This window comes from Chryseobacterium tagetis, from assembly GCF_016735585.2.
Taxonomy (GTDB): domain Bacteria; phylum Bacteroidota; class Bacteroidia; order Flavobacteriales; family Weeksellaceae; genus Chryseobacterium; species Chryseobacterium tagetis.
Genome location: NZ_JAERSE020000001.1, coordinates 1 through 115,343, shown reverse-complemented (window position 1 = coordinate 115,343; position 115,343 = coordinate 1). Strand labels below are relative to the sequence as shown.

General features: G+C 34.5%; 96 protein-coding genes, 1 rRNA gene and 1 pseudogene (1 of these 98 running past the window's edge). 53 read left to right on the top strand and 45 right to left on the bottom strand.

Annotated features, from left to right (window positions below):
• Positions 1-611, top strand: partial view of a cytochrome c oxidase accessory protein CcoG gene (ccoG, locus tag JI747_RS00490; protein ID WP_225686773.1) — the end only. Its footprint begins 832 nt before the window's first position; only the last 611 of its 1,443 coding nucleotides appear in the window; its start codon lies beyond the left edge, outside the window; the stop codon is at positions 609-611.
• A gap of 3 nt (positions 612-614) precedes the next feature.
• Here the strand turns inward: ccoG and JI747_RS00485 are convergent, their stop codons facing one another.
• Complete coding sequence (locus JI747_RS00485; RefSeq protein ID WP_225685504.1) at positions 615-1,496, bottom strand: AraC family transcriptional regulator; 882 nt, start codon at positions 1,494-1,496, stop codon at positions 615-617.
• A 160-nt stretch (positions 1,497-1,656) separates the two neighbouring features.
• On the opposite strand from JI747_RS00485, the gene JI747_RS00480 reads away from it, so the two are divergent.
• Both JI747_RS00480 and JI747_RS00475 read left to right on the top strand, forming a co-directional pair.
• Positions 1,657-2,007: a MerR family transcriptional regulator gene (locus JI747_RS00480; protein WP_225685503.1), complete on the top strand. Its 351-nt coding sequence runs from the start codon at positions 1,657-1,659 to the stop codon at positions 2,005-2,007.
• 90 nt (positions 2,008-2,097) lie between these two features.
• Complete coding sequence (locus JI747_RS00475) at positions 2,098-3,396, top strand: helix-hairpin-helix domain-containing protein (RefSeq protein WP_225685501.1); 1,299 nt, start codon at positions 2,098-2,100, stop codon at positions 3,394-3,396.
• Between the two features lie 4 nt (positions 3,397-3,400).
• On the opposite strand, the gene rluF is transcribed toward JI747_RS00475, so the two are convergent.
• The 7 genes from rluF to JI747_RS00440 form a co-directional block, all read right to left on the bottom strand.
• On the bottom strand, positions 3,401-4,123 hold the full coding sequence (rluF, locus tag JI747_RS00470) for a 23S rRNA pseudouridine(2604) synthase RluF (protein WP_225685499.1): 723 nt from the start codon (positions 4,121-4,123) through the stop codon (positions 3,401-3,403).
• Positions 4,123-4,620, bottom strand: coding sequence for a hypothetical protein (locus JI747_RS00465; RefSeq protein WP_225685498.1), 498 nt, complete (start codon positions 4,618-4,620; stop codon positions 4,123-4,125). The genes rluF and JI747_RS00465 overlap by 1 nt, the downstream gene beginning before the upstream one ends.
• Positions 4,621-4,700: 80 nt before the next feature.
• Positions 4,701-5,399, bottom strand: coding sequence for a tRNA pseudouridine(55) synthase TruB (gene truB, locus JI747_RS00460; protein WP_225685497.1), 699 nt, complete (start codon positions 5,397-5,399; stop codon positions 4,701-4,703).
• 48 nt (positions 5,400-5,447) lie between these two features.
• The gene (locus tag JI747_RS00455; protein ID WP_225685496.1) at positions 5,448-6,224 is read right to left on the bottom strand and encodes a hypothetical protein; all 777 of its coding nucleotides are present in this window, start codon (positions 6,222-6,224) and stop codon (positions 5,448-5,450) included.
• A gap of 6 nt (positions 6,225-6,230) precedes the next feature.
• Positions 6,231-7,049, bottom strand: coding sequence for an undecaprenyl-diphosphate phosphatase (locus JI747_RS00450; RefSeq protein ID WP_225685495.1), 819 nt, complete (start codon positions 7,047-7,049; stop codon positions 6,231-6,233).
• Positions 7,050-7,131: 82 nt separating this feature from the next.
• Positions 7,132-7,428 (bottom strand): DUF3098 domain-containing protein, encoded by a 297-nt coding sequence (locus JI747_RS00445; protein WP_225685494.1) that lies wholly within the window; start codon positions 7,426-7,428, stop codon positions 7,132-7,134.
• A gap of 2 nt (positions 7,429-7,430) precedes the next feature.
• On the bottom strand, positions 7,431-8,330 hold the full coding sequence (locus JI747_RS00440; protein WP_225685493.1) for a cell division protein FtsX: 900 nt from the start codon (positions 8,328-8,330) through the stop codon (positions 7,431-7,433).
• A gap of 92 nt (positions 8,331-8,422) precedes the next feature.
• Between JI747_RS00440 and rsmA the strand changes: the two genes are divergently transcribed.
• Complete coding sequence (gene rsmA / locus JI747_RS00435; protein ID WP_225685492.1) at positions 8,423-9,193, top strand: 16S rRNA (adenine(1518)-N(6)/adenine(1519)-N(6))-dimethyltransferase RsmA; 771 nt, start codon at positions 8,423-8,425, stop codon at positions 9,191-9,193.
• 69 nt (positions 9,194-9,262) lie between these two features.
• On the opposite strand, the gene JI747_RS00430 is transcribed toward rsmA, so the two are convergent.
• The 8 genes from JI747_RS00430 to JI747_RS00395 form a co-directional block, all read right to left on the bottom strand.
• Positions 9,263-11,641, bottom strand: coding sequence for a choice-of-anchor L domain-containing protein (locus JI747_RS00430; RefSeq protein ID WP_225685491.1), 2,379 nt, complete (start codon positions 11,639-11,641; stop codon positions 9,263-9,265).
• Between the two features lie 112 nt (positions 11,642-11,753).
• Complete coding sequence (locus JI747_RS00425; RefSeq protein ID WP_225685490.1) at positions 11,754-15,365, bottom strand: choice-of-anchor L domain-containing protein; 3,612 nt, start codon at positions 15,363-15,365, stop codon at positions 11,754-11,756.
• Positions 15,366-15,525: 160 nt separating this feature from the next.
• Positions 15,526-17,889, bottom strand: a complete 2,364-nt coding sequence (locus JI747_RS00420) for a choice-of-anchor L domain-containing protein (protein WP_225685489.1) — start codon at positions 17,887-17,889, stop codon at positions 15,526-15,528.
• Between the two features lie 199 nt (positions 17,890-18,088).
• Positions 18,089-18,619, bottom strand: coding sequence for a DUF1003 domain-containing protein (locus tag JI747_RS00415; RefSeq protein ID WP_225685488.1), 531 nt, complete (start codon positions 18,617-18,619; stop codon positions 18,089-18,091).
• 12 nt (positions 18,620-18,631) lie between these two features.
• The gene (locus JI747_RS00410) at positions 18,632-19,405 is read right to left on the bottom strand and encodes a TIGR02757 family protein (protein ID WP_394371112.1); all 774 of its coding nucleotides are present in this window, start codon (positions 19,403-19,405) and stop codon (positions 18,632-18,634) included.
• A gap of 4 nt (positions 19,406-19,409) precedes the next feature.
• Positions 19,410-20,324: a ribonuclease Z gene (locus tag JI747_RS00405; protein ID WP_225685487.1), complete on the bottom strand. Its 915-nt coding sequence runs from the start codon at positions 20,322-20,324 to the stop codon at positions 19,410-19,412.
• 85 nt (positions 20,325-20,409) lie between these two features.
• Positions 20,410-20,985 carry an RdgB/HAM1 family non-canonical purine NTP pyrophosphatase gene (gene rdgB, locus JI747_RS00400; RefSeq protein WP_225685486.1) on the bottom strand — a complete coding sequence of 192 codons (576 nt, stop codon included), beginning with the start codon at positions 20,983-20,985 and terminating at the stop codon, positions 20,410-20,412.
• A 91-nt stretch (positions 20,986-21,076) separates the two neighbouring features.
• Positions 21,077-21,907 carry a CPBP family intramembrane glutamic endopeptidase gene (locus tag JI747_RS00395; RefSeq protein WP_225685484.1) on the bottom strand — a complete coding sequence of 277 codons (831 nt, stop codon included), beginning with the start codon at positions 21,905-21,907 and terminating at the stop codon, positions 21,077-21,079.
• 231 nt (positions 21,908-22,138) lie between these two features.
• Between JI747_RS00395 and JI747_RS00390 the strand changes: the two genes are divergently transcribed.
• The 4 genes from JI747_RS00390 (at position 22,139) to JI747_RS00375 (ending at position 26,820) form a co-directional block, all read left to right on the top strand.
• Positions 22,139-23,320 (top strand): MFS transporter, encoded by a 1,182-nt coding sequence (locus JI747_RS00390; RefSeq protein WP_225685483.1) that lies wholly within the window; start codon positions 22,139-22,141, stop codon positions 23,318-23,320.
• Between the two features lie 235 nt (positions 23,321-23,555).
• Positions 23,556-25,151 carry a peptide chain release factor 3 gene (locus JI747_RS00385; RefSeq protein ID WP_225685482.1) on the top strand — a complete coding sequence of 532 codons (1,596 nt, stop codon included), beginning with the start codon at positions 23,556-23,558 and terminating at the stop codon, positions 25,149-25,151.
• Between the two features lie 89 nt (positions 25,152-25,240).
• Positions 25,241-25,735 carry a hypothetical protein gene (locus tag JI747_RS00380; RefSeq protein ID WP_225685481.1) on the top strand — a complete coding sequence of 165 codons (495 nt, stop codon included), beginning with the start codon at positions 25,241-25,243 and terminating at the stop codon, positions 25,733-25,735.
• Positions 25,736-25,887: 152 nt separating this feature from the next.
• Complete coding sequence (locus tag JI747_RS00375; RefSeq protein WP_225685480.1) at positions 25,888-26,820, top strand: DUF4349 domain-containing protein; 933 nt, start codon at positions 25,888-25,890, stop codon at positions 26,818-26,820.
• A gap of 343 nt (positions 26,821-27,163) precedes the next feature.
• On the opposite strand, the gene JI747_RS00370 is transcribed toward JI747_RS00375, so the two are convergent.
• Positions 27,164-28,303: an acyl-CoA dehydrogenase gene (locus tag JI747_RS00370; protein ID WP_225685479.1), complete on the bottom strand. Its 1,140-nt coding sequence runs from the start codon at positions 28,301-28,303 to the stop codon at positions 27,164-27,166.
• A gap of 243 nt (positions 28,304-28,546) precedes the next feature.
• On the opposite strand from JI747_RS00370, the gene JI747_RS00365 reads away from it, so the two are divergent.
• The gene (locus JI747_RS00365) at positions 28,547-30,325 is read left to right on the top strand and encodes an AMP-dependent synthetase/ligase (RefSeq protein ID WP_225685478.1); all 1,779 of its coding nucleotides are present in this window, start codon (positions 28,547-28,549) and stop codon (positions 30,323-30,325) included.
• 273 nt (positions 30,326-30,598) lie between these two features.
• Here the strand turns inward: JI747_RS00365 and JI747_RS00360 are convergent, their stop codons facing one another.
• Entirely contained in the window at positions 30,599-31,375 is a 777-nt protein-coding gene (locus JI747_RS00360; protein ID WP_225685477.1) for a zinc ribbon domain-containing protein, read from the bottom strand.
• Positions 31,376-31,379: 4 nt separating this feature from the next.
• A complete protein-coding gene (locus tag JI747_RS00355) occupies positions 31,380-32,477 on the bottom strand; it encodes a Nif3-like dinuclear metal center hexameric protein (RefSeq protein ID WP_225685476.1) in 1,098 nt (365 codons plus the stop codon).
• 247 nt (positions 32,478-32,724) lie between these two features.
• Between JI747_RS00355 and JI747_RS00350 the strand changes: the two genes are divergently transcribed.
• The gene (locus tag JI747_RS00350; protein ID WP_225685474.1) at positions 32,725-33,552 is read left to right on the top strand and encodes an ion transporter; all 828 of its coding nucleotides are present in this window, start codon (positions 32,725-32,727) and stop codon (positions 33,550-33,552) included.
• A 283-nt stretch (positions 33,553-33,835) separates the two neighbouring features.
• Here the strand turns inward: JI747_RS00350 and JI747_RS00345 are convergent, their stop codons facing one another.
• Together JI747_RS00345 and dnaE are read right to left on the bottom strand one after the other, a co-directional pair.
• Complete coding sequence (locus JI747_RS00345; RefSeq protein ID WP_225685473.1) at positions 33,836-37,813, bottom strand: fibronectin type III domain-containing protein; 3,978 nt, start codon at positions 37,811-37,813, stop codon at positions 33,836-33,838.
• Positions 37,814-38,118: 305 nt separating this feature from the next.
• Positions 38,119-42,798 (bottom strand): DNA polymerase III subunit alpha, encoded by a 4,680-nt coding sequence (gene dnaE, locus JI747_RS00340; protein ID WP_225685472.1) that lies wholly within the window; start codon positions 42,796-42,798, stop codon positions 38,119-38,121.
• Between the two features lie 241 nt (positions 42,799-43,039).
• On the opposite strand from dnaE, the gene JI747_RS00335 reads away from it, so the two are divergent.
• The 3 genes from JI747_RS00335 (at position 43,040) to JI747_RS00325 (ending at position 48,438) form a co-directional block, all read left to right on the top strand.
• Positions 43,040-45,163 (top strand): S8 family peptidase, encoded by a 2,124-nt coding sequence (locus JI747_RS00335; protein WP_225685471.1) that lies wholly within the window; start codon positions 43,040-43,042, stop codon positions 45,161-45,163.
• A gap of 76 nt (positions 45,164-45,239) precedes the next feature.
• Positions 45,240-47,312, top strand: a complete 2,073-nt coding sequence (locus JI747_RS00330) for an alpha-ketoacid dehydrogenase subunit alpha/beta (protein WP_225685470.1) — start codon at positions 45,240-45,242, stop codon at positions 47,310-47,312.
• A gap of 94 nt (positions 47,313-47,406) precedes the next feature.
• Complete coding sequence (locus JI747_RS00325) at positions 47,407-48,438, top strand: bestrophin family protein (RefSeq protein WP_225685469.1); 1,032 nt, start codon at positions 47,407-47,409, stop codon at positions 48,436-48,438.
• 31 nt (positions 48,439-48,469) lie between these two features.
• Here the strand turns inward: JI747_RS00325 and JI747_RS00320 are convergent, their stop codons facing one another.
• Positions 48,470-48,928: an Lrp/AsnC family transcriptional regulator gene (locus tag JI747_RS00320; protein ID WP_225685468.1), complete on the bottom strand. Its 459-nt coding sequence runs from the start codon at positions 48,926-48,928 to the stop codon at positions 48,470-48,472.
• Between the two features lie 157 nt (positions 48,929-49,085).
• Between JI747_RS00320 and JI747_RS00315 the strand changes: the two genes are divergently transcribed.
• Positions 49,086-50,312 (top strand): aminotransferase class I/II-fold pyridoxal phosphate-dependent enzyme, encoded by a 1,227-nt coding sequence (locus JI747_RS00315; protein WP_225685467.1) that lies wholly within the window; start codon positions 49,086-49,088, stop codon positions 50,310-50,312.
• Between the two features lie 143 nt (positions 50,313-50,455).
• Here the strand turns inward: JI747_RS00315 and JI747_RS00310 are convergent, their stop codons facing one another.
• The 4 genes from JI747_RS00310 to JI747_RS00295 form a co-directional block, all read right to left on the bottom strand.
• Positions 50,456-51,460 carry a glycosyltransferase gene (locus tag JI747_RS00310; RefSeq protein ID WP_225685466.1) on the bottom strand — a complete coding sequence of 335 codons (1,005 nt, stop codon included), beginning with the start codon at positions 51,458-51,460 and terminating at the stop codon, positions 50,456-50,458.
• 60 nt (positions 51,461-51,520) lie between these two features.
• A complete protein-coding gene (locus JI747_RS00305) occupies positions 51,521-54,088 on the bottom strand; it encodes a carboxypeptidase-like regulatory domain-containing protein (protein ID WP_225685464.1) in 2,568 nt (855 codons plus the stop codon).
• Positions 54,089-54,134: 46 nt separating this feature from the next.
• A complete protein-coding gene (locus JI747_RS00300) occupies positions 54,135-54,800 on the bottom strand; it encodes a GLPGLI family protein (RefSeq protein ID WP_225685462.1) in 666 nt (221 codons plus the stop codon).
• An 81-nt stretch (positions 54,801-54,881) separates the two neighbouring features.
• Positions 54,882-55,145, bottom strand: a complete 264-nt coding sequence (locus tag JI747_RS00295) for a hypothetical protein (RefSeq protein WP_225685460.1) — start codon at positions 55,143-55,145, stop codon at positions 54,882-54,884.
• A 163-nt stretch (positions 55,146-55,308) separates the two neighbouring features.
• Here JI747_RS00295 and JI747_RS00290 point away from each other — a divergent pair, with 163 nt between their 5' ends.
• Positions 55,309-55,689 (top strand): helix-turn-helix transcriptional regulator, encoded by a 381-nt coding sequence (locus JI747_RS00290; protein WP_225685458.1) that lies wholly within the window; start codon positions 55,309-55,311, stop codon positions 55,687-55,689.
• A gap of 38 nt (positions 55,690-55,727) precedes the next feature.
• Here the strand turns inward: JI747_RS00290 and JI747_RS00285 are convergent, their stop codons facing one another.
• Positions 55,728-56,888 carry a THUMP domain-containing class I SAM-dependent RNA methyltransferase gene (locus tag JI747_RS00285; RefSeq protein ID WP_225685456.1) on the bottom strand — a complete coding sequence of 387 codons (1,161 nt, stop codon included), beginning with the start codon at positions 56,886-56,888 and terminating at the stop codon, positions 55,728-55,730.
• A gap of 135 nt (positions 56,889-57,023) precedes the next feature.
• On the opposite strand from JI747_RS00285, the gene JI747_RS00280 reads away from it, so the two are divergent.
• Positions 57,024-57,749 (top strand): class I SAM-dependent DNA methyltransferase, encoded by a 726-nt coding sequence (locus JI747_RS00280; RefSeq protein WP_225685454.1) that lies wholly within the window; start codon positions 57,024-57,026, stop codon positions 57,747-57,749.
• 2 nt (positions 57,750-57,751) lie between these two features.
• Positions 57,752-58,477 (top strand): ZIP family metal transporter, encoded by a 726-nt coding sequence (locus JI747_RS00275; protein WP_225686769.1) that lies wholly within the window; start codon positions 57,752-57,754, stop codon positions 58,475-58,477.
• Positions 58,478-58,627: 150 nt separating this feature from the next.
• Here JI747_RS00275 and JI747_RS00270 read toward each other — a convergent pair whose 3' ends face one another.
• Together JI747_RS00270 and JI747_RS00265 are read right to left on the bottom strand one after the other, a co-directional pair.
• Positions 58,628-60,070 (bottom strand): OmpP1/FadL family transporter, encoded by a 1,443-nt coding sequence (locus JI747_RS00270; RefSeq protein ID WP_225685451.1) that lies wholly within the window; start codon positions 60,068-60,070, stop codon positions 58,628-58,630.
• Between the two features lie 28 nt (positions 60,071-60,098).
• Positions 60,099-61,106 carry a prolyl-tRNA synthetase gene (locus JI747_RS00265; RefSeq protein ID WP_225685449.1) on the bottom strand — a complete coding sequence of 336 codons (1,008 nt, stop codon included), beginning with the start codon at positions 61,104-61,106 and terminating at the stop codon, positions 60,099-60,101.
• A 178-nt stretch (positions 61,107-61,284) separates the two neighbouring features.
• Between JI747_RS00265 and proS the strand changes: the two genes are divergently transcribed.
• The 7 genes from proS (at position 61,285) to JI747_RS00230 (ending at position 69,749) form a co-directional block, all read left to right on the top strand.
• Positions 61,285-62,760 carry a proline--tRNA ligase gene (gene proS, locus JI747_RS00260; protein ID WP_225685447.1) on the top strand — a complete coding sequence of 492 codons (1,476 nt, stop codon included), beginning with the start codon at positions 61,285-61,287 and terminating at the stop codon, positions 62,758-62,760.
• Positions 62,761-62,886: 126 nt separating this feature from the next.
• Positions 62,887-64,185 (top strand): OmpA family protein, encoded by a 1,299-nt coding sequence (locus JI747_RS00255; RefSeq protein ID WP_225685446.1) that lies wholly within the window; start codon positions 62,887-62,889, stop codon positions 64,183-64,185.
• A 115-nt stretch (positions 64,186-64,300) separates the two neighbouring features.
• Positions 64,301-65,635 (top strand): Nramp family divalent metal transporter, encoded by a 1,335-nt coding sequence (locus tag JI747_RS00250; RefSeq protein ID WP_225685445.1) that lies wholly within the window; start codon positions 64,301-64,303, stop codon positions 65,633-65,635.
• Positions 65,636-65,763: 128 nt separating this feature from the next.
• Positions 65,764-66,300, top strand: coding sequence for a nucleotide exchange factor GrpE (locus JI747_RS00245; RefSeq protein ID WP_225685444.1), 537 nt, complete (start codon positions 65,764-65,766; stop codon positions 66,298-66,300).
• Between the two features lie 101 nt (positions 66,301-66,401).
• Entirely contained in the window at positions 66,402-67,523 is a 1,122-nt protein-coding gene (gene dnaJ / locus JI747_RS00240; RefSeq protein WP_225685443.1) for a molecular chaperone DnaJ, read from the top strand.
• 90 nt (positions 67,524-67,613) lie between these two features.
• Entirely contained in the window at positions 67,614-68,588 is a 975-nt protein-coding gene (locus JI747_RS00235; protein WP_225685442.1) for an HNH endonuclease, read from the top strand.
• A gap of 144 nt (positions 68,589-68,732) precedes the next feature.
• Positions 68,733-69,749 (top strand): glycoside hydrolase family 43 protein, encoded by a 1,017-nt coding sequence (locus tag JI747_RS00230; RefSeq protein WP_225685441.1) that lies wholly within the window; start codon positions 68,733-68,735, stop codon positions 69,747-69,749.
• A gap of 81 nt (positions 69,750-69,830) precedes the next feature.
• Here the strand turns inward: JI747_RS00230 and JI747_RS00225 are convergent, their stop codons facing one another.
• The gene (locus tag JI747_RS00225; protein ID WP_225685440.1) at positions 69,831-70,730 is read right to left on the bottom strand and encodes a DUF808 domain-containing protein; all 900 of its coding nucleotides are present in this window, start codon (positions 70,728-70,730) and stop codon (positions 69,831-69,833) included.
• 161 nt (positions 70,731-70,891) lie between these two features.
• Here JI747_RS00225 and JI747_RS00220 point away from each other — a divergent pair, with 161 nt between their 5' ends.
• The 7 genes and pseudogenes from JI747_RS00220 to JI747_RS00190 all read left to right on the top strand — a co-directional run bounded on the left by JI747_RS00220 (position 70,892) and on the right by JI747_RS00190 (position 76,662).
• Complete coding sequence (locus JI747_RS00220) at positions 70,892-71,902, top strand: beta-propeller fold lactonase family protein (RefSeq protein WP_225685439.1); 1,011 nt, start codon at positions 70,892-70,894, stop codon at positions 71,900-71,902.
• 45 nt (positions 71,903-71,947) lie between these two features.
• A complete protein-coding gene (locus JI747_RS00215; protein WP_225685438.1) occupies positions 71,948-72,763 on the top strand; it encodes a GLPGLI family protein in 816 nt (271 codons plus the stop codon).
• A gap of 75 nt (positions 72,764-72,838) precedes the next feature.
• Positions 72,839-73,510: a hypothetical protein gene (locus JI747_RS00210; RefSeq protein WP_225685436.1), complete on the top strand. Its 672-nt coding sequence runs from the start codon at positions 72,839-72,841 to the stop codon at positions 73,508-73,510.
• Positions 73,511-73,642: 132 nt separating this feature from the next.
• Positions 73,643-73,897: pseudogene (locus JI747_RS00205) on the top strand (thrombospondin type 3 repeat-containing protein); the annotation flags it as partial.
• A 640-nt stretch (positions 73,898-74,537) separates the two neighbouring features.
• On the top strand, positions 74,538-75,362 hold the full coding sequence (locus tag JI747_RS00200) for a hypothetical protein (RefSeq protein WP_225685435.1): 825 nt from the start codon (positions 74,538-74,540) through the stop codon (positions 75,360-75,362).
• 11 nt (positions 75,363-75,373) lie between these two features.
• On the top strand, positions 75,374-75,598 hold the full coding sequence (locus JI747_RS00195) for a hypothetical protein (protein WP_225685434.1): 225 nt from the start codon (positions 75,374-75,376) through the stop codon (positions 75,596-75,598).
• A gap of 191 nt (positions 75,599-75,789) precedes the next feature.
• The gene (locus tag JI747_RS00190; RefSeq protein WP_225685433.1) at positions 75,790-76,662 is read left to right on the top strand and encodes an alpha/beta hydrolase; all 873 of its coding nucleotides are present in this window, start codon (positions 75,790-75,792) and stop codon (positions 76,660-76,662) included.
• Positions 76,663-76,850: 188 nt separating this feature from the next.
• Here JI747_RS00190 and JI747_RS00185 read toward each other — a convergent pair whose 3' ends face one another.
• From JI747_RS00185 to JI747_RS00165, 5 genes are all read right to left on the bottom strand, one after another.
• Positions 76,851-77,558 (bottom strand): DedA family protein, encoded by a 708-nt coding sequence (locus tag JI747_RS00185; protein WP_225685432.1) that lies wholly within the window; start codon positions 77,556-77,558, stop codon positions 76,851-76,853.
• An 86-nt stretch (positions 77,559-77,644) separates the two neighbouring features.
• A complete protein-coding gene (gene prfB / locus JI747_RS00180) occupies positions 77,645-78,757 on the bottom strand; it encodes a peptide chain release factor 2 (protein ID WP_225685431.1) in 1,113 nt (370 codons plus the stop codon).
• Between the two features lie 131 nt (positions 78,758-78,888).
• Positions 78,889-79,374 (bottom strand): hypothetical protein, encoded by a 486-nt coding sequence (locus JI747_RS00175; protein ID WP_225685430.1) that lies wholly within the window; start codon positions 79,372-79,374, stop codon positions 78,889-78,891.
• A 14-nt stretch (positions 79,375-79,388) separates the two neighbouring features.
• Entirely contained in the window at positions 79,389-80,495 is a 1,107-nt protein-coding gene (locus JI747_RS00170; protein ID WP_225685429.1) for an NAD(P)/FAD-dependent oxidoreductase, read from the bottom strand.
• Positions 80,496-80,519: 24 nt separating this feature from the next.
• Positions 80,520-81,884: an AAA family ATPase gene (locus JI747_RS00165; RefSeq protein WP_225685428.1), complete on the bottom strand. Its 1,365-nt coding sequence runs from the start codon at positions 81,882-81,884 to the stop codon at positions 80,520-80,522.
• 117 nt (positions 81,885-82,001) lie between these two features.
• Here JI747_RS00165 and JI747_RS00160 point away from each other — a divergent pair, with 117 nt between their 5' ends.
• The 4 genes from JI747_RS00160 to JI747_RS00145 all read left to right on the top strand — a co-directional run bounded on the left by JI747_RS00160 (position 82,002) and on the right by JI747_RS00145 (position 85,230).
• Entirely contained in the window at positions 82,002-82,904 is a 903-nt protein-coding gene (locus JI747_RS00160; protein ID WP_225685426.1) for an ABC transporter ATP-binding protein, read from the top strand.
• A 2-nt stretch (positions 82,905-82,906) separates the two neighbouring features.
• Positions 82,907-83,752 carry an ABC transporter permease gene (locus JI747_RS00155; RefSeq protein WP_225685424.1) on the top strand — a complete coding sequence of 282 codons (846 nt, stop codon included), beginning with the start codon at positions 82,907-82,909 and terminating at the stop codon, positions 83,750-83,752.
• A gap of 94 nt (positions 83,753-83,846) precedes the next feature.
• On the top strand, positions 83,847-84,485 hold the full coding sequence (locus tag JI747_RS00150) for a hypothetical protein (protein WP_225685423.1): 639 nt from the start codon (positions 83,847-83,849) through the stop codon (positions 84,483-84,485).
• A gap of 82 nt (positions 84,486-84,567) precedes the next feature.
• Positions 84,568-85,230 carry a murein L,D-transpeptidase catalytic domain-containing protein gene (locus tag JI747_RS00145; protein WP_225685421.1) on the top strand — a complete coding sequence of 221 codons (663 nt, stop codon included), beginning with the start codon at positions 84,568-84,570 and terminating at the stop codon, positions 85,228-85,230.
• A 49-nt stretch (positions 85,231-85,279) separates the two neighbouring features.
• Here JI747_RS00145 and msrB read toward each other — a convergent pair whose 3' ends face one another.
• The 4 genes from msrB to JI747_RS00125 all read right to left on the bottom strand — a co-directional run bounded on the left by msrB (position 85,280) and on the right by JI747_RS00125 (position 87,777).
• Positions 85,280-86,389, bottom strand: coding sequence for a peptide-methionine (R)-S-oxide reductase MsrB (gene msrB, locus JI747_RS00140; protein ID WP_225685419.1), 1,110 nt, complete (start codon positions 86,387-86,389; stop codon positions 85,280-85,282).
• Between the two features lie 20 nt (positions 86,390-86,409).
• Positions 86,410-86,859, bottom strand: a complete 450-nt coding sequence (locus JI747_RS00135) for a DUF417 family protein (protein ID WP_225685417.1) — start codon at positions 86,857-86,859, stop codon at positions 86,410-86,412.
• A 79-nt stretch (positions 86,860-86,938) separates the two neighbouring features.
• On the bottom strand, positions 86,939-87,190 hold the full coding sequence (locus tag JI747_RS00130; protein ID WP_225685416.1) for a hypothetical protein: 252 nt from the start codon (positions 87,188-87,190) through the stop codon (positions 86,939-86,941).
• A gap of 32 nt (positions 87,191-87,222) precedes the next feature.
• On the bottom strand, positions 87,223-87,777 hold the full coding sequence (locus tag JI747_RS00125) for an RNA polymerase sigma factor (RefSeq protein ID WP_225685415.1): 555 nt from the start codon (positions 87,775-87,777) through the stop codon (positions 87,223-87,225).
• Between the two features lie 521 nt (positions 87,778-88,298).
• Between JI747_RS00125 and alaS the strand changes: the two genes are divergently transcribed.
• The 6 genes from alaS (at position 88,299) to JI747_RS00095 (ending at position 97,628) form a co-directional block, all read left to right on the top strand.
• Positions 88,299-90,902: an alanine--tRNA ligase gene (gene alaS, locus JI747_RS00120; RefSeq protein WP_225685414.1), complete on the top strand. Its 2,604-nt coding sequence runs from the start codon at positions 88,299-88,301 to the stop codon at positions 90,900-90,902.
• 193 nt (positions 90,903-91,095) lie between these two features.
• Positions 91,096-93,552: a DUF5686 family protein gene (locus JI747_RS00115; protein ID WP_225685413.1), complete on the top strand. Its 2,457-nt coding sequence runs from the start codon at positions 91,096-91,098 to the stop codon at positions 93,550-93,552.
• Between the two features lie 90 nt (positions 93,553-93,642).
• A complete protein-coding gene (locus JI747_RS00110) occupies positions 93,643-94,395 on the top strand; it encodes a hypothetical protein (RefSeq protein ID WP_225685412.1) in 753 nt (250 codons plus the stop codon).
• Positions 94,395-95,063 carry a hypothetical protein gene (locus JI747_RS00105; RefSeq protein WP_225685411.1) on the top strand — a complete coding sequence of 223 codons (669 nt, stop codon included), beginning with the start codon at positions 94,395-94,397 and terminating at the stop codon, positions 95,061-95,063. Before JI747_RS00110 ends, JI747_RS00105 begins: the two co-directional genes overlap by 1 nt.
• A gap of 129 nt (positions 95,064-95,192) precedes the next feature.
• Positions 95,193-97,382, top strand: a complete 2,190-nt coding sequence (locus tag JI747_RS00100; protein ID WP_225685410.1) for a hypothetical protein — start codon at positions 95,193-95,195, stop codon at positions 97,380-97,382.
• Between the two features lie 9 nt (positions 97,383-97,391).
• Positions 97,392-97,628, top strand: a complete 237-nt coding sequence (locus JI747_RS00095) for a hypothetical protein (RefSeq protein ID WP_225685409.1) — start codon at positions 97,392-97,394, stop codon at positions 97,626-97,628.
• 109 nt (positions 97,629-97,737) lie between these two features.
• Here JI747_RS00095 and folP read toward each other — a convergent pair whose 3' ends face one another.
• Positions 97,738-98,583: a dihydropteroate synthase gene (gene folP, locus JI747_RS00090; RefSeq protein ID WP_225685407.1), complete on the bottom strand. Its 846-nt coding sequence runs from the start codon at positions 98,581-98,583 to the stop codon at positions 97,738-97,740.
• A 112-nt stretch (positions 98,584-98,695) separates the two neighbouring features.
• Here folP and JI747_RS00085 point away from each other — a divergent pair, with 112 nt between their 5' ends.
• The 4 genes from JI747_RS00085 to tpiA all read left to right on the top strand — a co-directional run bounded on the left by JI747_RS00085 (position 98,696) and on the right by tpiA (position 101,634).
• Positions 98,696-99,262 carry a DUF1599 domain-containing protein gene (locus JI747_RS00085; RefSeq protein WP_225685405.1) on the top strand — a complete coding sequence of 189 codons (567 nt, stop codon included), beginning with the start codon at positions 98,696-98,698 and terminating at the stop codon, positions 99,260-99,262.
• Position 99,263: 1 nt separating this feature from the next.
• Positions 99,264-100,373 carry a BT_3928 family protein gene (locus JI747_RS00080; protein ID WP_225685403.1) on the top strand — a complete coding sequence of 370 codons (1,110 nt, stop codon included), beginning with the start codon at positions 99,264-99,266 and terminating at the stop codon, positions 100,371-100,373.
• A 57-nt stretch (positions 100,374-100,430) separates the two neighbouring features.
• Positions 100,431-100,781 carry a tellurite resistance TerB family protein gene (locus tag JI747_RS00075; RefSeq protein ID WP_225685402.1) on the top strand — a complete coding sequence of 117 codons (351 nt, stop codon included), beginning with the start codon at positions 100,431-100,433 and terminating at the stop codon, positions 100,779-100,781.
• A 94-nt stretch (positions 100,782-100,875) separates the two neighbouring features.
• Entirely contained in the window at positions 100,876-101,634 is a 759-nt protein-coding gene (gene tpiA, locus JI747_RS00070) for a triose-phosphate isomerase (RefSeq protein ID WP_225685401.1), read from the top strand.
• 359 nt (positions 101,635-101,993) lie between these two features.
• Here the strand turns inward: tpiA and JI747_RS00065 are convergent, their stop codons facing one another.
• The 3 genes from JI747_RS00065 to dnaG all read right to left on the bottom strand — a co-directional run bounded on the left by JI747_RS00065 (position 101,994) and on the right by dnaG (position 106,208).
• Positions 101,994-103,256 carry an esterase-like activity of phytase family protein gene (locus JI747_RS00065; protein WP_225685400.1) on the bottom strand — a complete coding sequence of 421 codons (1,263 nt, stop codon included), beginning with the start codon at positions 103,254-103,256 and terminating at the stop codon, positions 101,994-101,996.
• 161 nt (positions 103,257-103,417) lie between these two features.
• Positions 103,418-104,104, bottom strand: coding sequence for an ATP-dependent Clp endopeptidase proteolytic subunit ClpP (clpP, locus tag JI747_RS00060; protein ID WP_225685399.1), 687 nt, complete (start codon positions 104,102-104,104; stop codon positions 103,418-103,420).
• A gap of 118 nt (positions 104,105-104,222) precedes the next feature.
• Positions 104,223-106,208 carry a DNA primase gene (gene dnaG / locus JI747_RS00055; RefSeq protein WP_225685398.1) on the bottom strand — a complete coding sequence of 662 codons (1,986 nt, stop codon included), beginning with the start codon at positions 106,206-106,208 and terminating at the stop codon, positions 104,223-104,225.
• Between the two features lie 133 nt (positions 106,209-106,341).
• Here dnaG and JI747_RS00050 point away from each other — a divergent pair, with 133 nt between their 5' ends.
• The 8 genes from JI747_RS00050 to JI747_RS00015 all read left to right on the top strand — a co-directional run bounded on the left by JI747_RS00050 (position 106,342) and on the right by JI747_RS00015 (position 113,441).
• The gene (locus tag JI747_RS00050) at positions 106,342-106,911 is read left to right on the top strand and encodes a hypothetical protein (protein ID WP_225685397.1); all 570 of its coding nucleotides are present in this window, start codon (positions 106,342-106,344) and stop codon (positions 106,909-106,911) included.
• 1 nt (position 106,912) lies between these two features.
• Positions 106,913-107,320 carry a tRNA (adenosine(37)-N6)-threonylcarbamoyltransferase complex ATPase subunit type 1 TsaE gene (gene tsaE / locus JI747_RS00045; protein ID WP_100374869.1) on the top strand — a complete coding sequence of 136 codons (408 nt, stop codon included), beginning with the start codon at positions 106,913-106,915 and terminating at the stop codon, positions 107,318-107,320.
• A gap of 64 nt (positions 107,321-107,384) precedes the next feature.
• On the top strand, positions 107,385-108,578 hold the full coding sequence (locus JI747_RS00040) for an alanine dehydrogenase (protein WP_225685396.1): 1,194 nt from the start codon (positions 107,385-107,387) through the stop codon (positions 108,576-108,578).
• A gap of 83 nt (positions 108,579-108,661) precedes the next feature.
• Positions 108,662-109,033 carry a hypothetical protein gene (locus JI747_RS00035; RefSeq protein WP_225685395.1) on the top strand — a complete coding sequence of 124 codons (372 nt, stop codon included), beginning with the start codon at positions 108,662-108,664 and terminating at the stop codon, positions 109,031-109,033.
• Positions 109,034-109,103: 70 nt separating this feature from the next.
• Positions 109,104-109,874 (top strand): sensor histidine kinase, encoded by a 771-nt coding sequence (locus tag JI747_RS00030; protein WP_225685394.1) that lies wholly within the window; start codon positions 109,104-109,106, stop codon positions 109,872-109,874.
• The gene (locus JI747_RS00025) at positions 109,852-110,562 is read left to right on the top strand and encodes a LytR/AlgR family response regulator transcription factor (RefSeq protein ID WP_225685392.1); all 711 of its coding nucleotides are present in this window, start codon (positions 109,852-109,854) and stop codon (positions 110,560-110,562) included. Before JI747_RS00030 ends, JI747_RS00025 begins: the two co-directional genes overlap by 23 nt.
• Positions 110,563-110,670: 108 nt before the next feature.
• Entirely contained in the window at positions 110,671-111,060 is a 390-nt protein-coding gene (locus JI747_RS00020) for a hypothetical protein (protein ID WP_225685390.1), read from the top strand.
• A 98-nt stretch (positions 111,061-111,158) separates the two neighbouring features.
• Positions 111,159-113,441 (top strand): cation:proton antiporter, encoded by a 2,283-nt coding sequence (locus JI747_RS00015; protein ID WP_225685388.1) that lies wholly within the window; start codon positions 111,159-111,161, stop codon positions 113,439-113,441.
• A gap of 122 nt (positions 113,442-113,563) precedes the next feature.
• Here JI747_RS00015 and JI747_RS00010 read toward each other — a convergent pair whose 3' ends face one another.
• Positions 113,564-114,904, bottom strand: coding sequence for a T9SS type A sorting domain-containing protein (locus JI747_RS00010; RefSeq protein WP_225685386.1), 1,341 nt, complete (start codon positions 114,902-114,904; stop codon positions 113,564-113,566).
• A gap of 360 nt (positions 114,905-115,264) precedes the next feature.
• Positions 115,265-115,343 (bottom strand): 5S ribosomal RNA (gene rrf, locus JI747_RS00005); the annotation flags it as partial.

Sequence of the window (115,343 nt, the reverse complement as noted above, 5' to 3'; positions counted from 1 at the left end):
ATTGTCATCAATGCGTTGTAGTTTGCCCGACAGGAATTGACATCCGAAACGGGCAACAATTGGAATGCGTGAATTGTACCGCCTGTATCGATGCCTGTGATGAGGTCATGGAAAAAGTAGGACTTCCAAAAGGCTTGATTCGCTACGCTACAGAAGCAGAAATTGAAAATCAGGAGAAGTTTAAGTTTACATCAAGAATGAAAGCCACCGCTGTATTTCTTTGTCTGCTCATTGGGTTTCTAGGTTTTCTAATGTATGACAGAGGAACAATGGAAGCGAAATTCATCAAACCTGCAGGTTCCACATTTTTTATAAAGAACGGAAAAATCACGAATTCTTTTATTTACACCTTATTAAATAAAACAAATGAGAAAAAAGTATTAACCTTAAAAGTAGTCGCTCCTAAAAACGGTGAGATTGATTTTTTCGGACCAAGTAAAATTATTTTAAAAGGAGATCAGATTTTAAAAGGAAATATCAATATTACTTTCCCAGAAAAGGACATACAATTCTCAAAACAAAATATGACCATCGGCGTTTTTGATGAAAAAGGGGAAATGGTAGATTCTTTTGAAACGATATTCGAAGGACCTTTTAAACTTTTATTATAGCTTTTAAACCTTGTATTTTTTAATAAATTGCGTGGGAGTCATTCCGGAAGTTTTTCGGAATACTCTCACAAAATAAGAATATTCTTCATAGCCCAGCCTGAAAGCAATTTCTACCAGACTTTCATCCAGATACATCAGCATTCTTTTAGCCTCCAAGATCGTTCTTTCGGTAATCACATCTGTTGCCGTTTTTTGCACCACGGTCTGAGTAATACGATTTAAATGTTTTGGAGAAATATCCATTAGTGAAGCATAAAAAGCAATTGATTTTTCTTTACTGAAATACTGCTCTACCCAATTTTCAAAATCCTGGTAATGTTTAAAATAAGAAAGACTTGCCGATGAAGCCAAATGATCAAAATCTCTGGAAAACTGTCTTGTTGATTTTATAAAGATCTGTGACATCAGCGACAGCATATATCCGTTTTTCATCGCATCCTGCCCATGATATTCTTTTTCCAGCTCGAGAAATAAACTAAGGTTTTCTTCTAATTCAGTTTCATTAAGCTGCAGTTTCCGTGGAAAATTAACCGATCCGAAAAAGGGAAAACTTCTTAATTTTTGATGTACATAATGCATTTCGTAAAAATCCGGCAGACAAAAGAAAAGGTAACCTTCAATATCGTCTGAAAGTTCCCAACTGTGAATTTGTCCGGGAGACATAAAAAATAAGCTTCCTGCTGAAATTTCGTACTTCTGAAAATCGATCTCGTGAATCCCAGTTCCTTTGGTGAACAAAATCGTAGCATAAAAGTCATGACGGTGGGCTTTTTCAAGATGACGATGCCCTACAATGAGGTGATTCTGTAATGTGCTGAAATAAAAATCAGAGGCACTTTTCCCCGACTGAAACAGATCGATATGAAGCACTGAAATAGAATCCAATGTAATTTTTATTTTAAATCAAAAATAGTGAAAACAAAAGTATTTTCTTTAGAAATTCATGACGACTTTTAGTTTTATTAAACACAGAAAACATAAACATACATTATATATTTGTTACGTTTTTTAAAAATTTTTATCTTTGAAGATTAGGATTCTAAAAATGAAGATAAATTTACCCGATAAGCTGTATTATTCAATAGGAGAAGTCGCAAAGGCATTTGATGTAAACACTTCATTAATACGTTATTGGGAACAGGAATTCCCCATTATAAAGCCTAAAAAAAACAAAAAGGGGAACCGATATTTCACTCCTGAAGATATCAGCAATTTACAGATGATCTATCATTTGGTAAAGGAAAAAGGCTATACACTGGATGGAGCCCGTGTTGCACTAACGACCAACAGCAAAATTTCTGAAACCGTTACTTTAATAGACCGTTTAGAATTTGTAAAAGCAGAGCTTCTGAAACTGAAAGACTCTTTGGCTGAAAAAGATACTGAAAGCCTTTAATTTCTGTAAAATCCTCATATCTATAATTTTACATTTCATTTTATTCCCATATTGTTAGATTTAATTTGATTTTCTTATTAAATTTACTCTATGATGAAAAAAGGTTATTACACAAAAATAGCAGGATTAGGTATGTTCCTGCTCGTTCTTGTTGCATTTCAGAATTATTCTAAAGCAGGAAACGAGAATTTCCCAGAAGTTAAATTCATTTCTGAAAACAAATCTATTTTAGAGCTAGCAGACTTTGATCCCAATGATCTGGATGAAAAACAATGGCAGCATTTGGGTTTTTCTTCAAAACAGATTGCCACCATCCTGAATTATAAAAAAATCGTCGGAGGAAAATTCACTTCAAAAGAGCAGTTCAGAAAATGTTTTGCTATTTCCGCAGAAAAATTTGCAGAACTGGAACCTTATCTTGCTCTGCCGGAAAATAATAAAGAAGCAGCATCCGGCAATTTCAAAAGTTTTGAAAAAAAGACGATTACAGTTTCCGGAAAATTCAATCCGGATCATTATTCTGCTGAGGACTGGATAAAAATGGGATTCAGCGAAAAACAAGCAGATGCCATTCTGAAATATAAAAGTTATTTGGGAGGCAGTTTTGTAAGCAAGGAAAAATTTAAAGAATGTTTTATCATCAGCGGAGAAAATTTCCAGAAGATCAGTCCTTATTTGATACTTCCTGAAAACACTCCTGCAAATTTTAATAAGTATTCTAAAAACTTTAAAACTGAAAAGACGAAAATTCTGTACCATACTTTTGATCCGAATATTTTAGACCTCGAAGGGTGGAAATCTTTTGGTTTTTCTGAAAAACAGGCGCAAACGATTATTAATTATCGCGACCGAAATTTAAAAGGAAGTTTCAAAAATTTAGAGGATATTCAGAAATGTTTTGTGATTTCTGCTGAAAAGTTTGAAGAGATGAAGCCTTTTATTAAATTAAGTTCAGTCCAAAATAATGAAAATCAGAAACATGAAACAAAGCAACAAGAAAAAACTGACTTTTCGAAAGTAGATCTGAATGCAATTACTTTCAAACAGCTGATCGAATTTGGATTTGATGAAAAAGCGGCAGGTTCACTGATCGGATTTAGGAAAAAACTGGGCGGATTTGTCAATAAAGAGCAAATTCTAACCACTTACAATATTGATCCTGAATTAACACAAAAATTACTGTCAACAGCTCAGCTGAACACTTCAAATGTTCAGAAATATACATTAACAGAAGCTCCTGAAGAATGGCTGAAAAACCATCCTTATTTTAAATATTCTGCGGATAGAATTATCTATTACAGAATCACTAATCCTGATGACAGAAAAATCTGGAAGTATTTGAAACTAAAACCTGAATATGAAACAAGGATGAGATTATATACCAAATAAAACCTTAGTCCACAGTCTTACTGGAATCTTCTAAAAGCATATTGAGCGCAGAAAGTTCTTCATTCGTCAAATCTCTCCATTTACCGATCGGGAGATCTAATTTTAGATTCATGATACGAATTCGCTTAAGCTTTTTTACTTCATAGCCCAAAAACTCGCACATTCTACGGATTTGTCGATTCAGACCTTGTGTAAGCACGATTCTGAAGTTCATATCGTCTATTTTTTCAACCTCACATTTTTTAGTGACTGTATCTAAAATAGGAACTCCATTACGCATTTTTTCCAAAAATCTCGGGGTGATCGGCTTGTCTACTCTTACCAGATATTCTTTTTCATGATTGTTCCTTGCTCTAAGGATTTTATTCACGATATCACCGTCACTGGTAAGAAGAATAAGACCTTCGCTCGGTTTATCAAGCCTTCCGATCGGGAAAATTCTCGTTGGATGATTGATGTAATCAACAATATTATTTTTCTCGCGTTTTGTATCTGTCGTACAAACAATACCTACAGGTTTGTTAAACGCAATATAAACCGGTTTATCCTGCGGCTCACGAATCGGTTTTCCGTCTACTTCTACAAGGTCTTCATCAGAAACTTTTGTTCCCAGTTCAGGAATCTGACCGTTTATTTTAATTCTTCCTTCTTCCAAAAGCTTATCTGCTGCTCTTCTAGAACAGTATCCTACTTCTGATAAATATTTATTAATACGCGTTTTTTCCATTAATCTTCTCCGTAACCTGTATAATTTTTATTGCTGAAAATGGTAATTCCATAGCTTAAACCGATAAAAAACGGATTTTTATTAGCATTTCCTAATTTATAGCCTTCCAGAATAATTCCTCCTTCCTGACTTAATCTTTTTGAATAAGAGACTTGCATTCCTAATCTTGCACCCCAGAATTCAGAATCTGAAACGACTGCATTATTGATCTGCTTTCCATAATTCAGATCGATATAAAACGGACGGTCTCCCGGATCAAAAATAATTTTCGGCTGAACCATGACATACATCAAATGATAATTGTCTTGTATAAAACTATATTTAAGCCCCATTCCCAATGCAAAGTTAGGAAGAAAATTGTATCCACCAATTGCCGTAATTCCGTAGCTTATTTTATTTGGTGCTTTCGGGACAATATATTGGGTATTGTTGGGAACTCCTTTTTCTGTAAATATATTGTATCCTATATTTACAGAAGGATTAAAATAAAAATCCATTTTCTGTTTTTTTGATTCTGTATTTTGCGAAAAGGATAATAAAGAACCACATAAAGTGGCTAATAAAAGTAATTTTTTCATCATGAATTATTAAATCTAAAATCGTTTTCTAAGAAATCTGATGTGGCATCTTCAATTTTATAGTCTCCGATTTTTGTTCTTCTCAATTGTGTTAAATAAGCTCCTACTCCCAATTCCTGACCAATATCGTGAGCCAGACTTCTGATATAGGTTCCTTTTGAACAGCCTACCGTAAAACTTATCAAAGGAAGATCAATTTTAACATCTTCAATATAAAAGATGGTTGTTTTTCTTGATTTCATTTCTACTTCTTCTCCTGCTCTGGCTAAATTGTAAGCTCTTTGTCCGTCAATTTTTATCGCTGAGAAAACCGGTGGTTTCTGTTCAATTTCTCCTAAGAACTTTTCTAAAGCAGTTTTGATATGCTCTTCTGTAATATGCGAAAAGTCCTGATGAAGGATTTCAGGTTTCTCAGTATCGTAAGATTCTGTTTGTACACCTATTTTTATCTCAGTCCAATATTCTTTCGGCGCATCCTGTATTTCAGGAATTTTTTTTGTGAATTTCCCGCAGCAAACAATAAGAAGTCCTGTAGCTCTGGGATCTAAAGTTCCGGCATGACCAATTTTGAATTTTTTGGGAAGATTAAACTCTCTTTTGAGTTTATATTTCATTTTATTGACTGCCTGAAAAGAGGTCCAATCCAAAGGTTTGTCCAATAAAAAAATGTGTCCTGATTGTAGTTCTTCTGCGGTCATTATTGATGAGTAATAGATAAATTTGAATACATTTTTAATGTGTATTGATTAATTCAGACTTCTTAATTTAAGATTGGGATAGTCAATGATTCCCGGAAAAAATATTTTGTATTCTTCTGGATTTTGCTGAAAGAAATCGCGTCTTTTCTTAATGAAGGTCAGCTTTTGTTCAGTAGATAGTTCTTTAAGGGGATAAAAAGAACCATATTCTCCCTCTTCTCCAAAACTGCACGAATACATTTCTTTTACAGAAATCCCATTATTTTTAAGTTCCTGAAAGAAATAATCGTTCTTATTATCTCTCAAAAAATCTCTTTTCTTATCTCTCGGGCAACAAACCGAGCCAAAAAATTCTGAGTAATAGGAAACAATAGCATTTGGAGGAACTGAAGTCTTTCTATCTTTAAATTTGATTTTAGGATAGTTCTGAGAATTCAGTGAAATACTGTCCCATTTTGATTCATTTCTTTTCACAAAATAAAACTTATCCGTTTTCATGGGCTCTGCATGGCCTTTTATTTTATTTGAAAATTCCCTGACACTCTTATAATATACCTTATCCGGAGAAATTAAAATGAATTCATTACTCTGAGGCAAAAAAACATTTTTATCAAAGAATAATTCGTTTGGAATATGGGAAGCATTGTAGAAAACCGGTTTTTGATCACTTGTAATTTTCAACGGAATATCGATCAGAAATACATTCCCGGATTGAACTACATTTTCATCTTTTATCAAAATAACTTCATCAAAAACCTTTTCTTTCCAGTTCTGAGAAAAGAGAATTTTAGAAAATAGAATAAAAAAGAGAAAATATTTTTTCAATTCTTCTTATTTAAACCAATAAAAATAAATCAGCAAAGCCAATCCAACGAAAATACGATACCATCCCCAAGGTTTGAAACCGTATTTATTCAGTACTCCGATGAATGCTTTTATGGCAATGAGCGCCACTATAAATGCAACAACATTTCCCACAATAAAAATGGTCATGTGATCTTGTGAAGCCATAATCATTTCATATCCTTTTTGCGGATTAGCAGTTTCTTTTCCCCAAGTTTTTACAAAAACCGAGTACACTGTAACGGCCAACATGGTAGGAACTGCTAAAAAGAATGAAAATTCTGCTGCCGCTTTTCTTGTTAGTCCCTGTGTCATTCCTCCGATAATGGAAGCTGCACTTCGGCTTGTTCCGGGCATCATTGCCAAACACTGCCAAAATCCAATGGTAACGGCTTTTCTTATTGTAACTCCTTTTTCATCATCAATTTTAGGATTTTTAAACCATTGGTCTGCAAAAAGCAGAACAACTCCACCTAAAACCAAAACAGATGAAATTGCAATTTGATTTCCTAAAACGGCTTCGATTTTATCATCGAATAAATATCCTAATACTAATGCCGGAACTACAGCAAAAGCAAGTTTATAGTAAAATTTCAGATTGCTTAAATCAAAGAATTTTTTCCAATAGGCAACGACTACCGACAAAATTGCTCCAAACTGAATAGACACCTGAAACATTTTTAAAAATTCATCTTCCGGCAATCCCATAAGGTTTGCTGTGAAGCCCATGTGAGCCGTTGATGAAATAGGAAGATATTCTGTTAATCCTTCTATAATCGCAATAATAATCGCTTTGATTAAGTCCATAATTTATTATTTTATCAAAAAAAACTTTGTCAAAGTTCAGAACTTTGACAAAGCTATTATGTCATTTACTTTAAAAACACATTTATTTTTTTTTCAAAATCGCGTATACTTCTATAGCAAAACCAATTACTACAAAAAGAGGTGCAATTCTGATTCTACGGATAGAAAATATACCGTCATTCCAGGAATTAGGATCAAATTTTCCATCTACGGTATTCGCATCAGGTCCCATCATTAAAAGAAATCCAACTACAATACATGCTAAACCGATCAACATCCATTTAAAGTTTTCTTTTCCGAAGTAAAATGTATTTTCTTTGGAAGTTTCTGTTTCTTTTCCGAAATCAGATGCGGAAAATTTATTTGTTTTATTGCTCATTTTTATGAATAATATAAATCATCAACATTCGATTTCAGGAATCTCCAGGTAGCAATCACCGTACTTAATACGGTAATAAAAATACCAACTCCCAATACTAATAAGACTAACCAGAAATATTGTTGGTTATCCTGTACGAATGCTGAACCAATTTGACTTGTGAAGTAGTACCAGACTCCAAATAAGGCCAAAAGACCTATTAAGGAACCAATAGCACCTAAAATAATGGCTTCTATGATAAAAGGCTTTAAGATAAACCTTCTTTTTGCTCCTACCAACTGCATGGTTTTAATGATAAATCTTTTCGAGAAGATCTTCAGACGAATCGAGTTGTTAATTAAAACAACAGCCAATACTAAGAACAGAAGGGAGAAACCTAAGATCCATTTTAAAATCCTGTTCAGGTTATTATATACATCCACCATAAGACTGCTGTCATTTTTAACGTCTACAATCCCCGGAACTGAACTTATAATTTTAATGGCTTCATTTATTTTTGCAGGATCTACATACTCTGGCTTCAAAGCGACTTCTATAGATGAAGGAAAAATATTTTCTTCAAACAGGGCATCACTATCGATTCCCATGCTTTTTTTAGCTTCCTGAGCTGCTTTTTCTCTGGAGATATACGTTGCTCTTTTTACAGGAGCTAAAGTCTGTACTTCTTTAAAAGTTTCTTCTTCAAGTTTTGCAATTTTCACAGAATCTTTAGCGTCATAATTTTCATCAAAGTAAGCATTTACAACAAGCTGTTCTTTGATATAATCGGAATATTTCTGAGCATTAATTAAGATAAGCCCCATTAATCCCAACAAAAATAACACTAAGGCAATACTTATTACTACTGTAATATTGCTAGACCTAAGCCTTTTCTTATTAAATTCATCTACAGATTTAGCCATTAATATTAAAATTTTTGGCTAAAATAGAAAAAAACTTCCGAAATTTGGGAACGAAAAAGAGAAAATCACTGTTAATAAAATCATAAAAAACATTGAGTGTAAAAGCAAAAAAGCATCTTGGTCAACACTTTTTGACGGATGAAAACATCGCAAGAAAAATTGTAGAAGGTCTTAGTTTTGAGAGCTATAATAAGGTAATGGAAGTAGGCCCCGGAATGGGAGTTCTTACCAAATATCTTTTGGAAAAAGACCAGCATATTTACCTTGCAGAGATCGATAAAGAATCGATTGAATATTTAAAAAACAACTATTCTAAAATAACTGAAGAAACTTTTGTAGGGGATTTCCTGAAACAGGATTTTCAGTTTACGAATGGGGAACAGATTGCCATCATTGGAAATTTCCCTTATAATATTTCGTCTCAGATCCTATTTAAAATCATAGATCATTATGAGCTGATTCCTGAAATGGTGGGAATGTTCCAAAAGGAAGTTGCTGAAAGAACTGCCGCAGTTCCGAGAACAAAGGATTACGGAATTTTATCGGTTCTGGTTCAGGCATACTATGATACTTCGTATTTGTTTACGGTTCACGAAAACGTATTCAATCCCCCTCCTAAAGTAAAATCAGGGGTCATCAGATTAACAAGAAATCCCAAAGAAGGTTTAGCCGGAAATGAGGTTCTTTTTAAACAAATCGTAAAAGCAGGATTCAATCAAAGAAGAAAAAAGCTGTCGAATGCTTTAAAAGTTCTGAATATTCCGGAAGCGTTAAAAACTCATGAATTTTTAGACAAGAGAGCGGAAGAATTAAGCGTTGCCGATTTTATTTCTTTCACTCAGCTTTGGAAAGAAAATCAGTAATCTTAATACCGTAAAAAAATAAAAAGCCTTTCAATGAATTGAAAGGCTTTTATCTTTATTAAAAAGTTATTATTCTCTGTTTTTCAACATAATCCATCCTGAACTACTCATCTGTACTTTCGATTTTGGATATTGGAAGTTGAATTTATACCAATAGGTTGCAGTAGATAATCTTTTTCCTCCTACCGTACCATTCCAAATTGGATTTTCCTTTGTAAATCTGAAAATTTCAACCCCATATCTGTCATAAATAGAACCTGTGAAGTTATCAAAATCTCCTAAAGAAGAAAGATCAAGAACATCATTAATACCATCCTGATTCGGAGTAATAATATTGTTGATATGCAATGTAAAGAAGTCTACTGAGTTTTCACAGCTTCTTCCCTGTGTTTTTACATACACTGTATAATTCGTATTGTTCGTCAATCCACTGAATACGTTAGAAGCCTGCCAATTAATTCCATCGATAGAATATTCTAAGGTTGTCGGAATATTATTAATTGAAGGATTAATAGCTGTTACGGTCAAAGTATTATTGTTATCATAATTCAATGCGGTAATGAATGGAGAAGCAGCTGCCAATACTTTTGCAGTGAAAGTTCTCTTACAGTATCCGTTATCAATAACGACGGAATAAATTCCAAGTTTATCAACATTTATGGTTTGTGTAGATTCTCCTGTACTCCATAGGTAAGTATAATTAGGCCCTGTTCCTGCATCTAAAGTCACTCTGTCTCCTATACATGTTTCAACATCTTTCAAAGCTGTAACGATCTCCGGAACAACTTCTACCGTAATTTTTGCAGGCAATGTAGAAGTACATCCTTTAACTCCTATTGCATATACCTCAAATGTTGTGGTATGGTCTATAACTACCGTTTGAGTGGCTCCTGTTCCTGAAAAATTGCTCCAATGGTAGGTTGTTCCTCCTGTAGCCGTTAAATCCACAGAATCTCCCGGACAAATTTTCAATTTCGAAGACACTAACGTTGCTGTCGGGGTCGCTTCTTTTGCAAGCGTCAGTTCTATCATTTTACTACAGAATCCTCCGTTTGAAACGACTACATACAGGATTTGCCCATCTGTACCATTAAAATGATAAATATCCTGTATATAATTATTATTCTGAGCTATTGCATCTGCCTGGTTGGTATAAAAATGGAATACCGCTCCCGGTGTATTACTAATTAATGGTTTTGAAAGATTTAAATCAAAATTAGGAACATCCGGAGTAGAGCAGAAAAGTAAAGTCGCATCCTGCGCAGAAGGTGTTGTTCCTCCATTAATAACAATAGAAGCTGTTCCCGGACAAGGGCTTCCCGGATAACTTACTTCAACGGTATAGGTTCCCGGCTGAACTGCCGTAATAGAATTGGTTGTAGCCCCCTGTATAACACTAGTAGTTGTACCATTACTGTAATACCATTTATAATTAACATTGGGGTCACTTACGGAAGCCGTAATTACTTGTGGGACATTATCACAAACATTAATTTCTTCTGGCAAAGTAGCCCCGCTTGGGTCTAGTAATTCTACTCCAATATTAAATGAACCTCCTTCTAAAAATACTGCTGAATCGAATGCTGTATCTCCTGCATCGGCAATTACCATTTTAAAGTGATATGCCTGTCCTGCCACTACTGTAGCGGTTGCCGTTAAAGGTACTGTTCTACCATTAAAATTTGTTTCAATATTGGTTGTATTGTATCCTCCAAAATATATTGCATTAACAGCAGCACAACCTAATGGACCTCCTGCAAATGTAACATCCGGACGAATATTCGTCACACTCACCGGACCTGCACTTCCCGGAAGAACGGCCATATTTTGATAAGGCCCTCCTGCAACAGGTCTAAGCAATAAAGCAAATGCATCTGAAAAGCTACACGGATATGTTCCTGTATATTCTTCAGAAGCAAAAAGGTAATTAAATTTTACCTGCGAAGAAGTCGGAACGAAATCAAACTCTAAAATTACAGCATCTTTTAAGACTTTCGTAGGGTTTGTAGCCGCTACTAAATCAGGATCACTTCCCGTTCCTACAACATCACTTATAGGACTATTAACGTCAATATAATCATTTCCTGTACTCTTTGCTTTCCCCGTAACTAATACGATTCCATCTTTAAAGGGAAAACTGGTTGTACCCCTGTTAAAATACCCCCATGCTCTATTATCGTTACTCGCCGGTAAATTAGGAGTCACCTGAACATTTGAAACCTGAGGTGTAACGCAAGAGTTGGTTCCTGAAGATATCAATACATCTTTAACCAATTGAGTAATATCAAAACCTGATGGAGCATACGTAGGTGTATTTACATCAATAAAAGACCCTTGTTTCTTTGCCAAACCAGTATTCGGTTTCGGGACTTTTCTTGTCTGATCCGTTTGTGAAAATAAAAGATTAGTAGCTAAAATAAAAGAAAAAACTAATAAACATCTCCCCATAATAATATTTGTTTAAACAAATTTAATTTATTTTTAAATATATGACACACATTTATTCATTTTTATACAAAAAAAATAACCTCCATATGTATGGAGGTTATTTTTAATAATTCTAATTTCTATTTTTAAGTAAGATCCAGCCAGTTCGCTGTTCCAGCTTTTTGCTTGCCGGATTTTCCCACTGTACCCGATACCAATATGTTCCGGTAGGGACATTCATATTTTTAATATTCCCATTCCAAATTGTATTGGATTTACCTGCTTTAAATACTTCTGCTCCGTATCTATCAAATATGGATGCTGCAAAATTATTGTAATTGCTTATGCCGGAGAAATCAATTCCGTCATTGATCCCATCCTGATTCGGCGTAATTGCATTATTAATAACAAATGTATAGAACTCTAAAGGTGTGCTACATTTTGCATCTTTTATTCTTACTCTTAAATTATAATTCGTGTTCTTTAAAACATTATAAAATACATTAGAAGCCTGCCAAGTCACTCCTCCATCAATAGAATATTCTAATATTCCTCCTGTAGGATTCGAGGCAGATAAAGTTAAAGTTCCGCTATTATATACAACATTTGTAAATTGTGGTAAATCCGGATTATACAAATGAGCCGTAAATATTTTTGAACAGGTACCATTACTAATTTCAACGGTATAAGTACCCGGTATATTGGTTGTCATGGTCTGAGTAGTAGCTCCTGTACTCCATAAGTAGGTATAGTTCGGGCCAGCTCCTGCATCAAAAATACCAGAGTCACCCGCACAAGCATAAACATCTTCTAAAGAAGAAACAATTGCAGGAACAACTTCTATTGTTATTGTTGCAGGATTAACGGATGTACATCCGTTTCCTCCTAAAGCGTATACTGTATATGTTGTCGTTGTGGTAGGTGTAACAACCTGAGTATTACCATTTCCTGTTAAACCTATCCAGTTATAAGTAATACCACCTGTCGCCAATAAAGTAACAGGTTCTCCTGCACATATTTTTGATTTGGAAGCAGAGATCCCCGCGATAGGAGGCCCAACAACTACTGTCACAGAAGCCTGGTTTTGAGAAATACAGCCATTTGCTCCAACTGCGTATACTGTATATGTTGTTGTCACTGCCGGTGAAACTGTCTGAGTACTTCCGTTTCCTGTAAGACCATTTCCCCAGTTATATGTGGCACCGCCATTAGCAGTAAGAGTAACAGATTCTCCGGCACATATCTGAGCTACAGATGATGTCAAAGCCGCTACTGGAGCCACTTTATTTTCCGTTACAGTAATGTTTGCCGTATAGGCACAACTTAAATTCCCTGGTTGTGATGTGTTTGAAACAGTTAATGTATATACACCACCTGCACTCACAACCGGAGTTAAAGTATTGGCTCCGGATACTATCGTTCCACCTGTAGTCGTCCATGCAATCGTAGATCCTGTCGGAATTACTGAAGAAGATGCATTTAAAGTAATCTGCGATACTATACATGTAATATTCTGAGGCGCTGCAATCGTTAAAGTAGTCACTGGCGTTTTCAATAATGATAAGCTAACTACATAGCTACATCCTCCATTTTTAACCAATACATAAATTGTTTGGTTTCCTGCACTTGGGAAAGCAGTAGGAACAGCAATCGTATTACCATTCCCCGCTGTAGCATCTGCCTGATTTATATAATAGGCAAAGGTAACTCCTGTTACTGTAGATGTTATTTGAGTTTGCGCAGAAGTTAGATCATAAGTAATATTTCCAGGTTCATAGCATTTAATTAAAGTTGCATTCTGCACGGTTATTGGCTGGCTAACTTCAATGGTAATAGTTGCCGGAGTCTGAGAAGCACATCCATTGGCACCAATTGCATTTACAGTATATGTTGTTGTCGTTGTAGGAGCCACAACTTGAGTATTCCCTGTTCCTGTCAAACCTGTCCAAGTATAAGTAACTCCTCCTGCTGCCGTTAAAGTCACACTTTCACCAGAGCAGATCAATACTTTTGAAGCCGTTAAAGTTGTTGTAGGCGGCGCACTATTCCCTGTTACCGTTACATTGGCAACAGCCGTACATGTCACATTGTCCGGCGCAAATGTATTAGAAATAGTCAATGTATAAACCCCTGCTGCACTTACAACCGGAGATAATGTATTTGCTCCAGATACTATAGTTCCACCAGTAGTTGTCCAAGCAAATGTAGATCCTGTTGGATATGTAGATGCAGAAGCATTCAAAGTAACCTGAGGCGTAGCACATGTTAACGTTGAAGGCGGAGCAATGGAAGCGATCATCTGAGGTGCTTTAACCAATTGTAATTGGGCCACCTTAGAACAGAAACCATTTTTAACCAATACATAAATCGTTTGTCCTCCCGCACTTGAAAATGCAGTAGGAGCAGCTATTGTACTTGCATTTCCAGCATTAGCATCTGCCTGATTTAAATAATATGAAAAAGTAGCTCCGGCTGTTGTACTGATTGAAGCTTGAGCTGAAGTCAAATTATAAGTTATATTTCCGGCAGCATAACAGGCTGTTAAAGTAGCATTTTGAACAGTCGGAGAAGTTCCTCCTACAATTGTAACCGTTGCCGTTCCGGGACACGTATTCCCAGGAACCAAAACCTCCACCTTATAAACTCCCGGTTGTGTTGCCGTATAAGAACTTGAAGTTGCTCCCGGAATAATTCCGTTATTCAAATACCACTGGTAAGTTGCACTTGGGTTCTGAACAGAAGCACTGAAAGTTTGTGGCTGATTATCACAAACATTAATAGAAGCCGGTAACTGAACACCTGTAGGGTCTAAAATTTGTACTCCTATATCAAATGATCCTGCTTCCAAAAATACTGATGAATCATACGAACCATCATCCCAGTCTGCCAACACCATTTTAAAGTGATAAGATTGTCCCGGAGTTACAGTAGCTTTTGCTGTTAAAGGAATTGTTCTTCCATTAAAATTCGTTTCTATCGCTGCAGTATTATATCCTGCAAAATAAGCTGCATTTAGAGGACCACAAGCTAATGCTGCTCCATTAGATTTTGTAGCAGGCCGGATATTAGTTACACTTACGGCACCTGCACCTCCAGGAAGAACGGCCATATTGGTATATGTAGATCCCGGAGTATTAGGTTTTAACAATAGAGCAAATCCATCGGTAAAGTTACATGGATAGTCTTCAGCATATTCTTCAGAGGCGAAAATATATCTGAATGTAACTTCATTTGAAGTCGGTACGAAATCAAATTCTATATAGGTAGCATCATTATAATTATTAGCCACTCCTAAAGCAGTAGATAAATCCGTGTCTCCTGTTGTCGAGAAAGTATTACTTAAAACACCCGAAATAAAAGAATTCCCCGCATTTCTCGCATATCCTGTAGATAATACAATTCCTTTTGTAAAAGGAAATGCTGTAGTTCCTTTATTAAAAAAACCCCATGTTCTGTTTTGGTTAGAAGCAGACAAGTTGGGAGAAACGGTAACGTTTGTTATATTAGCATTGGTACATGCTGTTCCTCCTTTTATAAGTACATCTTTTATTAATTGGGCAATATCGTAGCTTGATTCAGGGTAGGTACTTGTATTTACATCAATAAAAGCCCCTGATTTCATACTTTGAGAGGTAGGCATAGTTGTAGTTCCTGTTCTCCCTTTCTTTTGAGAAAACATAAAATTACTCCCTATAAGCACTAAAAACAAAGCAAAAAATAGACTTCTTGTCCTCGTATTTAACATTTTACAATCTTTTAAACAAAAATAACATTTTTTTTGGTTAAAATTTAATTTTGGTTAGGCTATGATATAAGATATTTAATTTGACATCATTATTATCATAAAAAAACAAACAGGGCTGAAAAATCAGTCCTGTTTGTTTTTATTTATAGGTTATTGTAAATTATTCAATATTTTTCAACAGAATCCAACCTGTTTTTACAACGATCTGTTTGGTTGCAGGATCTTCAAAAGTTACCTGATACCAATAAGAACCTGTAGGAAGTTTTTTACCTTGGAATAAGCCATCCCAATAAGGGCGTACTTTTTCAGCGCTGTAAACTACTCTTCCATATCGATCTGAAACAACAGCTTTAAAACTATTATACTTGCTAATTCCTCTGAAGTCGATCATATCATTCACATTATCCCCATTCGGAGTAATTACGTTTTTCATGATGAATGTAAAGTATTCTAAAACTCCAACACAACTTGTTTTTTTAACTCTTACTCGGATAGAAACAACCGTATTATTAGGAATTTTTGTAAATACATTAGAATTTTGCCAAGTCACCCCATTATCAGCAGAGTATTCCAATGGTCCATTACTTGGGTTACTTGCCGTAACGATCAATGTCCCATTTTCATTATAGTCTACTTTTATAATTTCCGGAACGATTGCTCTAATAACTTCAGTCTTATATACATTTGTACAAACCCCATTGTCAATTATCACAGAATAAGTTCCTGGTGTAGCTACAGAAATTGTTTGCGTTGTAGCTCCCGTATTCCATAGATAAGTATAATTAGGACCTGCACTCGCATCTAAGGTAATCTGATCACCTTCACAGATCATTCCTCCGGATAAATTGGAAGCAAGAGCCGGAACCACTTCTACTGTAACAGTAGCCGGTTGTAATGATTTACACCCTTGAGCTCCGATTGCATACACAGAGTAGGTTGTTGTCTGCGTCGGAGAAACCGTTTGTACCGGATTTGTCCCGGATAAACCACTCACCCACTGATACGTTACCCCATTAGAAGCCGTCAAAGTAATTGATTCTCCTAAACATATTTTTGTTTTTGTAGCCACTAACTGAGCAACTGGTGTAGCCTCTTTTCTCAATGTTAAAGTAACCATTTTGCTACAAAAACCTCCGTTTGAAACGACAACATACAAAACTTGTCCATCTGTTCCGTTATAACTTGCTAAGCTCGCATCAGGAATATAACTACCATTCTGCGCTACAGCATCCGCCTGATTTACGTAAAATCTAAAAACAGCACCTGCAGTTGTACTGATCTGTGGCTTTGCATCATTCAAGTTAAATGTACTTACTGCTGGCGTTGTACAAAGCTTCATGGTTGCATTTTGCGCTGTAGGAGTTGTTCCTCCCACAATGGTTACTTTAGCTTCAACTGGACACGTGTTTCCAGGAATAATAACTTTAACCGTGTAAACACCCGGCGATGTTGCAATATAAGTTGCATTTGTTGCTCCCGGTATTAATACTCCATCTTTATACCATTGATAAATCGCTCCAGTAACACCAGAAACCTGAGCCACCAAAGTCTGAGGAGCATTATCACATACATTCATACTTGCAGGTAATGCAACTCCGTTACTATCAACAAGCTTAATACCTATATCAAAAGATCCTGCCTCAAGAAATACGGCAGAGTTATAAATCGTATCACGAGCATCGGCTATTACCATTTTTATATGATAAGACTGCCCCGGAACCACTGTCGCTACAGCTGTTAATTTTGCTGTAATCCCATTAAAGTTGGTTGCATTAGGTGACAGGGAACCAAAATATTGTCCATTAATAGGTCCGCAAGAAAAACTTGCAGGAAGAATATTCGGAACGGAAACAGGACCTGCACCACCCGGTAAAATCGCCAAGTTTGTATAAGTAGATCCCGGTGTATTAGGCTTCAACAACAAAGCGAAGGCATCGTCGTACTGAAGAGGGGGACAAGGATAACTTCCCGTATATTCTTCTGAAGCGAAGATATAGTTAAATTTCATTTGATTACTGGTAGGTACGAAATCAAATTCTAAAACACCGGCGTTGTTAATTGATGTTGTCACCCCGGTAGCAGCGATAAGATCTGCATCACTTCCGCCTCCGTTTGAGTCACTGAGTACCCCACTTTCCAATGCATTCCCTGCTCTTCTTGCAAAACCTGTTGATAAAACAATACCTTTTGCAAAAGGAAAATTGGAAGTAGCTTTATTAAAGTATCCCCAAAAGCGGTTATTATTGGTAACCGGCTGATTCGGACTTACCGAAACATTTGAGATATTAGAACCTGAACATCCTCCGGAGTTCCCTACCAATACATCATTTACTAATTGCGTAATAGTATAATTACTTTCCGGATAAGGCGCTACGTTCACATCAATGTAATCGCCCGCTTTGGCATTAGCAGGAATTTTTTCTTTAGCATTAGGAATTCTCTTTTGTGCATAAGAGACAATACTAAAAAGGAAAAACAGAGCAAAACTAATCTTAGAGTAATTTTTCAATCTATAATTTAACATTTTATAATTGTTTGTTCAAAAATACTATTTTTTTTGATTTAAAATTACCTTAATCTATATAATTAATAACGATATATCAATTTATTTACGTTCTAATCTTATTCTAATTTCGTTCTAATTTTAAATTAAAAAAAGACTAATCTACAATTAGTCTTTTTCATAAATATATTATTTGCAGTTTTAACAAATTAGTGTAAAATTAATCTTTTTTAAGTTCATCAATCATACTCTGAAGTTCCTGTATTTTATCTTTTAAGGATTTGATTTCATTCTTGTTTGAATTGACATTACTCTTCAGCATTACAGCTTTCGCTCTTTCACTGTGATCTTCATCATCCTCATCTTCATTAATTTCCTCTATATCTTCCTGAATATCTTCTATATCTTCATTAATTTCTTCTATATCTTCACTGATCTCCTCAATATCCTCACTGATCTCTTCTATATCTTCCTGGATATCTTCAATATCTTCCTGAATGTCTTCAATTTTCTCATGACTTTTATTGACAGACATCTGAATGAAAATTGCAAGGTAAATCGCTTCTAAAGAAACTACTGTAGTCAAAATAAGAAGCATTTTGTCAAACTCTACAATATGCAATATGGGAAGAAGAAATGAAATAATAAAAAACAACGTATGCACAATAAGGGACGGGATAGAACCAATCCACCAAGTAATTCCATTGGCAATTTTCTCTAAAAACTCTGCTCTTTCATTATACTTTTTCATCTTCTTTTATTTTTATATTAACTCTTTTGTAACGCCTAACCCAAATAATGCAAAATCATATTTTGCAGGATCTTTATCATCAAACTTACGGATAGCAATATCAAGCTCTTCTACAGTTTTCCAGTCATTTTGCGTTCTTACCACCAAACCTAATTTTCTAGACATATTTCCGGTATGCACATCCAAAGGAATTGATAAAAATTTTTGATCTATATTTTCCCAAATCCCAAAATCTACTCCTCGCTTATCTTTACGAACCATCCATCGCAAAAACATGATAATCCTTTTCGCAGATGAGTTTTTGTAGGGTGAACTTATATGTTTATGACTTCTATGTTTTTCAGTTCCTAAAAAATCACTCCTGAATCTTTCGATCCCATGCTGAAAATTGGATTCTGTATCATTGGTTTTAAATAAATTTTCCAGACTTTCGTTTTCTTTATAAATCCTTTGAAACTGTGTGATAAAATATCCGAAATCCTCTCCGTTGAAGGTACGATGAATACTTTTATCCTGAAGAATTTTCAAATCTTTATCAGAATGATTCATTACAAAATCATAAGGAGAATTCCCCATAATATCCAGTATCTTTTCAGCAGATTTAATGATCGATTTCCTATTTCCCCAAGAAATCGTTGCGGCAAGAAACCCTGCAATTTCAATATCCTGCTTCAAAGAAAAACGATGCGGAATCTGAATGGGATCATTTTCAATAAAATCAACATGGTTATACTGATCTGCTTTTTCATCAAGAAAAGTTTTCAGTTCTTCAAAACTCAACTTCATTCTATTAAATTTTCACAGCTTCCAAAGCTTTTGGTAAAAACGAATTGGCAAATACGGTTCTCGCCTCATCTGTAAAGACCGTCAGATCTCCGTATCGATTAGAAAAATGTCCTAAAATCAGTTTTCCAACATCAGCTTTTTGAGCAATGGTTGCTGCTTCTAAAGCCGTTGAATGCCCTGTATAATCTGCCATTTCTTTTAGATCATGTAAGAATGTGGATTCATGATAGAGAACCGTCACATTTTTAATAATTGGAATGACACTTTCCAGATATCTTGTATCACTGCAAAAAGCATAGGAAACGGATGGAGCAGGATCAACAGTCAGAATCTCGTTTTTCAACACATAACCATCACTTAATACAAAATCTTTTCCGGCTTTTATATTGTGATAATCACAGGTTTCAATCTCACTGTATTTTGCAATTTCCTTCATATTGAGATGACGTTCCTTTGGTTTTTCCTTAAAAAGATAGCCATTGCAGTAGATTCTGTGATCCAGCGGAATTGTATGCACCTCTACTCTATGATCTTCATATATCAGTTCAGAAACATTTTTATCCAGCTCATGATAGACCACTTCAAATCCTCTATGTGTTTCTGTAATAGAAAAGATGGTTTCAAGCATATTTTTAATTCCTTTCGGACCATAAACATGCAACGGAACTTCTCTTCCCAACAAGCGGAACGATGCAATGAGTCCCGGCAATCCAAAGCAATGATCACCATGAAGATGGGAAATAAATATATGATTGATTTTTGAAAATCTTGCTTTAGCTTTTCTCAGCTGAACCTGAGTTCCTTCTCCACAGTCGATCAGGAAGTTTCTTTCTTCCATTTCCAGCAACTGAGCAGTGGGTGAAGTATTCACCGTGGGAATCGCCGAGTTAAAGCCTAATATCGTTAAATAAGTACTCAATTTATTAATAGTGTATTATAGCAACAAATGTACAACAGAAAATCTAAGAACTTCAGTTTCTTGTTTTACATTTCGTGATTAATTATTATTCTTTCACTTTCAGGAAATCTAAAAACAAATCTAATGCCTGTTTTCTGTGGCTGATTTTATTTTTGGCTTCCGGTTCCATTTCAGCAAAAGTCATGTCATATCCTTCCGGTACAAAAATAGGATCATATCCAAAACCTTTAAAGCCTTTATTTTCAGTCAATAAATTCCCATGAACTCTTCCGTCAAAATATTTAGCCCCGTCTCCGTCATAGTAACATAAAACGGTAATGAAATAAGCTTTTCTGTTTTCAACACCCTCCATTTCACTCAAAACTTTCTCAATATTTTTAGCAAAATCATGATCTCCTGCATAGCGTGCAGAAAAAATCCCGGGTCTTCCGTCTAAAGATTCAACCACCAAACCACTGTCATCACCCAAACTTGGAATTCCTGTTTTTTCGAAACAATATTTAGCTTTAATCAGAGCATTTGCATTAAAAGAGTCTCCGTCTTCTATAATTTCATCGTGAATATCATAATCTGTAAGACTTTTTACCACGAATTCGGCCCCTAAAATCTGCTGAATTTCTTCTTTTTTATGTATGTTGTGTGTTGCGACTAATAATTCCATTTTATTTTTTAATTGATCAATTTAAATCTTGGCGAAAATATTATTAAAGATTATAAAGCTTTTTAGCTTACAAGTTTTTTAATCTTTGGTTCTATATTTCAGAATAATGCACTTTATATTTTTTCATAAATAAATAGTAAAATAATGAAAAAAGTATAATTCCGATGAGTAATATCACCCATTCTGAAACTTTAAAAGCATCCGCAAAACTTTCCGTTTTAGTATAGGATATTAAAATAGATGAACAAAGATTATTAAACGCGTGCAAAAGCATGGGAAGCAATAATGATTTTGTCTTATAATAGACCAAACCCAAAACACAACCCAGCAAAACCGCACCTACAAACTGCCACGGATTTGCGTGAACCAATCCAAAGACAACGGATGAAAAAAGAATAGCTTTCCATGGTTCAATTCCTTTATTTATCAGTCCTTTCTGCATGATCCCTCTGAAAATAATTTCTTCAAAAACCGGAGCCATCACAACCGCCGTAATGAACATAATAACAGGATCATCTGTAAGTTTGCTCATCAGTTGTTCAAAAAATTTATAATACTCTCCAAAAAATGGTCCTGTAGTCGGAATCTGAGCTGTAATAAATTCTCCTATGAACATCATCCCGATCATCAAAGGAAAAATAAGAAGATAGGTGTAAAAATTAGTTGGTGAGAAATTAAAGTTCAGTCGTTTTTTGGTCGTTGGTCTTACAATGAAAAAATCAAAAGCTGCAATGATCGGAACAAAAACCAAAGCATTCCCTGCCATTATAAACCATCCTTCATTCTGAATATCTTCTTTATAGACAACATTCCAAAACACGCTTAAGAGCATTACTATCATACTTCCGAAAATATAACCTCCCAACAAAACAACACCGCCCAACCATGTGAATGTATATTTCGGATATTTGCTAACTTCCATTATTTTACAATTAACAATTGAAAAACAAAGATAATTTTTTTGCAAGGCTGAAACAACTAAAAAAAGAAATTCATTATTTTCAAAGATTTCACTGACTAGCTTTACGTTTATTGCTTTGTATTAAAATTATTGCGCAATCGTTTTCATCAATACTATACTTTATAATTTTTTAAGATAAATTTCTCTTTAAAGCTATTTATATGAAGTAACTTTGCATCTTAATTTTTTCACATGGATAGTTTAGTAAATCGGTCAGAGAATGTTAACTTATCCTTGCTTACTTATGTGTGTTTTACTTTTGTAGGATATTTCATTATAGGATTATCTCTGTCTGTTCTTCCGATTTTTATTAATAAAAATTTAGGATTCAGTTTAGTGGTTGCCGGATTGGTGATCAGTTTACAATATGTTTCCACTTTTTTTCTGAGAGCCTATTCAGGAAAAATCATTGATGGAAAAGGACCAAAACCAGCTGTTTTATTCAGTATGGTGAGTTTTTCGTTAACCGGGATTTTCCTGATTATTGCTTATTATTTTAAATTGTCGCCATTGCTCAGTCTTACGTTTCTGGTTATTACCCGTTTGTTGACAGGTTGTGCAGAAGGAATGATTGGTGCGAGTCCTATCAACTGGGCAATTATGGCAGTGGGTGAAAAGCATACTGCTAAAATTATTTCTTATAATGGAGTTGCCTGTTATGGAGCTTTAGCAATTGGAGCTTCTCTTGGAGTTACTATTGAACAGGAATTCAGCCTTTACGGAATCGGAGTACTTTCAATCATCTTAGGAATTTTAGGATTTCTTTTTGCTAAAACCAAAGAAAATAAAACGAATACCAATCCACAGGAAACCCAATCTTTCTGGAAAGTTTTGGGAAAAGTAGCTCCTTTCGGAGTCTGTCTGGCTTTAGGAGGAATCGGTTTTGCTTCCATCTCAACATTCATTACCTTATATTACAATCATTTTCACTGGAATAACGGAGCTTTATGCTTAAGCGTTTTCGGAGGATTATTTGTTGCCGGAAGATTGGTTTTCAGTAATGTCATCAATAATTATGGCGGAATAAAAGTAGCGATTGCCTGTCTTTTAGTGGAAACTATCGGACTTTTGATCATTGCTTTTGCTTCCAACTCACAAATGGCTCTTGTCGGAGCCGGAGTTACCGGTTTAGGATTTTCATTAATATTTCCTGCATTGGGTGTTGTTGCTATTAAAAGCGTTTCGCCTTCAAGTCAAGGGTCTGCATTAGCAGGATACGGACTTTTTATCGATCTTTCATTAGGAGTTGCAGGACCATTAATTGGTGGTGTAGCAGATATTTATGGAATGAGCTATATTTTCCCTTTCAGTGCGGCGATGGTTTTTATTGGATTAGGATTGGCGTATTTGCTGAAAAGAAAATCAAGTTTATAATACTTAAAAATTCAACCACAAAAGTCACAAAAGATTTCAACACATTAGTATATTTAAGAGTAAAATCTTTGTGCGTAAAGAGCACATTAGTTAAAAAAAATCTTTGATTTTTTCTTTTGCAAACTTTAATTTTTAATAAGGTTAAAATAATATCTTTTGTGACTTTTGTAGTTACAACAAATTCAATTTTCAGAATTCGACAAAATTCCCGATTTTTGCAACTTCAAAATACAATATGTCAGACTTAATCAAAGAAATAGAAAAGAGAAAAACCTTCGGAATTATCTCTCACCCCGATGCCGGAAAGACCACTCTTACAGAAAAGTTACTACTTTTCGGAGGGGCAATTCAGGAAGCAGGTGCGGTAAAATCCAATAAAATAAAAAAAGGAGCTACCTCCGACTTCATGGAAATTGAAAGACAGAGAGGAATCTCTGTGGCAACTTCCGTTTTGGCTTTTGAATACAGAGATCACAAAATCAACATTTTGGATACTCCGGGTCACAAGGATTTCGCAGAAGATACATATAGAACTTTAACAGCCGTAGATTCTGTAATCGTTGTGATCGACGTTGCAAAAGGGGTTGAGGAACAGACCGAAAAACTGGTTCAGGTTTGCAGAATGAGAAATATCCCGATGTTGGTTTTCATTAATAAGCTTGACCGTGAAGGTAAAGATGCTTTTGATTTGTTGGATGAAGTTGAACAGAAACTAGGATTAACGGTTTGTCCGCTTTCTTTGCCGATTGGTATGGGAAGTGACTTCCAGGGTATTTATAACATCTGGGAAAATAATATTCAGTTGTTCTTAGAGGAGAAAAAACAGAAAGTTGGAGAGGCTATTAAATTTAATGACATTAATGATACTTCAATTGATGATGTAATCGGCGAAAAAGCTGCAGCAACATTAAGAGAAGAATTAGATTTGGTTCAGTCTGTTTACCCAGAATTCAATCGTGAAGATTATATGAAGGGTGATTTACAACCTGTTTTCTTTGGTTCTGCTTTGAATAATTTTGGTGTTCGTGAATTATTGGATGCATTCATCGACATTGCTCCGATGCCACAGCCAAAAGAGAGCGAGACTCGTCTGGTAAAGCCTGAAGAAAGTGCTTTCACAGGATTCGTTTTCAAAATCCACGCGAATATGGATCCGAAACACAGAGACCGATTGGCTTTCGTTAAGATTGTTTCTGGAACCTTCAAAAGAAACGAAAACTATTTATTGGTAAGAGAAGGGAAGAAAATGAAATTCTCTTCACCAAACGCATTCTTTGCTGATAAAAAAGAAGTAGTAGACGAAAGTTTCCCAGGAGATATTGTTGGTCTGCACGACACAGGAAGCTTCAGAATTGGTGATACATTGACAGGCGGTGAAAAGCTAAGCTTCAAAGGTATTCCAAGCTTCTCTCCTGAACATTTCAGATATATTAACAACAGCGATCCGTTGAAAGCTAAACAACTGGCTAAAGGAATCGATCAGTTGATGGACGAAGGTGTTGCTCAGTTATTTACACTTGAAATGAACAACAGAAAGATCATCGGAACTGTAGGTGCACTTCAGTATGAAGTTATTCAGTATCGTCTGGAACATGAATACGGTGCTAAATGTACTTACGAACCTCTTTCTATGCACAAAGCGTGTTGGGTAGAAGCTGATGAAAAGTCAGATGAATTTAAAGAATTTGCAAGACTGAAGCAGAGATTCTTGGCAAGAGACAAATACAACCAATTGGTTTTCCTTGCAGATTCTTCTTTCACGATTCACATGACGCAGGAAAAGTTCCCGAATGTGAAGCTTCACTTCATTAGTGAGTTTAAGAATGCTTAATTAAGAAAAAAAGCTTTTAATAATATAATCCGTAGAATTTTTTCTGCGGATTTTTACATTCTAAACCTCAGAAAATACTTTATAAAAAAATGATTTCAGAATACGAATTTAACGACTTTAGAAATAATCTTGAGCAACTAACTAAAAAAGGATATGCTTTAATAAAAGGAAATCCGTTCGCTTTTTTAAGTATAAATTTTTCTTCAAGGCCATTTTATGGAAATATTGATAAAAATAAATTTACGATAACCCAAAATGCAAATATGTACCCAATCCCATATTTAATTAAAGGAACTTTTAAAAAGAAAGGAAATCAAACAGAAATATCTTATGAAATAATTCAAATGAGATTTGCATATCATTGGTTTCGAATTTTCCCTTTAATTGCTAATGTTATGGGCTTAATATGTATTATTTCAAATTTAGAAATAATCAACTCTAAGGTTTTAACTTTTGTGGAAATATTATTTATTCTGTTAATTTTTGAGTCTATACTTTTTGCACCAATTTTCATCAATAAAATAAAAAAAAGAAAATTCGAAAAAGAGTTTATAAAAAGAATGAAAATTATTATTCCCCAATAAAAACCTCTCGATATTTCTTTGTAAAACACCCAAAACCATTTTACAAAATATTAAAAATCAAATAAATACTATTTTACACCCAATAAACTATCCATTTACAATCTTTACAAAAGCTTCCCTACTAATTTTACCACATCGAAAAAATTAATGTTATGAAAAAATTCATCTTACTGGTTGCTGTATCAAGCACGTTTATCATGTGTAAAAAAGGAGAAGCAACAGCGTCTCATTTAGAAAATGCTGTATATTCAGCTGACAGTGCAGTTTCTGCAGCTTCGGATAAAATCAATAAAGTCAGCGATCAGGCCAATGCAGCTTTGGATTCTGCCGATATTAAAATTAAAGATTTTGAAGATACTAAAGAAAAGGTAAAAGAGCAGTTTGAAAATACTTCAAAAATAGTAGACTCTCTTTCTGATAAAATCTCATCGGTAAAACTGGAATCTAAAAAGGATTCGGTAAAAAAAGATCAAAAAATTGTAGTCAATGTTCCGGCTCCGAAAGTCATTAAGGAAACTAAAATTGTTTATAAAGACAAGCCTAAAAAAGAAAACTACGAGCTGAATGTTCCGAAAAACAAAATGGTAAAAACCGGAGTGTTGGAACTGACTGTAGACGATACTGAATTAGCAAGAGAAACGGTAAAAGACGAAGTGAAAAAGTATGATGGTTTTATAAAAAGTGAAAGCACGTCTTTAAACAACAACGACAAAAAAATAGCGTATTTAAAAGTGAGGGTTCCTATTCAAAAATTTGAATATCTGATGGAAGAACTCAGCTACAATATCGGTACAGTGGAAAACAAAGGAATTGAGGTTTCCGGACAGGATTTTGTTCAGAATACCATGTGCGAAGTAGATATTACACTCTACGGAAAAGAAGGCAGCTATACGGAGAATAAAGAGCCTACAACATTCGGAGAGAAAACATTTGCCGCGATTTCTTCCGGTTGGGATGTCATCATGTCTATTTTCTTATTTGTCCTTCCGTTGTGGCCTCTGTTTTTAATTATGGGTATTGGATATTATTTTTATAAAAAGAGAAACAAAAACAATACTCCAAATAACGATTCTAATTCAATTTAAGCTAATCTAAAAACCTGAATATTCACAAAAGCTTGTCATTCTGACGAAGGAAGAATCTCAACTGTTTATAAAAGATTCTTCATTCCACTTCGTTCCATTTCAGAATGACAGTTTTAATATTTTATTTTTTAATTTTATTTTAATCCGGTTTCAGTTTTAAAGTAATTACTTCTTCTTAAATTTATATTATAAATCATTTATTGAAATTCTAGTTAAAAATAGAATGCATTAGTTCTTGAAAGAAATAAAATATATAATATATTATTAATTTTTGTGGTTCGTGTGAAAGTAAAAAGGCTCTCAAATTGAGAGCCTTTTACTATTTCAGTATATAAGTAAGCAATTACTTTGCAATGCTTCTTGAAATTACAATCTTCTGAATTTCAGAAGTTCCTTCATAGATCTGAGTGATTTTCGCATCTCTCATCAATCTTTCTACGTGGTATTCTTTTACATATCCGTATCCACCGTGAATTTGTACAGCCTCGATTGTGGTATCCATTGCTACCTGAGAAGCATATAATTTTGCCATAGCTCCGCTTTCAGAGATATCTTTACCAGCATCTTTCTCACAAGCAGCCTTGAAGCAAAGCATTCTTGCCGCAGTGATCTGAGTTGCCATATCAGCCAATTTGAATGCAATTGCCTGGTGATTGATGATCTCAGTTTTGAAAGCTTTTCTTGTTTTAGCATATTTTAATGCCAATTCATAAGCTCCGGCAGCAATCCCTAAAGCCTGAGAAGCAATCCCGATTCTCCCCCCGTTCAAAACAGCCATTGCGAAATTGAATCCGAAACCGTCTTCCCCGATTCTGTTTTCTTTCGGTACTTTTACGTTGTTGAAGATCAAAGAATGCGTATCGCTTCCTCTGATTCCCAATTTATCTTCTTTGGTTCCGATTTCGAAACCTTCCCATCCTTTTTCAACGATGAAAGCATTGATTCCCTTATGTTTTTTCTCAGGATCAGTTTGTGCAATTACGATATAATATGTCGCAGTACCTCCGTTTGTGATCCAGTTTTTGATCCCGTTTAATAAATAGTGATCTCCTTTATCTTCAGCAGTTGTTTTCTGAGAAGTTGCATCAGATCCGGCTTCAGGCTCAGACAAAGCGAAAGCTCCGATTACCTGTCCGCTTGCAAGAGGAGTAAGGTATTTTACTTTTTGCTCTTCAGAAGCGAATTTTTCAAGACCTGCACATACCAATGAATTGTTTACAGACATTACAACAGCTGCAGAAGCATCTATTTTTGCAATCTCTTCCATTGCCAGAACGTAAGAAACACTATCCATACCTGCACCTCCGTATTTAGGATCTACCATCATACCCAAAAGCCCCATTTCTCCCATTTTTTTCACCTGTTCTGCAGGAAACTTCTGGTCGCGGTCTCTATCGATAACTCCCGGTAATAGTTCGTTCTGAGCAAAATCTCTTGCTGCCTGCTGAATCATCAGCTGTTCTTCTGATAAATTAAAGTCCATACAAATTGAATAATTAGATGGTCGCTAATTTACACTTTTTGGGCAAATCTGAAAACAGAATCACAAATTAGAGTAAATCAAGGAATAGCGTTAATTTTTAAATTTTCATCAGATATAAATTAAGTTTGAATTATTAAATATATTATGGCATACATTTTAGTAATTTCTAATTAATCACTTCCAATTTCCCCAATTAAAAAAAATGCTTATATTTAAATTTATTAAAATTACACTTAAAGAATCATGACGATCAAGAGATTATTTGACATACCATATCACGCTTTAGAAAAATATCCTAAGTCCGATATGTTCGTGACTAAATATCATGGAGAATGGAAAAAAACATCCACCCAAGAGTTTATCAATGAAGGGAATAAAATTTCGCGCGGACTTTTAAAACTGGGGATCAAGCCTGGAGATAAGATTGCCTTAATCACTACCAACTCGCGTACAGAATGGGCCATTATGGATTTGGGGCTTTCTCAGATCGGTGTAGTTTCTGTACCTGTTTACCCAAGTATTTCACCGGAAGACTATGAATTTATCTTTAACAATGCGGAAATAAAGTATTGTTTCGTCTCTGATAAAGACCTTCTCAACAAGGTCATGAAAGTAAAACACAACATCCCTTCTTTGCAGGGTATTTTTACTTTTGATAATGTAAGCGGCGCTGCCAACTGGAAAGAAATATTAGATTTAGGAGAAGACGATTCCACTCAAATTGAAGTAGAGGATCTGTCTAAAGCTATTAATCCGGATGATTTGGCAACGATCATTTATACTTCAGGAACAACCGGAAGACCAAAAGGGGTAATGCTAACTCACGACAATATTGTTGCTAATGTTTTAGGATCTATTCCAAGGATTCCTAAAAAAAGAAGCTTAGATTATAAAGATACAAGAGTACTGAGCTTTTTACCGATCTGTCATATTTTCGAAAGAATGCTGTATTATCTTTTTCAATACAATGGATTCTCTATTTATTTTGCCGAAAGCATCGATAAAATGGGAGAAAACGTAAAAGAGGTAAAACCTCATTATATGAGCGTGGTTCCGAGACTGGTAGAAAAAGTATATGATAAAATCTATAATACCGGATCTTCAGCCGGAGGTTTGAAATCAAAAATCTTCTTCTGGGCTCTTAATCTTATCACGAAAAAGAAAACGGTTTCAAAACCTTCAGGGTTACAGCAGATCATTGCAGATAAACTTGTTTTCAAAAAATGGAGAGAAGGTTTGGGAGGAGAAATCATCACTTTGGTTTCAGGTTCCGCGGCTTTATCTACAAGATTAAATTTAATGTTCCAGAATGCAGGAATTCCTATTCTGGAAGGTTATGGCCTTACGGAAACATCGCCTGTAATCTCTGTAAACAGCTTCGATAAGATGAAAATAGGAACGGTAGGACATCCTTTGGATAATCTGAGCGTAAAAATTCAGGAAGATGGCGAAATTACAGTAAAAGGACCTTCTGTATTCAAAGGGTACTTTAAAAATGATGAAATGACCAAAGAAGCCTTTACCAGTGACGGATATTTCAAAACCGGAGACATCGGACTGATCGACAGTGACGGCTTTTTACATATCACCGACCGTAAAAAAGAAATGTTCAAAACTTCCGGAGGTAAATATATCGCTCCCCAAACCATTGAGAATTTAGCCAAAGCTTCGAAATTTATAGAACAGATCATGGTCGTAGGTGATGGTGAAAAAATGCCTTGCGCACTGATACAGCCTGATTTTGAATTTGCAAAAAGCTGGGCAATGAGAAATAATCTGAATATCGGATCAACTCCTCAGGAAATTGCCAAAAGTACTGAACTGAAAGAAAGAATTGAAAAAGAAATTGACGGCATCAACGAACATCTTGGAAACTGGGAAAAGATCAAGAAGATTGAATTAACTCCTGAAATATGGAGCATTGATGCAGGTCTTTTAACTCCGACTTTAAAGCTAAAAAGAAAAGCTATTAAAGAGAAGTTTATTGATCTTTATAATAAGATGTATGAACATCATGAATAATAAAAAACCGCTTCAATAGAAGCGGTTTTTTATTTTTAGCATTGTTTGGCTTTACCTCATAATATCATTCAGAGCGGAACAAAGTGAAGCGTGGAATCTAAGTCTAAAATATTACGATTAAATTTCATTGACTAGATTCCTACGGAATGACAAACTCTGTGGTTATCTTAAAATTATTGCTTAGTTACTTTTTGTTTGTACCCCACAATAAATAAAAAAAGCTGTTTCAACATCTGAAACAGCTTTTATATTATTTACAATCGTAATTAAAGATTAGAATTTAATCACAGATTTCATTCTTTCGTTTTCTTCCATTACCAATTCATCATCTACAAGAATTTTTCCTGAGTGCTCATCGATAATGATTTTCTTTCTCTGAGCAATTTCCATCTGCTTTTGAGGTGGAATAGTAAAGAATGATCCTTTTGGAGCTCCTCTTTCAAGACCTACTACTGCAAGACCATTGATAGAGTTTGTTCTGATTCTGTTGTAAGAAGCCAACAATCTGTCATCAATTTTCGCAGCATATTCTTTAGATTGCTCTATAAGATACTCTTCTTCTTTCTGAGTTTCAGCAATAAGACCTTCTAGTTCTTCTTTTTTGAATTTTAAGTGATTTTTTAAATCGTCGATTTTTGCATTTAATTCACTTAATGTTTCATTTTTATGAGCAATCTTAGCTCCGAATTCTTTGATTCTTTTTTCAGAAAGCTGAATTTCAAGATCCTGATATTCAATCTCTTTACCTAATGCTTCAAACTCTTTATTGTTTCTTACGTTATCTTGCTGAGACTTGTATTTTTCAATTAAAGTTTTTGCATGGTTAATCACTTCATGCTTTGTCTTAATCTGATCGTCCTGATCTTTGATATCTGCATGAAATTTTTCAGCTCTTTTTTCAAGACCTTCGATCTCAATTTCAAGATCCTCTACTTCGATCGGCAATTCTCCTCTTGTATTTCGGATCTCATCCAATCTAGAATCAATAATTTGCAAATCGTATAAAGCTCTTAACTTCTCTTCAACTGGAATATCGTTGGTTTTTGCCATATATTTAAATGAAATAATTTACCGGGTTTGTTCTCTCAATAGATTTTGAGATTGCAAATGTACTAAATTTTTGTGATAATATTTCAAATAATTGTTGAGTTACAAATTGTTCTGATTCAAAATGTCCTATGTCACAAATCAGCATTTTTGACTCTGCCAGGAAAAAATCGTGGTACTTTATATCTCCTGTTAAATAAGCATCACATTTTTTAGAGAGAGCATATCGTATTCCGCTTGCTCCGGAACCACCTAAAACCCCTACTCTTTTAATTTTTTTACCATTGAAATCTGAGTGTCGGATTATTTCCAGATCAAATTTTTCTTTTACAAATTTCAGGAAATCTTTCTCTTCCATCGGTTCTTCAAAGTCTCCATACATTCCTAATCCTGAATGATGATTATCATTTTCCAAACTGTAAATCTGATAGGCAACTTCTTCATAAGGATGCGCTGTTTTCATTGCATTGATGATTTGACCTTTTTTATAGTCTTCAAAAATTACAGAGATCATATCTTCATCCGCATTTTCTCTGATATTTTGTTGCCCCGAAAACGGATTTGAACCTTCTATGGGTCTAAAAGTCCCGTTTCCGTTGATTGTAAAACTGCACTCATCATAAAACCCGATGTTTCCGGCTCCGGCAGAAAAAAGGGCTTCTTTCACTTTTTCAGAATAGTCTTTCGGAACAAAAACCGTCAGTTGTTTTAAATTATTTTTTTTAGGCTGCAGAATTTTCAGATGTTTTAATCCCAGTTGATTGCAGATTCCTGCATTTACTCCAAAGAAATCATTATCAAAAGCCGTGTGAATAGCATAAATAGCAATTTTATTTTCGATTGCTTTTAAAACCGCTCTTTCGACATAATTTTTTCCAGTGAGTGATTTTAATCCTGAAAATATAATGGGATGAAAACAGACAATCAAATTACAGTTTTTCTCTATTGCTTCTTCCACTACATTTTCCAACGCATCATGGCAAACCAGAATTCCTGAAACCTCACGATCCGGAACTCCGCATAATAGTCCTACATTATCAAAATCTTCCGCCTGACGGATCTGTATTCTTTCTTCAATTTTTGAAATTACGGCTCTTAGCTTCATTATATAAATTTTGTACCTCAACGAAGATATTAATTTTAGGAGATGTAAACTATTATAAAATTAAATTCTCTTTGGTATACAATAAAAAACCGATCATGAAGAAAAGACCGGTTCATAACAAACACTTAAATATACTTGAAACTCATCTTTTAGAATATTTTTATTTATCATAAAGTCCCTTATTAATCGGATATTTATTATATATTCAATAGAAATTATTACCTTTCTTGTGAAATAACAGCTTACAATGGAAAGAGAACACAATCTTGTTCCTGAAGACATTCTTTGGAAAAGATTCCTTTATCGCATAATTTATCGCTCCGATACTAAGCTCGGAAAACTCTTCGATATCATATTATTGGCTTTAATCCTTACGAGTACTGCTATCATTATGATGGAAAGCGTACCTCAACTGGATAAAAGATTTCATTATACTTTCCTGATTCTTGAATGGATCATTTCAATATTTTTCACCGCTGAATACTGGTCCAGAATCGCTGTATTAAAGAATAAAAAACAGTATATCTTCAGCTTCTTTGGAATCATTGATTTTTTTGCACTGGTTCCGTTTTATCTGAGCTTTTTCTTTCCTGTCACTAAATACTTCCTCATTTTCAGAATGCTGAGAATGTTGAGAATTTTCAGAATTTTCAACCTTCTGGATTTTATGAATGATGGATATCTTATCGTAAAAGCTTTAAAAAACAGCTCGCGGAAGATTTATATTTTCCTTTTATTTTTGGTTATTTTCTCGGTCATTGTGGGTTCTTTAATGTTCATGGTAGAGGGAGGAAGACCCGGCTTCGAAACTATTCCGCAATCTATTTACTGGGCAGTGGTAACCGTAACAACGGTTGGATACGGAGATGTCTCTCCTATTACACCTCTGGGGAAATTTTTTGCGGTAATTTTAATGTTGGCCGGTTATTCTATTATAGCTGTTCCAACTGGGATTGTGACTGCCGAAATGCGCAATAAAAGGCAAAACTTAGAAAAAATATGTGACCGATGTGGAAATGATGATATTGATGATGATGCAAGGTACTGCAAACAGTGTGGCAAGAAATTAGCTTAGGTTTCTGTATCATTCAATCTATTAACCAAATACCACCTCATCATGGAACCAAAAAAGAAAAACAAGCCCAATAGTTTAGTCATTATTCTTTTTGCATTAATTGTATTAATGATTATTATTTATTTTATTCTCGCCCTGTTCTTTCCCACTGTTTTTGATCTTTTGAACACAGGGGATATACAGCCTATACCTAATAAATAAAACCTTATTAAAATAAAAAAAGAAGCTTCCCAGATCTGGGAAGCTTCTTTTATAGTGTATTAATCATATAAAAAAACAAACATTATTTTTTAATTGCTTTAATCGTTTGTTTAGATCCATCTTTCATATTCAGAACCACTAAATACATTCCTGAATTTAATTCTCCTAAATGAAGTGTTGAAGTTGGTTTATCAAATGTTTTAACCAATCTGCCTGCAATATCTACAACTGAGATAGATTTTACGTTATTCACATCTGAAATATTCAATACATCTGCAAATGGGTTTGGATATACCTGAATACCTTCTTTAGCCGTAGTTTCTGAAGTACCTAGACAAGTTGCATTTACATTTACTACAACCGGTTGTCTTGCAGATTCACAGCTGCTAGAGAACTTCCAGTTATAAATATAGTACCAATAATTAGGTCCCGAAGAGAAATTATTACCTGTTACATTTATTGCACTTGATGTGAACGGATAAGTTGCTCCAGCAGTATTTCTATTTAAATATATTGCCACTCCTTGTCCTATTCTATACCCTGTTCCTACGGGCAAAGCATAATTAAGCGTAACAGTCTGAGCTGTAGTCCCATCATTTACCGCAACAGTATAAGGGACAGAAACCAAAGTTGCCCCAGAACTGTCTCTAATTTCTATAGCAGAACTTGTTCCTATTGCTGTGGAAGATGTAGGGAAAACATCTATGCTTACAAGTGTAGTTGGAGTAATAACATCAAATATTTGATAATATGTTCCAATTGCATAATTTGTAGCACTAACACTACCTAACACAGATGGATTAGCAGGACCTACCGTACCTATACCACCATTAGATTTAGTTGACACATAATAAGTAGTATTAGCTGAAATCACTGGGGTTGTATAAGAATTCCCAGTTGCCAATACATTTCCATTTGTCGCTGCATCGTACCAAGTAATTACAGCTCCAGCATCTGTTGTAGCAGAAATAGTTGCTGATCCGGATGCTCCACAAATTGTCGCACCAGTAGTTGAAAGCAAAGCCGGTGGTTGACATAAAGTCTGGAATGATACCGGAACTGCGGACCATGCACTTAAATCAGAACCTGTACAGTGAGATCTTACCCATACATAATATGTAGTAAGCGGAGATAATGGAGAAATTGATGTAGTCAATGCTGTTACCCCTGTTTGGTTTGGTGTTGCACTTGCAGCAGGCGCAGTATTTGAAGTACTATAATAGATATCATATCCTTGCGCTGGAGCAGGTGTAGCTGCCGTCCAAGAAACTGTAGCAGAGTTTCCAGTAATATTAGACATTGTAATTCCAGTTGGAGCAAAACAAGTAGGTGCTGCAACAACATTAAATGTAAAGTCTACATAATTTCCGTAAGGAGCAGGCCCACAAGAAGTAATTGCTCCCGATTCCGACAATGCAATTCTTGCTCTGTATGAACCTAAAGCCTGAGTTGACGGAACTGTAAAGGTTCCTGAACTTGTCGCCGCATATGTAGTTGTTGCTAAAACAGTCTCTCCTGCATCATTGAAGTCCAAGTCATTATTCCAGTCTACCCAGATGTAAAAATAACAAGTAGCTGTCGTAGAGTTTGCCAATGCATAATTAAATGAACCTCCAGGATAACTAGAGAATGAAGTCGTTGTTGCATTGTTTACATATGCAGAATAAGAACTTGCAGTGTAAGCCAAATTGGTAACTGCATTGGTAGTTGTAATTGTTTTTAAATAATATGTTGTAGAACCGCTTCCTCCTGTAGGAACACAATATCCTGTATATGCAGTAGTAGAAGTAGACCATGCACTTTGATCGGTAGAACTACATTTTGATCTTACCCAAATATAATACGTTGTATCAGCCGCTAATCCAGGGATGGTATAAGTAGTACCTGTAATATTGGTAATAGTAGCCGGAGTAGATGAACTAGGAGCCGTACTACTTGTGCTATAATAAATTTCGTACCCTTGTGCAGGTGCAGGTGTCGGTGCCGTCCAAGAAACATTAGCTGTATTTGAAGAAGCTCCTGTAAATGTAACTGCAGTTGGAATTAAACAACTAGGCGCAGCAACAACATTAAATGTAAAGTCTACATAGTTTCCATAAGGAGCAGGTCCACAAGAAGTAATTGCTCCAGATTCTGATAACGCAATTCTTGCTCTGTATGAACCTAAAGCCTGAGTTGACGGAACTGTAAAGGTTCCTGAACTTGTCGCCGCATATGTAGTCGTTGCCAACATAGTCTCTCCTGCATCATTGAAATCTAAATCATTATTCCAATCTACCCAGATGTAAAAATAACAAGTAGCTGTCGTAGAGTTTGCCAATGCATAATTAAATGAGCCTCCAGGATAACTAGAGAATGAAGTCGTTGTTGCATTATTTACATATGCAGAATAAGAACTTGCAGTATAAGCCAAATTGGTAACTGCATTGGTAGTTGTAATTGTTTTTAAATAGTATGTTGTAGAACTGCTTCCTCCTGTAGGAACACAATACCCTGTATACCCCGTAACAGAAGAAGACCATGTACTTTGATCAGTAGAACTACATTTTGATCTTACCCAAATATAATAAGCTGTGTTAGCTGCTAATCCAGGAATGGTATAAGTAGTACCCGTAATATTAGTAATAGTAGCCGGAGTAGATGAACTAGGAGCTGTACTACTTGTACTGTAATAGATTTCATATCCTAGTGTAGGTACTGGTGTAGCCGCCGTCCAAGAAAGATCTATTGTAGCAGAAGTCGATCCTGTAGTCACAATCGCTGTTGGAGCAAAACATGTAGCTAATGTTGTAAATGATGTTACTGCCGTCCAAGTACTCTTATCGGTTCCTGAACACGATGATCTTACCCAAACATAATAAGTAGTAGAAGAAGCTAATCCGCTTATTGGAGCTGACGTTGTTGTTGAGCTAACAGAATTTGTTGCATTTAAAACTGTACTTGATGAAGGGGCTGTATTTGAAGTACTATAATATACTTCATATCCACTAGGTGCCACTAAAGCAGCAGTCCAAGAAGCTGTTGCTCCACTTGCTGTTATACTCGCACTTGCAACAGTTAAAGCACTTGGTGCATAACAACTAGGAGGCGTCCAAACATACGTTAAACCAGAAGCAGGAAAGTTTGTGTTATCTCTTGAAACAGTAGCACTATTAGACGTTCCAGCCGTTGTACTTGTCCAGGCAGTACCAGTAGCACCTGATCTGTTATTAAAATCACTCGCCGAAGCACCTCTTAAACCTATCTGATTAGTTCTTGCAGTAGTATAGATATTATAATTGGGTCCATAAACAACAGAAGCACTATTAGAAGTTTCTGATAATCTCAATTGAAAATTAAGATAGTTACTTAAATCTGCTGTTGTACCATAATCATTATAACCTTTCCATTCTATAACAAAAACTCTGTTAGGAGCTGTTCCTTCTACCGATGTAAAAATTTTACCTGTCCCATATCGAACCACCGCTGTAGAAGAACTTAATGTAGCCGCAGCCGACATAGTGATTGTTCCTGCCGTTTCATTAAAAGCCGTTACCGTAGTACCAGCCGGAATCCCATTAGTAGTAGTATTGCCTAATTCTTTTCCTACTTCAATTCCTTTAAAAGAAGCCACATTAGTAATAGTGTTTGAACCACTCGTGGTGACTCCTGAAGTAACAAATACTCCCCATAAATCCCTATTCATAACCCCAATAGCTCCCGAATAGGCTGTTGTTGCTGAAATTACACCCGAACTTGTACTTGTTGTAGTTCCAAATGTCGCTCCACCGTTAGAATTCAAATAAATTGAAGTATAACCAGTACCATTGAAATTGAAATTAAAAGGAATTGTAACCGGCCATCCGGAGGTATCATTAGTTGTGATAGTTGTAGCATCACTCCCTGTAACAAGGGTACCAGTAGCTGAAATACTGTTAAACGTTCCGGAGCTCTGTGAAAATGTGTAATTATTCACCTGTGCATTTAATCCTTGCACAGCTCCAAAAAGTGCAAGAACCGTAATTCCCACATTTTTCAAACCGCAGCACCACTGCCATGGATTTTTGTAAAGTTTCTTCATGCTTATTAAATATTATTGCGGTAAAAATACAAAACAATCAATATAATTTTACTTAAAATTAATATTTCGTTAAATATTTTTTAACAAAACTTTAATTTTCATTGATAAAAAACACAACTAAAGAGATTAAAATAAAAAATCAATAAAAAGAGACATATCTACAACAATCTTAATATCAATTAATTAAAATAAAAATATATTTCAAAGAATAAAGAATATTATTTAGGCTTTTTTTACAATTAAAAAATGAAAAAAAGTGACTTAAAAAGCCACTTTTAACATTAAAAAGACAAAAAATCTTTATTTTAATTTAAATAAAACTCATATTTATTGAGCAATTGTATCTGTTTTATCAAATCACCATTCAGATCCACCGAATGTTTCATCGATTGCACTTCCAGATGTTCCGTATTCAATTCATCGTCAACGTTTTTAATATAAAATTTCAGTTTTTGATTTCCTTGATTCCGCTCCAGAACGGATCTGAAGAACGTAAGATCTTCCGGTCGGAAATCCATGACATCCATTACCAAAGAAATACTCTTTGCAAATCTTTCAAAAGCTTCCTGAAGCTCGATCACGTCATTTACATTCACGAAAACTCTTCCGTCTTTTACCTGGGCAAATTTTATCTTCAAAATAACAAATCGCTGAACCTCCAACTTTTCTTTCAACTTCATATAATCACGATCTCCCAGTCTGAAAGAATACGACCCGGAATAGTCTTCCAACGTCACAAAAGCAACCTTTTCACCACTTCGGAAACCGTCTTTCACTACATATTCCGTGATCAGACCGGCAACAGTATATTCTTTTCCACCGCCTCCGTTTTCTCTTTCTTTCTGAAGCGTTTTCCAATCTTTTTTCTTTTCTTCAAACAGTTCTTCCTGCTTATTGGCAAAAGCCTGTTCTTTGTACGCATCCACCTCATCAAGATTTAAAAATCCGAAAACCCCTTTAGGTTCTGCTTTTTTTGTTACCTCTTCAATGATCTCCTCTTCTTCTCCTGCCACAATATCATCAGAAACAATTTCCGTTAAATCTGCCGTTTCTTCTACAGAATCCTGTTCTAAAATAGGAGCTTCATCCACAACAACTTTTGCTTCTTCATCTTTCTCCAAAACATTTTTCTTAGAAAGACTTCCCTGCATAAATTGATATTGGTATTTAAATTCATCCAGCGGATGTGCAGAAAGATAGAAACCAATGATCTCTTTTTCTTTATTAAGCTTATGCATATTGGGCCATTCAGGACAAGGCGCTAATTTAGGCTGCTCGATCTGAACTTCTTCTGCAAAATCCGCAAAAAGAGAATTTTCCATCTCATTTTTACTCTCCTGAAAGCTTTGCCCGTATCTGATCAGTCTCTCCAAATTGGTTCTTCCCGCCATGTCAATATCAAAATACTGACCTCTATGGAAATTATCAAGTTCATCAAAAGCTCCTGCCAACACTAAACTTTCCGATACTCTTTTATTCATTTGAGAAGGTAAAATTCTTTCAAAGAAATCATAAATATTTTTAAATCTTCCGTTTTCTCTTTCTCGTGTAATCGCCTCACTCGGTCCTTCTCCAATTCCTTTAATTGCTCCCAACCCAAAACGGATCTGTCCTTTTTCGTTTACAGAGAATTTATATTGAGATTCATTCACATCCGGTCCTAAAACATCAACTCCGATACTTTTACAGTCTTCCATGAACATTGTAATAGATTCTGTGTTGTTAATGTTATTACTCATCACACTCGCCATATATTCTGCCGGATAATTGGCTTTTAAATAAGCAGTTTGATACGCAATGAATGCATAACAAGTAGAGTGAGATTTGTTAAAAGCGTATTCAGCGAAAGCTTTCCAGTCATTCCAGATTTTCTCCAATGGACCTTCATCGAGATTGTTTTTTCTTCCGCCTTCGATGAATTTTGGGTACATTTTATTCAGAACCTCAATCTGCTTTTTACCCATCGCTTTTCTCAAAGTATCGGCTTCACCTTTTGTAAAGTTGGCCAATTTTTGAGACAGAAGCATTACCTGCTCCTGGTAAACGGTAATTCCATAAGTTTCCTTTAAATACTCCTCAGTTTCCGGTAAATCATAGACAATTTCTTCAATACCATGTTTTCTGTTAATAAAGTTTGGAATGTATTTAATCGGACCCGGTCGGTAAAGAGCATTCATGGCAATAAGATCGGCAAAAACTGTCGGTTTCAGCTCTCTCATATACTTTTGCATTCCCGGACTTTCATACTGGAAAATCCCGACCGTTCTTCCTTCTTTAAATAATTGATAGGTTTTAGCATCATCCAAAGGAATCAAATCCGGATCAATATCAACTCCGTGTCTTGCTTTAACTATTTTTAAAGCATCTTTAATGATCGTTAAAGTTCTTAAACCCAAGAAGTCCATCTTCAAAAGACCTGCGCTTTCCGCCACCGAGTTATCAAACTGCGACACCAAAATATCGGCATCTTTTGCAGCAATGGTCACGGGAACAAGATTACTCACATCTTCAGGTGTAATAATAACCCCACAAGCATGAATTCCTGTATTTCGTATACAGCCTTCCATTTTCTTGGCACTTGCCAAAACTCCGTGACGTGCATCATCAGGAGTGTTAAGAACATACTTCATCTCATCGACAAGCATTTGTTCTTCAGGTTTCAGCTTATCATATTTTGATAAAGCTTTTGCAATATTCATCCCCGGACTTGGAGGAATCAGTTTTGCAATATTATTGGTATCAGGAATCGGAACATCTAAAACTCTTCCCGCATCTTTAATGGCAGATTTACCACCCAAAACGGAATATGTAATGATCTGTGCTACCTGATTTTTACCGTATTTTTCAACAACCCATTTAATAATTTTATCACGTCCTTCATCATCGAAATCGATATCAATATCGGGCATGGAAATCCTTTCAGGATTCAGGAATCTCTCAAAAAGGAGATCATATTTAATGGGATCAACATTGGTAATTCCGGTACAATAGGCAACAGCAGATCCTGCTGCAGAACCACGTCCTGGACCAACCCAAACCCCCATTTTCCGGGCTTCATTACAGAAATCCTGTACAATCAAAAAGTAACCGGGATATCCTGTATTGGCAACAACTTCAAGCTCAAAATCAAGACGTTCTTTAATTTCAGGAGTAATTCCTGTCGCTTCATATCTCTTTTTCGCTCCTTCATAGGTTAGGTGCGTTAAATACGCCATTTCCCCACGTTTTCCGCCATCTATTTCATCTTCGGCATGAATAAATTCTTCCGGAATATCAAATTTTGGAAGGAGAACATCTCTTTTTAAAGTATATGGGCTGAATTTTGCGAAAAATTCTTCATATGCATCAAAAGCATCGGGATAAGCTAAAAAAGCCTCCTTAATTTCATGAGAATTTTTAATATAATATTCTCCCGTCGCCAATCCTCTTCTCTTTCCGAAACCTTTCCCAACAGGAGTTGTCAGTTTTTCACCATCTTTGATACAGCTTACAATATCCTGAATATTGGAATCGTCTTTGTTGGTATAATAGGTTTGGTTCTGAGCTAAAATTTTAACATTATATTTATCTGCAAAATGCAATAAAACATCATTCAAATGCTCTTCTTCGGGAAGTTGATGGTTTTGAATCTGCACATAAAAGTCATCTTCAAAAGTATCTTTCCACCATTTGAAAAGCTCTTCCCCTTTTTGTTCACCCGTATTTAAAATCGCATCCGGAATATCACCATTAATCCCTGAAGTCAAAGCGATAATTCCTTCTTTATATTCAGCAATTAATTCACGGCTAATCCTTGGAACTCCGAAATAAAAACCTTTCAGAAAACCAATACTCGAAAGTTTCGCTAAATTTTTATATCCGTTAAAATCTTTCGCCAACAAAACGACCTGTGTTCTTCTGTCGGGATCATCTTTGGTAAACTGTTTCTGTTCGTAACGATCTGAAATATAAAATTCACATCCAACAACGGGAATTAATTCCTCAGAAATCGGTTCTTCTTCATTAAAATCCGTTCCGTTTTCCTCAGCTTCCTGTTTTTTAGCTAAATATTCCTTATGTTTTTTTGAACGATCAGAGTTGGTAGATTCTACGGCAGAAACAAATTTAAAAGCTCCCATCATATTTCCCAAATCAACCATTCCGACTGCAGGAAAATTTTCGTCTGAAGCTTTTTTTATTAAATCATTAATACTTGAAGTCGCCGTTAAAGTTGAGAAAACACTTTTATTATCGAAATTAAAGTATTTCCCTAAATCAATATCATCAATACTCCCGACATCAGACTGCTTTTTCTTATTGTTGAAATCTGCAACCTGTCTTCTGATAACAATCCCAAAAGGCTTTATAGGATCCGGATAAAGTGTCTTAAAGTAAGCTAACTGATCTTCTGAAGTTTTTAAAACCTCAGCAGGAATCACTCCTATTCTCATCATTTCGAAGAAAACCTGAGCAGTTGCATTTACGTCGGCCGCTGCGTTATGGGCTTCATCAAACTTATGACCGTATAATTTTTCGTAAAGCTCTTCCAATTTCGGAGGTTTGAATCTTCCTCCACGACCACCACCAAGCTGACAAAAATCTGTACCCAAAATCATGGTATCGGCTTTTGGTTTTTCCTGAAGATTGTCTTTTATATTTTTTCTGTAAAATTCGGCTCCAACGATATTATAATCAAACTCAACATTGTGCCCGGAAACGACTCTTACTTTTTCTAAAACTTTTGCAAATTCATTTAAAATTTCTTCAAGATCACGGCCTTCTTCATTGGCAATTTTCGTTGTGATTCCGTGAATTCTCGCAGCGTTGAAGGGAATATCGTACCCTTCAGGTTTTATTATATAATCCTGATTTTCAATTAATGTTCCATCATCATCATGCAACTGCCACGCAATCTGAACCATTCTTGGCCAATTATCAGAGTCTGAAAGCGGAGCATTGAAATTCTTTGGTAAACCTGTGGTTTCTGTGTCAAAAACTAAATACATCTAAATTTTTTCAGCTTTTAATTAAAAGAGAATGTAAAGTTACTTCAATTTTATATTTAAAATTAGTTAAAAAAATCTTTTTACAATTTGCCAATTACTATAATTATTTTCATTAACACATCAATTTTGTATAAAAAAGCTAAAGCTAAATAACAATTTACACATTCTATTGTAATTTTAAAGCCTATTTTAATTATTTTATATACATTTGTCAACTTAATATATTTTATTATTGACTGTTATGAAGAAACATTTACTTTTAATTAGCACACTAGCTGTAGCTTTAGTTAGCGCACAGAATAATGATGCTTTGAAAAGAGAGTTTGAGAGACAAAACAAGGAGAACAATGCAAAGTTTGACTCTTATGTTACAAAAGTGTATGGAAATGATAAGAGTGTAGAGACTCAGAAAAAAATCGAAGAATTAAGAGCTAATTTAGCTGGGTTCAGTGGAGATGTACCTAACTTTTATAAAGCTGACGATCAAAATCAGATTTTAAATAATAACGTAGATGCTCTAACTACTGCTGGCGGAGTAAATGGGCTTTCAACAGCATTCAAAGGAGAAAATATCAAATATACAATATTTGACGGCGGAAGAATATATGCTCCACATGTAGCGTTCAGCAATGCAACAGGAAGAATTACCAATCTTGAAGCAGCTACAAATGCTTACAGTGCGCACTCAACCGGGGTGGCAAGTATAATTGGTGCTAAATCTTCCCCATTAACAGCTACAAGTAACGGGGTTCCAATTTCCGGAAATGCTATGGGGATTGCTGTGAATTCAACTATGGATTCTTATATGTTTGCAACAACAACTTTACCTAATGCAATCACCACGAGTACAGTATTCGATAAAATACTAATAGCTCAACCTAAAATATCAAACCATTCTTACGGAACCAATCCTGGATGGGATTATAAAACGACAGCAGATGGCTATCCAGCCAATGGATGGTACTGGGGTGGGAACTATATCTCAGGAACAAATTATGATTTACAAGGTACATATTATACAAGTGATCAAAGTTATGATGCAATTGTATATAATAACCCTAGTTACACTATTGTAAAATCAGCTGGAAACTCTTATGGATTTGGTCCTGGATATTCAGGTTCAACTACAACTTCCTATTATTATAACGGTTCTGGATACACTGCATATCCGACAGGTACGGCTCCTGTTGCGAACTGTTCACAAGGTTATGACTGTATCGGTTATGGATCTTTAGCTAAAAACATAATTGTTGTAGGTGCTACAGATATCATTACCACAAATAACTACAGATATACTGATGCTCTAGATGTTGTAAAATCAAGTTATAGTAGTGCAGGTCCAAGAGATGATGGTGGTATTAAACCGGATATTGCTGCCCCAGGTACTGATATTTGGATGGCATCAACAGCGGAAAATACCACAGGAAGTGAGACTTGGCAAATTAACAGCGGAACATCTATGTCTGCTCCACAAGTTACCGGAATTATTGGTCTTTGGATGCAGATTTATAAATCTTTATTCAATAACGCAGAGCTAAATGCTGCCGCTGCTAAAACGCTAATGGTACATTCTGCTGCTGAAGCAGGAAATGTGGGTCCAGATCCATGGTATGGTTGGGGATATATTGATGCTAAGAAGGGAGCCGAGTTATTAGTTGGTAAATCTAATAATACTATTATCTTTAATAATGAAACTTTAACAAGTGGAGTAACAAATGCTAAATCAATTAAAGCATCAGGAGGCACACCTTTAAAAGTTACAATCTCTTGGGTTGATCCAGAATATAAAATAACTTCAAACTCATGGGCAACTTTATATAACTACAGAAATTCTAGATTGATAAACGATTTGGACGTAAGAATTATTGATACTACAACTAATACAGTATATTTCCCATGGAAACTGAATGCAAACAGTCCTATGACACTGGCAACAAAAGGAGATAATACTGTAGACAATGTAGAGCAAGTAGTTCTAGACAACCCTGTTGCAGGTAGAACTTATAGAATTGAAGTTACGAACAAGGGAACTCTTGTTAATAATGCAGCAACTCCAGTGTTGACTCCTCAAAACTATTCAATCATTGTAACTGGATACAACGAAGTATTAGGTACTAAAGAAGCAACCAACACTGCTAGCGGAATTATTGTTGCTCCAACACTTACTAAAGATATCGTAAATGTAATTAAAGCTCCTAGAAAATCGACTTTCACAGTATATGATTTATCTGGTAAAAAATTACAAAATGGCGTAATTAACAATGAGCAGGAAACCATTAATTTATCTTCTTATACAAATGGAGTGTACATCATTGAAGTAAAAACTGATAAAGATGTAATTTCTAAAAAAGTTATCAAAGAATAAGTAATAAAAACATAGCATTTAACACAAAATACTAACGCTTGTTAGTATTTTGTTTTTTTATGTATATTTGCTTCCTATGGAAAATACACTTCACGGAAAAGTTTCTCAGGATATCCTGCTAAAAGCATACAACCATATGATGCTTGCTAAAGCAATGGCAGATATTTATGAAGAAAACAGGAATATTTGCAAATACGTTCATAGTACATCAAGAGGTCACGAAGCGATTCAATTGGCAACAGCTTATCAGCTAAAAAAAGAAGACTGGGTTTCTCCTTATTATAGAGACGAAAGTATCCTTTTGGGAATCGGTTTTGAGCCTTATCAACTGATGTTACAATTACTGGCAAAAGCTGATGATCCTTTTTCCGGAGGCAGATCTTATTACTCTCACCCTTCGAGCAGAGATGAAGACAAGCCAAAAATCATTCACCAAAGCTCAGCAACAGGAATGCAGACAATTCCGACTGCAGGAGTTGCACAAGGGATAAAATACATTCAGGACTTTAATTTACAGCAATTTGAAAACAATCCGGTTGTTGTTTGTAGTCTTGGAGACAATTCTGTAACAGAAGGAGAAGTGAGTGAAGCGCTTCAGTTTGCAGCTTTACACCAGCTTCCTATTATTTTCCTAGTTCAGGATAATGAATGGGGAATTTCTGTAACAAAGGAAGAAGCCAGAACTTGTGATGCTTACGATTTTGTAGCAGGATTTACAGGATTAAGCAGAATGAGAGTAGACGGAACCGATTTCGTTGAAAGCTTTGAAGCCATGAAAAAAGCTGTTGACTTTGTAAGAACAGAAAGAAAGCCTTTAGTTGTATGTGCGAAAACAGTTTTGATCGGTCACCATACTTCAGGAGTAAGAAGAGAATTCTATAGAGATGAAGAAGACTTAACCAAACACAGAGCAAAAGACCCGGGAGAAATTCTAAGAAATCAATTGCTTGAATCTGGTGTTGATGAAGAATTGTTAAAACAAATTACGAAAAAAGCTCGTCTTGAAGCTGAAGAAGCCTTCGAAAGAGCTAAAAACGCCGAAGATCCAAAACCAGAAACCGTAATGCAGCACGTTTTTGCTCCAACTCCGATTACAGAGGAAATAGGAACGCGTGAACCTGCAGGCGGAGAAAAAATTGTAATGGTAGATGCCGCTATTCACGCCATTCAGGAATTGATGTGGAAACATCCGGAAGCCCTTCTTTACGGACAGGATGTCGGAGAAAGAATCGGTGGAGTTTTCCGTGAAACAGTGACTTTAGGAAAAAAATTCGGTAGCAAAAGAGTATTCAATACAGCGATTCAGGAAGCGTATATCATTGGTTCTACAACAGGTATGAGCGCGGTTGGTTTAAAACCGATTGTTGAAGTACAGTTCGCAGATTATATCTATCCGGGAATCAACCAGTTGATTACTGAAATTTCAAAATCAAGCTATTTAAGTCAGGGTAAATTCCCTGTAAGCAATATCATCCGTGTTCCGATTGGAGCTTACGGAGGTGGTGGTCCTTACCACAGCGGAAGCGTTGAAAGTATTTTAGCCAATATTAAAGGAATCAAAATCGCTTATCCAAGTAACGCTGCAGACTTCAAAGGATTATTAAAAGCAGCTTATTATGATCCGAATCCGGTAGTAATGCTAGAACATAAAGGGTTGTACTGGAGCAAAGTTCCGGGAACAGAAGATGCAAAAACAATAGAACCTGCAGAAGATTATATCTTGCCTTTCGGAAAAGGAAAAGTAATCATAGAAGCTGATAAAGAAGAAACTGAAAAAGGAAGAACTTTATTGGTAGTAACTTATGGAATGGGAGTTTACTGGGCCAAAGAAGCTGTGAAAAACTTTAACGGAAGAGTTGAAGTAATTGACTTGAGAACTTTAATTCCTCTTGATGAAGAATTGGTTTTCGAAAAAGTGAAAATTCACGGAAAATGTATTGTCTTAACAGAAGAGCAATTAAACAATTCATTTGCAGAAGCTTTCGCACACAGAATTTCTAAAAACTGCTTCAGATATCTTGATGCACCGGTTGAAACAATGGGATCACTGGACGTTCCGGCTGTTCCGATCAACTTGGTTCTGGAAAAAGAAATGCTTCCAAATGCAGAAAAACTAAGCAGCAAAATAGAAGAAATGCTTAACAATTAATTCAGATAAAAATTTAAACCTCTAAATTACTTTAGAGGTTTTTTTGTGCAATTTTTTTATTACTTTTAATAAAGGATTAAAAATCAACGCACCAATGATTACCACAAAATACATCAACTACAAGCAAATTCTCAATGTTTCCGGAATTCATCTTATCTGGATTTCGATTTGGTGTACTTTAATCACCTTTTTATTTCACTTTTTCCGTTGGGAATGGATGATCATTCCTTGGGTTCCTGTTGCGCTCATTGGTACTGCAGAAGCTTTTTTAGTAGGTTTTAAAAACAATCAGGCCTACGACAGACTTTGGGAAGCCAGAAAGATCTGGGGAGGAATTGTAAACTCCAGCCGTTCATTTGCTTCTATGGTGTATGCTTTTAATACAAATCATGAAGAAGTGGGAATTTTTGATCTTGAAGACCGCAGAAAAAAAGTTGTCTACCGTCATATCGCATGGTTATATACATTCAGAGAACAATTATTAGTCCCAACCGAATGGGAACATATTGGAGCAGAAAAAGAACATTCCCATCATATCAACAACAGACGGAACAGATTAATTAAGGCCGGATTTCCCGACTATGGCAGAACTCCGATTTTCCTTAATAAATACCTTTCTGAAGAAGAAGCAGAACTTCAGTCTCATTATAAAAATTTTGCCACATATTTGGTTTCCCAGCAGGCAAAAGATATTAATGATTTAAAAAATATTAAAGCAATTTCAGATTTCAACCAGACACAGTTACAAAACTGCCTCAATGAATTCTACAATTTTCAGGGACAGGCGGAAAGAATTAAAAAATTCCCTTCACCAAGGCAGTTTGCAAGTACTGCTTTTATTTTCAATGTTCTATTTATTATGTTACTTCCCTTAGGTTTAGTCAACGAATTTGCCAAACTCGGAACTTGGGGAGTCTGGTACAGCATTCCGTTTTGTATTATTATCGGATGGATCTATATCATCATGGAATTAGTAGGTGATTATTCAGAAAATCCGTTTGCAGGACTGATGTTTGATATTCCAATGCTTTCCATCTGCAGGAATATTGAAATTGATCTTTTACAGATGACCGGAGAAACTGAGCTGCCGGATCCTATTTCTTCTAAAAATGGAGTTTTAGTCTAAACAATTTAAAATCATATTTAATTCCTGTAATTTACAAGATAATAGCAGTCGTATTTTTCACCTCAGAGATCATAAACGAACTGTGAGTACTGGCAATATGTTTAATCGTAGTTAATTTGGAAAGCATAAAATTCCTGTAATCCTGCATATCTTTTACATTAATTTTCAAGATATAATCATAATCGCCGCTCACATGAAAACATTCCGTTATTTCAGGTAAATTCACCACTTCCTTTTCAAATTCAATTACATATTCTTTCTTGTGCTGGATTAGTTTTACATGGCATAAGACGGTAAAATTTTTATTGATTTTATCTCGGTTCAGTAAAGCAACGTATTTTGAAATGACCCCAATTTTTTCAAGTTTTTTAATCCGCTCATATACTGCCGTTACAGAAAGACCAAGTTTATAAGACAGTTCTTTGGTAGTTTGTTTGGCATCTTCCTGCAAATAAATCAGTAGTTTTTTATCTAAATCATCAAAATCCATAGTGATATTTTTGGCTTAACTTTATATTCGATACATAATTTAAACAATATTACTACATTTTTTCAATTTTATAGATTTATATTCTGAATAATTAAAATACCATTGTAAAAAACATTAGTTATTTACATTTTTACCCATATTAAAAATCATTACAACTATGGACCACTTTAATGCAGCTAATGAAATTCAGGATTTACAATATTTCGGAGAATTTGGAGGAGTAAACCCTTCTATTTCTGATAGTTCCACCTATACTTTCCTTTCAGCAAAAACAATGTTTGATACTTTTGAAGGAAATGCAGACGGTTGTTACCTGTATTCAAGACATTCTTCACCAATGAATCTGTATCTTTCACAAGCTTTGGCTAAAATGGAAAATACAGAAACGGCCAACGTAACAGCATCCGGAATGGGGGCAATTACTTCCGTTTTAATGCAGATCTGCAAAAGTGGAGACCATATTATTTCAAGCAGAACAATCTACGGAGGAACGTATGCTTTTTTAAAGAACTTTCTTCCTCCCTATAATATCAATACGACTTTTGTAGACATCAACAATTTTGAATCTATAGAAAATGCTATTACACCCAATACGAAGGTTATTTACTGCGAAAGTGTAAGCAACCCGCTTTTGGAAGTTGCGGATCTTAGAAAACTTTCTGAAATCTGTAAAAAACATAACCTAAAACTGATCGTTGACAATACGTTCTCACCTTTATCGATCTCCCCTACTTCATTGGGAGCAGATATTGTGATCCATTCTTTGACGAAATTCATCAATGGAAGCAGCGATACAGTAGGTGGTGTTTACTGTGGGAGTCAGGAATTTATTAATGATACTAAAAATGTAAACACAGGAGCTTGTATGTTATTGGGACCTACTATGGACAGTTTCCGTTCTGCAAGTATCTTGAAGAACCTGAGAACACTTCATATCAGAATAAAGCAGCACAGCCACAACGCGATGTATCTTGCTGAAAAATTCGAAAATGACGGATTAAGAGTCGTATATCCCGGTTTGAAATCCCACAAAAACCACGAGCTTATGAAAAGTATGATGCATGAGGAATACGGATTCGGAGGTTTGTTAACGTTAGATGCAGGAACAACTGAAAAAGCTAACGAACTGATGGAAATGATGCAGCAGGAAAACCTAGGGTATTTAGCGGTAAGTCTAGGATTTTATAAAACATTATTCTCATGCTCCGGAAGCTCTACTTCTTCTGAAATCCCTGAAGAAGAGCGTGCTGAAATGGGAATCTCTGATGGCTTAATAAGATTTTCAATCGGTCTCGATCACGATATCGAAAGAACATATACGAAAATGAGAGAATGCATGCTAAAAACAGGTGTTCTCAACCATGAAACCATATCTATATTCTAATTTTATTGTATAAAAGCTGTTGAATTTCAACAGCTTTTATTTTTTTTAATATAGTATTACACTGTCATTCTGAATGTAACGAAGTGAAATGAAGAATCTTTTTATATTGAGATTCTTCCTTCGTCAGAATGACAAATCACAACTTAATTTTTATGAAAATGTTTCGGGAAAGCTTCTTCCGGCTTCATTTTTAACACATTCAGTAAAATCCACGACTTCAAAAAACCGTAACCGTAAGAAAACATTTGGATATAGGTAGAAACTACAGCCATTGCAGCAATCGCAACATTTTTAGTAACGATAAGTGCGTGAAGCAAAACCATAAAAGTATATAATCCAAATAACGAAAGTATAAAACCTCTTCCCAATACAAAATATTCAATAAATCCTAATATATATCCCAACAGGAATAAAGAAGGAAATGCAAATGAGATTTTTACATAATTTGGATGTCTCTGATTCAAAATTGGTCTTGCACACCCAAACTGATAGACTTGCTTTGAGAATTTACCAAAATCTACCCGTCTTTTATGATACACGGCAATATCATCGAAAAAAGCCGTTGTAAAACCATTTTCCCAAAGCGTCATAGAAAGATCCGGATCTTCTCCGATTCTCATTTCTGAAAATCCTCCTACTTTTTCAAAGACTTCTTTCTTCACTCCCATATTAAAACTTCTGGGCTGAAACTTAGAAACCGCTTTTTTATTCCCTCTGATTCCACCTGTCGTAAAAACCGATGTCATAGAGTAAGAGATTGCTTTCTGCATCAGATTAAAGCCTTTATGTGCCTTATCTGCTCCACCAAAAGCATCACAAGGAATTTTTAGAATATCTTTTTTAATGTTTTCGATATAGTCTTTTTCTACAATTACATCACTGTCTACAAAAACCAGCCAGTCATTGGCAGCTCTTTTCGCTCCGTAATTTCTCGACAAACCTGGCCCTGAATTATCTTTTCTGAAATATTTAATATCTAAAATCCCATTAAAGTTCTCAATAGTAGGTTTCAGATCAATAAGAGAACCATCATCTACAATAATGATTTCAAAAGCTTTATTGGTTTGAAAAGTCAGTGAATTGAGAAGCTCGAAAAGTTCATCTTTTCGGTTAAATATGGCAATAATAATAGTAAGTGAGGTATCCAAATATTATTTTTTTTCAAAAATAGCTTTTCAAGAATCAACTCACAAATTCTAAATAAATATTTAAAAATTTAATTTCAGTCCTGCTAAAAAATAACCATGTAAAGCAATCGTGGAATATTCGTCCGTACCCAATTGATTTACTACACTATTGATGTAATTAAAAGAATTGAGATTTAAAATATTGTTAAACTGAAGACTATATTCTAATTGAGTTTTTTCTTTTCTATATGAGACTTGTCCTCCTAATAAGAAATTGTTCTGAGAATTTTTTTCAGTATTTTGTATTAAATATTCTCCTAACAGATTCCCCATCCATTCTTTCATTATATTTGCTCTGACTCCCAAAGAAAACTTATAATAATTCTGATATGATTTAACATTATAAAAGCTTTGATCAAAAATAGATTTAGTAAATGTATATCCAATATCAAATTGAATTACCTTATTTTTAAAATTGGATGATAGTTTTTGTGATAATTCAAAATTCTGAATAGATGTCACATTTCTGTTATTATTAATGAAATTTTCGTTATTATTAAAGACACTTACAAATTTTGATTTTAAATTGAAATTTTTACGGAATTTGTGATCATTGGAAAGTAAAAAAGTCCATCTATGATTATAAGCACCAATAAGATTTTCAGATTTAGAAAAATCTCCATAATTGGTAACATTCGTTGTAAAAGCAGGATTGGTATTTTGATATAGTAATACAAATAACCACATATTCCCTTTATCAAAGTTAAATCGATTCCATATAAATTGGTAATTTTCTGTTTTACTTAAAACATTAGGAAAAATAGTCGCATTTTGATAAAATATTAAATCTTTAGAATACAAATTATTATTTTGAAGAAATCTTATATCAGGAAAATTATATTTAGACTGATATTCAATACTATATTCCGAATTAACTTTCGAATCAGGAAGATATTTCAGTTTGGCTTTGTTCTCAAAATAATGTTTTTCATATTCATTTAAATGAATAAAATTTGAACTTAAGGATCCTGAAAAATCAAATCTGCCTAGCTTTCTATAAACTGTAATATCACTATTAAAATGGTGAAGGGTAAGATTTCTGGTTTCATTAGCTAAGGAAGTAAATTCTTCTAATAAAGACTTTTCTTTTTTATATGAAAATCCAGAGCTAATATTAAAATTAATTATTTTATTTTTATTTTTCAGATAAAAATCTACTGCATATTTATTAGAATTGATATCATAGTTCTGTGTTAAAAAATCATTATTCGTTAAAAATAAGTTTTTATTAGATTCAATATTCAAACCGCCAGAATAGGTTTTATTTAACTGGCTTAAAGCAAAAATAATCTTGTTATTACCATGATTGATATTCCATGAAATAAAATTACCTAAGCTTCTACTTTTTATATTATTATTGATATGATATAAATTTATATCATTAGAAGATCTATTAATATCTTGGTTAAAATCATCATTTATCGGAGTATACCCAAAATTATAAAACAGGAAGCTATCATTATTAAAAACTTTCCTTGCTTTTATCTGTGTTGTTCCTAAAAAGCCTTTATTATTCTCACCTTTTTTTTCAAAAAAATTTAAATTTTGAGCTTGTGAATCTAAAACAGTTCTTCTTGTTGTAGAATATTTATCTAATTGTGCATTATTAAAAATGGAAAAAGCTGTTATGGAAAATGTTTTTTTTGATTTAGAATATTGTAATGCACCAAACTGATTATCTTTCGAAACTACTTTACCGTCATTATTTAAAAAATTAGGAACTTCAAGATTATTATCATTTTCAGACTCTTCAATATTTTCTTGTTTATTCATTTCATAAAAATCTGCTATAGTAATAGGATCTTTAGCTATATTATTAACATCACCAATAAAAACCAGATTTCCCGATTTTCCTAATTTATATAGATTAGAATGTGCTAAATATGAATTTTTATTTCCGAATCCCCCTTCAATATTTCCAGTAATCCTTTCTTTATAGTCATCCTTCAATTTAATATTGATTGCAGTAGAAGTACTTCCATTAATTGTAGAATAATTTTTCCAAAAATCGATACCATCAACCATTTCTGATGATAAATTTTGAATAGCAATCTTATGATTCTTCCCAAAAAATTCGTTTCCTTCAACCAAAACTTCTCCAATTACATTTCCTTTAAAGGTTACCTTACCATTATCAGAAATATCAAGTCCTGGTAATTTTTTAACTAAATCTTCTACAGTTCTTTCTGTTCCGTCTCTTATTGCTTTAACATTATAAACAATGGTATCTTCTTTAATTTTAGCGAAAGTAGGACGAGATTTTATAACAACTTCTTTTATTTCCGTTAACTGGGACTCTAATTCAATTTCAAAATATGTTTTTATATTGGTATCAATGTCAAATAACTTAGTTTTATAAAAAACTGAAGTGAACTTTAAAGTAAAAATACCTTTTTCTAATGGATTAAAACTATATTTTCCTCCATTGTTAGTTTTTTTAAAATCAATTATTTTACCTTCACGTAAAAGCTGAACATTAATATTATCTAATTCTTTACCTTGAGTATCCCTTATTTGAATTATTATTTCTTGAGATTTGCCCAAAAAAAATATCAGCATAAAAAATATAACAAAAAAAAATTTTTGCATTTATATAAAGCTTTTCCTAAATTATTAAAATAATATGCAAAAAAGATTAATCAATTTTTTTTAATTTATTATCCATTTTTTCAATATCTTTAGTAGTCACATCATTATTTATTTTAGTTGCATACATTACAAATGTAGGAGTTTCAACTTTTAAAACAACACCTGGAAAATCAGTATACCCAAATGGTCCCGTACTTATAGGAAGATCTTCTGTGTACCAAACTTTTACAATACTTCCAGTAGTATTTGTGACCTCTACCAATTTACAAGTAAAATTATCAATTTTCAAGGTGTCATCTTTATATTGTACAGAACTAAAATTTAATTTGGGAACTAATTTATAAAATTCCTCTCCTTCTTTATTTGTATATGCATATGTTTTATTTTCTGATTTTAATTTATAAATTTTAACTGGTATTTTTACAGCCACCTCAACAACTGTTTTTTTATAACCTCCTACTATTTCTGGTGCATTTTCATACTCAATTTTCTCAGTAGGAATACTTTTAAAAAAAGAATCATCATTTACAAAATAAAGAACATACTTTTCGGGCTTTTTCTCACTTTCTATAATTTTAGCACTAAATTCTTTAGTAAATTGCTTATCACTAGAAATAGTGGTTTTTCTAATTAAATCATAATCAACCTTCAAAGATTGTGTTTTAACAAAAATGTTACAAAATAAAACACAGACAAGATAGAATGCTTTCATATATTTTTTTATATTATTTAGGCAATAATTTTTTATAAAAAATTATTGCCTAAATAAAGTTAAATAAAAATGTAGTAATTACTAACAAGGAACATCATAACAATATTGAATTGTGGTTGAAGAGGTTTCTCCAGTTGAAGGATCCATTGATGTTTCTATTTGCCTAACACATCTAGTACATGTTCCTTCAAGATCTTCAGTTTCTCTATCCTCTGCTTTGTTTTCATTTACTACATTACTAGCCGCAATTGCTTCGGCTTTTTCTTTTCCTATTTTAAAATCTATGTCTTTAGCACTTACTAAACCTGCAACTCCGAAAGCCGCTAATAAAATAATCTTTTTCATTTATTGAAATTCTTTAAAGTTAAAATTTGTTTAATGGTTAAAATATTTTCGAAAATCTTTAAAACAAATATATATCGCCTGTAAATGAAAAAAAAATAAAAATTATGCGAATAAATTCGCATAATTTTTATTTTTTTATATTTATACTCATAAAAACACTATCATGGTAAAAGAAAAATTAATTAAAATTAGGAAGGAAAAAAAGTTTTCACAACAAGATATTGCCAAATACCTAAACATTAGCCAAACACAATATTTACGTAAAGAAAAAGGAGAAATAGAAATAAAAGATGATGAATGGGAACGTATTGCAAAGCTCCTTGATGTTGAAATTGATGAAATAAGACAATCTGATTCTGATAATTTATTAAATCAAAACTTTGAAAAGATTACAGATATTACTGATAGCCATAATGAAAACAACAATAATTTTTCTTATAAAATTCCAAAATTCATTCTTAAAAATCAGCAAGATTACATTACAATTTTGAAAAAAGAAATAGAAATTTTGAAAATAAAAATAACTGAATTAAAAAAAAAATAGAGCTTCATTGAAGTTCTATTTTTTTAATTCTTAATATTTTAGTTTTCCAATTTATGCACCTTCTTCGTACCCTCATACATTTCATACTGCAAAAACCTAGTTTCCAGTTTTCCGTTGAAGAGCTTGATCTTTCTTGACGGACGAAGACCGATTTTCTTTACTGCTTCCAGATCTGAAGAGATCAGCCAAGCCAATGTATTCGGATAATGCGTTTTGAAAGTATCTCCTATTTTCTTGTAAAAATCATCATCATTAATCGAAATTCTCTCATCATACGGCGGATTGAAAACCATTAACAATGGGAAAAGATCTTTTTTAGAATCAAAGAAATTCTGTTTTCTTACTTCAATCACATCTTCCATTTCAGCAGCTTCAATATTCATTCTTGCGGCATTCAGCATTCTTGCATCAATATCGTAACCAACAATCTTTCCGGTGAATTCTCTTACACGATTAATTCTGAATTCTTTGATTTTTGCAAACAGATCAGCATCGTAATTTTGCCAATTTTGGAAAGCAAATCTTTTTCTGAAAATCTGCGCCGGAAGATCCATCGCAATCATCGCTGCTTCGATCAATAAAGTTCCGGAACCGCACATTGGATCCAGGAAATTTCCTTTTCCGTCCCAACCTGCCAACTGCAGCATTCCGCTTGCTAAAACTTCATTAATAGGAGCTTCTCCCGGCTCTCTTCTGTATCCTCTTTTGAATAAAGGATCTCCGGAAGAATCTAAAGAGATTGTAATCAGTTCTCTGTCGATATGAAGGTGAAATTTAATATCAGGCTGCCTTGTCTCTACATTTGGACGTCTTTTGAATTTTTCCTGAAAATAATCCACGATCGCATCTTTCATTTTCAGTGTTACAAACTGAGAATGTTTAAAAGTCTCAGAATTCACGGTTGCATCAATCGCAAAAGACTGATCAACATCCATAAAGTCTTCCCAGTTAAAATTGAAAAGTCTGTCATAAAACTGATGCTGGTTAAATGCTTTAAATTCATGAATCGGCACCAAAATCTTCAATGCCGTTCTTGCAGAGTAATTGATCTTGTATAAAAATCCTAAATCTCCTTCACAGTTTACCGCTCTGTTCTTAACTTCGACCTTTCTTCCGCCCAGTTTTTTGATCTCTTCCGCTAAAATCTGTTCAAGACCAAAAAATGTTTTTATCTGTATCTGTATATTGTCTATATCCATAAGTAATTATTAAAAGTGTTAAAGAATTAAAAACTAAAAGATTAGGTATTCATTTTTTCAATCAATTGAATTTTTCAATCTTTCAATCTTAAAATACTTTTCCTTTTACCGCACAAATTTAGTTATTTTTGTATTATGGAATGGTTTGAATCTTGGTTTGATACCCCTTATTATCATTTGCTTTATAGTAACAGAGACTATACTGAAGCAGAAAATTTTATCACAAAACTTACAAAAGAGCTTCAGCTCCCAACTTCCAGCACTATCATTGATCTTGCTTGCGGAAAAGGGAGACACTCAGTTTTCCTTAATAAATTAGGCTATGAAGTACTTGGTCTGGATCTTTCCAAACAAAGTATTGAGCATAACAGACAGTTCGAAAATGAGACTTTACATTTTAAAGTTCATGATATGAGAAATGCTATTGATTCAAAACCTGTAGATGCTGTTTTTAATCTGTTTACCAGCTTTGGGTATTTTGACAATGAGAAAGATGACAGAAGTGTTTTTCAGTCGGTATATGATTCTTTAAAGCCCAATGGATTTTTTGTCTTAGATTATCTAAGCGAAGAGTTTGTAAGGGAGAATTTAGTTCCCGAAATGGTGGTGCACAGAGAAGGAATCGATTTTAATATTACCAAAAAGATTGAAGGCAGACATATCATTAAGGATATCCGTTTTGAAACAGAGGGTAAAGCGTTTCATTTCTTTGAAAAAGTAAAACTCCATACATTAGAAACTATAAATTCTTATGCCACTGAATGTGGTTTTGAAAGAATAAAAATCTGGGGAGATTATCAGCTGTCAGAATTTAACGCGGAAAAATCACCCCGTTGTATCAATTTATTTAAGAAAAAATAATGATTACAGTACTTTTACTGATTTTAAGTGTCATTGCCGGAGTATTTTTAGGAAAACATTTCGGAAAAAAAGAAAAGCTGGCAAAAAATTTATTGATTTTAAGTGCCGGATTTTTAATTACGATCTGCTTAAATGAAGTTTTCCCTCAAGTATATACTGCTGAAGCAGGTAGCAGCTTAGGAATTTTTGTAATTGCCGGTGTTTTGCTACAAATGATTCTGGAAGCTTTAACTAAAGGTTTTGAACACGGACATTTTCATCATCATAACGACCATAATATTCTTCCTGTTGCTTTAATGGTGGGTTTATTCGTTCATGCTTTTATTGAAGGAATTCCTTTAGCCAATGAAGAACATGAACTATCCCCTTATCTTTTAGGAATTGTTTTTCACAATCTTCCTATCTCTTTTATTTTGGGAGCATTCTTGTTTAACAGAAAAGAAGGTAAATCTGCGACTTCTTATCCGTCACTTCTGATTGTGGCTTTATTTGCGCTGGCTTCTCCAATGGGAATGTTATTGGGTAATTATTTCAATCCGGATTTACAGCCGTATTTCTTGGCTATTGTAGGCGGAATTTTCTTACATATTTCTTCTGTCATTATCTTTGAAAGCAATAAAAACCACAATATCGACTGGGTAAAAATCGGATTGGTGATTTTAGGAGTTTCGTTGGCTTTGGTTATGCATCTATTCCATGATCATTCCCATGTTGGTCATCATCATTAAATAAGAAACCTATCTTTATATAGAACAGCCTTTAATTATTTAGATTAAATAATTAAAGGCTGTTTTCTTTTACATCAAATTAATACCAATAAAAAAGCTCCGAAGTAAATCCGGAGCCTCAATTTAATCACTCATCACACAATCTGGAAATTAGAATTTCCATCCTAATGTAATAAAGAAGTTGTTAAAAGTATTTTTCACTTCAGATACTGCATAGCTTTCATTCGCTACATCAAAGTCTGAAGAACTATATCCTGTGGAATAATAAGGACTTCCTGAAATTACTTTACCATATAAGAATGGATTGTTATATTTTGAACTTATATTCTGGTAAGATGCATCAATATAAAAAGCACCAAAGTCATATCCTAAACCTAATCCGAAAGTATTTCTCTCTCCCAGCGTCCAGTTATTGTAATTTGCATTACCAGCAACACCTGCATTAGAATAAGCACTTACCGTACCTGAATCGTACGGACTTGAAGCATAAGAATACCCTCCTCTTAATCTGAAAGATTTAATTCTGTATTCAGCTCCTACTCTTACTTCTGAAAGGTTTTTGTAATTATCCTTAAAAAAATTATTAAGCTCTTTATCTGCATCTATTTCTTCTTTATACTTAGGTCTTGTAATCCCTAATGTATAATCGACGTTGAAAGAAAGATTTTTACTTGGAACATAGGCACCACTCACGGTTGCTTTCATAGGGCTTCTGAAGTTTACAGTTTCGCTGTATGCTCCGGATCCCATATATCCTTGGTTATCCAGACCATACTCTGTGTAAATTCTATCCATTCTCCACCAAGTAGGTGTTTCAATGGTAGCTCCTAATCTTAATTCTTTACTTACTTTCCCAATTACCCCGAATGAAGCTGAAAAACCATTTGATTTCTCAGTATACGGCGTATATTGTTTATCATAATTAGCTGATGAGTTATCTAAATCCAAGCCAAATGCTGCGGTATCCCATTGTTCAACATCCGCATAATGAAAATTAAGACCAGCACCGAAGTATAAATAGTTTTCATAATTCGCACCTACCCCGATATTCATCTTAGACTTAGTTCCATATCTGTTGTAGGCATGGCCTAAATACGTCAGATTTCCTGTAACAGGATTGTTATTAGAATCAATAAAATCTTTCTGAATAACAATATTTGAATTTCCCGGAGTCTGAACATAGTTTTCAATAGACTGATTAGAGAAATTAACCCCAACATTCACAAACTTCCAGCCACTTTCAGACATAAGCTGAAATGCTGCTATACCTCCAACGTTTCCGATATCAACTTTATTAATATTATAATCAATGGAAGAACCAGCCAATGTACTCTTGTTCTTATTATTCGTAATAGAAAGCGTTGCGGAAACATCTCCCGAAATAGCCACCCCTAAACCTGCAGGGTTTGTAAGCAAAGAACTTGCATCCCCACCTAAAGCTCCGTTAGAACCAGCCATCGCGTTAAATTTTGAAGAACCGTTCATCGGAGTATTTGAATATACATCGATAGAGTTCCTTAAGATCGAAATATCCTGAGCCTGCGCAAAAAATGCAGCAGAAATACTCATTACTATTAAAGATTTTTTTAACATTATTTTTTTAAATAGTTATTAATTTTTATTACCTACCTCCTCTGAAGCCACCGCCTCCACCGCCGGATCTGAATCCGCCGCCTGAAGATCCGCCAGATCTGAAACCGCCACCGCCAGAGTTAAAACCTCCGCCGCTGTTATTTCTGAAACCTCCGTCATTCATTCTTGGCTGAGATTGTTGAGGGTAGTTATTGTTGTTATAGTTTGGTCTTGGCTGTGAATTCTGATTACGGAATCCTCCCTGATTTCTGTATCCGTTATTGTTTCCGTTTCTGAAACCTCCGGTATTATTACCATTGTTATATCCTCTGAAGCCTCCGGTATTATTGTTTCTGAAACCATTATTATTCGAATTGATGTTGTTTCTGAAACCTCCTGAATTTACACCATTTTTATTGCCAAATCCTCCGTTATAGCTGTTATATAATCTTCCGTCTGCTCCTCTTCTTTTGTATGGTACTGCATAGTAATTATTTCCCCAGTATCCACCATTCCAGCCCCAATATGGACTTCCGTAATAACCTCCCCAGTAAGGATTATAGTAACCTCCATAATACGGATATCCCCAAGAATTCCAGCCGTTCCAGCCCCAAGAGCTTCCCCAACCCCATGAAAGGCCGAAGTTCCAGCCCCATCCGCTGTTCATCCCCCAATATGGGCTATACCAACCACCCCAACCCCAAGGAGATCCCCATCCCCAAGAATTGTCGTAGTAGTTAGTTTGAGAACCTGCAAAATTTCCCCAATCGGAATCCGTTGCGTTATTATTGGTATTCCAGTTATAATCATTCCAAGAATCATATCTTCCTTCCCTAGTATTCGCTTCTGAATTTTGGATGATATTAGAATTGTCATTGTAATCGTAGTACTCTCCTACTCTGTTCCCGCCATCATTAACAATCACTCCTTCTGGTAGTGTATCTTTATTAGGATCATAGTAAACCCCATCTGTCTCGCTATAGCCCCCCATTTGGGCGCCACAAGACACGAGTAATAATCCGCCTGCTATTGCTAAAACTCCTTTTGATTTTAACATACCAAGCAAATTTTTATGTATATTTCTTTTCATGATAACGTAAAGATTTTTAATTTAAATTATATTTGCAATCTGTACTAAAAATGTACCAAAAACCCATGTACAAATATCTATCAAAAATAGATTTTTATTTTTAGATAACAATAATAAGAAAAAGTTAAAAAAATCAAAAAAAATAATGGCAAAATTAACCTCAAGAAGCGAAGATTACAGCAAATGGTATAATGAGTTGGTGGTGAAAGCTGACTTAGCTGAAAACTCAGGAGTAAGAGGTTGCATGGTAATAAAACCATATGGCTATGCAATCTGGGAAAAAATGCGTGATGAAATGGATAAGAAATTCAAGGAAACAGGTCACGTTAATGCTTATTTTCCGCTTTTTGTGCCCAAGAGCTTATTTGAGGCTGAAGAAAAAAACGCTGAAGGTTTTGCCAAAGAATGTGCAGTGGTTACCCACTACAGATTAAAAACCGATCCGGACAATCCTTCAAAACTGATTGTAGATCCGGATGCAAAATTGGAAGAAGAACTGATCGTTCGACCAACTTCTGAAGCCATCATCTGGAATACTTACAAAAACTGGATTCAGTCTTACAGAGATTTACCTATATTAATTAACCAATGGGCAAACGTTGTTCGTTGGGAAATGAGAACGCGTCTTTTCTTAAGAACGGCAGAATTCTTATGGCAGGAAGGTCACACTGCTCATGCTACAAAAGATGAAGCGGTGGAAGAAGCAGAAAAAATGAATAAAGTATATGCAGATTTTGCAGAAAACTTTATGGCAATGCCTGTAATTCAAGGGTTAAAAACACCTTCAGAAAGATTTGCCGGAGCTGATGAAACCTATTGTATCGAAGCTTTAATGCAAGACGGAAAAGCTTTACAGGCTGGAACTTCTCACTTCTTAGGTCAGAATTTCGCAAAAGCATTTGATGTAAAATTCACCAACAAAGAAGGTAAAATTGAACACGCTTGGGCAACCTCTTGGGGAACTTCTACTCGTTTGATGGGAGCTTTGATCATGACACACTCTGATGATTTCGGTTTGGTATTGCCTCCAACTTTGGCTCCGATTCAGGTGGTGATTGTTCCGATCTTTAAAGGAGAAGAACAGTTAGAGCAAATCAGTGAAGTAGCTTTGGATATTCAGGCTAAATTGAAAGCAAAAGGAATTTCTGTGAAATTTGATAATGATACTCAAAACAAACCGGGATGGAAATTTGCAGAATACGAATTGAAAGGTGTTCCTGTAAGAATCGCAATGGGACCAAGAGATTTGGAAAACAGATCTGTGGAAATTGCAAGAAGAGATAATCTAACGAAAGAAGTTCGTTCTATCGACGGTTTAGATTCTTACATCGAAGAATTATTGAAAACAATCCAAAAGGATATTTATGATAAAGCATTTGAATACAGAAAAAATAACATCACTAAAGTAGATACTTACGAAGAGTTCAAGAAGGTTCTTGAGGAAAAAGGAGGATTCATCTATGCACATTGGGATGGAACTGCTGAAGAAGAAGAACAAATCAAGGACGAAACGAAAGCAACTATCAGATGTATTCCTTTGGATGATGATATTGAAGAAGGAATTTCTTTAATATCAGGAAAACCTTCTAAGAGACGAGTTTTATTTGCAAAAGCATATTAAAATTTTCTTAATAAAATTAACAAATCTTTAAAAATCTACACGATTTTTAAAGATTTTTTTTTGATTTTACTATTTAAAGATATTTTTTTATAAATTTATAAGACATTAATCTCAAAATAATTTATTATGTCTTTAAATGTCATTGATTTAATTAAAGGACAGTTAGGTCCTGCCTTAGTGTCGCAAGCTGCCGCGCAGTTTGGAGAAAGTGAATCAGGTATTTCAAAAGCAATTGGAGGCTTACTGCCCGCTGTAGTGGGTGGATTAGCAAACAATTCGGATAATCCCGGGGTTCTAGATGCAATTACCAATGCCTCATCAAGCGGAATTTTGGGAAATTTATTAGGAAACTCTTCTAATAACTCTGTTATTTCAAATCTTTTGTCCACCATTTTTGGTGATAAATTAAGCGGATTAGTCAATTCGATCGCTACTTTTGCAGGAATCAGCAATAATTCCTCAAGCTCATTACTCAACTTAGTAACAGGGGCTACAGCAGGTTCTATTGGAAAATATGCAGCAGATAATAATTTAGGTCAATCCGGAATTTCCAGTCTATTAAACGACCAGAAAGGGATTGTTTCTTCATTGTTACCTGCAGGTTTATCTTTAGCCTCACTAAACATAGGAGACTGGGCAAAAGGCTACAAATTTGACAATGATAATGACGCTATAAAAACACCTGTTGCAGAAGAGCCTAAAACAGATTTTACAAGAAGTACAACACCTACAGAAACTTATTCTCAAAAAAATAACGAAGGAGGAGGATCTGTCTGGAAATGGCTTCTTCCCCTGTTATTACTAATTGCTGCAGCATACTTCATCTGGAAACAGTGTGACAAAAAAAGCACAACAACGACAATATCGACTACAGACTCCACAACCATAATTACTGATAGTACAGCTACTGCTACCCCTTCAGATACTACAGTAACAACAACAGTGACAAAAGTAGATGAAAACATCGATTTGAATGGAACAGCTCTGAAAGGTTACAAAGGAGGTATGGAAGACCAAATGATCACTTTCCTGAAAACTGATGGTTATAAAAATGCAGCCAATGATGATGCTTTAAAAGACAAATGGTATGATTTTGACCATGTAAACTTCAAAATAAATAGTGCAAGTGAACTGGAAGCAGGCTCAGAAGGACAACTTCAGAACCTAGTGGCTATTTTAAAGGCTTTCCCTGAAGCAAAAATCAAAATCGGTGGTTACACAGACAAAACCGGTGATGAAGCTAAAAATTTGAAATTATCTGCTGACAGAGCTAATTTTATTAAATCTTGGCTAGGCAAACAGGGAGTCGGAGCGCAAGTTATTGCCGCCGACGGATACGGAAGTAAATTTGCAAAGGTAGATGCAAGTGCCTCTAACGAAGCCAGAGCCGTAGACAGAAAAATGGCAGTAAGATTCGCAAAATAAAATCTTTAGAACTTATAAAAATAAAATCCCAAAAGTAATTTTTGGGATTTTTTCATGTCCGTAAATTTGTCATTTTGATATATTTAATTACATTTGTTAGTCATTTCTAACATTTATGAGTTTCAATTTAAAAAGCGCCTGGCGAAAAGATAAAACCTCCCATTCTTTATCAGAAGTATATTCCTCTGTAAAAGTCCCTAAAAATGCCAATTTTTGGAAAAAATATCTTGCTTTTGCAGGACCAGGTTTAATGATCGCCGTAGGATATATGGATCCGGGAAACTGGGCAACAGATATTGCAGGAGGAGCACAGTTTGGATATACCTTACTCTCTGTTATCCTGATCTCAAATATTTTCGCCATGGTTTTACAGCACTTATCTGTAAAGTTGGGGGTAGTCGCAGAAAGAGATTTAGCACAGGCTTGTCGTGACCATTTCAGTCCGACAACTAATTTTATTCTCTGGGTTTTCTGTGAAATTGCCATCGCAGCATGTGATCTCGCTGAAGTGATAGGTTCTGCCATTGCTTTAAACTTATTGTTCGGAATTCCTTTAACATGGGGAATTGTGATTACAACGATCGATGTTCTGCTTATTCTTTTACTCCAGTCAAAAGGTTTCCGCTGGATTGAAAGTATTGTTGGTGGACTGATTTTTATTATTCTGGCTTGTTTTGTGTATGAATTAGTGATCTCTCAACCTGCCATCAACGAAGTATTGGGAGGCTTAGTTCCTAAAGCAGAAATCATTCAAAACCCGGCAATGCTATATATTGCCATTGGAATTTTAGGAGCAACCGTAATGCCTCACAATTTATATCTGCATAGCAGTATTGTTCAGACAAGAGATTATGATCGTACAAGAGAGGGAAAAAAAGAAGCTATAAAATTTGCAACATTAGACAGTACAGTTTCTTTAATGCTTGCTTTTTTCATCAATGGAGCCATTTTAATTCTGGCAGCAGCAACATTTCACATTACAGGAAACAAACACGTTGCAGACATTCATGATGCCTATAAAATGCTGACTCCAATTCTGGGAGCTTCAATGGCCAGTATTGCCTTTGCAATCGCATTATTGGCTTCAGGACAAAACTCTACACTGACAGGAACTCTTGCCGGGCAAATCGTAATGGAAGGTTTTTTAAATATCAGACTAAAACCCTGGTTGCGACGCTTAATTACAAGATTAATTGCTGTAATTCCCGCTCTGATTGTTACTATACTGTATGGGGAAAAAGGAACTACAGAATTACTGGTGTTAAGCCAGGTTATTTTATCCATGCAATTGAGTTTTGCCGTAGTTCCGTTGGTTATGTTTACTAGTGATAAAGCCAAGATGGGAGAATTTGTGAATAAACCTTTCATGAAAACCTGTGTCTGGATCATTTCTTTTGTGATTATTATTTTAAATCTTTATCTTTTATATCAGACACTTTTCGGAGAATAATTTTAAAAATAACTAAAGCTAATAGGGATTGATTCATAATTTGAATTAATCCCTATTTTCTGCCTAAATGTCACGCTTTTTCCTTTGGCAAAATCTTTGCGAGTACATAGGAAAATAAAGATTGAATTATGGAAAATCAGGATATTAACGAAGAAAGCATCAATAATCAAGAAGATACGAAGATTCAGAACGAGACAACATCTGAAGACAATGTGACAGCTCAACCTACTGCTGAGGAACTTTTGGCAGAAGAAAAAGACCGTTACATCAGATTGTACGCTGAATTTGAAAACTATAAAAAAAGAACCAGCAAAGAGAAGATGGAATTTTTCCAATATGCCAATCAGGATATGATGGTCTCTATGCTTGGGGTTTTAGATGATTTTGAAAGAGCAATTAAAGAAATTGCTAAAAACGGAAATTCTGCTGATCTACAAGGTGTTGAATTGATTTATAACAAATTCAAAAATAAACTGACTGAAAAAGGATTGAAAGCAATGGAAGTAAGAGCGGGAGACAGCTTTAATGTAGATTTCCATGAAGCAATTACTCAGATCCCTGCTCCTTCAGAAGATTTGAAAGGAAAAATCGTAGATGTAATCGAAACCGGATATACTTTAGGTGATAAAGTGATTCGTTTTGCAAAAGTAGTAACAGGAAATTAATATTAATAAATGATAAATGATGAGTGGTAATTGATGATCAGCTTCACTTATTAAATTTAAATATTCTTTTATCATTTATCAATAATCAATTATAGAACGAGATGTCAAAAAGAGATTATTACGAGATTCTTGAAATCAGCAAATCTGCATCAGCCGACGAAATAAAGAAAGCATACCGTAAAATGGCTATCAAATTTCACCCAGATAAAAATCCGGGTGATAAAGAAGCTGAAGAAAAATTCAAAGAAGCTGCAGAAGCTTACGAAATATTAAGCGACGAACAAAAACGTGCAAGATATGACCAGTACGGTCATGCAGGAGTTGGCGGAAACGGAGGCTTCGGAGGAGGTGGCGGTTTCGGCGGCGGCATGAATATGGAAGATATTTTCAGCCAGTTTGGAGATATTTTCGGTGGTGGCGGTTTCGGTGGTTTTGGCGGCGGCGGCGGTCGTCAGCAAGTGAAAGGTTCTAATTTAAGAATCAGAATCAAGCTGAACCTTGAAGAAATGGTAAACGGAACACAGAAAACCATTAAAGTAAAAAAGATGAAGATGGCAGAAGGTGCTACTTCAAAAACTTGTCCTACTTGTGGTGGTTCCGGAGTTCAGATGAAAGTGATGAACACCATGTTCGGTCAAATGCAGACTCAGACCACTTGTGGAACCTGTCAGGGAATCGGAAAAGTTGCCGATAAAATTCCGGCAGGAGCCAATGCACAAGGTTTGGTAAAAGACGAAGAGGAAATCACAATCAATATTCCTGCAGGAGCAAGAGACGGAATCCAGCTGAATGTAAGAGGTAAAGGTAACGATGCTCCTTTCGGTGGTGTTCCGGGAGATTTATTGGTGATTGTTGAGGAAGAAGTCGATAAAGTAATCAAGAGAGAAGGTGACAATCTTCATCAGGAATTATATGTTTCTTTTGCAGAAGCAGCTTTGGGAACAAAAAAAGAAGTTCCGACCGTTGGCGGAAAAGTGAAAATTACAGTAGATGCAGGAACTCAATCCGGAAAAATATTAAGATTGGCTGGAAAAGGTCTTCCAAGCATCGACAGCTATGGTAAAGGTGATATGTTCATTCACATTAATGTCTGGACTCCACAAAAATTAACGAAAGAGCAAAAAGAGTTCTTCGAAAATCAAATGAACAGCGGAGAAATGGTTGCAGAACCTTCCGGAAAGGAAAAAACGTTCTTTGATAAAGTGAAAGATTTATTCAACTAATGATACTAAAAGAGGCTTAATTATTAAGTCTCTTTTTTATTATAGGCCTTTATAACTATTTTTAAAACAAAACTATAAACCACAAAAAGAATGCTACCTCAAATTAAAGAAAATCAGAAAGTTTACATTGAAATTACAAACCTTATACATGGCGGAGAAGGTTGGGAACTAGGAGAATGTTTATGGAGTCCAAAATTTGACAAAGGAGGAGGAAAAAGTTGGAAGCTTATGGAAAATGTAAAAGTAAATGACATTATATTACATTTAGTCAAGTTAAATAACCAATATCATTTTTATGGGTTTTCACAAACTATTTCAGGCTTAGAAGAAACTGAGGAAGAACCACCAATACCAAGTAGCTGGGCAAATAGAGGAATATACCAAAGAATCAGCTTGATTAATTTTAGCAAAATAGAAAAACCATATTCTATAGCTTCAATTTTTAATCAATATGAAAATCAATTAATAAATATTTCAAATTTAGAAGGTCGATTCTATACTATTTCTAAAAATAAATTAACTGTAACTCAAAAATATTTAACAAAATGCTCTCCTAAATTATATGAAATATTTAATCGAGTTTCTAACGATATTAATTTTTCTCCTGAAATAGTTGAAAACTTCACGAGTATAATTCCAACTAAACATGAACCATTACAACCTGACAACACCCCTCCATCACGTATTAAAACTATAGTTTCAAGAATAGTAAGAGACACAGTGTTATCAAGAACCACTAAATCTGAAAATAATTGGAAATGCCAAATTTGTGGAAAAACCTTGCAACTTCCCAATGGATTTAATTATTCTGAAGGGCATCATTTACAGCCTTTAGGAGGAGCACATACTGGACCTGATGTAAAGGAAAATATCATTATACTTTGTCCAAATCATCATGCTGAATTTGATTATGGCAGCATTGCAATTAATCCTGAAACAAACCTTATAGAACACATTAATCACGAGAATGAGTTTCATCAAAAAGAATTAGCATACGAAAGAACAGATATTGGTAATGAATTTATATTATATCATTATACTAAGCAATTTAATAAATTACAATGATATACTCAGTGCTTTCAGCTTATCATAAATATTAACATTTTCCGCAGTGCAATCTGGAGAATTATCCTTGCTATTATTTATAAAAACTTTAATATTTCATTTTCATTTTATCTATTTTAGTATTTATATGACTAAAAAATGACTATGAAAAAGGCTTTTTTGCTATTATTATTTACTCAAGCAGTATTTGCCCAGCAAAATCCTCGATATTTATTCGAAGATTTGTACTTCGCAGATCCGTCGATTCATGTTTTTAATAACAAAATTTACATCTACCCTTCTCATGATATTGATACCGAAGTAAAAGATCCTACGAACGGCGGACATTATAATATGAAGGATTATCATGTTCTTTCGATGGACAATATTCAGCAGGAAAAAGCAAAAGACCTTGGAGCTGTTTTAAGACTAAAAGATATTCCATGGGCTGATAAACAACTTTGGGCTCCGGATATTGCCGAGAATAATGGCAAATATTACTTTTACTTCCCAGCAAAAGACAAAGAAGGGAATTTCAAAATCGGAGTAGCAACTTCCAACACTCCTGAAGGTCCCTTTAAAGCTGAAAAAAATCCGATAAAAGGAAGTTACAGCATAGATCCGGCGGTTTTAAAAGATAACGACAAGTATTATATTTATTTTGGTGGTTTAAAAGGTGGACAATTGGAGAAATACAGAAACAACAAGTCTTTATCAGAAGCAAAAGAACCCAACGATCAGGAAAATACACTTTCGCCTAAAATAGCTTTGTTAAATAAAGATATGCTTGAGTTTGCAGAAGAGCCAAAAGATATTCAGATCTTGGATGAAAATGGTAAGCCATTGAAAGCAGGAGATCATGAGCGTCGATTTTTTGAAGGAGTCTGGATCCATACCTACAATAATCAGTATTATCTTTCCTACTCTACCGGTGATACGCATAAGCTTGTTTATGCAATTGGCCATTCTCCATACGGACCCTTTACGTTTCAGGGAGAAATTCTTAGTCCTGTTGTAGGATGGACAACCCATCACAGCATTGTGGAAATCAATAAAAAATGGTATTTATTTTATCATGACAGCAAACCTTCCGGTGGAAAGAATCATTTGAGAAGCATTAAAGTAAGAGAATTTCAGTATGATCAGAAAGGACATATTCAGCCAATGAATGGACAGGATTAATCATATTCTAAGCTTCTATACAAAACAGAGCGGGCTTCAATTTCTTGAAGCCCGCCCTTTCATTATTTATTTATCAAATTTCTATTTCTTTTTAGCTAAAGCAACTGCTCCTTTTCCTATGGTGAAAAGAGCAACTGCAAGCAGTCCTCCTGCAAGTCCAAGGATAACTTCTTTTAAAATGGTAAGAATTTTACTGGAAGACCAGGATTCTAAAAAATGGTGAAAAAATTCTACTCTATGGGCAAAAATTCCTCCGGCTACCATAATTAAAGCAATAGTACCGATCACTCCCAATGCTTTAATGACAATTGGCAAAGCTTTCACCAATAGATGTCCCAGCTTTCCGAAAAAACCTTTATCGTTACTTTTTTTGATCAACTTAAATCCTGCATCGTCCATTCTTACAATCAGAGCTACAATTCCGTAAACTCCCACCGTTGCAATAAATGACACAAAACTTGTTACCAAAATCTGTGTAATAAAAGGGTGGCTTTCTTCCAATACGGTTCCTAAAGCAATAATCACAATCTCAATCGATAAGATAAAGTCTGTAGTAATGGCAGATTTTACTTTCGTTTTTTCTATTTCTTCGTCACTTTTATCCTCTTCCACAACCTCTTCCACCACTTCATGACCTTTCTTATCACGGTGAAAAAGAAATTCTATAATTTTTTCAACTCCTTCAAAAGACAGATACAGTCCTCCCAAAATCAATATGTAATTGATTGACGGAGCATACAACCAGTTCAATAAAAATACAACAGGCAGAATGATCAATTTGTTGATGAATGACCCTTTTGTGATCGCCCACAACACCGGAATTTCTCTTGAAGAAAGAAACCCTGTAGCTTTTTCAGCATTTACAGCCAGGTCATCTCCTAAGATCCCCGCTGTTTTCTGAGTTGCTACTTTACTTGTAACTGCCACATCATCCATCAAAGCTGCGATATCATCCAAAATCGCAAAAAAACCAGATGCCATAAAATTTTAATATTTTTTTAATAATTGTTAAGGAACAAAAATAATTATTTAATTCGACTTATTGCATGATTATTAAAGGTTTTAAGAGAATTTAAAATAACTCATGTATTTAACAAAAAAGAAGTTATTCTATCCAACAGGGAGATTATTAAACATTATTCATGAGAGTTTTTCCTTTATTTCTTTTCCTGCTTGTTTCAAATTTTACATTTTCACAGACAAAATACATTTTAGGATTATCAAAAAAAGACCATAAAATGGTGGTTTTAGATTACCATTCACTGGAAATTATCACAAAAATCCCTGTTGGTGAAGATCCACATGAAGTGGTAACTTCTGAAGACGGCTCCGTTGCTTATGTTGCCAATACGGTAAACGGAACGGCCCATGAAATCAATGTCATCGACCTAAAAAACTTGAAGCCTCTTAAAAATATTGATACAAGGCCTTTGTACGGTTCTCACGGAATGGTTTATTTAAATGGTAAATTATGGTTCACTGCTCAAGGATCAAAAGCTGTAGGAAGATATGATGTAAAAGACGATAAGCTCGAATGGTTGATGGGAACAGGGCAAAACATCACTCACCTTTTGTATGTCACTCCAGATTCGGAGCATTTCTATACGACCAATGTAGATTCCGGAACGCTAAGTGTTTTCGATCATGTATTATTGCAACCAACTGTTCCTCCAACCGGAGTTCTGCCTCCGAATGCAAAACCAAGATGGGACTGGATTCAGACTTTAATCAATGTAGGAAAAGGTGCAGAAGGTTTAGATGTTTCTCAGGATGGAAAGGAACTGTGGACAGCAAGACCGGATGGACATATCATTATTGTTGATCTGGAGAAAAGAGCGGTTAAAAACGATATAGATTCAAAAATATTGGGGCTTCATCGTCTGAAATTTACTTCTGATGGAAAATATGTTTGTATTGTAAGTGTAAAAACTGGTGAACTGCTTTTTTATGATGCTACAACCAGAAGGGAAATAAAAAAAATACATGCGGGACAAGGTGCTGCCATGTTTATGGATAAAGAAAAGAACAGACTTTTTATGTCCTGTACTCCTAATAACTCTGTTTCGGTAATTGATCTAAATACAATGGAAGTGGTGAAAAAGCTTGATATTGGCGGAAGACCGGATGGGATTACCATGGCTGTGGTAAAATAATTTCGGATATTTTGTATATTCGTTACAACCATTATCACCCAATCAATGATAAAGCACATTCAGTTATTTTTAATTCTATCTTTTAGTCTTTTTTACGGTCAAAATAAACAGTTTATCTATGAATACCGGTCTGTTCCGGATTCCACAGACAGGAATAATGTTATAACAGAATTCATGGTTTTAGATATTAATGCTAAGAAATCTGAATTTTATGGACTGGAAAGGTTTAAATCTGATTCTACCCTGCTTGCCGACAGTAAAAAAGGAGTTTTCAGTATGCCGCCCAACAAAGAGATGATCAGCGACAGAGTAATTAAATTTCCCAATTCAAATACGATCAATTATATAAAAATTTTTGACGATAAATATTTAGTAAATCAGGAAGTAAAACTCAACTGGAAATTAGTGAATGATTTTAAAACTATCATGAACTATAAAGCCCAGAAAGCAACCACTGAATTCGGTGGCAGAAATTGGACAGCCTGGTTTACGACAAGCATTCCTTTTCAGGACGGACCTTACAAATTTTATGGACTTCCAGGTTTAATTTTGGAAATGGAAGACAGTACCCATAGTCATCATTTTATCATAAGAGGTGTAAAAGATTCTCCAGAAGAATTTATATATCCTAATCTTAATAATTACAAGGAAATAAAAGTTACCCATCCTCAATTTGTTAAAGTATTTAAAACATATAGAATAAATCCGGCAGCTTCTCTTATAGGCAGAATTCCTGATTTTACAGATTCTGAGGGAAACCATATCAACGGGCAACAAAAAGTAAAGGAAATAGAAAAAATAAGACTGGAAAAATTAAAAAAAGACAATAATATTCTTGAGCTCGAATTATTAAAGAGTTAAATAATTACATGAGTACAAATGAAGATACATTATTTATTTTTTGGTATTTTTCTTTCCTGTTTCTGCACTGCGCAAATGTCCAAACAACAGGCAGAAGCAGAAAGAATGAAAATGGAAGTTACTGTTTATTCTGAACTCATTATGGAATTTCAGCAGGTTGATCTGAAAAAGATTAATAAGATCGTTTTAAAAAGTATCAATAAAAATTATCTTACAAAGCCCAATCTTGTTTTTGAAATAGAAAATCTGAATCCTGTCCATATTGTCATTGATCTTCAGCCTGTTGAATATATTCCGAGCAGAATGAAAAATCCTTACTTCAATCAGGTTACTTTCTGGAATAAAAAGAATATTTCATTCCTCGTTAAAAAGTTGAAGAAAAATCTTATCCCTTATAGAATTGATGGCTACAATTATGGATATTTAAGTCCGGATAATAAAAAAATCATCCAATTGCTGGATGAAAGCTACATAAAGCACCATATACTTGAGCAAAAGGAAGGAAAAATAATTACAGTTAAAAACAATGAAACTTCAGAAAATAAAATCTTGTATTTTCCTTACGACTCACAGCCGCTAGTTTTAAAAGAAAATGGAGATCTCACCAATTTTGACAAAATTAGAATTGATTTTAGTAACCGTTCTGAAAAAATCATTGAGTTTACGATCACTTACAATTTCAATGAACATAGTGAACGATTTGTTTATCAATATATTCATAATCAATGGAAGGCTATAAATGATTAACCATAAAAACACATGAAAAAAATTACCCTCTTTATATTATTTTTATTCCTCAATCTACATTCACAGCAAATAATCAATAAGGAAGAATTCGAAAAATGCAGAAAAGAATTCTCAAAGAAAATATGTCTTTCTGATGATGATAAGGATTCAATTCTTTTTTATCTAGATAAATGTCCTAAAGAAAGCGGTCCCCTTGAAAATTCGGGATGTCCTTTTCCCGATACAGACGGTGATGGAATTATTGATAAAGACGACGCTTGTCCCAGAGAAAAAGGAGAAATAGACAATAACGGCTGTCCATGGCCGGATACAGACGGCGACGGAATTCTCGATAAAGATGATGCCTGTCCCACTCTACCGGGAGTTCCTGAAGAAAATGGCTGCCCGAAAAGAGGTGACTGTAAAGAATATTTCGAAAAAGAAAAAAGGGAACTCATTGCTTTTAAGGAAAAGAATAACAAAGAAAAACAAAAATTTATTGAGTTAAGGAAGACGATCTTCAATACCATTCCGAAAATATTTCTTGTCGGTGAAAATATATCTGTGAGTATTTACGTAAATACATTTATTAATGATAATATCACGTTCCAATGTTCTTCAAAATCAACTTTAAGCCATGATAAAAATCTGTTTCTGGATCAACTGTTCTGGTCTGAAGACACGTTTGAATACGTAAGCAGAAAATTAAAGAAAAATCTTATTCCTGTGATCGGTTCAGTAAGGTCGAGGAAAAGTGTCACTAAGGATTTTATTAGTGGATTCAGACATGAAGGTTATTATCAGTTTATGCTTGATTTCCCTGAGTATATGGATCATAATAACAGCCTGGCTTTTTATTATACGGCAGATAATAAAAAACTAAAGTCTGAGATTTCAGGCACCAAAATCGTTGTTCATTTTGAATTGTATAGCTCAAAAAATCAAGTTAAAGTAGAACTATATAAAGCACGGGATCATCATTTTTATACATACGAATACATCGATAATCAATGGAAATTAATTACCACTGAAAAAAACAAATACTAAAATGAAAAAAATAGTTTTCTTTCTTTTTCCGATTGTTGTTTTTGGTCAAAAAGATATAGGAAAGATCGGATGCAATGTAAAATCATTTGAAACGACCTGTATCGAAAGTTCCAAAATAATTTCGGAGGTGAAATACCGTCATATTCCATCAGGTTACAGCCCTGCGATTATTGAAAAAATCTACGGGAGATTTTCTGACCTTCAAAATGTTTTTAATACCAGAACCTTCAAACAAAACAAGATTGATTTTACCTGCAATGAAGAGGTTATTTACGATGCTGCAAATGATATTTTTTATGCACAGGAAAAAAATGACAACAGAAAATTCTACTACCTTTACAATAGTACAGATGATGAAAAGACTTTTACATACAGAGGAACACAGGCTATAAAAGAGTTAAAAAGAATTAATCTGAATGATCCGAAAAAATACCTTCTGCTCTACAATAAAGATGCTGAAAATGATAATAATTACGAGGTAACGTACAATTATTACGATTCAGGATTTTTATATACATTTCATCAAAGAGGAAATGAATTTGATGAATATACGTATGACTATGAAAAGTTTGGTAATTTTATCGCCTATAAAAACGGGAGTCTCTGGAAAGAGGCATCCTCTATTTTTGAAGACGGAATTGAAGAAAGAACAATCACAGAATATATCATTCCGGAATCTTATCAGTTTGACAAGAAAAACCGTCCTTTCTTAAAAAAATCAAGATTCATTGATGATGATAAAAGCTGTAATTGCAGAGAAGGCTATGTCACAAAAATAGAATTCTGGAGCAACAATAAATGCCAAGAAGAAAAATTATTAGACTAAAAAAAACAATTATGAATTTCACCAAACTTGTCCCAAATGTTTTCTATAAAGACATCAATACAGGATTAAAAATTTTTGTTGACTGTCTTGAATTTGAAATCGGTCACAGCGAACTAGACGCTTACCAACCTTTCTGTGTATTGGAAAAAGACGGATTGAGAATTAACCTCTTCCAAAATGCAGAATTTGCAGAGAAAGATCATCCTGAATTTCGACTGGTAACTGAAAATAATTAAGAAGTTTACGAAAAGGTAAGCACAAAATTCCCTGAACTGCTACATCCCAATTTAAAAGAAATCACCTTAAGACCGTGGAATGCCAAAGAATTTGCATTAATGGATGAACAGATCGGAATCATCATTCAGCAGTGGTAAAAATCATTATTTAAAATGTATTTTTCACTCTTAATTTTCTGTAATTTTATACTATGAAAAAGCTGATTCTTCAATATCACTTCTTTGTTTTAGGATTAATTGGCTTTGTTTTAAGTTCATGCAATACACGAAAATTCAAAGTCTGGGTGGGAACTCACAATGACCAGAAAATCTACAACTTAAAATACGGCGAACACAAACGCCAGAAAATGGATATTTTTCTACCATCAGATTATTCTGAAAATTCTCCGGTTGTCTTAATCGTTCATGGCGGAGCTTGGACTTTAGGAAACAAGGAACACATGATCCAGATTCAGAAAATGCTTTTTAAGAATAATATTCCAAGCATTAATATGAATTACAGGCTGGTTTCTAAATCTAAAAAAATAACTTATAAAGAACAGCTCGAAGATATCGGTTCTGCAATTGCCAAGTTTAATTCTTTAGCTAAAAAAGCGGAACTTCGACCAGATAATTATATTCTTTTAGGTGAAAGTGCAGGAGGACATTTGGCTTTGCTGTATGGCTATCAAAATCCAGATCAGATCAAAAAGATCATTTCTTTGAGCGGTCCTACAGATTTCTATTCTCCTGAATATTTACATTCTTTTTATTCGAAATATTCTTCTCCAACGATTCAAAAAATGGTGGGAACCAAATTTCATCGTGAAAATTTGTCGGAAGAATTTAAAAAAGCAAGCCCGATTGCCAATATATCAAACGTTCCTACTCTACTTTTTCAGGGAAATCAGGATTTCTTAGTCAATCAGAAGCAAGGTTTAGCATTAGACTCGGCTTTAACCGCGCAAAATGTTCCCCATAAACTCGTTTTCATGAAAAATGCAGGTCATGCACCCAGATTTTTCAGTAAGACGAAGAGAGACAGTATTATTTATCCCAATATTCTGGAATGGATTCAAAAGTAGTCTTTCATTTGTCATTCTGACGAAGGAAGAATCTTTTTTATTCTAAACTTTACTTTTTTTAATGTAAATGGAGGTTCTTCAATCCGCTCCGCTACTTTCAAAATGATAACGCTCCAATCAGAAGAAAAATATCTGTAAAAAAAATAGCCCGTTAAAAAACGGACTATCTGTATATTTTTAATTAATTTCTATTTAACATCTTCATCAAAATCATGGTTCTCATATTTTGAAAAGTCTTCTTTCTTTCCAAATAAAAACTTAGCAATAACAGGTACAGTTGTTACTAAAACAATGATAATAATGATGATTTCCAGTTTCTTTTTAAGATCAATTCCAAACTGATCCATAAATAATTTATCTAAATAATGCCCCGCAAAAATAAGGATGAATGACCAAAGGACAGCTCCAATAATGTTATCTCTAAGGAATGCTTTTTTATCCATCTTCACAATTCCGGCAATAATAGGAGTAAAAGTTCTTACCACCGGTAAAAATCTCGCCATAATAATGGCTAAAGCCCCGTTCTTTTCGAAAAACTCATGAGCCTGATACAAATGTTTTTTCTTGAAAAGCATGGTGTCTTTCTTCTTATATAAAGCAGGTCCAGCTTTACGTCCGAAATAGTATCCGACTTCGTTACCAATAATGGCTGCAAAAGCAACTGCCGATGCTAAAATAGTTGTATCTAAAAAATCGCTTCCGGTAGAACCAAAGGTTTCCGAAATAATTTTTACGGCATAAATTCCCGATACAAAAAGCAGAGAATCTCCGGGAAGGAAAAACCCTATGAATAAACCGGTTTCTGCAAAAATAATGAACAAAATAAGCCAAAATCCCCCATTATTTATATAAAACTCCGGGTTTAATAAATCCTTCCAACTATTGAAATCTTCCATAAGTATTGATGAGTAACAAAAATAGGCTTAATAAAGTTCAAAAGGAAATATATTAGCATATTTTAACGAAAATTCAGATATGATTTTTATAGGTCCAGATCATCTTCAGAAACTGCCGTTCCATCGGCCATCAGAAACGCTTTCAGGAATGGCGTAAGATTTCCGTTCATGACAGAATCTACATCCGAAGTTTCGTAGCCGGAACGTACATCTTTTACCAGTTTATACGGATGCATTACGTAATTTCTGATCTGACTTCCCCACTCGATCTTCATTTTATTAGCTTCGATCTCGTTACGGGCTTTCATACGTTCTTCTAATTCCATTTCGTATAGTCTGGAACGAAGCAACTGCATTGCTTTTTCTTTGTTTTGAAGCTGAGAACGGGATTCTGAGTTTTCAATAATAATTCCTGTTGGTGCGTGACGAAGACGAACCGCAGTTTCTACCTTGTTTACGTTCTGACCTCCTGCTCCGGAAGACCTCATCGTTTCAAATGAAATATCTGCAGGATTGATGTTAATTTCAATGGTATCATCTACCAAAGGATATACATATACGGAAACAAAGCTGGTATGACGCTTTGCATTAGAATCGAAAGGGGAAATTCTTACCAATCTATGAACTCCGTTCTCTCCTCTAAGGTAACCAAAGGCAAATTCTCCTTCAATTTCCAGTGTTACGGTTTTTACTCCTGCAACATCTCCTTCCTGGAAGTTCAGTTCGCGGATTTTATATCCTTGTTTTTCAGCCCACATGGTGTACATTCTCATCAGCATTGAAGCCCAGTCACAACTTTCTGTCCCTCCTGCTCCGGCTGTAATCTGAAGTACTGCAGAAAGCTCATCACCTTCGTTGGAAAGCATATTTTTGAATTCAAGGTCTTCTATTTTCTCTACCAACTGAGGAAAAGCTTCATCCAGTTCTTTTTCAGAATCCGGATCTTCTTTAGCAAAATCCATCAAAACCTGTAGATCTTCGAACTGAGTATTGATCTCATCATAAGCTTCTACCCATTTTTTCTTGGAACGAAGCTGCTTTAAGAATGCTTCCGCCGTTTTCGGATTGTCCCAGAATTCCGGTGCAGCAGTTTTTTCATCATCATTGGCAATTTCGATCTTCTTTTTGTCGATCTGAAGGTATTTATGTAAATCTTCAATTCTGGATTGAATTTCTTTTATCTGGTCGTTGTTGATCACGATTGTTTATTTTTTGCAAAAATACGGATAAAATTATGAGTAAGGAATAATGTACTATGCGTAATATTTCCAGTACAAATTCTGAACAATTAATCCGTGATATTTTTAGTTGGTGGGAAAGCAGTTAAATACTATTTCTTAATTATCTTAGCATCAAGCATTTTTTCCAGATCTTTTTTTGATCTTTTACTTTCAATTTTGAAACCAAACATGGTAAAGAGATAGGCTACTAATAACATTAGTAAAGGCATAAAAGATACTGCAGATATTTTTTCCCCATTCGTAAATATCATTATTAAAGCACAGCATACAAATACACACCAAAATAGTAAGAAAATAAATACCGACCAATGCAGTCTCATTTTAATCTCAATTTGTGTTTCGTAATTATTTTGCCGAATTTCCCCGCTTATCTGAGGCTGGAACGAGTTTCTGCCTTTAATAATTCTACTGATTTCAAAACTATTTCCATCAATCGTACCTTCGTATTCTTTAGTGATATTATTTCTGAATATCCGGATTTTTTTCTTATCAATAAAATCGGAAAGCCTTGTCAATACTTCTTGTTCAGACAAGTTTGTCTTATATATTAAATGCTCAAAAGGTAAATATTCCATTTATTCACTATTATTTAAATCATTTCAGCAACAATCTCCCCTATTTTCGGAGCCAGTGCCACTCCCATTCCTGAAAGTCTTACCGCACAGAATTGTCGATTAGAAATTTGTTTTATAATGGGAGTTTTCTCTGAGCCCATTGCCATAATTCCGGACCAGCGCAAAGAAATGTTAACATCCTGATTAGGCAGAATTACTTCTTTTAAAAACTGTTCCAGGTGACTTTGCAAAAATTCTGTGGTTTCAAAAGCGGTGGTTTCTTCTGTTTTAAAATCCTGATTTCTTCCGCCGCCTAATAAAATTCGGTTTCCGAGGTTCCGAAAATAATAAAACCCTTCATCATAATGGAAAGTTCCTTTTAGCTTTAAATTCTCAATTGGTTCCGTCAGAATAATTTGTCCGCGAGCCGGAATGATTTCTTCATCTTTTAAAAATGTTGAAGCAAAAGCATTCGTGCAATGAATCAGTTGATCAGATTTAATCGAAATATCTTGAGACAGCTGAACTTCAATTTCGTTTGAATTTTCAGAAATATTCTTCACTTCCGCTCCGAAGAAAAACTCCACTTTTAATTCATGGCATTTTTCTACTAATTTCTGAAGTAATTTACCCGAATGCAGACTTCCTTCACATGAATTTTCAATTAAATATTCAGATCTTCCGAGTCCGAATTCTTTAATTTTATTTTGATTTAGAAAATAGTTTTTTTCAGTTCCTGTAATTGACTTTAATTTTTCATTTACCTCCTCAATTCTATGTAAAGGTTTATCATGATTAAGAATTTCAAAACCTCCGTTTAATTCAAAATCAATTTCTGAGTTTTTAAAATGGGTCTGAATTTTCTTCAGCCCTTCAAACCTCATCTTTACAAGATCCAAAGTTTTTCCCCAACCCATTTTCTCAGAATCGGCTATCACTTCTGTCAGACTTCCGAAACACGCAAAACCGGCATTTCTTGTCGAAGCTCCCAATGGAACTGAATTTCGTTCAATAATCAGAACTGATTTTTCAGGAAATTTCTCTTTGACCGAAATCGCAGTCCATAATCCTGTAAAACCAGCTCCTATAATAATGATATCCCGTTTTCTGTAAAAGGTATCAAGCTCCCAAACGCTGTTCATGACGTAGTTATGAGTTATAACGATTTACTCTTTATTATCGTTTTGCTCTTCTTCGCCATTATGATGGAAACCTATCGCTCTTGTCGGTTCTTCGACAACTTTATAGGCATCCAATTCTGTTTTTAAGCTTTGCACTCTGTACTGAAACTGATCGTAATTATTAATAATGACATCGCTCAAAAATCTTGCAACCTGATCCAGATATTCTTCCGTCAGTTTTCCTCCAGCATCTCTTAATGCACCATTTAAAAGATTCTGATCTATTTTTAAGTTTTCATTTTTGGTTCTCTGATACAGGTTTTTAATCCTTTTTTTCAGGCTCTGCGTAAAATCAATAAGCATGGTATTGCTAAAAACTTTCATTTGAGACGCAATCTGCTGCCAGAAAGGCACTTTATCTGCTTTATTGTTTTTAAGAATTTTATACAGTAAAGAATCATTTTCCAACCCTCTTGTCATGGCAAAGAGAATGATCTCTGAACGTTCGGCTGCATTGGGAGGAAATACAGGAACGAGTACATCAAATCTTCCCGGTGCCAAAATTTCTTCATCGATTCCCGATACTGAATTCGCTGAACCTACCATTAAGAGATCTTCCTGCTCAAATTTACTGATATAATGAAGAATGATTTCCTGCGTTTCAAGGTTACATGAAGCAACATTTGTTTCGGGTGTTCTTTCCATCATTACTTCTTCAAAATCTTCCAAGAAAAGCAACACCTTATCTTCTTTCATCATTGTTAAAAGAAAATCATTAAAATTGGTTCTGTTCCCGTCTACAAAAGAAGTTCCGAGATAATGTTTTTTCACTTCTTTGAACTTATATCCTATAATTTCAGCGATTTTATTGGCCCAAAAAATCTTACCGCTTCCAGGAGGACCATACAAGATGATTCCTGCCGGTTTATTGATTCCCCAGTCTTTAATCTGCTGAGGATTTAAAAAAGGTTCTAAAACGCCGGAAATATAAAAGAACAGATCTCTGTATCCAATGAAATCTCTTTGTTTGAGACTGGTTGTGTGTCCGAAATAGCTGTAGACAAATTCGTAATTTCCTCCTAATTTATTATCAATTCCATAGCTTGAAATGGAAGATTTAAAAAATCCGTTGTCAAAGATATTCGGATTTGTTTCTTTGATGGCTTTTTCTATCTTGTCTTTGGGCTGCTTGATGGTTTCCGCAATTTGCTCCAGTGTTTTGTTTTTATCTAAATCTTTTTCGTAAATCTTTAAAAATTCAATGTTTTCTCTGGCAAATTTTTCAAAGTCTTCTTTCACTTCAAAATTGGTACTGATACAAACTCCAAGTTCAAGATCAAAATCCTGAATAAACTGTTTGATCGCTTCTGCCGAAACTTTTAATTCTTTTGCTAATTCAATTAACTTCATAGTGACTGATTAATTCTACCAAATGTAATATATTTAGTAATAAATGTAAATTGATTTATGATAATTCTGTAACATTTCTTAATTTATACAGACTACTACTATGGAAAACAAATTACAATGGAAAAGATTTTATCAGTAAAGAACCTGACGAAAAAATTCAAAAGAGTTGTGGTAAACAATATTTCTTTTGATGTCGAAAAAGGAAATGTCTACGGACTTCTTGGTCCCAACGGAAGTGGAAAATCCACGACTTTCGGGATGTTACTTTCAACCATTAATCCAACAAGCGGAGACTGGTATTGGTTTGGCAAAAAAGGAACCGATCCCGACACGCTGAAGAAAATAGGCGCTATCATTGAACAACCTAATTTTTATCCGTATTTAAGTGCGGAAACCAACCTTAAGATTGTTGCAGAAATCAAACATACTCCTTATTCAAGAATTGAAGAAGTTTTAAATACCGTAGGTTTATACGAAAGAAGAAAAGACACCTTCAAAACTTTTTCTTTAGGAATGAAACAACGTCTTGCGATTGCTTCTGCCATGCTGAATAATCCTGAAGTTCTTATCCTGGATGAGCCGACAAACGGCTTAGATCCCGAAGGAATCATCCAGATCCGAGAAATCATCAGCAATATTGCCAAACAAGGCATTACGATTATCATTGCAAGTCACCTTTTGGATGAGATCGAAAAAATTTGCAGCCATGTTATTGTCTTAAAAGAAGGAACTTCTCTTTATTGCGGAAGAGTAGATGAAATAACGTCCAACAATGGATATTTTGAATTAAGAGCAGATAATAATACGCAGCTTTCAGAAGCTCTACATGGACTTCAATGGTTTACTTCCATTACTCAGGAAGATGATTTAATAAAGGCTCATGTTCGTGATGACGCATCAATTTCGGCTTCAACATTAAATCAGAAGCTGACTGAGAAAGGAATTTTCTTATCCCACCTGAACAAGAAAAAACTGTCTCTTGAATCACAATTCCTTGAACTTGTAAAAAACACAAAATAATCATGACAAAATTATTAAAACTTGAATATTACAAAAACCTGAACTATAGACCGTTCAAGATTTTTACCATTTTATATTTCGCCATTCTTATTGCGTTGCTTTTCATTGGACTGGTCGATTTTGATCTTTTCGGAGGAACTGTCAATTTAAAAGAGCAGGGAATCTATAATTTCCCGGAAATTTGGAATTTCACCACCTGGATTGTTGGATTATTGAAAATTTTCTTAGGTTTGATCATTGTTTTTTCGATTTGTCAGGAATTTGGTGACCGAATGTTTAAGCAAAATACCATTGACGGCTTAAGCAGAAAGGAGTTTATTGGTTCAAAATTATTAACGATCAGTATTTTCACGATTATTTCAACCGTAATTGTGTTTGCGATCACTATGTTTTTAGGCTATCAATATTCTACGATAACAGAGTCTGCAAAGGTTGTTCAGGAGATGTTCTTCATCGGAAATTACTTTGTAAAACTGTTTACTTTCTTCTGTTTCCTCATGTTCCTTTCTATTTTACTGAGAAAATCGGTCTTTGTTTTTCTTTCTCTTTTTGTTCTTTGGATTCTTGAAGGGATTATTCAAAGTATAGCATTATATGTAAAATCTCAACATCATACCGGAGCGCAAATGGTAGAAAAAGCGCAGAATACATTTTCATTTACCAAACTTATGCCTTTGGAAAGTATGTCGAGCTTAATTCCAAATCCTATGATGCGATTAAAAGCAGCTCAAATATTAGGAGGAAAATACGAATTCCACTACCCTACGGAAAGTCTTATTGCCTGTCTGGTTTGGTGCGCAATTTTCATCTTCGGATCGTATTGGATTTTAAGAAAAAAAGACTGGTAAATATCTGATTAAAAGATTTTAAATTAAAGTGATTCATTTAGAATCACTTTTTTTGGCTTAAAATTTTCATTCGGTTTTGGTAAAAATAACTGCAGTGAGAAAAATTTTCTATGTTCCCGGATTGATCAGTGCTTTATTTATACCGATTCTGTTTTGGTATTATGGGAGTCAGCGAGTTCATTCGCAGTATACTGTGATGGATTTAGGGCTTCCCGCAAAACACAAATCCACTGATAGTTTTGATAATACATTTGAACAATTTCGAAACTGGAATTATCAGAAAATTATTGTAAAACCCAACACAGCCCTACAAAATCAACAATACTATATTTCTGAATTGAAAAAACTTCAGGAAAGAAATCAAAAAGAAACAGGAATCGAGTTCGTAATTGGTGATAAAAATACTTATCAGGATTTTATTGCTTTAATGGATGTTATGCAACTTGCACATCAAGAAACTTTTGGAATTGATGTAGAAAATACCAATCATTTCTTTGCTCTTCATTTTTATAAAAACCCAATTGAAACTAAAAAAGAATACACATCTATTTGTGGAGGTGTTGTAGGAGGTTATTATAAAGAAAAAAACACTTTAAATTTAATCAATCCTGAAACATTTATTAATCATGTTCCCAATAAAGCTTACTACATAATTTTTGGTTTTTTATTATTTTTAAACATTTCCATGTTAAGCATCAAAGAACGATTTCAGTTGCAAAGGATTCACTATTAAATTGAACAAGATTCTTCTATGAGTTTAATTGCAAACAAATTTCTTTTTAGCTATCTTTAAACTTTACCTATAAAAACACCAAATGATTCACTTTTCAACTTCTAAAATTATAAAAAATTGCTTTTTAACATTAGCTTTTCTGTGCTTATCCTGTTCTGATGGTAAGAAAAATACATTTAGAGTTTTCACCTCATCCAAAGAGGAAAAACCATCTTTAAATACTGAAAAGATTCATAAAAAAGCTAAAGAGGCTTTATCATTTTGTAAAGAGAAGAAATTCAATACCGATTTTTGTATTTTGATCGATATGAGTTTACATTCAGGCGTAAACCGTTTTTTCATTTATGATTTTAAAGAAAAGAAAATTACCAAAAAGTATCTTGTAGGCCACGGTTGCGGAAATTATATCTGGAGTTGGGCACAATCAAAAGACAATCCGGGTTTCAGCAATGAAGACGGAAGTCATCTTTCTTCTCTGGGAAAATATAAAATCGGGGAAAGAGGAATAAGTGAATGGGGAATTAAAGTAAAATATTTAATGCACGGCTTAGAAGAAACCAATAATAATGCACTGAAAAGAGCCATTGTTTTTCATTCCTGGGAAAAAATGGATGATCATGAGATCTATCCTCAAGGTTCTCCCGAAGGTTGGGGCTGTCCGACAGTTTCCAACAGTGCTTTAAGAGAAATTGATCCTCTCTTAAAAAGTACATCCAAACCCGTTCTGATGTGGATTTACAATTAAAAAAGACTGTCTTTCGACAGTCTTAAAAACACCTTACTTAATTATATAGTTACTTCTTATCTTTTTCAAGTAAAGAAATATAGTCTCCATATCCTTTGGCTTTCATTTCCGCTTTTGGAATAAATTTCAGAGAAGCTGAGTTGATACAGTAACGAAGTCCGCCTTTATCTTCAGGTCCGTCATTGAAAACATGTCCCAAATGCGCATCTCCGGTTTTACTTCTTACTTCCACTCTCGTCATACCCGCTGATCTGTCCAATTTTTCATCGATCAGATTTTTAGTGATCGGTTTTGAAAAACTTGGCCATCCACAGCCAGATTCAAATTTATCGGTTGAAATAAATAAAGGTTCTCCAGTCGTAATATCTACATAAATTCCTTCACGGGTTTCGTCCCAGTATTCATTCTGGAAAGGTCTTTCCGTGCCGTTTTCCTGAGTTACGTTATATTGTTCTGCGGTTAATTCTTTTTTAAGGGCAGCTTTATCCTGTTTTTGATATTTCATTTCTTTAGTCTGTTTTTTAGGAAGCGGATTTGCATTTCTTGCCATTTCAAATAATCCCGGTTCGATATGACAATATCCTCCAGGATTTTTATCTAAATAATCCTGATGATAATCTTCTGCTTTGTAGAAGTTTTTCAAAGGAATAGTTTCCACGACCACCGGTTTATTATAGTTTTTAGCTAATTTTTCGACTTCAGCTTTTACAAGAGCTTCCGTTTCTTTATCTGTTGAATAAATTCCTGTTCTGTACTGGTTTCCTCTGTCATTCCCCTGTTTGTCAACACTTGTAGGATCAATGGTTTTAAAATACAAGTCAATTAACAATTTTAAATCTACCTGTTCAGGATCATATTTCACTTTTACAGTTTCCGCAAAACCTGTGGTATGACTTACCACTTCCTCATACGTAGGGTCTTTTTTATTTCCGTTGGCATATCCAACTTCTGTTCCTACCACTCCGCGAATTTGTTGAAAAAAGTGCTCAGTTCCCCAAAAACATCCTCCTGCAAAATAGATTTCTTTTACGTTTTTATTATCCATAATGGTCTCATTTTCATTTTTATTGTCTGTGGATTTTGGTTTGGCATCTCCACAGCTTCTAGCAAAAACTGCTATACCCAGAATTACTCCAAGCAGTATTAATATATTTTTCATTTTTATTTTTTTATTTGTAATCATTTTTTTTCATTTAAAATCATTAAACTAAATCCTAAAAGCATCAGATCTTTTAAGATAAAGAAATCTGTAACAGGAATTCCGTCTACAGTCTTCCAAATACCCGGAGTGGTCAATAAATAACTTAATGTCGTAAGAAAAGTTACAACCATTCCGATGGCAGCGTACTTTCTGAGTGATGCAAATTTCACACTAAATATTAATAGTAAAGCAATGATAATTTCTATCGCTCCGATAGCGTTTGACACTGTCTGTACACTTACAATATCATATACGAAAAAAGTGAGAAAATGGTTTTTTACCAGATGTTGTATTCCTTCTGCTTCGGTCGGTGTGAATTTGAATATTCCGATCCAAAGCAAAATCAATGCAGCCCCAAAAATCGAGATATAATATCCGATTCTGCCCGTTCGGTTTTCTTTGTTGATTTCTAATAAAGTTCCGTTCATTGTAATGATTTTGATGTAATACTTTGTTTATTTTCAAAAGTATAGTCGGAACATTTTCAAAATCCTGACAATAATTGTCTTAAATATCTAAATTTTTAATAACTTTTTCTTTAAAGTCCTGAATTTCAGAATTATTAATTTTATCTTTTTTGTCCTGAGAAAGTTTTCTTTTCAGAATATCATCTAAAATTTCCAGTTTTTGTTTGTAGGCTCTGCACCATTTGCAGATTTTAAGATGCAGATTGAGTTTCCAGTTCTCTGTTGGAGAAATGTTTTCAGCATTGCGTTTTTCCATGAGCAGAGTCACTTCGCTGCATGGTAAAAAGATCATATGTATTAGTTTTTTTAACATTCTTTTAGTCCTTATGATTTTGCAAACCAGTTAAATTCCAGACACTCTCGCAACTGCATTCGGCTTCGCTGTAAAATCTTCCAAAGATTAGTCGTAGAAATATTCAATTCCTGACTCACTTCAGGCGCTTTTTTTTCTTCAAGATAATACATTTTCATCGGAATCTTCCATCTGGAGGGCAAATCTTCAATACAATCTTCCAATGTTTTATTAAAATCTTTGTCATCGAGAAGCTCGGTTTCTTTGTTGGAAGCATCCCAATCATTAAGGACATCATCATTTTTCCAAGAACCGGTTTCATCAAAAAAATGGTCTAGTTTTATTTGTGGTTCGGATTTATATTTTTTGCGATAAAAATCCGCAACTTTTCTTTTTAAAATAGTCATCAGCCAAGTCAACGGTTGACTTTTCCCTTCAAAAGAATCATACGACGAAAAAGCTGAAACAAAAACCTCCTGCACAATATCTTCCGCTTCAACTTTATCCGAAAGCAGATGTACTGCCCTTCTCAACAATGGCCCTGAATATTCTTCTATCCAGTTTTTGATTGTTTCGTTTTTTGTCATATCAAATATTATTTTATTTGCCCACAGATTTTTCGCTTTACATAAAGATCTTGTAAAAAAAATCCTAGAGTTTTTTATTTAATATTAAAACGAATATAAAAAGTTAAATGCTAAACTGCAAAAAAATATTCACTACAAAAATTCTCCTCCTTCTGAGAGGTGGCGAAAATTCAAAGAAATTTTGACGGGTGGTTTTCAACAGTCGCAATTTCCTAGCACTAATTGCAGCAATTGTCTAGGTTCATTTTTTAGATTTCGGGCGGCGGCAAAGCCGCCGCCCGAAATCTAAAAAACAGGCAAGTACAGAAAGCAGGAAACAAAAAAAAGAAAGCTTAATAATCCAAGTTTTGATATTAATAAAGAGATTTTTCACTCCGCTTTCGCTCCGTTCAGAATGACAATATTTAAACAATTATTTTACACGTAGGTTAAAACACTAAACTATATTTTACTATTGCTTTAAAAACATTAAATTTGCATCTTATCGAAAATTTGTAAAAAGCAAAGCAATATATATCATTATGACATCACAAGAGATTCGTCAGAAATTTTTAGATTATTTTAAAAGTAAAGAACACCTTATCGTTCCTTCGGCTCCTATCGTGCTGAAAGACGACCCTACCCTCATGTTTTCCAACTCAGGAATGACGCAATTCAAAGATTATTTTTTAGGATACAAAGAGCCTAAAGCCTCAAGAATTGCCGACACTCAAAAATGTTTAAGAGTTTCCGGGAAGCATAATGACCTGGATGATGTAGGTAGAGATACCTATCACCATACCATGTTTGAGATGTTGGGGAACTGGTCTTTTGGTGATTATTTCAAAAAAGATGCTATTGCTTTTGCCTGGGAATTGCTGACAGAAGTGTACGGAATTCCGAAAGAAAACCTATATGTAACCATTTTTGAAGGAGATGCTTCCGAAAATCTTGACAGAGATCAGGATGCTTATGATTATTGGAAAGCGGTGATTTCTGAAGACAGAATCATCAATGGAAACAAGAAAGATAATTTCTGGGAAATGGGAGCAAGCGGACCTTGCGGACCTTGTTCTGAAATTCATGTCGATCTAAGAAGTGAAGAAGAAAAAGCAAAAGTTTCTGGACTTGAATTGGTAAATAATGACCATCCTCAGGTTGTGGAAATCTGGAATCTGGTTTTCATGCAATACAACCGTAAAGCAGACGGAAGCTTAGAAAACCTTCCTGCAAAACATATTGATACCGGAATGGGCTTCGAGCGTCTTTGTATGGCGCTTCAGGGAAAATCTTCAAACTATGATACTGATGTTTTCACGCCTTTAATTGCTAAAGTAGAAGAACTTTCAGGTAAAAAATATACGGGAGTTTTAGAAGACGAAAAAGATATTGCGATACGTGTTGTAGTAGATCACATCAGAGCGGTTTCTTTTGCGATCGCAGACGGACAATTGCCTTCAAACGGAGGAGCTGGTTATGTAATCAGAAGAATTTTAAGAAGAGGAATTTCTTATTCTTACAGATTCTTGGATATGAAAGAACCTTTCCTTTATAAATTGGTTGCTGTTTTACAAGAACAAATGGGAGCATTCTTCCCTGAACTGGAAAAACAGGGAACTTTGGTAACAGAAGTTATTAAAAGTGAAGAAGAATCTTTCCTAAGAACGATTGAAACAGGATTAATCAGAGTTGAAAAATTAATTCAGCAGACGATTTCGGAAGGTAAAAAAGTGTTGCCAACAGAAGAAGTTTTCGAATTATATGATACGTATGGTTTCCCAGATGATTTAACAAGAATTATCGCTGAGGAAAAAGGCTTAACAATCGATGAAGCTGGATTTAAAGTGGCTTTAAATGAACAAAAACAACGTTCAAAAGCTGATTCCGCTCAGAAAGTATATGACTGGGTCGTTTTAGAAGAGCAAGAACCCAACTTTGTAGGTTACGATCAGATTGAAGCGGAAACTCATATTACAAAATACAGAAAAGTAGAAAATAAAGACGGCGAATTTTATCAGGTTGTATTGAGCAACACTCCTTTCTACCCAGAAGGTGGTGGACAAGTTGGTGATAAAGGTGTTCTTGAAAATGCTGCTGAAAGTTTCGAAGTTTTGGAAACAAAAAAGGAAAACGGATTGATTATTTCTTTAATCAGCGGGCTTCCTAAAGATGCAAGTGCTCTTTTCTATGCTAAAGTAAATGCAACCGACAGAAAAAACTCTCAGGCAAACCACTCTGTAACTCACTTGTTGCACGAAGCGTTAAGAGATGTTCTAGGAACTCACGTTGAACAGAAAGGTTCTTACGTTGGTCCTGATTATTTACGTTTCGACTTCTCTCATTTCAACAAAATGACAGAAGAAGAATTGGCTTCGATTGAAGAAAAAGTAAATGCAAAGATCAAAGAAAGTATTGCATTGCAGGAGTTCAGAAACATTCCGATCAAGGAAGCTCTGGACAGAGGCGCAATGGCTTTGTTTGGTGAAAAATATGGAGACAATGTGAGAATGATCCAGTTTGGAAGTTCAAAAGAACTTTGTGGTGGAACTCACGTGAAAAACACAAGCGAAATCGGTCATTTTAAGATCAATTCCGAAAGTTCGGCTGCTGCGGGAATCAGAAGAATTGAAGCTATTTCCGGAGATAAATCTGAGGAATATTTCAAAGGGTTGGAAAAACAGATCACTGAACTTTCTCAATTGTTGAAATCTAAAGATGTTGTGCGTTCTATCGAGAAACTAATCGAAGAAAATGCATCATTGAAAGCTGAAGTTGAAGCCTTTAAAAAAGAAAAAGCTAAAGGAGAAATCGGTGACTGGAAAAATGCTTACGAACAAAAAGGTGACAAACAGCTTTTAGTAAAGAAAACATCTCTTGATGCAGGTTCTGTAAAAGACATCGTATTCCAGTTGAAGAAAGAAATCCCTACTTCGGTAACAATCATTCTTTCTGATGCAGACGGAAAACCAATGATTACCGTTGGAGTTTCTGATGATTTGGCAGCAAATTATCAGGCAGGAGCGATTGTAAAAGATTTAGCAAAAGAAATCCAAGGCGGTGGTGGCGGAAACCCAGGTTTCGCTACAGCCGGAGGAAAAAATCTTGATGGATTGGAAAATGCTTATCAGAAAGCGTTGAACATTTAATTATCCTGTTAAAAAGATTTAAGAAAATATAAAATAAATTTTCATTTCTCATTATTATGGGAATTAAAAAATAAATAAAACCACTGTATCTTATTCGAATACAGTGGTTTTTATTTTTAACAAAAGATTATATTTTTTCGTATTCTTTTGTAACCTTCTTATCAATAGTTTTGTCTTATATATAAAAAAACTAATGTCAAAACTTCTCTCTACTCTATTTTTATTCTCCACAGTATTGTTTTTCGGGCAGATTCAGCTCAAAGTCATCAATAAATCCAACAAGCAGCCGATTCATAATGCAGCAGTATATTGTGATGATGAACTTTTAGGAAAAACAGATTTCAATGGGAACTTATCTTTAAAAACAAAATGTAAAAAGGTCGAGATTCTTGCCAGTAATTTTGAAGATGTTTTGGCAGACGTAAAAAAATCGATGGAAATTTCGATGCAGCCTTCATCCGAAAAACTGGATAATATAGACAGAGTGATCATTAGTGATAAGAGTGATCCCAAAGCTTTGAGAATCTTAGATGAACTGAATAAAAGAGCTAAGGAAAATTCTCCAAAATCTTTGGATTCTTACAATTTCAAATCATATTCTAAATTTTCTATTGATGTAGACAAAGATTCTGTTGATACATATAAAAATTTCTTAGCGGTCAGAAAAGATTCCCTTTCAAAAGTGGATAAGAAAGATTTTAAACAGAAAGAAAAAGATAAAAAAGACTCATTGACGGCAGAAGATTTCATCAGCGCTACGGAAGAAAGCCAGATGTTTCTTTGGGAAAAAGCGACTGAATACAAATATTCAAAGAGTTTTGGGGAGAAAACGAATATCATAGACAACAGAATGTCCGGTTTTAAAAATCCGATCTATGAAGCTTTAGCTATTAATATTTCCAATCTGGACAGAACACCGAGACAATTAAGACCTGAAAACAGAAAGCTGTTCAACTTCTACCTTTCAGATACCTTACAGCTTGACGGAAGAAAAACATACGTGATCAAATTCAAGGAAATCACAGACAAAAAGAAACAGAATCCGAGAAAATTCAACGGAAAAATCTATGTGGATTCTGAAACCTATGCTTTAAAGAAATTCGAAAGCATCAACAAAAAACGAAACGAAGGAAATATTGTCTCTGTCTGGAAACCGATCAACGGAAAGTGGTTTTTAGATTCTGAAGATATTATGCTGAAGATGGGAGACCAAAGTTTTGATACCTCAAAGAAAGACAGCATAAAACCCGGAGAAAAGCCAAAATATAATAAAAAGAAATTCGGGAACTATCTGTACGTTAAGAACCGCTTCTTTGATTTTGATATCAATGGAAAGCAAAAAGCATCAGAATTTAAAGGATATTCTCTGGAAATGAAAAATTCAGACGGAAGCCTTCTGGAAAAATACAGAACAGACAGCCTTACAGCAAGAGAAAGTGCAACCTACACAAAAATTGACAGCTTTGTTCAGAAGAATGATTTTGAGAAAAAATTAAATACTTTAACACAGTTAATGCGCGGAAACATCCGCTATAAAATGATCGATTTTGATATTACCAAGCTATTCAGCTACGACAAATATCAGGGAATCCGTTTGGGAGCTGGTCTGAAATTGAATGAAAATTTCAACAAAACGCTTTCTCCTGATGGGTATTTTGGCTACGGATTTAAAGATCATACCTGGAAATACGGTTTAGGTTTAGATGTGAAACTTTCGGACAAGAGAACTTCCGTATTCAGAATAGATTATGTAGACGATGTTTTTGCGGCAGGAAGATTCAACAATACAATGTGGGATATGATGATGAAAATTTCGGACATGAATCTGGATCTTCATAATGGAACGTTCTACAAAAATCAGAAATGGGGAGCTTCTTTCCTGTATGATATTTCCAATTCGTTAAGCATGAAAGTTACCCTTAACAAGGAAAAACAAAAAGCTCTTTTCGATTACCAGTATAAAAATCTGGGAAACAGTTTCGACAATACAAGCGCAACAGTCTCATTAAAATTCGCTCCGAATGATAAAAACATTATGACGCCAAGCGGAAAATATACGTACGAAAGAAGCTATCCTCAGATTTTCATGAATTACGAAAAAGGATTTGAAACATTAGGCGGAGATCTGAATTATGACCGATTAGACGCTTTGATTATTCATCAGTTCAGATCTAAATTAGGATATACTAACATCAAACTTTTCGGAGGAATTTCTTCAGGAAATGCACCCATCTGGAAAAACTTTGAAATCGCAGGACAAAATGATTCTAATGTAGACCATTGGTATTCAAATATCAGCACACCTTCCAATTTAGGATTTGCTACAATGCCTTCAGGAACTTTCTTTGCTGATAAATTTGCCGCCTTTAAAATTTCCCAGTCACTTCCATTCAGATTCAAAACTATCGGAACAAGATATTCCAGTATAGATCTTGAATATCAGGCGGCTATTGGAGATTTAAAAAACAGAGGCGATCATCAGTTCCAGTTCCAGGTTTTGGATCATTATTATCAGGAAGTCGGAGTAATGTGGAACCGATTTTTAGGAAGAAGTTTCGGAGTCGGCTTCTCTTACAGGCTAGGATATTATCAAACGTCACAATTTAAAGACAACTTTGGAATAAAATTCAGATTCAGTCTTTTAAATTAAAAAAATAAAGTAATATCACAATTACTAGTAAAAATATAAACAGAAACTTTCCGGTTTCTGTTTTTTTATTATCTTTCCCAAAAAATAATCATGAAAAAAATACTTATTGCGTGTTTCACCGCGATATTACTTACAGCGTGTCAGTCAAAAAATGACAAAATCAGGAACTTTGTAGCGATGTATAACCAATCGTCTTCTATGATGACGAATGGGATGATCAAATCTACCAAAGCAATTGATTCCGGTAATGACCAAATTACCATCGAAGTAAATACCTCCAATGAAGCCGGAGATGAAATGCAGGCCGAACTGATGAAAACCTCTCTCCCAGAGCTTATAGGACAAGCTATTAAAAGTGAACCGAAAGGACGTGAACTTTTAGACAAAGGAGTGAAATTCAATATTAAAATTTATGGAGTCGGTGCAAGAGTTATTGCAGATGAGGTGATTGATAGTAAAAACATAAAAGGTGATGCAGGAAAAGACCTTAAATCAATTTCTATGGGAAGTTCCGGTCCGGATCAGCTCAATGCGGTTCTTGATATTTTCAATAAAAATCTGCCATCGGAAGACCCATCTACGGGAATAAAAATCATGAGCATTAAAGCAGATAATGAAAGTAATATCGTTTATACAGCACAGGTTCCGGAAAGTTTTCAAAAATTGTTTCAGGTAGAAGGTGCAGAGCAGATTGTAAAAGATGAAATGCTGAGATCACCTCAAATTCAGCAGATTTTTTCTAAAACCGAAAGATTAGGAGTAAAAGATCTTATTTATAAATACACGGATGCCAACGGAAAAAACATCAAAGAAATTAAAATCACTAAAGAAGACCTGAAATAATGAATGATAACCCCGTTTGGAAAACCATTTTAAGTATTGCCGTTTGTTTATTTGCCGTTATCAGACTTGCCATTACCTGCAGCAACAATTCAAAAAGATCTTCGTATTCCGATACAAGCTATCAGAATGTAAATTCTCTTATTCAGCATTACAGAAATGAAAATGTACAAAATGATGACCTTTCAAATGATCTCTTTTACGAAAGCTATGACAGCATCAGCAAGCTGAATGATGCAGAAAAAGCAATTTTTCGTGTGGTAAAGGTCAAAAATGATACTTTACTTCCTATAGATCTTACCTCAAAAATAAATATTGAGTCTAAAAGCTTTGTTCAGAAAAATCATGATGATTCTCTTCAGCTCGCCATGAAACTTCCTGACAATACGAGTATATTCATTCATACCTACTCTTCTAATGATGGTTTGACAGACAACTTAAAAGCTTTAAAAAAGAAGAAAAACATTGAAAATATAAAAGTAAAAGTTGATGATCCCGATTCTAAATTTGTAAGCTACACCTATCAGTACGGAGGCAAAAAATACAATGGCTGTGCTTTATTAGCAAAAGAAGCGGGTCAGTTCACTTCTCTCGAATTTGAAAATAATAAGCTTTCAAAAGAAGATCTTCAGATAAAAGCAATTACATTTGTTTCTCTATTGGCTAAATAAAAAACTCCCGGAGATCCGGGAGTTTTTTATTTAGGTTTAAAAGATCATTCCGATAAAGCATCGGTATTAATATCAATTAACAAAACTTTTCTAACACAATAAATATCACTAATTTTGAAAAGTTTTTCTATGAAAAGGGTTTTATTGTATATATTTTTTTTCCTCTCTGTTTTTGGTTATTCACAATCAAAAATCACCTCCATTGAAACCGTTATCATTGAAGATAAAAGTGATCCGAGAGCATTGGAAATTTTAAAAAAAGTAAACAATCTTTTTAAAGAAAACTCTCCTAAAACACTGGATTCCTATTCTTATAAATCGTACGAAAAAGTTTCTTTAGATATAGACGAAGACAGTATTTCGCAGTTCAAAAAACTCTTCGACCATACGCTTTTTAAAAAGAAACGGGAAAAAGATTCTCTCAACAGCATTACCGCCAAACAAATATTTTCGAAGAGCAAACTTTTTCTTTGGGAAAGAGCTCAGGAATTTTTATACTCAAAAAAATACGGCGAGAAAATTAATATTCTGGACAACAGGATTTCCGGACTGAAACAGCCTATTTATGAAATGCTTGCGCTACAGCAAAGCAACAGAGATGTAGTTCCGGATCAGGTAAAATATGAAAACAGGAGGCTTTACCGCTTTTTTCTTACCGATACTGTTGAAATGGACGGAAGGAAAAATTTTGTCATCCGTTTCCGGGAAGTAAATTATAAGAAAAACGACAAAAAAAGAAAGTATAACGGCGCCATATATATTGACACCGAAACTTACGGTATTAAAAAAATCGAAAATTTCAGTAAAAATAAAAACGACGGAATCATTACCAGCACATGGGTTTTCTACAACAACAAATGGTTTCTTGCACAGGAAACCGTAAAGCTGAAAATGAGCAATATGGTAATGGAGGAAGAAAACAGGGAAACACACGAGAAAAGGAATAAAAAGAGCTTCGGAACGTATGCTTTTCTTACTTCAAGATATTTCGATTTTCAGTCGCCTATTGAGCAAACCAGAAGTAACTTCAAAGGATACACTTTTACTGTGAAAAACGCAGACGGAAAAACACTCAGCCAATACCGTACAGATCCTTTAACGGAAAGGGAAAGCAATACCTACACAACGATAGACAGTCTGGGAAAAATTTATAATATTGATAATAAAGCCCAGATTTTTTCAGGATTATTAAACGGACAGATACGGGTCGGAAGTTTAGATTTCGCATTAGATGAGATTGTAAACTTTAATGCTTATGAAGGATTCAGAGTGGGATTAAAGGCAAAACTAAATGAAAATTTTAACCCTTATTTCTCTCCCGATTATTATTTTGCTTATGGTTTCAAAGACGATCATTGGAAATACGGAATCGGGCTGGATATTAAGACCTCTTTAGAAAAAAATTCATTTTTCCGTATTGAAAATTATAATGATGTAACGGCTTCCGGAGAATTCTACCGAAAACTATGGAGTTTTAAAATGCGAACTTCCAACTATGGAAATAACCTTAATAACAGCCGGTATTTTCAGTTTAAAGGAGTTTCCCTGTCTTATACCAATGATCTTACGAATGCACTGACTTTGGTTTCCACGGTAAGAAGAAATTCTGAAAAGGCGATGTTTGATTACGATTTCAGAGATCAGGGTGCCGCTTTTGATAATTTTAATACATTAATTACGCTTAAATATTCCCCGAATTCTACCAACATCATGACTCCGCAGGGAAAATCGTTGCTGGATCAGAAATTCCCTGAAATTTATCTGAACTATGAGCAGAGTTACAAGGCTTTTGGAGGAGATCTTAATTATTCCCGTTTTGATCTGCTTTTCCTTTACAACCTGAAAACGATGTTGGGAACTACAGGTTTCAGGCTCTACGGAGGAATGGTTTTTGGAGCTGCCCCGATCTGGAAAAACTTTACGATGAACGGATTGGCTTCCACAAGAAATGATTTCAACTTCAATCTTACCTCCTATCTTGGTTTCGCCACATTGGAAGGTGGAAAATATTATAATGACAAATTTGTTGCCTATTATTTTACCCACAAACTCCCTTGGTATTTTAAAAGCTTAGGACAAAATATTTCAAGTTTAGATCTTGTACTGCGTGGAACTATTGGTGATATGAAACATCCTGAGTATCATGATTTCAGATACAGAACCCTAAACCGCCTTTATCAGGAAGTTGGATTGGAATGGAACAACTTTCTTTCCAGTTATTTTAATTTAGGATTATTTTACAGAGTCGGATATTATACAACATCGAACTTTAAGCAAAATTTTGCGATACAGTTCAAACTCAAATTATTAGAATTTTAAAATCAGCATATGCAGAAAATAGAAATACAAGCAGATCAGTTTTTCGAATTATTAAAATTAAAGGACACCTCCATGTGGGAAATTTTTGCCCAAATGATCGATGGAAATGAAAAAGAAATTATTTTCCTTGATCATGAAAATAAAATCCTTTTCAACTATGTTCTTCCCTCAACAAAAGAAAAAATGGAGGAAGACAGAAAAGAATTCTCAAAGCAGTTTGCTGATAAATTGGCAAATCAGAATTAAAAATATTACGTAGCATGTCATTCTGAACGAAACAAATTGGAGTGAAGAATCTTTTATATTGTGGAGATTCTTCCTTCGTCAGAATGACATTCCGTACATTACTCCTCTTTTATTTCAAAAATTCTTCCAATGTTTTTTTAGCTTCAGCAACATCATGTACACGAAGAATTTTAGCACCTTGTTTCAGCACTTTCATATGAAGCTTCTGGGTTTCTTCATTAATGTCCAAAGGTGATTTCCCCAACGGTTTATAAATAAAAGATTTTCTGGAAATTCCGATCAAAAGAGGAAATTTTCCAAAACCTAAATATTTCACCTCATCAATCATCTTCATCTGATCTTCTACCGTTTTTCCGAATCCAAAACCGGGATCCAAAATAATATCGTTAACTCCTTTTTCTAATAGTTCTTTAGTTTTTTCAAAAAAGTACTGATTAACAGACAATGTAATATCCTGAAATTTTATTTTATCATGCATGGTTTCATACGAAGGATTCACATGCATCAAAATATATGGAAGTTTGGTTTCGGTGGCCGTTTCAAACATCTTGTCATCAAATTGTCCTCCGGAAATATCGTTAATAATATCAATTCCCTCATTATAGCCAAACTTCACGGTTTCAGCATAAAAAGTATCTAAAGAAATCAAAATTTCAGGAAATTCTTTCTTGATTAAAGAAATCATATCTCCAATCCTTTCAACTTCTTCTTCACTGCTTAGAAACTCTGCATTCGGGCGTGTTGATTGCGGACCTATATCAATAATTTCTGCTCCTTCTTGTATTAATTGTTCAGCATGCTTCAATGCCGATTTTCCATTATTGAACTTTCCTCCGTCTGAAAAAGAATCGGGAGTAAGATTCAGAATTCCCATGATTTTGGGTGAGGACAGATCGACCATTCTTCCGTTACAGTTCAAATAATACGTATTGACAGATGATGAAATATTTTGCATATGCAAAAATACTAACTTCCGGCTTCTCCTAAGCAACTTCCAGCCAAAAAACTAAGTCCTTATTCCTGCTACCTAAAACCTATTTTGTATCTTTGAAAGATTAAGAGAATTTATGCTAAAGACATCAATACAATTCGAAAAAATTATCAGTGAGTGCCGTGATTTGTTTGGTAAAAAATTACAGGATTACGGAGCAGCATGGAGAGTACTAAGACCCAGCTCAATTACGGATCAGATTTACATTAAAATCAACAGAATCCGCACTTTACAAATGACTGATAAGAAAATGGTGGATGAAAGTGAAGAGGGCGAATTTATTGCGGTGGTCAACTATTCTATTATCGGGCTTATTCAGCTTGAAAAAGGTCTTGCCAATGATTTTAGCGAAAATAAGGACGAAATTTTAGCGCTTTATGATAAATATGCCAACGAAGCCAAAGCTTTGATGGAAAGAAAAAACCATGATTATGGTGAAGCATGGAGAGATATGAGAATTTCTTCCATCACAGATTTAATTTATCAAAAGGTCTTAAGAACAAAACAAATCGAGGACAATCAGGGTAAAACTATTGTTTCTGAAGGTTTGGATGCCAATTATTTTGATATGCTTAATTATGCTGTTTTCTGTCTTATAAAATTCTCTGAAAAAGAAAACAACGTAGAATCCAAAACTATTTAATATGTTAAAAGCTTTATTACGCTTCGTTATTGCGATTATTTTCATTCTTTCGGGCTTTGTAAAAGCGGTGGACTTAGTAGGTTTTTCCTTCAAGATGGAAGAATATTTCGCTCCCAATGTCTTTGATATGCCTTTTTTAGAAAAATTTGCATTACCACTTTCGGTATTTGTCGTGATTCTGGAGCTTCTTTTAGGATTTATGCTTTTAATTAAATTAAAACTTAAATTCACACTTTCAGCATTAATTGCGCTTTGTATCTTCTTCGGATTCCTTACTTTTTATTCCGCTTACTTCAATGTAGTGACAGATTGCGGATGTTTTGGAGATGCGATTAAATTCACGCCATGGCAGAGTTTCATGAAAGATATTGTTCTTTTAGTCGGTTTAATTGTTGTCTTTATTTTATACAGAAAAGAATTTAAGAAAAAAGATTCTTACAGCTATAGTCCTAAAAAAGAATCCAATACATTCAAATATATCTTTTTAGGCATATTTTCTATAGGAATGATCCTGATCGGAGCACACGGAATTATTCATGAACCTCTTATCGATTTCCGTGATTATAAAATCGGAACTGATATAAGCGCTGAGAAACAAAAGATCAATAAAAATCCTTCGGTATACAAAACTTTTTACAACCTCAAAAATCAGAAAACAGGAGAAACTGTAAAGGTAAATCAGGATGATTATATCAAAGAGACCAAATATTGGGCAGAAGGTTCTCCATGGAAAATTGAAGAAGGTAAAAATGAATCTGTTCTGATAAAACAAGGCTACAAATCTGAAATTGTAAAGTTTAAGATTGAAGATCCTTCCGGAGTTGAACTGACTGAAAGTATTCTTCATGCTCCTAAAGCTATTTTGATATTTTCTTATGCTCCGAAAGAAATTTCCCCTGAATTATTAAAACAGGTAGAAGCAAAAGCAAAATCTCAGGGAGCTACGGTTGTTTACGGAGTTTCAACAGTTGCTACTACCTTCAAGACCATTCCGAATGCGATGATGGACGGAACAGCTATTAAAACGATTGCCAGAAGCAATCCTTCTATACTTATCCTTGAAAGCGGAAAAATTACAGACAAACTTCCTGCAAAGGATTATCTGAAATAATCTGCTTTTGTTTGGGAAAATTTTAAAACACTAAACTTTTAATATAACATTGTAAGAATGCAAAAATCAAATAAACCTATTGCGGGTTATCATTTATTAATGATACTTTCTTCTGTAGACGGAGAATTTGCTCCTGAAGAAGGACTTCTTATTCAGCAATATCTGGCAGATGAGTTTCCTTTCAGAATGAATCTTGATAATGAACTTGAAACATTGGCTCTTTTAAAACCTGAAGAATGGAAAGATCATTTCGAATTTCACGCACGTTGTTTCCAGGATGATTCAACAGAGGACGAGCGTGAAAAATTTGTGCAATTTGCAAAGTCTTTAATAAAAGCTGATCATGTGGTAACCGATGCAGAACATACATACTATAAGCTTTTAAAAAATTTGTGGAATATTAATTAATTGAGAAATTGGAGATTACAAGATAGAAATTAATTAAAAGCACTGACTTCTAGCTTTTAACCTCTAACAATCTACTATCTAAAATAAAGAAACTATGAGAAGAAAAATAGTTGCAGGAAACTGGAAAATGAACAAAAACGTAATTGATGCTCAACAATTAATGACTCAATTATCAGAATATAAAAACAATAATACGACCAACTGTGAAGTTTGGATCGCTCCTCCTGCATTATATTTAATGATGGCAAAAGACATCTTCGAAAAGGATGAAATCGGAGTATTTTCTCAGGATATGAGTGAGCACGAAAGCGGAGCTTACACCGGAGAAATTGCTGCTGATATGCTTGAATCTATTGATGCAACAGGATCATTGATCGGACATTCTGAAAGAAGACAATACCACGGTGAAACTGATTCTCATTGCAACAGAAAAGTGAAATTAGCTTTGGACAAAGGTCTAATTCCTGTATACTGTAATGGTGAAACTTTGGAGCAAAGAAAAGCTGGACAACATTTTGAAGTGGTAAAAAACCAGACAGAAGTTGCTCTTTTCACACTTTCTGCTGAAGAAATCAAAAAAGTAGTAATCGCTTACGAACCGGTTTGGGCAATCGGAACAGGTGAAACGGCAACTCCTGAACAGGCTCAGGAAATCCATGCTCACATCAGAGGAATTATTGCTGCAAAATACGGACAGGAAGTTGCTGATGAAGTTTCTATTCTTTACGGGGGTTCTGTAAAACCTGATAATGCAAAAGAGATTTTCTCTCAACCTGATATTGACGGTGGTCTTATTGGTGGTGCTGCTTTGAAATTAGAGGATTTCTCTAAGATTATTGAGGGTTTTAACTAGTCTTGAATACAATATTATATGAAAGATCGTCTTTTGGGCGGTCTTTTTCGTTTTTTTTCTCGCAGACGTTGCAGATTACATGGATGTTTTTTTAACGCAAAGTTTTAATTGATTAGGTGTAAGTTGTAAGGGAGCAAAGAGTAATCAACAAGTTGATTTGATAAAGCTATATTTTCAAGCTTCGTGTAGTAAATTTATTTATTTTTTGCTGACTAAAATATGGGTTTAGTAATAAAACCTTTGCGTTTAAATGAATTTTCACAAGCAAAAATCAAATTATACCTCTCTTTGAAATCTTTGAATTGTAGGATATAAAAAAGCGGCGGCATCTTCGATGCCGCCGCTTAAAAAAAATCTAATTATTGAATATCGACTATATACATTGTCCCTTTGTCCTGTTTACCCGTTTTAGGTAAAGTTTTTGTTTTAGGATTTCCGTTTCCATCGTCTGCAACTCCAAAATCGTCATCATTGAAAACGGCCAGTTTATTATTTCCTAAATACACAATTCCTTCAAATTTATCGTGTTCATACCCAATTTTTGAAACCAGATCAACGGCTAGCGTTTTTGTAACTGGTTTTAATCCTGCCGTATTAATTTCATCCCAAGTAGATTGCTCAAGCGTTTTTCCGTTAATTTTCATTCCGTCTACGGCTGTTAAATCTGTTCCTGAAACATCTGAAGCATTAGAAAGATTGATTCTGTAGACCTTTTTAAGTCCTCCAACTGAACCGAAATTTCCATCTCTTTCAATTACCAGAAATTCAGTATTGCTGATCGGAGTAATATCACAAACGGAATCAGAAGCTCCCCCGTCTTGCTTATATAAATATTGTTTTGTCTGACCTGTTACCAAATCAAAAGTCACGATTCTGGTTAAAGTCGTATTTGTTGCCAAAGCTTTTGTAGGAACATACATGGTAGACTGCATTGTACCTACCAGCATTTTTCCGTCCGGTGTCATACACATCCCCTCCATGCCACGGTTGGGTCTTCTTTTGGCAAAAACAGCAGGAAGTTTTCGTGTTCCTGTGTTTACCCCAATCGGACTTATTCTTTCCAGCTCTACTCCATCTGCGCTATAATGAACGATGTGAGGTCCATATTCATCAGAAACCCAAAATGTTCCGTCTTTTGCAGCAACAATGCTTTCACTGTCCAATCCATAATTATCTGTACCTAAAACACTTCCGTCTGCTGCGTAGGCAACTTCTCCTGTACTTCCCATTCCTACAGGATTTGGAAGCCCTGTAATTGGCTGTCCCGAAGGATTTTTAAGCTTAATATATTTAATTACCTCAATTTTTCCTTCTGCATTGATTTTGAAATGCATAATAGTCGGAGTAAAATCGGGAACCAGAATTTTAATTCCATTCGAGTAAGCAACGTTGGGACCACGATCAGTAATCACATAGAATTCTCCTTTTTGAGTAGGATGTGCTGTTGCTCCCGATCCGAAACCACCATTGATGATATTGACACCGTTCAGGGTTTTCAAGGTTGAAAAAGGAAATTCCTGCGGCAGTTTAGAATAATCAATATCCTGATTGGCGATATTATCGTCATTGCTACAAGCAGTCAAAGCTATGAAAACAAAAACAGGTAATAAGAATTTTTTCATTATTTACTTTTTGTTGGATGCGAAAGTAGACAATGAGTATAAACTTATCTTGAATTCAATGATAATTGTATTTTAATTTTAACTCTATAACAAAACTAAAATTATGTATAAAAAAACGCACCAAATATCTTGATGCGTTTTTATTATTTCTTTAAAGAAAATTATTTTTTCTCTTTAGATCTTTGTAAAACTTCGTCTACCATTCCGTAGCCTTTTGCTTCCTCAGAAGTCATCCAGTAATCTCTGTCAGACGCTTTTTCTACCCAATCATAAGTTTGCCCTGAATGTTCAGCAATAATGTCATACAATTCTTTTTTCAGCTTCAACATCTCTCTTAAGTTGATCTCCATATCTGAAGCTACCCCTTGAGCACCTCCTGAAGGCTGGTGAATCATCACTCTTGAATGTTTAAGCGCAGAACGTTTTCCTTTCTCACCTGCAACCAATAATACTGCTCCCATTGAAGCCGCAATTCCTGTACAGATTGTTGCTACATCCGGTTTAATGATCTGCATGGTATCATAAATTCCCAATCCCGCATATACACTTCCACCAGGAGAATTGATGTAGATCTGAATATCTTTTGAAGGATCTGCACTTTCTAAGAAGAGAAGCTGAGCCGTTACAATATTAGCAACCTGATCATCGATCCCTGTTCCCAAGAAGATAATTCTGTCCATCATTAGACGTGAAAAAACGTCCATCTGAGCAACATTTAATCTTCTTTCTTCCATAATGTACGGTGTAAGGTTTGTCGGTCCATACATTCCCATATACTGATCGGTTACCAAGCCGTTGTTTCCTAAATGCTTTACAGAGAAATCTCTGAATTCTTTTTTAATGTCCATATTTCTATTGGTATTATTTTAAATTTTTTTCAAAGTTTAAATTACAACTTTTATTCCTAAAATTATATAAGACTTTTTGTCACAGAAGATCAATAATTAGGAAACAGTTTGTCTTACATTATCTTTTCCTATTTCCGTAGATGCCTTTGATGGGAGAATATTCAATAATATCGCTTAAACGCATAGAAGCCTGTTTCAACAAGGTAATCTTCTGGATCAGTTCAAAATACTTTACAGGATCCGAATTGCTATATTCATCAAGTTCGTTTGCCGTCTGTTTTATTAAATAATCGATATATCTGTATTTATGAAGCAAAACATCTCCTTTCACCTGCTCCGCAATTTTATCGCCGTAGTTGGGCGGATAAATATTTCGGGAAGCCCAGTTTTCAAGATCATCCAAAGGAAGTAATGCATCTACCACTTTTGAAGTGATCTCTTCATCCATAAAAGACACAAAAAAGTTTCCGCTTCTTAATTCATCATTCTGAATTCCTTCTTTTACCTGATTGATGATGATTTCATTTCCTTTGACCAAAAACATGTAATGTTCTTCATCAAAATGCTGCAGAATTTCTTCTATTACCGTGATCTGATACTCTGCATCCTGATCGTCTTTTCTTTTCAGAACAATGTCACCGAACATCAGCATATGATCTACCAGCTTATTTTCCATGAACAGAACTTCAAATAAAAACGGGTCTTCTTTTCCTTCATCCAGAGGAACAACCTCCATTTTCACAGGTGCTGCAGCTTCTTTTTGCTGCTGAATATGCTGATTCTGATTTTGGGCTACCTGTCTCTGAACATCAAGTTCATTAAACAAACTCTGCTCAGAAAGACCGAATTTATTGGAAACTTCTTTTAAGTAAACCTCTCTTTTTAAAGCATTCTGAACAAAACCGACCGATTTTACAATATCCCTGATGGCTTCTGCTTTTTTTATCGGATCATTTCCAATATCCTTGAAAAGGATTTCTGCCTTAAAATCGATAAAATCCATCGCCTCATTATCGATGAACTTTTCTACATATTCCTGAGGATGTTTTCTTGCAAAAGAATCAGGATCATCACCATCCGGAAAAAGAAGAACACGAATGTTCATTCCTTCTGTCAAAAGCATATCGATACTTCTGAAACTGGCTTTAATTCCGGCATTATCACCATCAAAGAGAATCGTAACGTTTTCCGTTAATCTTTTGATCAGCTTAATTTGCTCAGTCGTTAAAGAAGTTCCTGAACTCGCCACTACATTTTCAATTCCGGACATATGCAGTGAAATCACATCCATATATCCTTCTACCAAAAGGCAGACATTCTTTTTCGAAATCGCCTGTTTACTTTGGTTTAAACCATACAGAACATTTGATTTATGATAAATTTCTGTCTCGGGAGAATTGAGATATTTAGCAGTCTTAACATTATTTTTTAAAATTCTGGCTCCAAAACCTAAAACTCTTCCTGAAAAACTATGAATCGGGAAAATAACTCTTTCTCTGAAACGGTCTACTCCTGCAGGTGTATTTTCCGGAAAAATGGAAAGTCCGGATTTTTCTAAGATTTCTTTTGAATAGCCTTTTTCTAAAGCATATGCTGTAAACGCATTTTTCTTTTCAGGGGAATATCCGAGTTGAAATTTTTTAATGATATCATCACGGAGTTCACGTTCTTTGAAATAAGATAACCCAATCGCCTTTCCTTCTTCAACTTCCCAAAGAAAATTTTGGTAATAATCATTTGCAATTTCATGAATCTTATAGAGTAAATCTCTTTCCGACTGTGCATTTTTTGCTTCTTCCGAAAAATCTTTCTGATCTTCTTCAATTTCAATTCCGTACTTTTTAGCGGCATGACGAAGGGCTTCAGGATAAGTAAAATTCTCAATTTCCATCAGGAAAGAAATGGCTGTTCCTCCTTTTCCGGTTGAGAAATCTTTCCAAATCTGTTTACTTGGTGAAACTACAAAACTCGGAGATTTTTCATCATGAAACGGACTGAGTCCTTTATAATTAGACCCTGCCCTTTTCAACTGCACATATTCGCCAACAATCTCTTCTACACGTATTGTTGAGAATATTTTATCTATGGTCTGTTTGGAAATCATGTTACAAAAATATACAAATTTATATTGAAATTAGCATACATAGAGACAACTCAATAGCTGAAACTGAGTATTTTTTTGATTTTTAAATGATTTTATTTTTAATTATTTTTGAAAATTAAAATCAGACTCTAAATTGGCAAACGATTACAAAACCTTTCATATTTATAAACCAACAAAGGGTTTTGTATGGACACGCGCAAGAGTATGCTATTTTCTGGTTATTTTCTCATTATTACTTATGGGATTTGTTCTTTATGTTTTAAAAATTCCGGATCAGGAAATTCCAAAGTGGTTTTTATGGATCGTTACTCCTCTTCTCTGTATTGGTGGTGTAGGAGGTTTTATTAATAAATTATTTCCTGAAGAATTAAAGGGAAAAATAGAAGGAAAACTCATTTTCGAAAATGAAAAGATAACAGTCGATAATGAAACTTTTTTCATCAAAGATATAAAGCATCTTGAAATTTCACCAAACGATTATGAAGGCAAAAAAATTTATAGGAATGGCTTCAGCGGTATGTTTTTACAAGGCTGTAATAACACGCTAAAAATTAGAATTTTCAATAATCAGGAAAGAAAGTGCTTTTTCCAGATAAGACAACCGAGAGAACTTTTACAAATATCAAATCAGTTAAATCATTACATAGATAACTATGGATTGCTTTCAAAAGAGGCAAGAAATCATATATTAAATTATAATTGAAATGGAATTCACAATCAATACAATAGAAGACTGGCAAAAAATAGTCGATACCATTATTCCTCAGTTACAGCATAATATTTTCCTTTTAAAAGGAAATTTAGGAGCCGGAAAAACCACTTTCACTCAGTTTTTACTTAAAAACTTAGGGAGTACTGATGAAGTAAATTCACCAACATATTCTATTGTGAATGAATACAATACACCTAAAGGAAAAGTCTATCATTTTGATCTGTACCGTTTAAAAAATATAGAAGAAGTCTACGATATAGGTATTGAAGAATATCTTGACAATGCCTTTCTGTGCATCATCGAATGGCCGGAAGTATATGAAGATGAACTTTACGGACTTAAATACCACGAAATGAGTATTGTAAATACTGGTGAAAACAGAGAAATTTCATTCGATTAAATATTATGTATCTTTGCTTATTGAATTCAATTGAAAAATAATTATCTGTAAGATATAGTTTAAAATGAGTACTACAAATATTTTCACCCCTTTTACTGAGGAGGAACTGATCCCAAAAGCAGAAAAGCTTGAAGTGATTAAAAAAGGCAAACAGTTTAGTATTGGAGTTCCCAAAGAAACCTGCCTTAATGAAAGGAGAACTTGTATCACACCAGATGCTGTACAGGTTTTGGTAGAACACGGCCATGAAATTATTATAGAATCCGGAGCCGGACAAGGCTCGTTTTTTACAGATTTACAATATTCTGAGTCGGGTGCCAGAATTACAAAAGATCCTAAAGAAGCATTCGGGCAGGATCTGATTTTAAAAATTAACCCGCCTACAGAAGAAGAAATTGAATACATGAGGCCAAATACGTATTTGGTTTCTGCACTTCAGATCAACTTAAGAGATAAAGAATATTTCTTGAAACTGGCAGAGAAAAAAGTAAATGCCATTGCTTTTGAATTTATTGTTGATGAATATAAACAACTATCTCTAGTACGATTAATCGGAGAAATTGCAGGAACAGTTTCTATTCTTTATGCCTCTGAGCTTTTAGCTTTATCAAATGGTTTGATGCTGGGAGGAATTACCGGAGTAAGACCCGCCGAAGTCATCATTTTAGGAGCTGGGATCGTAGGAGAATTTGCCACAAAAGCAGCCATAGGTTTAGGAGCAAGTGTAAGAGTTTTCGATAACTCTCTTTCTAAATTAAGAAGGCTTCATACCATTGTAGACAGCAGGGTTCCTACATCCATTATAGATCCGAAAGAACTTCGTAAAGCTTTACGACGTGCAGATGTAGTCATTGGTGCTCTTCCGAGATTAAATATGACTCCGATTGTAACCGAAGATATGGTGATGAAAATGAAAAAAGGAAGTGTCATCATTGATATCACGATCGACAACGGAAAAGTGATCGAAACTTCTGAACTGACCACAATGGAAGATCCTTACGTCATTAAACACGGCGTTATCCACTGCGGACTTCCGAATCTTACTTCAAGAATGCCGAGAACGACGACAAAAGCTATCTCTAATTTCTTCCTTTCCTATATTTTAAATTACGATGAAGAAGGCGGTTTCGAAAACATGCTAGTTCGCAAAAATGAAATGAAGCAAAGTCTTTATATGTACAAAGGAAGACATACAAAAAAAATCATTTGCGACCGTTTCGGACTTACTTATCACGATATCAATCTTTTAATTTTCTAATGAAATTGCCAGGGTTTGGAAACACAAATTTAATACATTTGACGCGATTCCATAGGACCTTTTAGCAACAGTAACCTCTACGTATGAAAAAACTTAAATTCTACTTAATAGGTCTCATTCCGGGACTTGCCATTGTATTTTTTGTCTTAAATAAAAAAGGTGCAAGCTGCAGCGGGTATTTACCGAACAGCCGCGTTATTGCAGAAACACTTTCTAAGGATTTTAAGTATTCTGAACCTTTTAAAGCAGAAATGACGGCATTAAAAATTGATGAAAAATTTCTGAAAGACAGCATCATTACCAAAGGAAAAGTAGATTTTGACAAAAGCCACGCACAGAAAACACCTTGTCCTGACTATGTGTTGGTATATCCGGAGACAAATCCAACTTACGAAATCACTTATGAAAAATGTGAGGAAACTGTAACGTTGAATTCTTTGAAGAAATTAAAATAGTTTAGGCCAAAGTTTGGGATGCTTCGGCTTCGCTCAGCATGACATCTCTCTAATACTAAAATAACATTGTATGGAAGGCAACTACTACATGATTCATGATTATCTGATATTCATTGGAGTATTTGCTATTTTCTTTTTTATAACGGTAAGCATATATTTATTCAGTCAGAATCAGAAATTCAAGATCAGAAATGCTAGACTTTCGGAAGCCAATAAGATCATTGAACAGCGACTGAATGAAGTTCAGCTTGAACATATCGGAACAAAACTAAATCCGCATCTTTTTAAAAATATTTTAAATTCTGTTCAGTCTCATGCTTATCAGACGTATATGTCGCTGGACAAACTTGCAAATGTTCTTGATTATATTTTGTATGAAAGCAACAACAAATTTGTGAGCCCGAAAGACGAGCTGAATTTTGCTTTAAGTTTAATTGAGATCAACAAAATAAAAGTAAATCCACTTTTTGATTTCAGAATCAAATCTAAGATCAATAAATCGGATGAAATTTACGAAGAGAAAATTTTTGCCCCGCTAATTTCCGTTGATCTTATTGAAAATGCTTTCAAGCATACTGATTTTCTTGCCCAGGATTCTTTCATTTCCATTCAGCTGGAGCTTGAAGACCGTATTTTCACCATGAAAGTAAGCAATAAAGCTTCTTTAAAAAATATGCTTGAGAAAGAAAAGAGCGGTTTTGGAAGTCAGTCTCTGGATCAGCGTTTAAAAATGATTTACAACGATCATTATTCTCTTCACAAAAACTCAAAAAACGGTATATTCACAGCAGAATTAAAAATTAATCTGGGAGAAGTCTATGATAAAATGCGTTATTCTTGATGATGAATTATTGGCAATCAGCTATTTAAAACTTCTCTGTGAGCAAATTGACACTGTAGAAGTGGTAAAGGCATTTAATGATCCTAAATTGTTTTTAAACGAAATTAATGACCTTGATTGCAACGTTTGCATTTTAGATATCGAAATGCCCGGAATGAACGGTTTGCAAGTCGCAGAACTGATTTCTGATTCGAAAAAAATCATCTTTACTACCGCTTACAAAGAATATGCTGCGGAAGCATTTGACCTGAATGTGGTCGATTATGTAAGAAAACCGATCAAAAAAGAACGATTGATTCAGGCTTTCGAAAAAGCGGCCGAATTGCTTCAGAATTCTCATAAGAAAAATCTGATTGAATGGAATACCAACATTGGTAAGACCGTCATTTTTACAGACCAGATCGCGTATATAAAGACTTCGGAAATCGACAGCCGTGACAAAGATATTATCCTGAATGACGGAACAACGATTGTTTTGAAGAACCTTAATTTTAAAAATCTTCTTGAAATGTTGCCATCAAAAGATTTTGCCCAGGTCAACAAAAAAGAAATTATCGCATTATCTTCAATCAAAGTTTTTTCCACCAACGAAATCATCACAACGATTACTACGGAAGGAGAAAGTTTCCTGAAATTACAGATTGGAGAAACGTATAAAAGCTCATTAATGGAAATGTTTGGAAAGTAGATTTTTCAGACCTTTTTGCTTTTACTACAGAATTCGTGGGTTTCATTACATCTCCCATTTTAGATTGTTTTACCGATGTATTTTTGCATCCGGTTAAATGATTTATACATGAAAAAAATTCTTTATGCTGGTGGAATTCTCATTTCCAGCTTTTGTTTCTCACAAGAAACAGATTCTAGAATCAAAGCATCTTTTTTTGACGGAATTGCAGTCGCAGGTTACGTCGATAACGGAGCTTTCATCAATTTTACGGGACCTAATATCAGTTTTAAAAACAAAGACTTAAAATTAATTTTGGGAATGCTTCCTTCTCTCAGAATCAAAGAAGATAAATCTGCGGGAACGAAAAACAGCGCCATCACACCCAATCTGGGAGCAGGTTTAACGGCTGTCTACAAAAAGGTTGCATTACAAGTCCCGGTATACTACAATACGAAAACCGCCACCCAAAACGGGGCCTGGAAAATCGGGATCGGTGTAGGCTATTCTTTTAAATAGATTTTCATTACATTATTACTACCATTGATTACATTTTAAATAGAAGAATATCTATTATAATTAAATTCTTATCAACTTTGCATTAAAATATTGGAATTATGAATTTGGGAAAATACAGAAATTTGATTTTCTACGTGGTTACCATTTCTTTCTTTTCTTGTCTGATGTATTTTTTCATGACAGAGGGACAGACGTTGGAAATCAAGGAAAATATTATAACAAAAACAAATAACGGCTCAAGCTGGGATAATTTTTCTGAGGCCTTCAAAACCAATTTACATCATCCTTTAGCCCTGCTTTTAGCACAAATCGTTACCATTATTCTGGTAGCAAGACTTTTCGGATGGATTTGTATGAAAATAAAACAGCCAACCGTAATTGGAGAAATGATTGCAGGTATTGTGTTGGGACCTTCACTTTTAGGAATGTATTTTCCGGAATTTTCCGCATTTCTTTTCCCTAAAGAATCATTAGGAAATCTACAGTTTTTGAGCCAGATTGGTCTTATTCTCTTTATGTATATTGTAGGAATGGAACTGGATCTAAGTGTTTTAAGAAAAAAAGCACATGATGCAGTGGTAATCAGCCATGCGAGTATTATTATTCCTTTTGCTTTGGGAATTGGGCTTTCTTATTATATTTATCATGAGTTTGCCCCAAATGGAATTCAGTTTACATCGTTCGCATTATTTATAGCGATTTCTATGAGTATCACTGCATTTCCTGTATTGGCAAGAATTGTTCAGGAGCGAAACCTTCAGAAAACAAAATTAGGAACCATTGTTATTACCTGTGCTGCCGCAGATGATATTACCGCGTGGTGTATTCTTGCTGCTGTCATTGCTATTGTAAAAGCAGGATCTTTTGCGAGTTCTATTTATGTAATCCTTATGGCAATCGCTTACGTATTTTTGATGATCAAAATCGTAAGACCTTTCTTAAAGAGAATCGGAGATCTGCAGGCTGGGAAAAATACCATCAATAAACCCATGGTTGCTATTTTCTTCCTTACGCTTATCCTTTCTGCTTATACTACTGAAGTGATCGGAATTCACGCTTTATTCGGAGCATTTATGGCAGGAGCAATCATGCCGGAAAACACAAAATTCCGTACGCTTTTCATTGATAAAATAGAAGATGTGGCTTTAGTACTTTTACTTCCATTGTTCTTTGTATTCACAGGACTTCGTACGCAGATCGGTCTTTTAAATGACGGTCATTTATGGATGATTACCGGATTTATTATCTTAACAGCGGTTACAGGTAAATTTGCGGGAAGTGCTTTAACAGCAAAGTTTCTCGGGATCAACTGGAAAGAAAGTTTAACGATTGGAGCTCTGATGAATACCAGAGGACTGATGGAACTTATTGTACTTAATATCGGATACGATCTGGGAGTTTTAAGCCCTGAAATCTTTGCAATGTTAGTCATTATGGCATTGTTTACCACATTCATGACGGGTCCTGCTTTGGATCTTATCAATTATATTTTTAAATCTAAGAAAAACTCTCTTGAAGATACTCATGATGAAAATGATTCAAAATACCGTGTATTGCTTTCATTTGACAATCCGGAATCAGGAAGTACATTATTGAAGCTTGCTCATGATTTTACAAATAAAATGAACGGTAATAAAAGCATTACGGCAATGAATATCGCTCCGGTAAATGAAATGCATGCTTATGATATTGATGAATATGAAAATGAGCAGTTCAAAAATGTAATTGAGACTTCTCATGATCTGCAATTAAAGGTTACTACTCTATTTAAAGCTTCAACTGATATAGAAAATGATCTCACCAGTATTTCGAATAAAGGAAACTATGATCTACTTCTCATCATGCTTGGAAAATCTATGTACGAAGGAAGCTTATTGGGAAGATTATTAGGCTTTACAACGAAAATTATAAATCCTGAAAAACTTCTGAATACCGTAAAAGGAAAAGGAAATATATTCAACAACTCTCCTTTTGATGATTTTACCTTACAAATTCTCGATAAAACTCATATTCCTGTAGGAATATTGGTAGAAAAAGAATTCAAGTCTGCGGACAGAGTATTTGTTCCTATTTTCAATCTAAGTGACTTCTATTTGCTAGAATATGCTAAAAGGTTAATCAATAACAATAACTCTCAGATTGTTATTTTGGATGTTGCCGGACAGATCAGAAATAATATTGAGGTAAAAGAATTAATAAGAAGTATAGAACAGGTCGCACCAAACCACATCACCCTATATAACGAGAAAAAAATCGAAAAAGAATTTTTGAACTCTCAAGATCTTATGTTAATCAGCAGCAAAAGCTGGAAAAACTTAATTGATACCAAAAGTTTATGGCTGTCTGATATTCCGTCTACGTTGATTATTTCTAATCCGTGATGAGATTTTAACAAAATAATTTAAAACGAAAGCACCTTTTTTAAGGTGCTTTTATTGATGAATATGTATAGTAAAGATCAAAATTTTGCTTCGTAGATCTTTTTCAATTCTTAATTAATTACTTACTGCTTTATAATTTTTTCTGAAACAATATTCCCATCTTTAAACTCTACTTTTAAGATGTAAACTCCTTTTAATAAAGAAGACATATCTATCTTTTTTTTGTCTGTTTTAAATAATAATTTTCCGGAAACATCATATAAAGATGAATTTAAAATTTCTTTTTGTGTCTGAATGTTTATCTGACCATTGGCTGGATTAGGGAAAATTCCGTCCCATTCAAAGTTTTTCTCCCCGGTTTTAAGATAAGATGACAAATTCATTTTGTACATCATGGGTTTCTGAGCTGAAGAATTGTGACCTCCGGAATAACAAATCCCCCCAGTAGAACATCTTATACTTGTATGATAAACGCCCGGATCAATAGCCGTAAAGGTATTCCCATTGTCAGTACTAATCCATGAGCCGTATGTACTTGATATATTTCCATTTTGACCTACAGCAATCAAAACATCTGTACCGGGAAGATAGGAGATATCTCCAATCCACGAAATCGGTATTCCGGTTGATGTAAATTCATTCCATGTCACTCCTCCGTCTGTTGTTCTCAAAAACTTCATTGGAGTTATTATCGTAGGATTTTGTTCCACTACAATACCTTTATTCATATCACTCCAAGCTGTTAAATTCCAATCGCTACCGTCAAAAGTATGGGATATTTCTGTCCAACTAAGACCTTTATCAATAGTTTTAAAAATTTTATACCCTCCTACTCTTGACTCCCAAAAATATATTGCATCACCTAATGTATAATAATAATGTGCTGCTGAACCTGGTGTATTAGGGCTATTCGTTATGGGAGTCCAGTTTGTTCCTCCATCTGTCGTCCTATATATTGCATATTTTCTGTTGGGTTCAAAGCCTTCAGCATTCAAAGACACAGCAACTCCTGTATTAGCATCAAAAAAATGGACCAACTTACCCCCTATATTCTGCTGCGGAAAACTAAATTGTTTCTGCCAATTAAGTCCGCCATTAGAAGTTTTCCAAATATCATTATGCATATAAGGATCATTATATTGAGTCATTAACCAAGCATTCATGTTATCTGCGGCAGAAAAACTGTTCACACCTACGCTATATAAAGACATATTTAGGCCTGTATAATATGCATTAACATCATTAAATTCTCCTGATACCCAACTTGCATTACCATTAGTCGTTTTTGCATAAGCTATCGGGACATTGTTGGAATGAGTCCACACATTATCATTATTAATAATATTAATCCCATAAATAGCCGTGTAGTTCTGTGTAAACACTTGATTCTGTACGCTCCAGAATTGAGAAAAAAAGGATGACACCGCCAATTGAGCAAATAAAAATGTAAAGAATTTTTTCATGTTGTATTAGTTTTTAATTCAATAATTGCAGTTACTAAAATAAAACAGTACATCTTTATTTCAGTACTATCGATACTTATTTTATGTAATCTGCAATTGCTAAATATAAAAAGAATTCTAAGTATGCACAATATAAATCACAATATTTAGATAAATGATTTTACTTTCACTTATCAATAAACAATTCTCGCAGAATATTATGTTTATTTAATTCTATATTTCTTTTTATTTGATATTAGGATATAAGCTTAATGCACTCTCTCCTTTAGGTAAATGAATTGTGGTATTTGTTTATAGTTTGGTATAGGTATAAACCAAAAAAAGTCTCATAGAACTTAATCTATGAGACTTTAAAATAAAAACTGGCGGCGACCTACTCTCCCGCTTTCGCAGTACCATCGGCGCTGGTGGGCTTAACTTCTGTGTTCGGAATGGGAAC

Excerpts from the sequence above, each read along its gene's own strand:
- JI747_RS00115 (WP_225685413.1), top strand. The coding sequence starts at position 91,096 with ATGTCAAAACTTCTCTCTACTCTATTTTTATTCTCCACAGTATTGTTT.
- dnaE (WP_225685472.1), bottom strand. The coding sequence starts at position 42,798 with ATGTATTTAGTTTTTGACACAGAAACCACAGGTTTACCAAAGAATTTC.
- JI747_RS00320 (WP_225685468.1), bottom strand. The coding sequence starts at position 48,928 with ATGGATTTTGATGATTTAGATAAAAAACTACTGATTTATTTGCAGGAA.
- JI747_RS00190 (WP_225685433.1), top strand. The coding sequence starts at position 75,790 with ATGAAAAAGCTGATTCTTCAATATCACTTCTTTGTTTTAGGATTAATT.
- JI747_RS00380 (WP_225685481.1), top strand. The coding sequence starts at position 25,241 with ATGATTTCAGAATACGAATTTAACGACTTTAGAAATAATCTTGAGCAA.
- JI747_RS00145 (WP_225685421.1), top strand. The coding sequence starts at position 84,568 with ATGATTCACTTTTCAACTTCTAAAATTATAAAAAATTGCTTTTTAACA.
- JI747_RS00110 (WP_225685412.1), top strand. The coding sequence starts at position 93,643 with ATGAAAAAAATACTTATTGCGTGTTTCACCGCGATATTACTTACAGCG.
- JI747_RS00160 (WP_225685426.1), top strand. The coding sequence starts at position 82,002 with ATGGAAAAGATTTTATCAGTAAAGAACCTGACGAAAAAATTCAAAAGA.
- JI747_RS00365 (WP_225685478.1), top strand. The coding sequence starts at position 28,547 with ATGACGATCAAGAGATTATTTGACATACCATATCACGCTTTAGAAAAA.
- JI747_RS00315 (WP_225685467.1), top strand. The coding sequence starts at position 49,086 with ATGGACCACTTTAATGCAGCTAATGAAATTCAGGATTTACAATATTTC.
- JI747_RS00100 (WP_225685410.1), top strand. The coding sequence starts at position 95,193 with ATGAAAAGGGTTTTATTGTATATATTTTTTTTCCTCTCTGTTTTTGGT.
- JI747_RS00255 (WP_225685446.1), top strand. The coding sequence starts at position 62,887 with ATGTCTTTAAATGTCATTGATTTAATTAAAGGACAGTTAGGTCCTGCC.
- JI747_RS00155 (WP_225685424.1), top strand. The coding sequence starts at position 82,907 with ATGACAAAATTATTAAAACTTGAATATTACAAAAACCTGAACTATAGA.
- JI747_RS00360 (WP_225685477.1), bottom strand. The coding sequence starts at position 31,375 with ATGGCAAAAACCAACGATATTCCAGTTGAAGAGAAGTTAAGAGCTTTA.
- JI747_RS00185 (WP_225685432.1), bottom strand. The coding sequence starts at position 77,558 with ATGGAAGATTTCAATAGTTGGAAGGATTTATTAAACCCGGAGTTTTAT.
- JI747_RS00305 (WP_225685464.1), bottom strand. The coding sequence starts at position 54,088 with ATGCAAAAATTTTTTTTTGTTATATTTTTTATGCTGATATTTTTTTTG.
- JI747_RS00030 (WP_225685394.1), top strand. The coding sequence starts at position 109,104 with ATGGAAGGCAACTACTACATGATTCATGATTATCTGATATTCATTGGA.
- dnaG (WP_225685398.1), bottom strand. The coding sequence starts at position 106,208 with ATGATTTCCAAACAGACCATAGATAAAATATTCTCAACAATACGTGTA.
- JI747_RS00370 (WP_225685479.1), bottom strand. The coding sequence starts at position 28,303 with ATGGACTTTAATTTATCAGAAGAACAGCTGATGATTCAGCAGGCAGCA.
- JI747_RS00080 (WP_225685403.1), top strand. The coding sequence starts at position 99,264 with ATGTTAAAAGCTTTATTACGCTTCGTTATTGCGATTATTTTCATTCTT.
- rluF (WP_225685499.1), bottom strand. The coding sequence starts at position 4,123 with ATGGAAAAAACGCGTATTAATAAATATTTATCAGAAGTAGGATACTGT.
- tsaE (WP_100374869.1), top strand. The coding sequence starts at position 106,913 with ATGGAATTCACAATCAATACAATAGAAGACTGGCAAAAAATAGTCGAT.
- JI747_RS00410 (WP_394371112.1), bottom strand. The coding sequence starts at position 19,405 with ATGAAGTTGAGTTTTGAAGAACTGAAAACTTTTCTTGATGAAAAAGCA.
- JI747_RS00020 (WP_225685390.1), top strand. The coding sequence starts at position 110,671 with ATGAAAAAAATTCTTTATGCTGGTGGAATTCTCATTTCCAGCTTTTGT.
- JI747_RS00330 (WP_225685470.1), top strand. The coding sequence starts at position 45,240 with ATGGAAAATACACTTCACGGAAAAGTTTCTCAGGATATCCTGCTAAAA.
- alaS (WP_225685414.1), top strand. The coding sequence starts at position 88,299 with ATGACATCACAAGAGATTCGTCAGAAATTTTTAGATTATTTTAAAAGT.
- dnaJ (WP_225685443.1), top strand. The coding sequence starts at position 66,402 with ATGTCAAAAAGAGATTATTACGAGATTCTTGAAATCAGCAAATCTGCA.
- JI747_RS00220 (WP_225685439.1), top strand. The coding sequence starts at position 70,892 with ATGAGAGTTTTTCCTTTATTTCTTTTCCTGCTTGTTTCAAATTTTACA.
- JI747_RS00415 (WP_225685488.1), bottom strand. The coding sequence starts at position 18,619 with ATGAAAAAGTATAATGAAAGAGCAGAGTTTTTAGAGAAAATTGCCAAT.
- JI747_RS00235 (WP_225685442.1), top strand. The coding sequence starts at position 67,614 with ATGCTACCTCAAATTAAAGAAAATCAGAAAGTTTACATTGAAATTACA.
- JI747_RS00475 (WP_225685501.1), top strand. The coding sequence starts at position 2,098 with ATGATGAAAAAAGGTTATTACACAAAAATAGCAGGATTAGGTATGTTC.
- JI747_RS00195 (WP_225685434.1), top strand. The coding sequence starts at position 75,374 with ATGAATTTCACCAAACTTGTCCCAAATGTTTTCTATAAAGACATCAAT.
- JI747_RS00225 (WP_225685440.1), bottom strand. The coding sequence starts at position 70,730 with ATGGCATCTGGTTTTTTTGCGATTTTGGATGATATCGCAGCTTTGATG.
- JI747_RS00285 (WP_225685456.1), bottom strand. The coding sequence starts at position 56,888 with ATGGATATAGACAATATACAGATACAGATAAAAACATTTTTTGGTCTT.
- JI747_RS00035 (WP_225685395.1), top strand. The coding sequence starts at position 108,662 with ATGAAAAAACTTAAATTCTACTTAATAGGTCTCATTCCGGGACTTGCC.
- JI747_RS00215 (WP_225685438.1), top strand. The coding sequence starts at position 71,948 with ATGATAAAGCACATTCAGTTATTTTTAATTCTATCTTTTAGTCTTTTT.
- JI747_RS00245 (WP_225685444.1), top strand. The coding sequence starts at position 65,764 with ATGGAAAATCAGGATATTAACGAAGAAAGCATCAATAATCAAGAAGAT.
- truB (WP_225685497.1), bottom strand. The coding sequence starts at position 5,399 with ATGACCGCAGAAGAACTACAATCAGGACACATTTTTTTATTGGACAAA.
- clpP (WP_225685399.1), bottom strand. The coding sequence starts at position 104,104 with ATGGACATTAAAAAAGAATTCAGAGATTTCTCTGTAAAGCATTTAGGA.
- JI747_RS00065 (WP_225685400.1), bottom strand. The coding sequence starts at position 103,256 with ATGAAAAAATTCTTATTACCTGTTTTTGTTTTCATAGCTTTGACTGCT.
- JI747_RS00300 (WP_225685462.1), bottom strand. The coding sequence starts at position 54,800 with ATGAAAGCATTCTATCTTGTCTGTGTTTTATTTTGTAACATTTTTGTT.
- JI747_RS00290 (WP_225685458.1), top strand. The coding sequence starts at position 55,309 with ATGGTAAAAGAAAAATTAATTAAAATTAGGAAGGAAAAAAAGTTTTCA.
- JI747_RS00085 (WP_225685405.1), top strand. The coding sequence starts at position 98,696 with ATGCTAAAGACATCAATACAATTCGAAAAAATTATCAGTGAGTGCCGT.
- msrB (WP_225685419.1), bottom strand. The coding sequence starts at position 86,389 with ATGAAAAATATATTAATACTGCTTGGAGTAATTCTGGGTATAGCAGTT.
- JI747_RS00040 (WP_225685396.1), top strand. The coding sequence starts at position 107,385 with ATGAGTACTACAAATATTTTCACCCCTTTTACTGAGGAGGAACTGATC.
- JI747_RS00125 (WP_225685415.1), bottom strand. The coding sequence starts at position 87,777 with ATGACAAAAAACGAAACAATCAAAAACTGGATAGAAGAATATTCAGGG.
- JI747_RS00335 (WP_225685471.1), top strand. The coding sequence starts at position 43,040 with ATGAAGAAACATTTACTTTTAATTAGCACACTAGCTGTAGCTTTAGTT.
- JI747_RS00445 (WP_225685494.1), bottom strand. The coding sequence starts at position 7,428 with ATGAGCAATAAAACAAATAAATTTTCCGCATCTGATTTCGGAAAAGAA.
- JI747_RS00270 (WP_225685451.1), bottom strand. The coding sequence starts at position 60,070 with ATGTTAAAAAAATCTTTAATAGTAATGAGTATTTCTGCTGCATTTTTT.
- rdgB (WP_225685486.1), bottom strand. The coding sequence starts at position 20,985 with ATGGAATTATTAGTCGCAACACACAACATACATAAAAAAGAAGAAATT.
- JI747_RS00025 (WP_225685392.1), top strand. The coding sequence starts at position 109,852 with ATGATAAAATGCGTTATTCTTGATGATGAATTATTGGCAATCAGCTAT.
- JI747_RS00450 (WP_225685495.1), bottom strand. The coding sequence starts at position 7,049 with ATGGACTTAATCAAAGCGATTATTATTGCGATTATAGAAGGATTAACA.
- JI747_RS00355 (WP_225685476.1), bottom strand. The coding sequence starts at position 32,477 with ATGAAGCTAAGAGCCGTAATTTCAAAAATTGAAGAAAGAATACAGATC.
- JI747_RS00430 (WP_225685491.1), bottom strand. The coding sequence starts at position 11,641 with ATGGGGAGATGTTTATTAGTTTTTTCTTTTATTTTAGCTACTAATCTT.
- JI747_RS00420 (WP_225685489.1), bottom strand. The coding sequence starts at position 17,889 with ATGTTAAATTATAGATTGAAAAATTACTCTAAGATTAGTTTTGCTCTG.
- JI747_RS00480 (WP_225685503.1), top strand. The coding sequence starts at position 1,657 with ATGAAGATAAATTTACCCGATAAGCTGTATTATTCAATAGGAGAAGTC.
- JI747_RS00325 (WP_225685469.1), top strand. The coding sequence starts at position 47,407 with ATGATTACCACAAAATACATCAACTACAAGCAAATTCTCAATGTTTCC.
- JI747_RS00095 (WP_225685409.1), top strand. The coding sequence starts at position 97,392 with ATGCAGAAAATAGAAATACAAGCAGATCAGTTTTTCGAATTATTAAAA.
- JI747_RS00390 (WP_225685483.1), top strand. The coding sequence starts at position 22,139 with ATGGATAGTTTAGTAAATCGGTCAGAGAATGTTAACTTATCCTTGCTT.
- JI747_RS00200 (WP_225685435.1), top strand. The coding sequence starts at position 74,538 with ATGAAAAAAATAGTTTTCTTTCTTTTTCCGATTGTTGTTTTTGGTCAA.
- JI747_RS00440 (WP_225685493.1), bottom strand. The coding sequence starts at position 8,330 with ATGGCTAAATCTGTAGATGAATTTAATAAGAAAAGGCTTAGGTCTAGC.
- JI747_RS00075 (WP_225685402.1), top strand. The coding sequence starts at position 100,431 with ATGCAAAAATCAAATAAACCTATTGCGGGTTATCATTTATTAATGATA.
- JI747_RS00105 (WP_225685411.1), top strand. The coding sequence starts at position 94,395 with ATGAATGATAACCCCGTTTGGAAAACCATTTTAAGTATTGCCGTTTGT.
- JI747_RS00385 (WP_225685482.1), top strand. The coding sequence starts at position 23,556 with ATGTCAGACTTAATCAAAGAAATAGAAAAGAGAAAAACCTTCGGAATT.
- JI747_RS00345 (WP_225685473.1), bottom strand. The coding sequence starts at position 37,813 with ATGAAGAAACTTTACAAAAATCCATGGCAGTGGTGCTGCGGTTTGAAA.
- JI747_RS00265 (WP_225685449.1), bottom strand. The coding sequence starts at position 61,106 with ATGTTAAAATCAAAAGGAGTTTTAGCAATAGCAGGCGGATTATTACTC.
- JI747_RS00230 (WP_225685441.1), top strand. The coding sequence starts at position 68,733 with ATGAAAAAGGCTTTTTTGCTATTATTATTTACTCAAGCAGTATTTGCC.
- JI747_RS00130 (WP_225685416.1), bottom strand. The coding sequence starts at position 87,190 with ATGATCTTTTTACCATGCAGCGAAGTGACTCTGCTCATGGAAAAACGC.
- JI747_RS00010 (WP_225685386.1), bottom strand. The coding sequence starts at position 114,904 with ATGAAAAAATTCTTTACATTTTTATTTGCTCAATTGGCGGTGTCATCC.
- JI747_RS00280 (WP_225685454.1), top strand. The coding sequence starts at position 57,024 with ATGGAATGGTTTGAATCTTGGTTTGATACCCCTTATTATCATTTGCTT.
- JI747_RS00250 (WP_225685445.1), top strand. The coding sequence starts at position 64,301 with ATGAGTTTCAATTTAAAAAGCGCCTGGCGAAAAGATAAAACCTCCCAT.
- JI747_RS00175 (WP_225685430.1), bottom strand. The coding sequence starts at position 79,374 with ATGGAATATTTACCTTTTGAGCATTTAATATATAAGACAAACTTGTCT.
- JI747_RS00210 (WP_225685436.1), top strand. The coding sequence starts at position 72,839 with ATGTCCAAACAACAGGCAGAAGCAGAAAGAATGAAAATGGAAGTTACT.
- JI747_RS00395 (WP_225685484.1), bottom strand. The coding sequence starts at position 21,907 with ATGGAAGTTAGCAAATATCCGAAATATACATTCACATGGTTGGGCGGT.
- JI747_RS00295 (WP_225685460.1), bottom strand. The coding sequence starts at position 55,145 with ATGAAAAAGATTATTTTATTAGCGGCTTTCGGAGTTGCAGGTTTAGTA.
- JI747_RS00015 (WP_225685388.1), top strand. The coding sequence starts at position 111,159 with ATGAATTTGGGAAAATACAGAAATTTGATTTTCTACGTGGTTACCATT.
- JI747_RS00165 (WP_225685428.1), bottom strand. The coding sequence starts at position 81,884 with ATGAAGTTAATTGAATTAGCAAAAGAATTAAAAGTTTCGGCAGAAGCG.
- JI747_RS00350 (WP_225685474.1), top strand. The coding sequence starts at position 32,725 with ATGGAAAGAGAACACAATCTTGTTCCTGAAGACATTCTTTGGAAAAGA.
- JI747_RS00425 (WP_225685490.1), bottom strand. The coding sequence starts at position 15,365 with ATGTTAAATACGAGGACAAGAAGTCTATTTTTTGCTTTGTTTTTAGTG.
- folP (WP_225685407.1), bottom strand. The coding sequence starts at position 98,583 with ATGCAAAATATTTCATCATCTGTCAATACGTATTATTTGAACTGTAAC.
- JI747_RS00170 (WP_225685429.1), bottom strand. The coding sequence starts at position 80,495 with ATGAACAGCGTTTGGGAGCTTGATACCTTTTACAGAAAACGGGATATC.
- JI747_RS00465 (WP_225685498.1), bottom strand. The coding sequence starts at position 4,620 with ATGGATTTTTATTTTAATCCTTCTGTAAATATAGGATACAATATATTT.
- JI747_RS00135 (WP_225685417.1), bottom strand. The coding sequence starts at position 86,859 with ATGAACGGAACTTTATTAGAAATCAACAAAGAAAACCGAACGGGCAGA.
- proS (WP_225685447.1), top strand. The coding sequence starts at position 61,285 with ATGGCAAAATTAACCTCAAGAAGCGAAGATTACAGCAAATGGTATAAT.
- JI747_RS00375 (WP_225685480.1), top strand. The coding sequence starts at position 25,888 with ATGAAAAAATTCATCTTACTGGTTGCTGTATCAAGCACGTTTATCATG.
- tpiA (WP_225685401.1), top strand. The coding sequence starts at position 100,876 with ATGAGAAGAAAAATAGTTGCAGGAAACTGGAAAATGAACAAAAACGTA.